This is a genomic window from Chitinophaga arvensicola (assembly GCF_900110835.1).
GTDB lineage: Bacteria > Bacteroidota > Bacteroidia > Chitinophagales > Chitinophagaceae > Chitinophaga > Chitinophaga arvensicola.
Window position 1 is genome coordinate 2,729,198 of sequence record NZ_FOJG01000001.1, and the last position, 115,343, is coordinate 2,844,540.

Annotated in this window: 101 protein-coding genes and 1 riboswitch (2 of these 102 running past the window's edge); of the genes, 53 read left to right on the top strand and 48 right to left on the bottom strand. The window is 47.3% G+C overall.

The annotated features are described in order from the left end of the window. Together BMW79_RS11340 and BMW79_RS11345 are read left to right on the top strand one after the other, a co-directional pair. On the top strand, nt 1-653 hold the 3' portion of the coding sequence (locus BMW79_RS11340) for a 4-alpha-glucanotransferase (RefSeq protein WP_089894737.1). The gene continues 1,951 nt to the left of window position 1, outside the view; only the last 653 of its 2,604 coding nucleotides appear in the window; the start codon falls outside the window, past its left edge; it ends in the stop codon at nt 651-653. Between the two features lie 109 nt (nt 654-762). After that, a complete protein-coding gene (locus BMW79_RS11345; RefSeq protein ID WP_089894740.1) occupies nt 763-1,800 on the top strand; it encodes a dipeptide epimerase in 1,038 nt (345 codons plus the stop codon). 28 nt (nt 1,801-1,828) lie between these two features. Here BMW79_RS11345 and BMW79_RS11350 read toward each other — a convergent pair whose 3' ends face one another. Beyond that, nucleotides 1,829-2,101, bottom strand: coding sequence for a hypothetical protein (locus BMW79_RS11350; RefSeq protein WP_143059132.1), 273 nt, complete (start codon nt 2,099-2,101; stop codon nt 1,829-1,831). Further along, on the bottom strand, nt 2,082-3,617 hold the full coding sequence (locus BMW79_RS11355) for a hypothetical protein (RefSeq protein WP_143059133.1): 1,536 nt from the start codon (nt 3,615-3,617) through the stop codon (nt 2,082-2,084). The genes BMW79_RS11350 and BMW79_RS11355 overlap by 20 nt, the downstream gene beginning before the upstream one ends. A gap of 167 nt (nt 3,618-3,784) precedes the next feature. Between BMW79_RS11355 and BMW79_RS11360 the strand changes: the two genes are divergently transcribed. The 9 genes from BMW79_RS11360 (at nt 3,785) to BMW79_RS11400 (ending at nt 13,896) form a co-directional block, all read left to right on the top strand. Further along, nucleotides 3,785-5,008 carry a DUF6807 domain-containing protein gene (locus BMW79_RS11360; RefSeq protein WP_089894747.1) on the top strand — a complete coding sequence of 408 codons (1,224 nt, stop codon included), beginning with the start codon at nt 3,785-3,787 and terminating at the stop codon, nt 5,006-5,008. Nucleotides 5,009-5,147: 139 nt separating this feature from the next. Then, on the top strand, nt 5,148-5,441 hold the full coding sequence (locus tag BMW79_RS11365) for a hypothetical protein (protein ID WP_089894750.1): 294 nt from the start codon (nt 5,148-5,150) through the stop codon (nt 5,439-5,441). Nucleotides 5,442-5,468: 27 nt separating this feature from the next. Next, on the top strand, nt 5,469-5,990 hold the full coding sequence (locus BMW79_RS11370) for a hypothetical protein (RefSeq protein WP_089894752.1): 522 nt from the start codon (nt 5,469-5,471) through the stop codon (nt 5,988-5,990). 12 nt (nt 5,991-6,002) lie between these two features. Then, nucleotides 6,003-7,058: a DUF3137 domain-containing protein gene (locus tag BMW79_RS11375; protein WP_089894755.1), complete on the top strand. Its 1,056-nt coding sequence runs from the start codon at nt 6,003-6,005 to the stop codon at nt 7,056-7,058. Between the two features lie 366 nt (nt 7,059-7,424). Continuing rightward, nucleotides 7,425-9,869 carry an AAA family ATPase gene (locus BMW79_RS11380; protein WP_089894758.1) on the top strand — a complete coding sequence of 815 codons (2,445 nt, stop codon included), beginning with the start codon at nt 7,425-7,427 and terminating at the stop codon, nt 9,867-9,869. A 34-nt stretch (nt 9,870-9,903) separates the two neighbouring features. Continuing rightward, nucleotides 9,904-10,350, top strand: a complete 447-nt coding sequence (locus tag BMW79_RS11385) for a hypothetical protein (protein WP_089894762.1) — start codon at nt 9,904-9,906, stop codon at nt 10,348-10,350. A 25-nt stretch (nt 10,351-10,375) separates the two neighbouring features. Further along, nucleotides 10,376-11,746, top strand: a complete 1,371-nt coding sequence (locus BMW79_RS11390) for a DUF5458 family protein (RefSeq protein ID WP_089896863.1) — start codon at nt 10,376-10,378, stop codon at nt 11,744-11,746. 104 nt (nt 11,747-11,850) lie between these two features. Beyond that, nucleotides 11,851-12,747: a hypothetical protein gene (locus BMW79_RS11395; RefSeq protein ID WP_089894765.1), complete on the top strand. Its 897-nt coding sequence runs from the start codon at nt 11,851-11,853 to the stop codon at nt 12,745-12,747. A gap of 21 nt (nt 12,748-12,768) precedes the next feature. Beyond that, nucleotides 12,769-13,896, top strand: a complete 1,128-nt coding sequence (locus BMW79_RS11400) for a lytic transglycosylase domain-containing protein (protein WP_143059134.1) — start codon at nt 12,769-12,771, stop codon at nt 13,894-13,896. 138 nt (nt 13,897-14,034) lie between these two features. On the opposite strand, the gene BMW79_RS11405 is transcribed toward BMW79_RS11400, so the two are convergent. From BMW79_RS11405 to BMW79_RS11415, 3 genes are read right to left on the bottom strand one after another with little or no spacing between them, the layout of a single operon-like run. Then, nucleotides 14,035-15,861, bottom strand: a complete 1,827-nt coding sequence (locus BMW79_RS11405; RefSeq protein ID WP_089894770.1) for a type VI secretion system baseplate subunit TssF — start codon at nt 15,859-15,861, stop codon at nt 14,035-14,037. A 23-nt stretch (nt 15,862-15,884) separates the two neighbouring features. Then, nucleotides 15,885-16,316 (bottom strand): GPW/gp25 family protein, encoded by a 432-nt coding sequence (locus BMW79_RS11410; protein WP_089894773.1) that lies wholly within the window; start codon nt 16,314-16,316, stop codon nt 15,885-15,887. 9 nt (nt 16,317-16,325) lie between these two features. Continuing rightward, entirely contained in the window at nt 16,326-17,381 is a 1,056-nt protein-coding gene (locus tag BMW79_RS11415) for a PKD domain-containing protein (RefSeq protein ID WP_089894776.1), read from the bottom strand. Between the two features lie 223 nt (nt 17,382-17,604). Here BMW79_RS11415 and BMW79_RS11420 point away from each other — a divergent pair, with 223 nt between their 5' ends. The 5 genes from BMW79_RS11420 (at nt 17,605) to tssD (ending at nt 22,036) form a co-directional block, all read left to right on the top strand. After that, entirely contained in the window at nt 17,605-18,567 is a 963-nt protein-coding gene (locus BMW79_RS11420) for a hypothetical protein (protein ID WP_089894778.1), read from the top strand. A 133-nt stretch (nt 18,568-18,700) separates the two neighbouring features. Continuing rightward, entirely contained in the window at nt 18,701-19,555 is an 855-nt protein-coding gene (locus BMW79_RS11425) for a TssN family type VI secretion system protein (protein WP_089894784.1), read from the top strand. Nucleotides 19,556-19,565: 10 nt separating this feature from the next. Beyond that, a complete protein-coding gene (locus tag BMW79_RS11430) occupies nt 19,566-20,741 on the top strand; it encodes a hypothetical protein (protein ID WP_089894786.1) in 1,176 nt (391 codons plus the stop codon). A gap of 225 nt (nt 20,742-20,966) precedes the next feature. Beyond that, nucleotides 20,967-21,491 carry a type VI secretion system TssO gene (gene tssO / locus BMW79_RS11435; protein ID WP_089894788.1) on the top strand — a complete coding sequence of 175 codons (525 nt, stop codon included), beginning with the start codon at nt 20,967-20,969 and terminating at the stop codon, nt 21,489-21,491. A 158-nt stretch (nt 21,492-21,649) separates the two neighbouring features. Next, nucleotides 21,650-22,036, top strand: coding sequence for a type VI secretion system tube protein TssD (gene tssD / locus BMW79_RS11440; RefSeq protein ID WP_089894790.1), 387 nt, complete (start codon nt 21,650-21,652; stop codon nt 22,034-22,036). Nucleotides 22,037-22,183: 147 nt separating this feature from the next. Here tssD and BMW79_RS11445 read toward each other — a convergent pair whose 3' ends face one another. The 5 genes from BMW79_RS11445 to BMW79_RS11465 all read right to left on the bottom strand — a co-directional run bounded on the left by BMW79_RS11445 (nt 22,184) and on the right by BMW79_RS11465 (nt 26,376). Then, nucleotides 22,184-22,942, bottom strand: a complete 759-nt coding sequence (locus tag BMW79_RS11445) for an MBL fold metallo-hydrolase (RefSeq protein ID WP_089894792.1) — start codon at nt 22,940-22,942, stop codon at nt 22,184-22,186. A 34-nt stretch (nt 22,943-22,976) separates the two neighbouring features. Then, a complete protein-coding gene (locus BMW79_RS11450) occupies nt 22,977-23,423 on the bottom strand; it encodes a DoxX family protein (protein ID WP_089894794.1) in 447 nt (148 codons plus the stop codon). Nucleotides 23,424-23,484: 61 nt separating this feature from the next. Continuing rightward, a complete protein-coding gene (locus BMW79_RS11455; protein ID WP_089894795.1) occupies nt 23,485-24,060 on the bottom strand; it encodes a Crp/Fnr family transcriptional regulator in 576 nt (191 codons plus the stop codon). Continuing rightward, nucleotides 24,061-25,017, bottom strand: a complete 957-nt coding sequence (coaA, locus tag BMW79_RS11460) for a type I pantothenate kinase (protein ID WP_089894797.1) — start codon at nt 25,015-25,017, stop codon at nt 24,061-24,063. Between the two features lie 3 nt (nt 25,018-25,020). Continuing rightward, a complete protein-coding gene (locus tag BMW79_RS11465) occupies nt 25,021-26,376 on the bottom strand; it encodes an NAD-dependent succinate-semialdehyde dehydrogenase (RefSeq protein WP_089894798.1) in 1,356 nt (451 codons plus the stop codon). A 116-nt stretch (nt 26,377-26,492) separates the two neighbouring features. Between BMW79_RS11465 and BMW79_RS11470 the strand changes: the two genes are divergently transcribed. After that, complete coding sequence (locus tag BMW79_RS11470; protein ID WP_089894800.1) at nt 26,493-27,668, top strand: MFS transporter; 1,176 nt, start codon at nt 26,493-26,495, stop codon at nt 27,666-27,668. Here BMW79_RS11470 and BMW79_RS11475 read toward each other — a convergent pair. From BMW79_RS11475 to pfkA, 4 genes are all read right to left on the bottom strand, one after another. Further along, complete coding sequence (locus tag BMW79_RS11475; protein WP_089894802.1) at nt 27,658-29,064, bottom strand: MFS transporter; 1,407 nt, start codon at nt 29,062-29,064, stop codon at nt 27,658-27,660. The genes BMW79_RS11470 and BMW79_RS11475 overlap by 11 nt on opposite strands. Before the next feature lie 384 nt (nt 29,065-29,448). Continuing rightward, nucleotides 29,449-30,018 carry a TetR/AcrR family transcriptional regulator gene (locus BMW79_RS11480; protein ID WP_089894804.1) on the bottom strand — a complete coding sequence of 190 codons (570 nt, stop codon included), beginning with the start codon at nt 30,016-30,018 and terminating at the stop codon, nt 29,449-29,451. A 145-nt stretch (nt 30,019-30,163) separates the two neighbouring features. Then, nucleotides 30,164-31,651 (bottom strand): pyruvate kinase, encoded by a 1,488-nt coding sequence (gene pyk / locus BMW79_RS11485; RefSeq protein WP_089894806.1) that lies wholly within the window; start codon nt 31,649-31,651, stop codon nt 30,164-30,166. Nucleotides 31,652-31,663: 12 nt separating this feature from the next. Continuing rightward, entirely contained in the window at nt 31,664-32,644 is a 981-nt protein-coding gene (pfkA, locus tag BMW79_RS11490; protein WP_079468763.1) for a 6-phosphofructokinase, read from the bottom strand. A 138-nt stretch (nt 32,645-32,782) separates the two neighbouring features. Here pfkA and BMW79_RS11495 point away from each other — a divergent pair, with 138 nt between their 5' ends. Further along, nucleotides 32,783-34,906, top strand: coding sequence for a prolyl oligopeptidase family serine peptidase (locus tag BMW79_RS11495; RefSeq protein WP_245752461.1), 2,124 nt, complete (start codon nt 32,783-32,785; stop codon nt 34,904-34,906). A gap of 110 nt (nt 34,907-35,016) precedes the next feature. After that, nucleotides 35,017-35,916, top strand: a complete 900-nt coding sequence (locus BMW79_RS11500) for an SDR family oxidoreductase (RefSeq protein WP_089894808.1) — start codon at nt 35,017-35,019, stop codon at nt 35,914-35,916. Nucleotides 35,917-35,919: 3 nt separating this feature from the next. Here BMW79_RS11500 and BMW79_RS11505 read toward each other — a convergent pair whose 3' ends face one another. From BMW79_RS11505 to BMW79_RS11515, 3 genes are all read right to left on the bottom strand, one after another. Then, nucleotides 35,920-36,861: an HU domain-containing protein gene (locus BMW79_RS11505; RefSeq protein ID WP_089894810.1), complete on the bottom strand. Its 942-nt coding sequence runs from the start codon at nt 36,859-36,861 to the stop codon at nt 35,920-35,922. Between the two features lie 83 nt (nt 36,862-36,944). Further along, complete coding sequence (locus BMW79_RS11510; protein WP_089894811.1) at nt 36,945-38,594, bottom strand: TonB-dependent receptor; 1,650 nt, start codon at nt 38,592-38,594, stop codon at nt 36,945-36,947. A 41-nt stretch (nt 38,595-38,635) separates the two neighbouring features. Continuing rightward, a complete protein-coding gene (locus BMW79_RS11515) occupies nt 38,636-41,713 on the bottom strand; it encodes a tetratricopeptide repeat protein (protein WP_089894814.1) in 3,078 nt (1,025 codons plus the stop codon). Nucleotides 41,714-42,003: 290 nt separating this feature from the next. On the opposite strand from BMW79_RS11515, the gene BMW79_RS11520 reads away from it, so the two are divergent. The 4 genes from BMW79_RS11520 (at nt 42,004) to BMW79_RS11535 (ending at nt 45,528) form a co-directional block, all read left to right on the top strand. Continuing rightward, the gene (locus tag BMW79_RS11520) at nt 42,004-42,411 is read left to right on the top strand and encodes a DoxX family protein (protein ID WP_089894816.1); all 408 of its coding nucleotides are present in this window, start codon (nt 42,004-42,006) and stop codon (nt 42,409-42,411) included. A 42-nt stretch (nt 42,412-42,453) separates the two neighbouring features. After that, on the top strand, nt 42,454-42,867 hold the full coding sequence (locus BMW79_RS11525; RefSeq protein ID WP_089894817.1) for an acyl-CoA thioesterase: 414 nt from the start codon (nt 42,454-42,456) through the stop codon (nt 42,865-42,867). A gap of 20 nt (nt 42,868-42,887) precedes the next feature. Then, nucleotides 42,888-44,135 carry a CinA family nicotinamide mononucleotide deamidase-related protein gene (locus tag BMW79_RS11530; RefSeq protein WP_089894819.1) on the top strand — a complete coding sequence of 416 codons (1,248 nt, stop codon included), beginning with the start codon at nt 42,888-42,890 and terminating at the stop codon, nt 44,133-44,135. Nucleotides 44,136-44,205: 70 nt separating this feature from the next. Further along, nucleotides 44,206-45,528 carry a dihydrolipoamide acetyltransferase family protein gene (locus BMW79_RS11535; RefSeq protein WP_089894821.1) on the top strand — a complete coding sequence of 441 codons (1,323 nt, stop codon included), beginning with the start codon at nt 44,206-44,208 and terminating at the stop codon, nt 45,526-45,528. Nucleotides 45,529-45,750: 222 nt separating this feature from the next. Here the strand turns inward: BMW79_RS11535 and BMW79_RS11540 are convergent, their stop codons facing one another. Then, the gene (locus BMW79_RS11540; RefSeq protein WP_079468754.1) at nt 45,751-46,071 is read right to left on the bottom strand and encodes an RNA recognition motif domain-containing protein; all 321 of its coding nucleotides are present in this window, start codon (nt 46,069-46,071) and stop codon (nt 45,751-45,753) included. Nucleotides 46,072-46,325: 254 nt separating this feature from the next. Here BMW79_RS11540 and BMW79_RS11545 point away from each other — a divergent pair, with 254 nt between their 5' ends. Beyond that, nucleotides 46,326-47,045, top strand: a complete 720-nt coding sequence (locus BMW79_RS11545) for a hypothetical protein (RefSeq protein WP_089894823.1) — start codon at nt 46,326-46,328, stop codon at nt 47,043-47,045. Nucleotides 47,046-47,101: 56 nt separating this feature from the next. On the opposite strand, the gene BMW79_RS11550 is transcribed toward BMW79_RS11545, so the two are convergent. The 9 genes from BMW79_RS11550 to BMW79_RS11590 all read right to left on the bottom strand — a co-directional run bounded on the left by BMW79_RS11550 (nt 47,102) and on the right by BMW79_RS11590 (nt 57,190). Continuing rightward, a complete protein-coding gene (locus tag BMW79_RS11550; protein WP_089894825.1) occupies nt 47,102-47,719 on the bottom strand; it encodes a DUF4230 domain-containing protein in 618 nt (205 codons plus the stop codon). Between the two features lie 50 nt (nt 47,720-47,769). Further along, nucleotides 47,770-48,273 (bottom strand): cupin domain-containing protein, encoded by a 504-nt coding sequence (locus BMW79_RS11555; RefSeq protein ID WP_089894827.1) that lies wholly within the window; start codon nt 48,271-48,273, stop codon nt 47,770-47,772. A gap of 152 nt (nt 48,274-48,425) precedes the next feature. Continuing rightward, on the bottom strand, nt 48,426-49,262 hold the full coding sequence (locus BMW79_RS11560) for a DUF6597 domain-containing transcriptional factor (protein ID WP_089894829.1): 837 nt from the start codon (nt 49,260-49,262) through the stop codon (nt 48,426-48,428). A gap of 213 nt (nt 49,263-49,475) precedes the next feature. Then, entirely contained in the window at nt 49,476-50,222 is a 747-nt protein-coding gene (locus BMW79_RS11565; protein ID WP_089894832.1) for a zeta toxin family protein, read from the bottom strand. Between the two features lie 123 nt (nt 50,223-50,345). Then, complete coding sequence (locus tag BMW79_RS11570; protein WP_089894834.1) at nt 50,346-53,189, bottom strand: alpha/beta hydrolase family protein; 2,844 nt, start codon at nt 53,187-53,189, stop codon at nt 50,346-50,348. 60 nt (nt 53,190-53,249) lie between these two features. Further along, nucleotides 53,250-54,125 carry a DMT family transporter gene (locus tag BMW79_RS11575; RefSeq protein ID WP_089894836.1) on the bottom strand — a complete coding sequence of 292 codons (876 nt, stop codon included), beginning with the start codon at nt 54,123-54,125 and terminating at the stop codon, nt 53,250-53,252. Between the two features lie 83 nt (nt 54,126-54,208). Beyond that, complete coding sequence (locus BMW79_RS11580) at nt 54,209-54,949, bottom strand: polyprenol monophosphomannose synthase (protein ID WP_089894837.1); 741 nt, start codon at nt 54,947-54,949, stop codon at nt 54,209-54,211. 72 nt (nt 54,950-55,021) lie between these two features. Continuing rightward, complete coding sequence (locus BMW79_RS11585) at nt 55,022-55,795, bottom strand: 3'-5' exonuclease (RefSeq protein WP_089894839.1); 774 nt, start codon at nt 55,793-55,795, stop codon at nt 55,022-55,024. 30 nt (nt 55,796-55,825) lie between these two features. Beyond that, complete coding sequence (locus BMW79_RS11590) at nt 55,826-57,190, bottom strand: UDP-N-acetylmuramate--L-alanine ligase (protein WP_089894841.1); 1,365 nt, start codon at nt 57,188-57,190, stop codon at nt 55,826-55,828. A 310-nt stretch (nt 57,191-57,500) separates the two neighbouring features. Between BMW79_RS11590 and ytxJ the strand changes: the two genes are divergently transcribed. From ytxJ to BMW79_RS11610, 4 genes are all read left to right on the top strand, one after another. After that, nucleotides 57,501-57,833, top strand: a complete 333-nt coding sequence (gene ytxJ, locus BMW79_RS11595) for a bacillithiol system redox-active protein YtxJ (RefSeq protein ID WP_089894843.1) — start codon at nt 57,501-57,503, stop codon at nt 57,831-57,833. A 42-nt stretch (nt 57,834-57,875) separates the two neighbouring features. Next, on the top strand, nt 57,876-58,457 hold the full coding sequence (locus BMW79_RS11600; protein ID WP_089894845.1) for a UbiX family flavin prenyltransferase: 582 nt from the start codon (nt 57,876-57,878) through the stop codon (nt 58,455-58,457). Nucleotides 58,458-58,496: 39 nt separating this feature from the next. Beyond that, complete coding sequence (aroQ, locus tag BMW79_RS11605; protein WP_089894847.1) at nt 58,497-58,922, top strand: type II 3-dehydroquinate dehydratase; 426 nt, start codon at nt 58,497-58,499, stop codon at nt 58,920-58,922. A 101-nt stretch (nt 58,923-59,023) separates the two neighbouring features. Continuing rightward, complete coding sequence (locus BMW79_RS11610; RefSeq protein ID WP_089894849.1) at nt 59,024-59,797, top strand: hypothetical protein; 774 nt, start codon at nt 59,024-59,026, stop codon at nt 59,795-59,797. A 175-nt stretch (nt 59,798-59,972) separates the two neighbouring features. On the opposite strand, the gene BMW79_RS11615 is transcribed toward BMW79_RS11610, so the two are convergent. From BMW79_RS11615 to BMW79_RS11630, 4 genes are all read right to left on the bottom strand, one after another. After that, on the bottom strand, nt 59,973-61,073 hold the full coding sequence (locus tag BMW79_RS11615; protein WP_089894850.1) for a M42 family metallopeptidase: 1,101 nt from the start codon (nt 61,071-61,073) through the stop codon (nt 59,973-59,975). A gap of 64 nt (nt 61,074-61,137) precedes the next feature. Beyond that, nucleotides 61,138-62,013 carry a UbiA family prenyltransferase gene (locus BMW79_RS11620; RefSeq protein ID WP_089894852.1) on the bottom strand — a complete coding sequence of 292 codons (876 nt, stop codon included), beginning with the start codon at nt 62,011-62,013 and terminating at the stop codon, nt 61,138-61,140. A 13-nt stretch (nt 62,014-62,026) separates the two neighbouring features. Continuing rightward, nucleotides 62,027-63,565, bottom strand: a complete 1,539-nt coding sequence (locus BMW79_RS11625; protein ID WP_089894854.1) for an acyl-CoA carboxylase subunit beta — start codon at nt 63,563-63,565, stop codon at nt 62,027-62,029. A gap of 86 nt (nt 63,566-63,651) precedes the next feature. Then, a complete protein-coding gene (locus BMW79_RS11630) occupies nt 63,652-64,089 on the bottom strand; it encodes a hypothetical protein (protein WP_089894856.1) in 438 nt (145 codons plus the stop codon). A 149-nt stretch (nt 64,090-64,238) separates the two neighbouring features. On the opposite strand from BMW79_RS11630, the gene BMW79_RS11635 reads away from it, so the two are divergent. Next, on the top strand, nt 64,239-65,222 hold the full coding sequence (locus BMW79_RS11635) for a LuxE/PaaK family acyltransferase (RefSeq protein ID WP_089894858.1): 984 nt from the start codon (nt 64,239-64,241) through the stop codon (nt 65,220-65,222). A gap of 22 nt (nt 65,223-65,244) precedes the next feature. Here the strand turns inward: BMW79_RS11635 and BMW79_RS11640 are convergent, their stop codons facing one another. Continuing rightward, nucleotides 65,245-65,967 (bottom strand): hypothetical protein, encoded by a 723-nt coding sequence (locus BMW79_RS11640; RefSeq protein ID WP_089894861.1) that lies wholly within the window; start codon nt 65,965-65,967, stop codon nt 65,245-65,247. Between the two features lie 175 nt (nt 65,968-66,142). Between BMW79_RS11640 and BMW79_RS11645 the strand changes: the two genes are divergently transcribed. The 6 genes from BMW79_RS11645 to BMW79_RS11670 all read left to right on the top strand — a co-directional run bounded on the left by BMW79_RS11645 (nt 66,143) and on the right by BMW79_RS11670 (nt 69,518). Next, nucleotides 66,143-66,763, top strand: coding sequence for a sigma-70 family RNA polymerase sigma factor (locus tag BMW79_RS11645; RefSeq protein WP_089894863.1), 621 nt, complete (start codon nt 66,143-66,145; stop codon nt 66,761-66,763). Between the two features lies 1 nt (nt 66,764). After that, nucleotides 66,765-67,031: a hypothetical protein gene (locus tag BMW79_RS11650; RefSeq protein ID WP_089894865.1), complete on the top strand. Its 267-nt coding sequence runs from the start codon at nt 66,765-66,767 to the stop codon at nt 67,029-67,031. Nucleotides 67,032-67,114: 83 nt separating this feature from the next. Then, nucleotides 67,115-67,453 (top strand): hypothetical protein, encoded by a 339-nt coding sequence (locus BMW79_RS11655; protein ID WP_089894866.1) that lies wholly within the window; start codon nt 67,115-67,117, stop codon nt 67,451-67,453. A 78-nt stretch (nt 67,454-67,531) separates the two neighbouring features. Next, a complete protein-coding gene (locus tag BMW79_RS11660; RefSeq protein ID WP_089894868.1) occupies nt 67,532-68,359 on the top strand; it encodes an HvfB family MNIO-type RiPP peptide maturase in 828 nt (275 codons plus the stop codon). Further along, complete coding sequence (locus BMW79_RS11665) at nt 68,343-69,092, top strand: HvfC/BufC N-terminal domain-containing protein (RefSeq protein WP_089894870.1); 750 nt, start codon at nt 68,343-68,345, stop codon at nt 69,090-69,092. The genes BMW79_RS11660 and BMW79_RS11665 overlap by 17 nt, the downstream gene beginning before the upstream one ends. Before the next feature lie 3 nt (nt 69,093-69,095). Beyond that, entirely contained in the window at nt 69,096-69,518 is a 423-nt protein-coding gene (locus BMW79_RS11670) for an HvfX family Cu-binding RiPP maturation protein (RefSeq protein WP_089894872.1), read from the top strand. On the opposite strand, the gene BMW79_RS11675 is transcribed toward BMW79_RS11670, so the two are convergent. From BMW79_RS11675 to BMW79_RS11695, 5 genes are read right to left on the bottom strand one after another with little or no spacing between them, the layout of a single operon-like run. Then, nucleotides 69,500-70,666 (bottom strand): lycopene cyclase family protein, encoded by a 1,167-nt coding sequence (locus BMW79_RS11675; protein WP_089894874.1) that lies wholly within the window; start codon nt 70,664-70,666, stop codon nt 69,500-69,502. The genes BMW79_RS11670 and BMW79_RS11675 overlap by 19 nt on opposite strands. Next, nucleotides 70,656-71,135 carry a sterol desaturase family protein gene (locus BMW79_RS11680; protein WP_089894876.1) on the bottom strand — a complete coding sequence of 160 codons (480 nt, stop codon included), beginning with the start codon at nt 71,133-71,135 and terminating at the stop codon, nt 70,656-70,658. Before BMW79_RS11680 ends, BMW79_RS11675 begins: the two co-directional genes overlap by 11 nt. Continuing rightward, on the bottom strand, nt 71,135-71,980 hold the full coding sequence (locus tag BMW79_RS11685) for a phytoene/squalene synthase family protein (protein ID WP_089894877.1): 846 nt from the start codon (nt 71,978-71,980) through the stop codon (nt 71,135-71,137). Before BMW79_RS11685 ends, BMW79_RS11680 begins: the two co-directional genes overlap by 1 nt. Further along, nucleotides 71,977-73,452: a phytoene desaturase family protein gene (locus BMW79_RS11690; protein ID WP_089894880.1), complete on the bottom strand. Its 1,476-nt coding sequence runs from the start codon at nt 73,450-73,452 to the stop codon at nt 71,977-71,979. Before BMW79_RS11690 ends, BMW79_RS11685 begins: the two co-directional genes overlap by 4 nt. A 59-nt stretch (nt 73,453-73,511) precedes the next feature. After that, nucleotides 73,512-74,147 (bottom strand): MarR family winged helix-turn-helix transcriptional regulator, encoded by a 636-nt coding sequence (locus BMW79_RS11695; protein WP_089894882.1) that lies wholly within the window; start codon nt 74,145-74,147, stop codon nt 73,512-73,514. Nucleotides 74,148-74,380: 233 nt separating this feature from the next. Between BMW79_RS11695 and BMW79_RS11700 the strand changes: the two genes are divergently transcribed. The 14 genes from BMW79_RS11700 (at nt 74,381) to BMW79_RS11765 (ending at nt 96,699) form a co-directional block, all read left to right on the top strand. Continuing rightward, nucleotides 74,381-75,643, top strand: coding sequence for a hypothetical protein (locus tag BMW79_RS11700; protein ID WP_089894884.1), 1,263 nt, complete (start codon nt 74,381-74,383; stop codon nt 75,641-75,643). Between the two features lie 49 nt (nt 75,644-75,692). Beyond that, entirely contained in the window at nt 75,693-76,655 is a 963-nt protein-coding gene (locus BMW79_RS11705; protein ID WP_089894886.1) for a polyprenyl synthetase family protein, read from the top strand. A 299-nt stretch (nt 76,656-76,954) separates the two neighbouring features. Next, entirely contained in the window at nt 76,955-79,072 is a 2,118-nt protein-coding gene (locus tag BMW79_RS11710; protein ID WP_089894887.1) for a glycoside hydrolase family 97 protein, read from the top strand. A 139-nt stretch (nt 79,073-79,211) separates the two neighbouring features. After that, nucleotides 79,212-80,837 (top strand): DUF6377 domain-containing protein, encoded by a 1,626-nt coding sequence (locus BMW79_RS11715; protein ID WP_143059135.1) that lies wholly within the window; start codon nt 79,212-79,214, stop codon nt 80,835-80,837. Between the two features lie 532 nt (nt 80,838-81,369). Continuing rightward, nucleotides 81,370-84,369, top strand: a complete 3,000-nt coding sequence (locus BMW79_RS11720) for a SusC/RagA family TonB-linked outer membrane protein (protein WP_177192124.1) — start codon at nt 81,370-81,372, stop codon at nt 84,367-84,369. Between the two features lie 17 nt (nt 84,370-84,386). Further along, the gene (locus tag BMW79_RS11725; RefSeq protein ID WP_177192125.1) at nt 84,387-85,871 is read left to right on the top strand and encodes a RagB/SusD family nutrient uptake outer membrane protein; all 1,485 of its coding nucleotides are present in this window, start codon (nt 84,387-84,389) and stop codon (nt 85,869-85,871) included. 12 nt (nt 85,872-85,883) lie between these two features. Beyond that, nucleotides 85,884-87,026 carry a carbohydrate-binding protein gene (locus tag BMW79_RS11730; protein WP_089894895.1) on the top strand — a complete coding sequence of 381 codons (1,143 nt, stop codon included), beginning with the start codon at nt 85,884-85,886 and terminating at the stop codon, nt 87,024-87,026. Nucleotides 87,027-87,029: 3 nt separating this feature from the next. Continuing rightward, nucleotides 87,030-88,070 carry a DUF5007 domain-containing protein gene (locus BMW79_RS11735; RefSeq protein ID WP_089894897.1) on the top strand — a complete coding sequence of 347 codons (1,041 nt, stop codon included), beginning with the start codon at nt 87,030-87,032 and terminating at the stop codon, nt 88,068-88,070. Between the two features lie 39 nt (nt 88,071-88,109). Then, nucleotides 88,110-91,352, top strand: a complete 3,243-nt coding sequence (locus BMW79_RS11740; RefSeq protein ID WP_089894899.1) for a SusC/RagA family TonB-linked outer membrane protein — start codon at nt 88,110-88,112, stop codon at nt 91,350-91,352. A gap of 20 nt (nt 91,353-91,372) precedes the next feature. Beyond that, nucleotides 91,373-92,842: a RagB/SusD family nutrient uptake outer membrane protein gene (locus BMW79_RS11745; RefSeq protein ID WP_177192126.1), complete on the top strand. Its 1,470-nt coding sequence runs from the start codon at nt 91,373-91,375 to the stop codon at nt 92,840-92,842. Nucleotides 92,843-92,860: 18 nt separating this feature from the next. Further along, the gene (locus BMW79_RS11750) at nt 92,861-93,559 is read left to right on the top strand and encodes a fasciclin domain-containing protein (RefSeq protein ID WP_089894902.1); all 699 of its coding nucleotides are present in this window, start codon (nt 92,861-92,863) and stop codon (nt 93,557-93,559) included. 18 nt (nt 93,560-93,577) lie between these two features. Beyond that, complete coding sequence (locus BMW79_RS11755; RefSeq protein ID WP_089894904.1) at nt 93,578-95,173, top strand: IPT/TIG domain-containing protein; 1,596 nt, start codon at nt 93,578-93,580, stop codon at nt 95,171-95,173. Nucleotides 95,174-95,200: 27 nt separating this feature from the next. Beyond that, nucleotides 95,201-96,121, top strand: a complete 921-nt coding sequence (locus BMW79_RS11760; protein WP_089894906.1) for a methyltransferase domain-containing protein — start codon at nt 95,201-95,203, stop codon at nt 96,119-96,121. A 17-nt stretch (nt 96,122-96,138) separates the two neighbouring features. Beyond that, entirely contained in the window at nt 96,139-96,699 is a 561-nt protein-coding gene (locus BMW79_RS11765) for a DUF1415 domain-containing protein (protein WP_089894907.1), read from the top strand. A gap of 2 nt (nt 96,700-96,701) precedes the next feature. Here the strand turns inward: BMW79_RS11765 and BMW79_RS11770 are convergent, their stop codons facing one another. Continuing rightward, the gene (locus tag BMW79_RS11770) at nt 96,702-97,715 is read right to left on the bottom strand and encodes a LacI family DNA-binding transcriptional regulator (RefSeq protein WP_089894908.1); all 1,014 of its coding nucleotides are present in this window, start codon (nt 97,713-97,715) and stop codon (nt 96,702-96,704) included. 130 nt (nt 97,716-97,845) lie between these two features. On the opposite strand from BMW79_RS11770, the gene BMW79_RS11775 reads away from it, so the two are divergent. Both BMW79_RS11775 and BMW79_RS11780 read left to right on the top strand, forming a co-directional pair. After that, complete coding sequence (locus tag BMW79_RS11775) at nt 97,846-98,727, top strand: inositol oxygenase family protein (RefSeq protein WP_089896865.1); 882 nt, start codon at nt 97,846-97,848, stop codon at nt 98,725-98,727. A gap of 130 nt (nt 98,728-98,857) precedes the next feature. Further along, nucleotides 98,858-100,549 carry a sodium:solute symporter family transporter gene (locus BMW79_RS11780; RefSeq protein WP_089894910.1) on the top strand — a complete coding sequence of 564 codons (1,692 nt, stop codon included), beginning with the start codon at nt 98,858-98,860 and terminating at the stop codon, nt 100,547-100,549. 104 nt (nt 100,550-100,653) lie between these two features. Here the strand turns inward: BMW79_RS11780 and BMW79_RS11785 are convergent, their stop codons facing one another. After that, on the bottom strand, nt 100,654-101,607 hold the full coding sequence (locus BMW79_RS11785) for an NADP-dependent oxidoreductase (RefSeq protein ID WP_089896866.1): 954 nt from the start codon (nt 101,605-101,607) through the stop codon (nt 100,654-100,656). A 101-nt stretch (nt 101,608-101,708) separates the two neighbouring features. On the opposite strand from BMW79_RS11785, the gene BMW79_RS11790 reads away from it, so the two are divergent. Beyond that, nucleotides 101,709-102,590, top strand: a complete 882-nt coding sequence (locus tag BMW79_RS11790) for an AraC family transcriptional regulator (RefSeq protein ID WP_089894912.1) — start codon at nt 101,709-101,711, stop codon at nt 102,588-102,590. A 17-nt stretch (nt 102,591-102,607) separates the two neighbouring features. On the opposite strand, the gene trhA is transcribed toward BMW79_RS11790, so the two are convergent. From trhA to BMW79_RS11830, 8 genes are all read right to left on the bottom strand, one after another. Further along, nucleotides 102,608-103,252, bottom strand: a complete 645-nt coding sequence (trhA, locus tag BMW79_RS11795; protein WP_089894914.1) for a PAQR family membrane homeostasis protein TrhA — start codon at nt 103,250-103,252, stop codon at nt 102,608-102,610. Nucleotides 103,253-103,366: 114 nt separating this feature from the next. Next, nucleotides 103,367-104,365 carry a c-type cytochrome gene (locus BMW79_RS11800; RefSeq protein ID WP_089894916.1) on the bottom strand — a complete coding sequence of 333 codons (999 nt, stop codon included), beginning with the start codon at nt 104,363-104,365 and terminating at the stop codon, nt 103,367-103,369. A gap of 16 nt (nt 104,366-104,381) precedes the next feature. Beyond that, nucleotides 104,382-105,812 carry an aryl-sulfate sulfotransferase gene (locus tag BMW79_RS11805; protein WP_089894918.1) on the bottom strand — a complete coding sequence of 477 codons (1,431 nt, stop codon included), beginning with the start codon at nt 105,810-105,812 and terminating at the stop codon, nt 104,382-104,384. 28 nt (nt 105,813-105,840) lie between these two features. Next, nucleotides 105,841-107,367, bottom strand: coding sequence for a RagB/SusD family nutrient uptake outer membrane protein (locus BMW79_RS11810; RefSeq protein WP_089894920.1), 1,527 nt, complete (start codon nt 107,365-107,367; stop codon nt 105,841-105,843). Nucleotides 107,368-107,387: 20 nt separating this feature from the next. Then, nucleotides 107,388-110,741 carry a TonB-dependent receptor gene (locus BMW79_RS11815; RefSeq protein ID WP_089894922.1) on the bottom strand — a complete coding sequence of 1,118 codons (3,354 nt, stop codon included), beginning with the start codon at nt 110,739-110,741 and terminating at the stop codon, nt 107,388-107,390. A 101-nt stretch (nt 110,742-110,842) separates the two neighbouring features. Further along, the gene (locus tag BMW79_RS11820) at nt 110,843-112,045 is read right to left on the bottom strand and encodes a FecR family protein (protein WP_177192127.1); all 1,203 of its coding nucleotides are present in this window, start codon (nt 112,043-112,045) and stop codon (nt 110,843-110,845) included. Between the two features lie 57 nt (nt 112,046-112,102). After that, nucleotides 112,103-112,702, bottom strand: a complete 600-nt coding sequence (locus tag BMW79_RS11825) for an RNA polymerase sigma factor (protein ID WP_177192128.1) — start codon at nt 112,700-112,702, stop codon at nt 112,103-112,105. A 92-nt stretch (nt 112,703-112,794) separates the two neighbouring features. Then, nucleotides 112,795-113,667, bottom strand: a complete 873-nt coding sequence (locus BMW79_RS11830) for an SDR family oxidoreductase (RefSeq protein ID WP_089894928.1) — start codon at nt 113,665-113,667, stop codon at nt 112,795-112,797. 141 nt (nt 113,668-113,808) lie between these two features. After that, nucleotides 113,809-114,012, top strand: a riboswitch (cobalamin riboswitch). A 252-nt stretch (nt 114,013-114,264) separates the two neighbouring features. Here BMW79_RS11830 and BMW79_RS11835 point away from each other — a divergent pair. Then, the gene (locus BMW79_RS11835) at nt 114,265-114,654 is read left to right on the top strand and encodes an acyl-CoA thioesterase (RefSeq protein ID WP_245752464.1); all 390 of its coding nucleotides are present in this window, start codon (nt 114,265-114,267) and stop codon (nt 114,652-114,654) included. A gap of 62 nt (nt 114,655-114,716) precedes the next feature. On the opposite strand, the gene BMW79_RS11840 is transcribed toward BMW79_RS11835, so the two are convergent. After that, on the bottom strand, nt 114,717-115,343 hold the 3' portion of the coding sequence (locus BMW79_RS11840) for a hypothetical protein (RefSeq protein ID WP_089896867.1). 321 nt of this gene lie beyond the right edge of the window; 627 of the gene's 948 nt are visible here — the last part of the coding sequence; the start codon falls outside the window, past its right edge; it ends in the stop codon at nt 114,717-114,719.

The window sequence follows — 115,343 nt, forward strand, 5'->3', positions numbered from 1 at the left end:
TACAGGAGCGCAACAGAGCGTTGTACCATCCCCGTTATGATCTCGCGGCCACCCGCTCCTATGCAGCGCTGGATGCCGTTACCCGCGAATGTTTATCTGCCCTGTACCAGGATTATTTCTACGTACGGCAGGAAAGCTGCTGGCGCAAAGAGGCTATGCACAAACTGCCGCTGATTAAAAGAGCTACCCGGATGCTCATCTGTGGAGAAGATCTGGGCATGGTGCCAGCCTGTGTGCCTGGTGTGATGCAGGCGCAGGGGATCCTGAGCCTGGAAGTAGAGCGGATGCCGAAATCCGGACAGGACGATTTTACAGATATTTCAACCGCCGCTTATTTGTCGGTATTAACACCCGCCACGCACGATATGAGTACCCTGAGAGGCTGGTGGAAAGAAAGCCCGGCTATCTCCCAGAAATATTATCAGCAACAGCTGCAACATACAGGCGTTGCACCCGCCAGCGCCTCACCGGCACTGATCAGGGAAATTATTGCCCGGCATATGCAATCGCCCGCTATGTGGCGCATCTTCCAGATACAGGACCTGCTGGCAGCAGCAGGAGATGGCCGCCTGCCAGATCCTGATGCAGAGCGGATTAATATTCCTGCAGTAGCAGCGCATTACTGGCGTTACCGGATTCCCCGGGAATTGTGATAGGGGCGCAGTCCGGATCATTTATAAACTCACTTTGTCTTCATCTTCCTAAAAAACATATTTATTCACGGGCTAACATTGTATTTTCACAAAAAGAACCCATTGTAATATGAAGCTTACCCTTTATCCTTTCGAACTGAAATTTCGTTATACATTTACGATCTCCCGTAAATCGAAAGATCTGCAACCATTGCTGGTGGCGCAACTGGAGCAGGATGGGCTAAGCGGATTGGGAGAAACGGCAGACAATGCCTATTACCAGATGACGGTTCCCCGCCTGATAGCCGACATTGAACAGCACCGTTCTTTTATTGAAAACTATACACTCGACACACCGGCCGCTTTCTGGCAAGAATTGTATCCATTGCTGAAGGAAAATATGTTTGCCTTGTGTGCGCTGGATATCGCAGCCTGGGATCTGTATGCCAAACAACGGCAACAGAAATTGTATGAAGTATGGGGGCTTGATATTTCACGCAACCCGCTCACTGACTATACCATAGGGATTGATACCATCGAAAATATGGTACAGAAGCTACAGGCATTTCCCTGGCCTATTTATAAAATAAAACTGGGAACAAAAGAAGATATTGCTATCATTAAAGCGCTGAGAGCCCATACTACGGCTGTTTTCAGGGTAGATGCCAATTGTGCCTGGGGAGTGGAAGAAACCCTCCGGAATGCTGTTGCATTGAAAGAGTTGGGCGTTGAATTTATAGAACAGCCTTTGCCTGCGGCCGACCAGGAAGGGATGAAAGCGGTGTATGACAACGTGGTGTTGCCGGTGATGGCAGATGAAAGTTGTATTGTAGAAGAGGATGTGGCCCGGTGTCATGGCTTATTTCATGGTATCAATATTAAACTCACCAAATGCGGGGGCATTACGCCGGCGCTGCGCATGATAGCAGAGGCAAAGCGTATGGGTATGAAAGTAATGACGGGTAGTATGAACGAAAGTACGGCAGGCACTTCTGCTGTTGCACACCTGTTGCCATTACTGGATTATGTAGATATGGACGGACCGTTGCTGCTGGCGGAAGATACGGCCACCGGCATTCGAATGGAAAAGGGCCATATTATTTATGCCGATGGATGGGGAACCGGTGCGGAATTACTACCGGGAGTAACGCGCAGTCATTTCAGATAGCCGTTGGCGTTACTCCCTGCAAAAATAATTATTCTTCTTCTTTCCAGGTTTGCGCCAGGAACACATAATCTTCTATGCTACCAGTGGCGATGATTGTTTTGCCGGCCAGTGGCATAAGCGGATTGGGCATAAAAGGGTTGGCTCCGGAAGGGCGTATCAGGTAGTCGCCCTGATCGGTCACCAGGAAAACGCCGAGGTGTTCACTTTTGCTGTGTTTACCAAATGTACGGAGCACCAGGCGTCCGGTGAGTGTGATAAAGGGACTGTTTTTGTCCCTGTTGTTATCTGCTGACATATTCACGATACCCCAGTATTTGATTATTTTTTTCTTTTACCACGATCACCTTTGTAGCAGGCGATTCTCCGTGGATAGCAGATTCCGAAAATACGTGAAATTTCACAGATGGCATGCGGCTATTCCTGTCTTCCTTTGCCATTGCATTATTTTTTCTGTTCACAAATACTTTCGGCTCTCTTTTTTCTGCAAAGTTCTTTTCATCCAGCAGTTTCTGCATAGCGGTATGCAGTGCGGGATCGGTGGCGTGTGAGCCATCGGAGGGTTGTGGAACGGCGATAAAGTCGTCCAGCATTTTACCCCTTGCTTCCAGGTTATCGCGGCGGTTTTGCAGGGTATTTACAAATAACTGATCGCTGCCGGTGGTGCTGGGATCCTTTTCGTTGATCACTGGTTGCCAGGAAGGATCGCCGAGCAGGTAGAACTGGGCGGCGGTTTTAAGTTCGAAAGGATCCAGGGTAGGGCCCATTTCATTGAGGAACCGTTGCCTGGCTTCCAGGAGTGCCCTGCCGGTAGAGGCGCCATTCAGTACATTTTTTACGAAATACTGTGTCAGCAGATCTGCCAGTCCTTGTCCGGTAGGAGGTCCGTAAGCAATATTGGAGCTGCCCACAAATGCAAGGGCATTATTCAGCAGGTAGCTGTTGGCCATGCTGATCCGTTTACCACTGTTCTTTTTCGGGTCAAAGAGCTGGCCGCCATAACAGCATTCTGCTGCTACGATGGTGCCGTGTGCTATTTTGCCGGAGAGGATATCAGACCGCATGGCGAGCGGAAATTCTGTGGACTTCTGCCCATAAAATCCCGGGTTATAAATGGCGCCATGGCAGTTAATAAAGTGCGTTTTGGCCTGTAGCTGCGCAGCTGTCCAGTTGGTGCCTGTCAGGCTATCATCGCCTCCGGGAAACAGCAGCAGCTGGCTGTCGTTGCCAAAAATACTTTTCAGGCTGTTCTGGGTGGAATCCTGCCAGTCGAAGGTGCTCATCGAAAAGTAAGGCAGGTAATCACTCCGCTGTGCAGGTGTTGCGGTCAGTATATTCGTGATAAGGGTATGCAGGTATGCCGGGTCAGCTACCCCGGGAATGTCTGGCAGACGGCCCACTACGCGGGTCGGTGAAATAAATTTCCCCGGATCTGTATCATACGGAGTGTCGCATGCATAAGGTAGATCACTGGGAATAAAAGCATCCGGGTCGTTATCTCCCGGCAATAAATTCTTTAGCCGTTGCAGGGGAATAATGTCCTGCGATCCCAGAAGCAGGAGATAGCCGGGGGAGAAAAAGCGGTATAGCTCATCGATCGCCTTTTTGTTCTGGGCGTCATCGAGCGGATCTGTTACGGCAGTAGCCTGGCAGGTCTGCATCTGTGCCGCGTCGTCCAGGAAAATGATGTGTGCATCCAGGTGACGGGCGTTATCATAAGCCTGTAAGGCATTTACATCCGCCAGTATCTGCTGGTGTGCATCGCCGTATTTCTGTTGCAGCGCGGACTTATTGGTTATAATGAGTTTCGTTGTCAGCATATTATGTTGCGGGGCTACCATATTTTATCCTGATTAAAGCGTTCAAAAATATTGAATTAAAGGATAATATACTACCTACCCGGCAACAATATTATCATTTCCCTGCGCAAGGTATTTGCATAGTGAGAAAGTAAACCGTATTTTTCTGGGAATCTATCAGCACTGTTATGAAAAAATTCCACCTGTTATTGCTCCCTGCCATTTTTTTATGTACCCTCACACAGGCACAGGTGATGGCCCGTTTTTCCGTGAAAGCGGGAACGCTGGACCGTCATAACAGTATCGTATATACGACGCTGCCGGAAGCCACCAATGAGCCGGTAGTACTGACAGAAATAAAAGGAGACAAGCGTATACCCGTAGCCGTTAATGAACAGGGCGGGCAGCTCTGCTGGATCCTGGAAGGGGCCACTCCTGCCGGTACAGAAAGGAAATTTGAACTGAGCAAAGGACCATCCCGCCCGGATACCCTGATGAAAGCAGTGCAGCAGGACGGACAGCTGCTGCTGGAACAGGGATCTGCACCTATTCTCCGGTACAACTTTAATACAGTACCCGCCCCCGCAGGTGCAGATACGCTATACAACCGCAACGCTTTTATTCACCCGCTCTGGGCGCCTAATGGCGTGGTGCTGACCAATATTTTTCCCAACGCAGGACATATGCATCATATGGGCATCTGGAATCCGTGGACCCATACCCTCTTTGAAGGCCGGGAAACAGATTTCTGGAACATTCAGAAAAAAGAAGGAAAGGTGCGTTTCGCCGGGAAGATGGAAACATTTTCAGGAAATGTATGGTGCGGTTTCAGTGCCCATCAGGATCATATTGCCATATTAAAAGACGGAACAGAGAAAACTGCTATTCATGAAACCTGGCTCATACAGGCGTATCCTGCTACCAGCAATGGTACACAGCGCTTGTGGGACTTTACTTCGACTTTTTCACCCGCTACTCCCAATGGCATTACGTTGTTGCAATACCGCTACGGCGGCGGCTTTGGTTTGAGAACCACCGCCGATTTTACAGATAAAACCAGCCAGGTACTGACATCAGAAGGATTGACCCGGAATAATGCCGACAGTACCCGTGCACGCTGGGTGAAAATATCCGGTACTACGCCGAAAGGAAAGGCAGGAATGCTGATCATGAACTATCCTGATAATTTTGATTCTCCCGAACCGCTCCGGGTATGGCCGGAAAATATGGAAGGCGGCGAACTGATGTTTAATTATACACCCACCCGCATGAAGCCATGGCAGCTGTATCCGGGAGCACGTTACCAGCTCAAATACCGTGTGCTGGTATATAACGATGATATCAGCGCGGCTGATGCAGAGGCCGCCTGGCAGGAATATGTGCATCCTCCTGAAGTGATCAAGCTGCAATAATGGATTTTGTGTTTTCTGTCTTTTTCATTTATTTTGGCGACGTGAATGTTTTGGTTTCAATTCGGTTAACCTCGGAGAAGCCTTGTGAATGGCGATAATATATCAGCCCTGTATTTAGTAACCCTTAACCATCATCTTAATGAATCATTCAAATGAAGTACGTCCCGATAAACCGGAGGAGGACGAAGAAGCACCATCCTGGGGCGGTGTTATCGTCGGACTGTTACTCGGCATAGCGGGTATCGGACTTATCTTCTACCGTTATAAACAATTCCACGCAGTTGAAGCCTCTGTCAGCATTACTAAAATAGAAATGCTCGTGTATAAGGTTACCGGTGAAAGCATCTGGGCATTGATGGCCTGCTATGGCCTGGTAGCGCTGGCGGGATTTTACCTGGCCATCAGTAATTACAGTAAACTGAAATCAAAATAATATAACTCCTTTCCAAAATTGTATCTGATGAATAACCTCACTGAATTGAAAACAGTTCTGCTCGACATCCATGAAAAGGATAAAAAGCAAACCATCACTGCGTTGATTACCGCTGAAATACTGGCGGTGCTGACATTTGGCCTGATCGGCTACAGCATCTTTGCCGGTAAAAGCGGACAAACGCCCACACCGGTAATTTTTATTCTGTTGTTCCTCCCGGTAGGCGTGCTGATTCCTTACCTGATTATGCTGGCGCAGGCTAAAAAACGTCCTGCGAAGATCGACGACTTTATCAACCGTTTACAGCAGGGAGAATCGGTGAATAACCTCGACACCTATACGGATTACAAACTAACACTACCATTACGTATTATCAGGCTGCGTTTATTTCCCATGGAATACGCGCACATCCGTATGGGACAAAGCCGTTTGTTTTTTAAACTGCCTTTATCTGCCCAGCATGTACAACCATTCAAGGCATTGATCAGCCAGCCGGTAGAGCCCGGCGCCAGCATTGGCGGATCTTCTGCCAACTGGTCTTCTAACTGATAACATACCATCATGAAAACACTGGAAGAATTTAACGTCTTCCTGGATCAGCAGCTGGCAGATGAGCTGCGTTCCATGGAAGCACAACGTGTGACCGGTCGCAACTGGATGCGCCGTATGTGGATTGTGACGCTGGTGCCGTTTGCCATCTTTGTTTTTTTCCTGGTAAGATACTCGTTACAATCGTCCAGGGATGCGGCTGCAGGCCAGGCTACAGAAAGTGGTAATCCTGTCTTTATGATCATTGGATTGGTGGTGCTGTTTTCACTCGGAGGATATGCGATCAGCTATTTTATGATGAAACAAAAAGGCGGAAATGAAGCGGCCGATTACCAGCATGATTTTAAGAACAGGATTGTAAAACCGCTGATCCGTTTTATTGATCCTACGTTTACGTATCAACCTATCAATCATGCCAGCTACGAGGAGTTTACCGAAAGCGGACTGTTTGCAAAAAAAGGTTATGGTATGACTGGAAACGACCAGGTATACGGGAAACTGGGAGATATGAATTTTCAATGCTGCGACCTCACGGTAACGTATACACCCACCATCACGGTGCGGGGACAGGCGCCGGATACGGTTTTCCGGGGCAGCTATTTTATCGGACAGTTTCCCCGGTATTTCAGTACGCCGGTGTACATCCTGTCGCGCGGCAGTGGTATGGAACGGCTGCTGAGTAACGCAGCGGCAGATAATGATTTCATCGAGACCTGGAACCTTGGCAAAAAAGTGTTGCCGGATGATGCCGCTTTCAATAAATTATTCATGGTATATGCACCGGATGCGATAGAAGCGCAGCAGTTGTTAACACCGGCCCTCATGGGAAAAATTATCTCGCTGCAGGAACGTACTTCCGCAAAATTGTATTTGTCTTTCTTCAATAACCGGGTATACATCGGCATTGGCCATGGCATGGATTATTTCGAAACAACCCTGAATAAATCGCTGCAGGATAAGAAGATGCTGCAAAATTTTTACCTGGACTTTACAACCGTATTACAACTGGCGGAAGATCTCAAAGGGAATCTTCCTATCTGGACTTCCCATGCTTTTTCCAGGTCCTGAGCAGGTAGCTCTGCCGTAAATTTTTCAGGGAGATATAAAACGCGTGTTCCTATTTAATAGGTAGACATCCTCTCTATGTATTCCTGGTAGATACATTTTTCTCTGGTTAATAAAAAAATAATAATATATCCGGTTTTTTGGCACTCCCTTTGAAATGCTTTGCTGCATTACGTTTTGGGAGTTTTTTACCGGAGATGTGATACGATTGATATCCGATCTTTAGCAGATCAAAAAAAGAGTATCATTTTTTTTGAGATTGAATTCTATGTAAATGTTTTCGCTGTATCTTTACTACGCTTCCAAAAGGAGGCAACCCGAAAGATTGTAATTGTTAACTTAATTTCTGAAAAACCTGGTATCACCCAAATGACCCTGTCAACCTTGACCATATTCGGCCCTGGATTGCAATCTGCTATTAGGATTGCCACCGCCCTTGCAAAAGAATATCATCATCCGCAGTTTACACCTGCGCACTTATTGCGTGCCTGTTTGCATAAGGAAACAGGACTTTCGCCTGTTTTGCATCAGATGAACCTGGATGTATACTACGTGGAGGAGTGGGCCGAAGTGCGGCTGGATGAGATGCCGAGGTCATCGCGTATCTCCGGTGAACCAACCCCGGACGAGGCGGCAGCAGCAGTATTGAATGAAGCCGTCAGCATTGCCCAGGATCTGGATGAAGACGATGCAGATGCATGGAGCCTGTTGATTGCGCTATGTACCCCGGGTGTAGGTTTTTCCTATGAACAACTGAAAACATTTCCCTTTACACGGGAACAACTGATACAAGCCCGCAGAAAGGGAGACAAGCATACTGCCCAGGCTTCCGGCACAGCCAGCATTAAACCAGGCGCACTGAAATATGTGTACCGCATGATGGATCCGCAACTGCTGAAAACGTTTCATCCGGTAATTGGCCGTGATGGTGAGATCCGGGAGATAACGGAAGTGCTTACACGGAAGGATCGCGGCAGCGTATTGATTATCGGTGAAGGCGGCGTTGGAAAAACCTCCCTGGTGGAGGGATTGGCGCGCGCCATCGTAGACCGGCAGGTACCCCTGCAGTTGCAATCTTCCGATATTTACGCATTAGACTACGGCAGCTTTATCGCAGGCGCAGCTTATAAAAGTGAGCTGGAAGACCGGCTGCTGCAGATTATCCAACAACTCAAACAAACGGGGAGGCCTATACTTTTTATAGACAATCTCCACAGTTTACTCGATAAACAATCCGGCGGCGGCATGGCTAATGTGCTGAAAGCTGCGCTGGGTAAAGGAGAAATTATCCTGGTGGGAACTACCACCCCGGAAGGCTTCCGTAAACTTATTGAGCCGGATGCCATCCTGCGTCATCGGTTTGAAACCATTTCGCTGGCAGCCCCGGATGAAACGCTGGCCCGGAGAATGGTAAGTGCAGTAGTACCCGTGTACGAAAGCTTTTATCAACTCACCGTTTCACCCGAAGGTATATACGAAGCCATCCGTTTATCAAAACGCTACCTGAAGGAAAGAGGGTTGCCCGACAGCGCTATTAACCTGCTGGACCGTACCATGGCCGCAGTGAGGGCTATGCAGGATACCAGCGGTTCACTGTTGGAGTCGCTTCAACAGGAATTTGCTTCGATTAATGAGCAGGAATCCTTACAAACAGATGATTTGCATTGGTTTTACCGGCAAATGAAAGAACGGTTGGGTGTTTTGTTATCTTCCCGGCTTCATACCGATACCGATCCGCATAAGCTGACCTCGGTGGCGGAGTTGCAAACGGCCTTGCAGTCATTGCTGGATCAGCTGGCCACCATAGCTGCTACACCGCAAAAGGAAGTAACGGCGACAGACCTGGCCACCATGATCGCTGCTATCACCGGCATTCCGCTGGGGAAAGTACAGTCGCAGGAGAAAGAACGCTTAATCAATATGGAAGCGCAGTTGCGCAAAAGGGTAGTAGGACAGGACCATGCCCTCAAAGCAGTGGCAGACGCGATCCTTGAATCCAGATCGGGTCTGAGCCGTCCGGGCCAGCCAATCGGCTCTTTCTTTTTCCTGGGCCCTACTGGTACCGGTAAAACGGAGCTGGCTAAATCACTGGCAGATTTTCTTTTCCAGGATGAACGTTCCATGATCCGGTTTGATATGTCGGAATTTAAGGAGGAACACGCTGCAGCCCTGTTGTATGGCGCTCCTCCGGGATATGTGGGATACGAGGAAGGCGGATTACTGGTAAATAAAATACGGCAACAGCCCTACGCAGTGGTGCTGTTCGATGAAATAGAGAAAGCGCATCCATCTGTATTTGATATTTTTCTGCAGATCATGGATGAAGGAAAGCTGCATGACAGGCTGGGTAAAACCGGCGATTTCTCCAATGCGCTGGTGTTATTTACTTCCAATATCGGCAGCGATGCGATTACCCGCTCGTTCCAGGATGGTAACATTCCGGCTTCGCAGCCGCTGATGGAGCTGATGGCCCGTCATTTCAGGCCGGAGTTCCTGGGGAGGCTGACGGAAATTGTTCCTTTCGGCCCAATTCAGGCGGCCAACGTGGAAAAGATCTTCGATATTCATTTGCAGCATTTGCTGCAGCTGCTGGAGCAACAGCAGGTGAATTTCACCGTTACCCCCGATGCCCGCCGGCACCTGGCCATGATGGGTTACTCGCCGCAATATGGTGCAAGACCGCTGCGGGAAGTGATACGCGGGCAGCTACGGAAGCCATTATCACGTATGATCATTGACGGCAGCCTACAAAAGGATATGAGCGTAATACTCGATATAAAAAACGAACAGTTAGACTGGACAATAAATGGATGATTGTCAGATTCCCAAATTCTAAATTTTATTTCCAATGAATGACAACTACGGAATTGGCGGCACAGAAGTGAAGCTGGATGCCAACGAAGCCATCGCAGAAATCTCGCATAACCGTACCCTGTTTGCTGAAAAGTTGACCCAGCAGGCGCCTGTTAAACCCGAAATTGTGGAAGGGCTTACTTCCGTAGAAGCGGTATTTGAACATTTCAAACCGGCAGTGAATGTAAGTTTTCATGATGCACAAGGCAGCCCGGTACCGGAAAAATTACAGTTTCATCACCTGGGCGATTTCGGGGTGAAAGGGATCACTGCGCAGAGTGCCTTCCTGAATGACCTGACCACGGAAAAGGAACAGTACCTGAAAATTATGAAGCAACTGAAAACAAATAAGATCCTGAAGTCCGCACTGGCCGATCCGGATGCGCGCAAAGCCATGCTCAGCGCTATCCGTGGAATGATGAAAGACCTTAATACCAAATAATTAACTGTTAATAACCTCAATGATTATGGCAGAATTACAGAAAAAAGAGGAACTGCAGAATGAACAGTTGTCTTCGCAGTCATCCGAAGTTAACCTCGCCGGAAGTATAGAAGACCTGGCAAAATATGGCGGTTTCGACCTGCTCGAAGCTACGATAGAAGGTGCGCAAAACCTCAACCCCGAAAGGAAAGCGCGCCGCAATATCTTCCTGACAGAATCCGGGAAGAAATCTGAAAGAGATAAACTGAAAAAAGTATTGTCCCTCTGGGAAAAGGTGCTGTCGGAAACCAATGAACTGCCGGAAATGGTGGATTATTGCACCACACACGCAGAAGAAGCGGAAAAAGTATTGTCCACCAATCTCGGTGAAGCAGTAGATGCTACCCGTGAACTGGAACAATCCTATCGTAATGTGGCCCTGTTCTTCAAAAACACAGAATCCGATAAGGTGAAGAATATTTCTTTCATCAATGTGGAGCTGGAACAGCTGAAAGACCTGGACAATACCCGTTTTATAGACGCTATCAGTACAGAGCTGGTCAATAACTACGACCGCCTGGACCTGCGCACCAATTACAGCCTGCTGGTGATCCCGGGTTACCTGGGTTCCAATAAGGTAATAGAAAAATGGGCAAAGATTGCGCATGAAAACAAAGCCATGCTGGTGACGGATTTTGCTCACCTCGATGCGCCGGATGATGTGATGGAAATGTTTGAACTGGCCAACCTCACAGGTGGGGAAATTCATCGTTCCAATGTGATCATGTCCTGCAACTGGCTCGTAGGCCGTGGTAAATTTGATGAAGTAGGAGAACAGGAACACCTGTATGTGCCGCCATCTGGCGCACTGGCAGGGAAGATCTATAAAACCCTGATGTCGCAGGTAACCGCCGGTAAGAAATTCGGTGGTATGAACGAAGTGGATGGGGTAAAATTTGAACTGAAGAAAAGTGAGATTGCCAGCCTGGAAAAAATGGGACTGGTGCCCATGGTGAAGGAATATGGCAAAGTAATGGCCTTCAGTGCGAAAACATTGTTCAACGGTGACAACCTCGGGCTGCAGACCTACTCCGTAGTAAGGGTGTTCGACTTCGTGACCAAAGTACTCATGGACTTCCTGAACCGCAGGGCCTTCGAGAACTTTAATGCCAATACCCGCAAGGATCTGATGAAACAGATTATCCGCTTCCTGGATGGGATTACCGGCCCCGATAAACTCATTGAAGACTTTAATATCCGTCGTTTTGAACAGGATCCGGTACAGAAAGACCGTATCCACCTGGATATCCATCTGAAACCTTATTTCCCGGCCAAGAACTTCCTGATCAAAATGGAGGGGCAAAAAGGCGATGAGGCAACAGATTGGGATACTACCTACGAACAGGACGGGAAATAGCCGTCAGCGGTCTGCTTTGGGGTTTTGGAGAGATCCGGGACACCTGGAGCCGGCCGCCTTACCCCTGATATAAAATATCTTTAGACTAAAAGCCAATTGTAAAGATGAAACATGTGCTGTGCAGTGTGCTGCTTTGTTTGTTAATTACCGGTGCCTTGTCAACTGTAAATGCCCAAACCGGTACCGATAGTATTCTCACCACGAAAGGGGCCGTTACCCTGATCACTTCCAGCGCGCCCATCAGCACTTTCCAGATCGGTGACGGGAAGAACACGGACTATGATTACCGCATCGTAGACGGTAACATGGTATTTCTTCGCCCCCTGACCGCTAATCCTCATCCCACCAACCTGATCGTGCGGGAAGGAGAGAATATCCATTACATGATTATTGCCTTCCGCGATAAAGTGGACCTGGCCCGGTTGAAGTATACCCTGTCGGGTAAGTCGAAAACGACCGGCGCTTTTACCACACCTGAGGCTGCACCGCAGGCGCCCCGTCCCGGTAACGGTGAAAGAGACCCGCTGGCCGTATCCGATGCCCCGGAAGAAAGCGGGCACCTGATCAGTGTAGATACGGTTACCGTGGGAAAAATTGCGGCCGACTTCGGAAAGGATCATAAAGTGAACCGTCAGTATGAAGTGAAACTGGAAGGGGTAAGCGTGGGATACGCCCAGGCGATGACCCTGAACAATATGAATTACTTCTGCTTCCGTATCCGCAACAAAGGGAAAGAACCTTACGAAATTGTAAAGGCCAGCCTGCTGCATAAGGAGAAAAAGGATACTGCGCTGTTGCATTCCATGCCTATCCTCTATAAAAAAGGTCCTGAAACAATAGCACCAAAAGAAGAAGCCAGCGAAGTATTTGTGGTGCCTTCGAAACAATTCGGAAAGGAGGATGAAGTGATTATTGTATTGCAAACCACAGAGGGAAAACAACAACTGGTACTGTACGTACCTGTAACCGTTTTGCCGAAATATATGCTGGCGAAGCAATAATGCCGGTTTAATCATATTGCATTGAGTGTTTTGCTGCACACATATTTGCTGGCCCTGAAAAAGAAGGCGTTGACAGCATGGCTCCTGGTCCTGCTGCCCGTTTTTACATTTGCGCAACAGGTGGATTTCTGCGGCGAAGTAGTGCCAATGGAAAGAGACTTCGTTTCCTATCGTCTGATGGATGTGATTAAACGGAACCTCCGTTACCAGGGATACCTGCCATCACTACGGCTGAAAGCAGAACAGTATTTTCCTGTCATAGAACCCATTCTGCAACAATACGGGGTACCGCTGGATTTTAAATATTTACCTATTGTGGAAAGTGGACTGAGTAACGCCACATCACCGGTAGGGGCACAAGGCGTCTGGCAGATTATGCCTGGTACCGCCGCAGAACTTGGCCTTACTGTTAGCGGGGACTATGATGAAAGAAACCATCTGATCAAGGCCACACATGCCGCCTGTAAACTGATACGGCTGCTGCACCAGCAGCTGAATTCCTGGACATTGGCCGCAGCGGCCTATAATGCCGGTTCGGGAAACATCTCCCGGAACATAAAACGGCAGGGAAGCAGTGACTACTATCAATTACTGCTGAACAATGAAACAGCTCAGTATATCTACAAGATCATCGCCATCAAACAACTTTTTGAAAGTCCGGAGTTATACCTGCCAGGCTTTGGTTATAACGTATTCAGTAAAAATACTGCTAACGGTTCCGTATTCTCTACCCCTGCACCTGTCGTAAAGGCGGGGAATAAAGATTTTAACTCCATCCGTATTTCTATCGCGAAACAAAGTTTACCCCGGCCTTCCGCCACGATGTATGCTGCAAGGCTAAAAAGCATTCCCTCTTTTCAGGACGGGCAACTGGTAAGTATACAATTGCTGGACGATCTGCAGGCGAACGGCGTGTATATACGGAAGAATGCCAGTCTTTCCGGTAAAGGCTGGATAGTAGGTGAACGCATTTATGTGGATCTCGGTTTTGAGAACACAGTGGTGCTTTGCGCGGCAGACGGAAAAAAAGGAGTGCCGGCCGGGTTGTTAAAAACCGGTGGCGATGTGCAATTGCTTGGCAAAGCAGATAAACGGAGTGCAGGAGTAATGGAGTTGCCGGGCGATAAGCAGTGGATGGCTTCCCGGTAAGGGTATAGGTGTAACGTGGCCGTATGTATGATGCTGATACTGTCGCCGGTAAAGGTAATAACACAATTGCGCGATCCGGCTGGTGGTAATGCCAGGAAGCATTACCACCGGTAAAACAGTTTTATAAAACATTCTTTCCTACATCAACGCTTCGTTGATAAACACCCTGAATGGAAAAGTATTACTGGATTTTTCTTCCAGTTGCAAAAGCAGCTCTTCTTTCATGTATTGAAGATTGGCCGCAGGATAATGTTCGGCAGACTGAAAAAGCAAAATCCGGATGTCGAGTGTACGGCTATAACCTGCATTGATGCCTGGTTGTAGTGCCATGCCTTTTGTAACGGCAACAGATTTCATGTCTCTGCCGAAGATGGTACGGCAAAGCGTCTTAATATCTTCGGGTGTTACAATGCGATTATGTGACAAGAGATGCGACCGGTACAGGTTGATCTTTTCATCGATATTGAGCCGGTCTTTTCCGCCTTGTGTGTTGCTCAGCAGGGTGATGCTGTTTGGACGGGCATTGATATTGCCATATTCCAGCAGGCGGGTGCCCATCCGGATATTGTTTGCGGCAGTGCCGTTAGTGGAGTAGAATTCCAGGAAAATGTATTCTGCGTTCTCTTTCGGCTTCACCATCACATAAGGAATGTTTCCTTTGTTGGCGCCGGGCTGTAACTGTTCTTCCAGGGAGGCGATCAGCTGGTGGAGTTCCCGCATCCGGTTGGTAACAAAATCATTCTTTACCTCTTCAAACAGGGAGCTTTCATCACGGATTACTTCTACGAGGTAGGCGATTACTTCTTTGGCTTCGCGGGTATCAAAGCGGCCGATACCACTGCTGCGGATGACCAGTTCACCTTCCTGCATCTGACCGGCGGTAGAGAAATTCCGTATGTAGTAGTCTGTTCCTTCCAGGTCGTATACACGTTTGATATCGAAAAAGATATCCGGTGTCTGAAGAGGAATAATATTAAGATAACGGTTCAGTTTCATCGACTGTTCGTTATTCTTTTTATTGATAACGGGGAAGCAGTTGATGCTGCAGTACAGGTCTTCCAGCAGGGTATGGTGCAGGGCTTCCGGGAATTCGATGCGCAGCCAGTGCATATCTTTATTGAGTCGCGCGGTGTCTGCTCCGAAGATCCTTGTGAGGGCTTCCGGTATACGGGCAGGAGATGGGGGAGTAGTGTCCGTTACCGTGAGGAAGTGCCGCCGGAAACGTTGCAGGATATGCTGACTGTAGCGAGCGTTATTATTCACGGCTACCTGGATCATGTTATCCGTTTCTTCTTCCGCGATGGGGCGGCTGTGGTGATAACCGCTTTTGATAAACAGCTCGCGGTTACCTACATACAGTTTGGCCTGGGGCAGATAATGATAAAACATTTCCTGCTGATGAATATTCCGGAGGTCGAAAAAGAAGGACATACCTTCCCAGGAATGCGGTACGTCTTCCAGTGCAATGCCTATCCATAAATGGTTGGGCGCCATGTCGGGAAATACCTGGCCTTGCAGGATCTGTTCTTTGAACCAATGGTCCCGTGTTTCATAGAGTTTATTCCCGATGGCCATGTATTGCACCTGTCCCCGGAACAAACGGTGGCTGGTAACCGGGGAAAAGAACAGGTCCTGGTGATGGTTGCCTGATTTGGTATGATGATAGAACTGGTGATCGGCATGCAGGTCGGCAACCGGTTCGGTGGCCATTGCGTGCAAGATGCCATAGGCCGGCTGACTGCTGGTGATCGGCTCCGGCATCATGATCTGGGCAAGTCTTTCTACGAGCCTGGCATGTGATACATCCACTTCTCCGGAAATCTTTTCCAGTTCACTGGCGCAGGCTTCCAGCAACAGTTGCACTACCGGATCAAAGGAAGTTTCCACTTCTGCATCCGGATATCCCCAGAGACGTGCGGCTGTTTTCAGCATGCGGTCTTTTATTCTTTCTTTTTTTTCTTTCATGGGAGTGGTTAATAAACAAATGATCAATCATACGACAGCGGGCTGATATAAAAGAAGCTGCTGTATTGAAAGGGATGATTATTTTTTGTGACGGTACCGGATACGGTTACCCGGATTTTCTTTTTCATTTTACGGGTGGCCGGCAGCAGGAGCTCTTCCTGGTTTACGGCGGCTACCACCTTTATTTGGGAGAGTCTTTTTTCATACCGGGTGATAGACGCTTTTACAGCATTTTCTATCTGTTCTTTTACTTCATTGTTGGAAGCTTTGATATCAAAGTCGCTGTCCCACCACTGGCAGCCATATTGGGGATCATCCTTGTTTTCTCCCAATACGGTAGTAATGAGCAGGTGGATATGCTGCGCGATAGAATCTTCCAGCGAAATGGCCGGCATATCTTTTTTCTGGAGCAGCAGGGAGAAGTCGATCGGTAACTGATAATATTTTCCTTTCATGATCTCAGTTTAAAAGATGCCCATGAATTTTTTACGGTCGTACATGATGAGGATTTCTTTTACGCATCCTTTCTCATCTTTCGCGAGGTTAACTCTTTCGATCTTGAATTTTTTCTTTCCGTAGATCCGTGAGCAGAAATGGGCGAAGTTATCTACATCGCTGGTGTTGAGTACTACCCGGGCACTGAGGTTATTACAGAGATACTGCGCGAAATCGGTCGCTGTTTTTTGTTTCAGTGTCACCTGGGTAAGCATATATTTAAATTCATCATCGGAGATAGAAGGGCGTGGCTCTTCTTTTTTTACCGGTGTTTCAGGAACGGGTGCAGGTAATGGCGCCGGGTTAAAGGCGGGTTCGGGTATTTCCGGTGCAGCGGCAGGTCTTGCGGCGAACACGGTGATATGTTTTAACACCATGTGACTACTGTCGCCGTTGATGATGAGTGACAGGGTTCTTTCTCCCGGAGTGGAGAAGGTATAGCTGACAGATGAACCGGAGTGGGCTTCCGCATTATCCTGCAATAACCGCCAGGTCCAGCTTTTCGCAGAAGGGGTACTATTGCGGAAAACCACAGGTCTGCCTGCGAAAGCTTCAGCGGGGCCATCAATAACCGGGAATATATCCGGCTGGTTGCCGGCTGCAGATGGTGTATTCATGGTTACCAGTACTTCTTTGGTCCATGTACATTTACCGGAGCTCAGCGTGATGATGTAGCTGCCTGCTTTATTAAAAGAATGATACACCTGCTTACCGGTAGCTTTGGCACTGGAGTCGCCAAATTCCCAGGAGTAAGCTGCCTGCTTTGAACCGGTTGTGGCTGCGTTAAATGTAATGACTTCTCCTACGGCATATGCTTTACTGTTAGTGTTTTGAATATGACTTAGTTTTATATCTGTATTGCTGCAATCTTCCCGTCCGTCGAGTTGAAAAGCGAGCAGTGCGCCGCTGATGAGAAGGAGTCCTAGGAACGTCCAGAGCACCATGGGGTCAACGTGACTGGCAATTTTTCCAAAAGGTCTGAATGAATTTACCTTGCGTTCATTTTCGGGTTTACGGGGGGCCATCGGTTTTTCAGGTTTTTACAATTTTAGTATTTTTTTTAGATAAATTGCCAAAGATAATGCGGGTTAAAAATTTTTTTTCCGTGTTCAAAATTTAAGCCATAATTATTCATAATAATAAAATCAAACCCCTATTTTTGTTGCTGAGTTGTTAGCCCGGAACCATAGACGAAAGATAGTTATGCTAACATAATAGCAGGATCAGAAAAACCTAAATTCAGACCTCATGGTAAATAATGCGCAGAAGGCTGCGGTGCTGGAAGAAGTGATTGAACACGTCAATGCTTTGCCCTACGACGTCAGGGCAGAAGTGGTGGTGGGGGAATTACTGGATAACCACGTGCGGGAAGAAGAGGTGGTAGTGCAGTTACAGAACGTATTTACCCGTTCTTTTGCCACGGATATTACCCAGGTGAAACTGGACGACAGCCAGCCTTACCAGCCATTCATCAATTTTTTTCTTTCCAGGGATGGGATCTATGACCGCTTGCCGCAGGGGGTGTTTCATGAATTCAAGCAGGAACCTTCCGCCCGGCAGAACGGGGTAGCTTCCATGGTGGCGCGCTATAAAAAGCAACAACAGCAACAACAGCAGGCGCGACGTTTTTTTCAGCCCCTTGAAAACGAGTTCTTTCTGCAACGGGTATACCTGGAGCAACGCGAGAAACACCTGTTGTTTGATGTGTTTGGAAAAGATACAGATCAGTTGTTTCATGCGTTCTGGGAGCTGTCGTCAGGGTTGCCCCTGGCAGCGGTGAACCGGCTGGTAAAGCTGTTGCCCCATGTTCACCGGATAGCCGGTAATACAACGCTGGTGCAGCTTTGCATGGAGCAGATCCTGGAAGAAACGGTGGTCATTACCTGGGACCGTACGCCTAAAATGGTGAGGACGGGAAACGGTGTGCCACTTGGGGAATGCGCGTTGGGAGTAGATGCGATGGTGGGAACGGAAAGCTATACCGATATGCCCACGTTGACGGTCAGCATCGGTCCGGTTAAACGGCAGCGCATATACGATTATCTGCCCTGGCAGCCATTCGGGAAGTTGCTGGAAACCTGCTATGGTTATCTGTTTCCGGTAGATGTGGAAATTAATACGGTGCTGTTACCCGCTGCGGGCGACAAAAAAGTAACCCTGTCCGACAAGCAGCCTGAGCAAGGAATTATGGGCTATAATTTTTTTCTCTGAAACCGGATTATTTTTTTGCCTGAACCCCAGAGAAGGGAACACATGGAATTATTTTTGCTAAGAAGAACTGTCTGAAAAACACAAATGAATGTTAGTACCCAAACCCGAAAAACCTTGACATATCAACTGAACTATGAGATACACTGCTAAGTTTTATATCATGCTGGCTGGCGCTATGGCTATAGGCTCTTTTATAGTGGCTTTGCTAGGCAGGTATATTAAGAATTTCAACCTGTATAAGAAAAAGGCATTATTGTATATCCTGTGTATGGTGCTGGTATTCGCCGTCATCAGTTCTATCCCTTTTCTGTTTACTCATCAGAACCTGATGAACCAATATCTTTTTTACGAAGTATGGTTCCTGGGATTAGGGATCGTGCATTGCCATTTTATGTATACCCGTTTCTGGGCCAATGAAACTACCCTGGTATCTGAACTGGCTTTTATACTGGCTATCTGGCTGTTTGGGGGCGCGGGTTTTGTGCTGGTCAACCGCTTCCTGGATAAGGATACTTTCCTGTATTATCCGATGCTGACCAGTATGTTTTCCTTTGTACTACCCACCTTTGTGTATAAGACTTTTGAGAAGATGATGGCCATACCTGCAAAGGTGCACAAATGGTGGCAGTATCCCGTGTATAAAGATATGCCGGAAGTGAATGAAGAAGAAATGCGCGACCTGATTGTAATCGGGCTTGAAATGGAAAAAGGCCCGGCAGATAATAACCGCACTTATTTCCGCGCCCGTACACCCATTAAAATGGATTTGGGCGACCTGTTCTATCACTTCATCAATGACTATAATGACCGTTACCCGAATACCCCGATTGATTTTGTGGACCCTGCCGGACAACCTTATGGTTGGGTGTTTCACCTGAAACCACGTTGGTTTGGTGGCGCTAAAACACTGGACCCTCACAAGGCTGTGTTTATGAATGGCATCAAAGAAAACAGTGTCATCATTTGCAACAGAATTATGTTATCCTAAAAGCAGAAATATGGCAGAACCGCTGAAGCATTTTCCCGTTAACTGGGTGGATGGAATGAAGATAAAGAAGCAGCATTTTATAGATACGGAAAATGCGTTGCTGGATCAGATCAGGGATGCACTGGCCTGTAGTGTACACGCACTCAATTATGGTTTGTTACCTCCCAAAGGAGATCAGAAAGAATCCCTGCGATGCTGGTTTGTAAGCGATAATCAACAGCAGTGGCGCATCAAATTAACGGAAGCACGCGCGGTTACCCCCGGTGGCGGCCGTATAGAGATTCCCGAGCATACCGTGCATTCACTGAAATATGCGACTACCTTTCCCGAAGCGACCTATACCTGGGATCCACAGCATACAGAAAGTACTTACTATGTGTTGATACAGGTAAATCCATTTAACCGTCAGCCAAGTGGAGAGCCGTTGCTGGATGAAGATCCGCCCAGATTGCCTTATGCTACTCCTGAATATAGTTTGTATATCGCACCTGCTTCACAATTACCATCAGGACAGCTAGGTAGTTACCAGATGGTGCTGGGTCGCATTACGGTGTCTGATGGCCGTCCGCAGATGGACGACGATTACATTCCTCCCTGCAGCATTGTGAGCGCGCATCCTGCATTGGTAGACCTGTTTCATGAGCTGGATCAGTTTCTCGGGCAGATGGAATTGTACGGCGTGCATATTGTGCAAAAAATTTATGGCAGAAATCAGCAGAATGATCTTGCATTGGTGGTGTTGTATATCACGGAGAAAATGGTGCAGTTCCTGAGTACACGCATTACGCAGTTCAGATGGCTGGCGTTGCAGCAGCCTCCTGCACAAATGCTGGAAATCATTGCAGGACTGGCCCGCACGATGAAGAACGCCATCGATCAGCGCGCCGGCGCCGGCAAAGAGGAGTTGTTGAACTATCTGTCGGAATGGTGCGAACTGCGGCAGGGGGAACTGGAAAATCTCATGATCAATTGCGCGAACATCCGGTATAAACACCTGGATGTAAGAGAGTGCCTTCAACCCATGATTCCTTTTGTAAGAGCTGTGAATAAACTGTTTGAAAGCCTGAGCAGACTGGATTATATCGGACGCAAGCAGGACAGCAATATTTTTGTGAAAGAAGAATCAGCAGAAGATGCAGAGTACCTGCGGAAGCACAAAACGAAACGCTGGTTTTTTACGGATTAATGGAGGCGCAGAGCTTCGGGTGTTAAAGGTGCTGAGCTGTAATGCAGGGGAGGCGTACGGTGTTGTAGAGAAAATGTGATACGCTTGCAGCGCTATGTTAACCAGTAATGCCTGACGTGCAATTAAACTCAGGAAGAGACCAGCGATAAATCAATAACGGGCTCGTTGCTCTTTCATAAAATAGGTCATCACAAGATAATTTAATTTCAAAAAACGATCCGCAGTATGCAAGTATTAAACAGGCAGGAAAGAAGTGTTTCCTTTATATGGTTCCTGTTATTTTTTATTGTAACAGTAGGCCTTTTCGTATTGGCTGTTTTTTTTAATTACCAGGTACCGGCAAGAGAGAATGCCTCACTCAGGAAGGAACTAAGCTCTTTCCGGGAGGAGCAGGCTTTTCAGGCAGATTTTCTGCAGAAGCTGGATAAAGTAAAGCACAACCTGGATTCTATCAATCTGCCTAACCAGAATGCCAATTATATGGACCAGGTGATCGCGGCATCCCTCGCAGAAATGCGTAACTCTATTCCGAAAGATGCCGTTACGCATTATGGCTTGTATGATAACATTGTACAGAACTGTTTATCGCTGCAGCAAACCAAGCAACAACTGCGGGAATTGCAGAATGCGCAACAAAGTATTGCAGGGCTGAAAGAACAGGTAGCGGATCTGAATGTAAAGCTGGAAAGTAAGAGCCGGGACCTGGATAATTGCCGGCAGATGATGTTGATAAACAGCCGCGCTCACTAACTTTCAGGGCTATATTAATTCAATAAATATTGGAATAATAATTATTTGTTAGGACTCTTAACTATTGAAATTTTCATCCTATATTTGAGGCTTATAAATCATAAATAAATAAATCCTAATTATTTTTTCTTTATTGTAACCTTAAAAATTAACCCGACATGTCCTTCAAAGCAAAATTTCAGACAGGCGGAAACGAGTACAACGTACAGCACGTCGCCTACGATCTCACACAAGAAGTAGATGCAACCGGTCGCCCTTCTGCCATCACCCGTGGTGGTCGTATTAAGCTGACCGTAGAATCTACCGGAAAAACAGACCTTTTCGAGTGGATGGTAAACAACTTTGAAAGAAAAGATGGTACCATTACTTTCATGAAAAGAGACACTGATTCCAAACTGAAAACCCTGGAATTCAAAGAAGGGTACCTGGTGAAGTTTGAAGAGTCTTTCGACTACGAAAACAAAAATCCAATGGTAATTTCCTTTACCATTTCAGCCCGTGAAATTAGCATGGGTAATGCAAAACATGTTAATGAGTGGGTGTAATAACTCCTGACATTATGCAGAAGGGCTGTTACCGTGAGGTGACAGCCCTTTTTTATTTTATGCGAAATGCAACACACTTTGTATGCGCATTTCATGCGATATTTTTTTGCGCGGAAATCCTGGCCTAGGTTTGTGGTGCAAAAAAACTCAGGAAAGCGTGATCCATTCTCCCTGTTCCGGAATAATGGCTGTCAGGTTTTCTGCTGCCACTGCTTCTCTTAATTGTTGTCTGGTAAGATAACAGTGATTGATAGCCCCCATATGCACGGCGATTACTTTTGCTGCAGCCGGATGCCGGATGGTTTTAATGACATCTGCCGCTGTCATGGTAATGGGATCTCCCTGGAGGAACTGTGCAGCGCCTGCATTTACCACTACATAATCCGGTTGATAGGTATCCAGCGCAGCGGCTACTTCTTCACACCAGATGGTATCTCCGGCGATGTATAAGGTCGTGTTTCCTTCCTGGAGTACAAAGCCGGAAACGGGCGCCATCATTTTACCGATTTCTCCGGTGCCGTGTTGTCCGCCGGTACGTGAGATGAGGATGTTCTCCCAGGTAACATTTGTAATAACAGGGATCACCTGCGTAAAAGCCTGCTCTCTGATCGCAGATTCATCTTCCGGTTGACAAAACAGCGGAATACTTTTGGGTAGTATCGCTTGCGCGGTAACATCCCAGTGGTCGCGGTGACGGTGTGTAACGATAATGGCATCCAGGGAGGATAACAGCTCTTTTAGCGCGGCATCATCGAGTGGCAGCTCTGTCATCGGATTGCGGATGGTATTGGCTGCATTGGGAACAGGATCGAGGCTGTCTTTAACACCCAGCATGGGGTCTACCAGTATATTTTTATTATTCCATTCTATCAGCAATGTGGCATTGCGTAAATATTGTATGCGCATGGGTTACATTTTTGTGCTGATATAAAGTTATCGATTAATTGATGCACCACCATATCCATAAAATATAAAGCGGCTGAAACAGCAGGCGGCTCCAGGTATACCAGGGTTTTGACGGCAGGCCGCCGGGAGCCGGTAACTGCTTCACTGCTACGCGGATGTTGGCGGGAAACATAGCGATCAGTAACAGTATCAGTCCCCATCCGGCATAATATTGTATGGCAGGAAAGAGTAAACCTGCGCCCAGTATGATTTCCAGCACACCGGTAAACAGAATCATGAAATGAGGGAAGGGAACCAGCCCGTCAATCATATAAGTGAGTTTGCGGGGCTTCACGAGGTGCATGGCGCCGATCAGCAGGAACATCACGGCGGCGGCTATACGGGCATCCGTAGTCAGTTGCTGTAAGAAGGGAATGTGGAAAAGGTGGCCAATAGCCAGTAATAAAAGGCCAATGCTGCATAAGCCGGAAAAGAATGCCATATCGGAGATTTTTTGTCAACACAAAGGTCTGCATCTCCCGGGGCAAAAAAATTGACAAATGTTAGTTAATCTTTTTGCGGATACGGCTCAGGCTTTCCGGCTCAATACCCAGGTAAGAAGCAATCTGTTTAATGGGAATGTGTTTGATGACTTCGGGATATTCCTCCAGGAGTTGTGCGTATCTCTCCTGCGCGGAATAGCGCAGAAACGACAATTCGCGGTGGTATTTACGCAGGTATTGCTGTTCGGCGATGAGCCGTCCTATTTTTTCAGATTGATGAGAATCCTGATACAGCTTATGCAAATCTGCGTAATGGCAGGCGTAGCCGCTTACCGGTGTGATAGCCTGCAGATTTACAGCAGCCGGTTTTTGTGTAATGAAAGAAGCGTAGGAGGTGGAAAAACTATTGGGGAAAGCAAAGTCCATACTGATGTCTTTGCCATCGTGAATGGTGTACACCCTCACAATACCTGTTTCCACATAGTAGATGGCATTGGCGGTTTTTCCTGCTTCTGAGAGATGATCTCCCGCAGAGAATGCAACCGGCTGCAGGATTGCTTCGAACTGTTCCCAATGGACCAATGGTTCTTGCAGCAAAGCCTGCAGCTGTTGTCTGATCAGTAGTTTACCTTCCACTCAGGTTTTTCTCAGTTGAATGGATTGCACAAAATGGTGATGTCCTTTTTCCAGGATCAGGCTGGCACGGTAGCGGGTGGGCGCAATATTTTGCTCCAGGTTAGGTTTGTTGATATCGTCCCAGATCTGTGTGGCCAGTTCAATGGTGGCGGTATCGGAGAGATGGGCATAGCGGTGAAAGAAAGATTCCGGGCTCTGAAACGCTGTTCTGCGCAGGGATTCAAAGCGGGCAATGTACCATTTGCGGATATCTTTTTCAGCGGCATCTACATAGATACTAAAGTCGAAGAAATCGGATACGAAAACGGCAGGATCTTTTTGTTGCTGGCGATGACGCACCTGCAACACATTCACGCCTTCCACGATCACAATATCCGGCTGTTCTATCCATTGTAACTGACCCTGGAGAATATCATATTCCAGGTGGGAATATAAAGGCGCTGCCACTCTTTCTTTGCCGGATTTTACATCTGCGAGGAAATGGATCAGTCTTTTGATATCATAGCTTTCGGGGAAGCCCTTCCGGTTCATGATATTATTTGCTTCCAGCACCTTGTTAGGATACAAGAAGCCATCTGTTGTGACCAGGTCTACCCGTGGATGATTGGGCCATGCCTGTAATAATTTTTGCAGTACCCTGGCGGTGGTACTTTTTCCTACGGCCACACTTCCTGCGATGCCGATGATATAAGGCACTTTATGTGCCTGGCTGCTGAGGAAGCTGCTGGTAGCGGTATGCAGCTGCTGGGAAGCCGTTACATACAGGTTCAGCAGGTGTGCCAGTGGAAGATATACCTGTGTGATTTCTTCCTGTGTAAGTGGTTCGTTCATACCATGCAATGCTTCCAGGTCGTAGTCCTGTAGTTGCAACATGGCATCGCCGCTGGTTTCTGCCCATTCCTTGCGGGTGAAATTGATATAGGGAGTGTAGCGGTCGCGTTTCAGAGAGGTGGTCATTGCTTATTGTTGTATATATACCGTCTTTACATTCAAAAATTCGTGTGTGCCTTCCAGTGATAATTCGCGTCCGTAGCCCGATTGTTTTACGCCGCCAAAAGGCAGGCGTGCATCCGAACGGACCATGGCGTTAATGAATACATTGCCGCTGTCTATCTGTGTGGCCAGTCTGGCTGCTTTATCAAGATCGCTGGTCCACAGGGCTGCGCCCAGGCCAAACTCGGTTTCGTTGGCGAGTGCGATAGCCTCGGTTTCGTTGGCGGCTTCTATGATAACGGCCAGCGGACCAAAAGTTTCTTCTTTAAAAGCAGTCATTTTGTTGGTCACCCCGGTAAGCAGGGTAGGTGCAAAGTTACAGCCTTCATGCGTGCCACCCAACTCCAGTCTGGCGCCCTGGCTGATCGTATCCTGTAATTGTTTGGCCAGTTCTTCTGCCAGGTCGGGACGGGCCATAGGACCCATTTGTGTGTCGTCCTGTGTGGGATCGCCCTGTTTCAGTTGTTCGAGAATACGTTTTACTTCTGCGGTAAATGCGGGTACTATTTCTTTTTCCACAATCCAGCGTTTGGCTGCAATGCACGACTGGCCGGCGTTCTGCATACGTCCCTGGACCGCTGTTTTGGCGGCTGCTTCCAGGTCTGCATCTTTCAAAACAATAAAAGGATCGCTGCCACCCAGTTCCAGCACGGTTTTCTTGATATGTTTGCCCGCAAGCGCAGCTACACTTTTACCGGCAGGTGTGCTACCGGTTAAGGTAACGCCTTGTACACGCGGATCTGCGATGACAGGTTCTATATCTTTTGAAGACACCAGCAGCGACTGGAAAGTACCGGCGGGAAAATTGCTTTGAGAAAATATTTTTTCGATCGCTAATGCACAGCCGCTTACGTTGCTGGCGTGTTTTAAAATACCGGTGTTGCCGGCGAGTATATTCGGAATCGCAAAGCGGAATACTTGCCAGTAGGGAAAGTTCCAGGGCATGATGGCCAGGATGATTCCTTTTGGTTCGTATGATACATAACTTTTATAGGCGTCGGAACGGATTGGTTTATGTTGCAACATCTCTGTGATGTTTTCTGCATAATACTCTGCTGAAGTGGCACATTTCAATACTTCAGCCCTGGCTTCTTTCAGGGTTTTGCCCATTTCCTGTGTGATCAATGCAGCATGTTCGTCCACGTTATCTTTCATGGATTGTGCTACCTGCATCATCCACTGGCGGCGCTGTTCCAGCGGAACAGATAATAATTCCCGGTAAGCTTTATGCCCCAGTGCTAACTTTTCGTCTATTTCTGCCGGTGTATGTGGCGTGTATTCGGCAATGGTTTCCTGTGTAAATGGATTGATGCTTGTAAACATACCGGTTAGCTTTTATCGGTGACTGAATAGTCAGACAAATTTACCGCTTTCCGATAAAAGCCCGCTCATAAAAGCGAATTAGTATCTTTGCACCGCAGGAAAAATAAATCAGTTTTATGGCGCTTAGCAGGTGGAATATCATGATAATGGCCCTTTGTACAGGGTTGATTGTTGCCAATATCTATTATAGCCAGCCCTTGCTGGTATTGATGAGTGAGGAGTTTGGGGTTACAGAAAGCAATGCCGGCCAGGTTACCTTTTTTACACAGGTAGGATATGCGCTGGGGCTGTTATTCTGCGTGCCGCTGGGAGATAAACTGGAGCGAAAAAGACAGATCGTGATCATGACGCTGATGTCTGTAGTAGCCCTGGTGGCGGCGGCCAAGTCTGTCAATATAACAATGCTGAAGGTCACGGGGCTGCTGATCGGATTCTCTTCCGTAGTACCGCAGCTGATTCTGCCGCTGGCGGCCAACCTGTCTGATCCGGCGAGTCGTGGTAAGGTAATTGGTACTATCATGAGCGGCCTGCTGGTAGGAATTTTATTATCCCGCACGCTGAGTGGTATTGTCGGCCATCATTTCGGCTGGAGAGCGATGTTCTGGATTGCAGCGGGTATCAGCGCCTTGCTGGCGGTAATCATGATTGCTACTTTTCCTTCCAGCAAACCTAATTTTAAAGGTACTTATGGTGATCTGATGAAGTCGTTGTTAACACTCATCAAAGAACAACCGGTATTAAGAGAGGCATCAGCTATCAACGCCTGTTGTTTTGCGATGTTCGGGATGTTCTGGACAACCGTGGTATTTTTATTATCGGATGCTCCTTTCAGATATACAAGCGAACAGATTGGTTTAATGGGTCTTGCCGCCGCTGCGGGCGCTTTGGGCGCGCCATTGGTAGGACGTATCGCCGATAAAAAGAACCCGCGTATTGCGATCGGTTATGGCATCATCTTTTTATTTCTCGGCTACTTTTTATTCTATCTCTTCAAAGCCAATATCATCGGTATGATCGTAGGAATTATTGCGATCGACCTCGGTTTACAGGGTATCCATGTGTCCAATCAAACACGGATTTATACGCTGATGCCCGAAGCGAGGAACCGTTTGAACACGGTGTTTATGACCACCAGTTTTATCGGCACCTCGCTTGGATCTGGTATCGGTTTATGGGTATGGTCTTTTGCGCAATGGAATGGCGTTTGTGTGGCTGGTATTGCTTTGATCACCATCGCGTTGATCATCTACCTCGCTACTTATAAAAAAGAAAAACCAATGATTACCGCTTAACACGGTTTAATACTACCATCACAATCAGCAGATAACCCATCATACAGAACAGGGCGGTTTTGTAAGCCAGGTAAAAGTTGCCGGAGCTACGGGCCAGGTAAAGGAAAATTCCTCCCAGGATACTTACGCCCAATGCGGAGGCAAATTGTTGCACGGTAGAATATACTCCACTGGCTGCTCCTGCTTTTGCGGGCGGCATATCCCACATCGCTACTTTCAACAGGGAAGGCATCAATAAACCGGAGCCACTGCCATAGATGATCAGGCAGGGAAGAATATCAGAGGGCGTCGCCACATTTCCCCGGAAGAATACTAGTTGCAGGATAAAAGAAAGGATCATCAGGATACAGGCTACCTGCAACAGGCGGATGCCATATTTTGCTGCATTTTTGATGGACCAGAGAGACGCCAGTAAAAATGGAATGGTTTGCATCACAAAATAATTTCCTGCGGTAAAGGGTTGCATGTGAAAGCCGTTCTGGAAGTAAAGGGCTACTATAAAAATGTAGGAAGTATTTACCCCAAAGAAAAACAGCACGCTGACGATACCGGTATTGAAACTGCTGATGCGAAAGAGTTCTAGGGGTACCAGCGGATCGCGTTGCCGTTTTCCGAGCCAATATTGCCAGGCAATAAATATTCCCAGCAACACAAATGCCACTGCCAGCATCACGACAGTCCAGGCGGGCCAGCCGAGTTCTGTGCCCTGTATGATAGGGTAGATCAGGAGCGACAGCGCCAATGTAAGTATAATGATGCCCGGCACATCAAAACGGGTGGCTTTATTCTGCCCGGATTCCTGTACAAAGAAATACGCCAGCAGCATCGCAATAATCCCAAAGGGCAGATTTACGAGGAAAATCAGCCGCCAGCTGTCGGTGATCAGGTGAGATGAAATGAAGTAACCACCAAGGAATTGTCCGAGCGTGGCGCCTGTGCCGAGTGCCATGCCATAGAGGCCATAGGCTTTGTCGCGGTCGGCGGGCGACTGGAAATTCAGCTGGATCAGGGTAATCGTTTGAGGCACGGTGAAGGCGGCGGCTACGCCTTGCAGCAGCCTGGAAACGATCAACATTTCCATAGAAGTGGCAAAACCGCACATGGCGGAGGTAATAGTGAATGCCGCCAGTCCGGCGATAAACACCTTTTTCTTCCCGAAGTAATCACCGGTGCGGCTGCCGGTGATGAGGAACACGGAATATCCCAGCAGGTAAGAGGCCAGCACCAGCTCCAGGGCGGCGTCTGAGCTGTGAAAGTAATTTTTAATGGCCGGTGTGCTGATGTTTACGATAAATACATCGATCACCGTAATTAATGGCGCGAGCAGGATGACTGCCAGAGAGATCCATGGATTGATGTAAGTAGATCTGATATATACAGACTGGTCTGTTTTCATGTAGGTAAATTTTTTTAATAGATAATTATATTTGGTTTGCCTTATTAATGATGGGTAAATTGAGATATAAAGTCAGTTGAAAACGGATGATTTTTCCATTTTCAATGAGGTATTATATTTGTTTTTGAGCAGACGAAGGACGTGCAACTGGATAGCCTGAGCAAATAGAAGCTCTGGGCCGGTAGCTGTTCGGATCTGTGGCCATGCTATTAGTAGCTATCTGCGACGCTCTGTCGGTTGTTATCCGGATCAGCGATCACTCGCAGCTGTTCGTATTACTGAAGCTCTGTAAACCGTTATCCGTCCAATGATCACGCTATACGCCGATGTAGCGCTGATTCTCAGATCACTGTATGCCAATCTGCAACTTTTAATGCACCCTTCCTACAATGTTTCCAGCAGTTTCTTCACTACTTTCTTGGTGTCTTCCACTGGTTTCGCTGATTTCTGGATATAGCCCTGCAGTCCGGCGCCTTCGTAGAGGTTGAAGAGCATATCGGTCATTTCTTCCAGGTCGTTTTCCGGGAGATCCGGCTTTATGATGCCGAGTTGTTCTGCGATCAGCGTTTTGATGGTACGGCTGTGTGTGCGTACCTGCAGGAGGGCATCTTCATTTAATCCGGGCAATTCGTAGGCGATGCGCATAAAGGCACAGCCTCTGAAATTGTTTTCTTCCATGTGCTGACGACGGAATTCAAAGAGGCCTATCAGTTTATCTTTCCCGGGGGCCAGCTGATCGATGTATTCCATCCGGCGGGTGTGGTTGGTGATACGGGTTCTCCCGAGATATTCCGTAAGCAGTGCTTCCTTGGAGGGGAAATGCTGGTACAGACTGGCTTTGGCGATACCAGCTTCTTCTATGATCTGGTTAATGCCGGTTGCCTGGTAGCCTTGCTGATAAAATAATTCGCAGGCGGTGTTGAGGATTCTTTCTTTTGCGCCTTGTTCTTTCATGGGACAATATTAGGCTAAATATATAAAACAGACAAGTCTGTATATATTTTTGACAATAGAGCGATAAAGCAAAATGCAGCGAAAAGGAAGTGAATTCCTCTCCGCTGCATTTGCTAAATCCTTATAGCTTAAGACAAAAACTATATTAGTCCACTTTCGTGATCTTCAGCATGTTTGTTGGCAGGTGTTGTTTAACTGGGGTGCTACCGGTATTAACGGCCACATCGCCAGCTTTGATGAATCCTCTTTCTTTCAGGATATTGATCTGATCGAAAACGATATCATCCAGGCTTTCTTCTTCTTCGTAGTAGAAAGCGCGTACGCCCCAGCTCAGGCTCAACTGGTTCACCAGTGATCTTTCTTTGGTAAAGATATAGAGTGGGCTGCGCGGACGGTAGCTACTCAGCATAAAGCCGGTGTAGCCGCTCTGGGTCATACCGATGAGGGCATCTGCATCCAGATCTTCCGCAATTTTACATGCGTTGTAGCACAGTGCATCGCTGAGGAAGGTAGGAGAGTGGCGGTGAGGGATCAGGTTACGGTTGTAAATGATCGCTTCTTTTTCCACTTCCTGGATGATTTTGTTCATGGTCTGGATTACCAGTTCAGGGAACATACCGGTAGCAGTTTCACCGCTGAGCATCACCGCGTCGGCACCTTCGAGTACGGCGTTAGCCACATCGGTGATTTCACTACGGTTTGGACGGGTGCGGTCCATCATGCTTTCCATCATCTGTGTAGCCACGATAACAGGTTTTGCACGGTGGATACATTTGCGGATAATATCTTTCTGAATCATCGGGATCTGCTCTACAGGCAGTTCCACACCGAGGTCACCACGGGCGATCATTACGCCATCGCTTTCCCAGATGATTTCTTTCAGATTCTGTATAGCTTCAGGTTTCTCGATTTTAGAGATCACCTTCATTTTAGAGTTGCGGGCCTCCAGGCGTTTGCGCAGTTCAGACAGATCTTTTACGCTTCTTACAAAAGAGAGTGCTACCCAGTCACATTCATGATCAATGATGAATTCCAGGTCAATAATATCTTTTTCTGTCAGTGCAGGGAGGGAGATTTTAGTATCCGGGAGGTTGAAGCCTTTTTTGGAAGACAGTACACCTGGTAAGGAAACTTCTGCTTTGATTTCACCGTTGGCGGTGATTTCTTTTACAATGGTTTCGATTTTACCATCGTCGAGCAGAATTTTCTGGCCGGGTCTGAGATCTTTATACAGGTCAGGGTAGGAAACGTAAATTTTTTCCATGTTGCCCACCAGCTTTTCGTTCACGAAAGTGAGGATATCACCTTTCTTCAGCGGCAGGGCATTGTTTTCGATTTCACCTACACGCAGTTTTGGTCCCTGGAGATCGGCCAGGATAGCCACAGTGTATGGTTCTGTTTTATTGATCTGACGGATATATTCAATAATCCGCAGTTTATCTTCGTGCGAGCCGTGTGAAAAGTTGAGGCGGAAAACGTTTACGCCGGCTTTTACCAGTGTCAGCAGGCCTTCATAGGTGTCGCACGCGGGGCCTACAGTAGCCACGATTTTTGTTTTGTGCGAAGAGTGCTCTCTACCCGCAGCGTTATCCATCTGCTTGTGATAGTATTTCGAAAGATCCTTTGTACTCATAAGTCTAATTTTTTAACTCGCAAGAATTTTAACAATCTTAAACCATTCGGGGTCAATTTCCTGTTTGGCTTTTACAGCTTTATCAAGAGGAGTGTAATGGATCTTGTCGTTGACAACACCGATCATTACATTATGGATGCCTTCGAGAAGGGCATCTACGGCTGCATAGCCCAGACGGCTGGCCAGAATACGATCTGTGCAGGTGGGAGCGCCGCCACGCTGGATATGTCCGAGGATACTTACCCGGGTGTCCAGCTGTGGGCACCTTTCTTTAATGATGCGACCAACTTCAGTAGCACCGCCGGTTTCATCACCTTCGGCCACTACAATCAGGTTAACCAGTTTTCTGCGGCGTTCGTTCGCCTGCAGTTCTTCAATAATGTCATTTACTTCCGTTTTGCGTTCAGGCAGCAATATATGCTCCGCACCAGTGGAAATGCCGCTGTGTAATGCGATGTAACCGGCGTCACGGCCCATTACCTCAATTACAAACAAACGATCATGCGCATCCGCTGTGTCCCTGATTTTATCGATAGCTTCTACCGCAGTATTCACCGCCGTATCAAAACCAATCGTAGAATCAGTCCCCGCAATGTCCTTGTCAATAGTACCAGGCAAGCCTATACAAGGAATGTCAAATTCCTGGCTGAACTTTTGCGCACCATTGAACGAGCCGTCTCCACCGATGACTACCAGCCCGTCAATGTTGTGTTTTTTCAGATTTTCATAAGCCATTTTTCGCCCTTCATATTCATAGAACTCTTTGCACCGGGCGGTCTTCAATATGGTGCCTCCGCGCTGAATAATGTTGGCCACTGACTTAGACTCCATTGGGAAAATTTCGTTCTTCAACATTCCCCTATAGCCGTACATAATGCCATACACATTCAGCTGATGATAAATGCCCGTTCTTACAACTGCACGAACTGCGGCGTTCATGCCAGGAGCATCTCCTCCCGATGTAAGGACTGCAATGTTGTTCAGTTTTTTCATATAAATTGCTAAAAAAATATCTTAAAGGCGCACAAAAATAACATTTTGCAATTGTTTTCTAACTGTTATCTGATGAAATAACCTAAATTTTTAATTTCCATCAAACAAAGTAGCTAAAATTTTTAAAAAATATTACGCATGTTAAATAAAAATAATAAACGGTGGATCTTTATGGGCGTGAGTTTAATAGCCGGACAGGCAATGGCACAACAACAAAACATCACTTATCCGGACTCAAAAAAAGTAGATTCGGTAGATAATTATCACGGTACAAGTGTGGCAGATCCATACCGGTGGCTGGAAGACGATCATAGCGCCGAAACCAAGGCATGGGTAGACGCCCAGAACAAGGTAACAGAAAACTATCTCTCCCAGATCCCCTTCCGGGGCGAAATCCGGAAAAGACTGGAAGAATTGTGGAATTACCCGAAAAATGGCGCCCCCACCAAACATGGCAATTATTATTACTTCTTTAAAAATGATGGTCTCCAGAATCAATCCATCCTTTACCGCTCCGCTACCTTAGGCGGCAGCGCCAGCGTTTTCCTGGATCCAAACAAACTTTCTTCGGCCGGTACTACCGCCCTGGGAGGGATGTCGTTTTCGAAAGACGGGAAATATGTGGCCTACTCCCTTTCCAAAGCCGGCTCCGACTGGCAGGAAATCTTCATCATGGACGTAGCCAGCGGCCAACTGCTGTCTGACAAACTGGAATGGGTAAAGTTCAGCGGTCTCGCCTGGAGAGGTAACGGTATCTATTACAGCCGTTACGACAAACCCGACGAACAAAGCAAACTGTCTAAAAAGAATGAATTCCAGAAAGTATATTACCACCAGCTGGGAGATCCGCAGGAAAAAGATGAACTGGTATATGTGGATAAAGAACATCCTCTCCGTAACGCAGGTGTAGAAGTGACGGAAGATGAACGCTTCCTTATCCTCTCTACAACAGAGGGTACCTCGGGCCGTGAACTATGGTACCGCGACCTGCAGAATCCTGCACAGAAGGAATTTGCCTTGCTCGTAAAGGGTTTCGCGAATGAACCGGATGTGATAGATAATTATGGAGATAAACTCCTGGTGCGCACCAATCATAATGCACCTAATTATAAAGTTGTACTCATCGATCCCGCCCATCCGGAAGAATCCAACTGGAAAGTGATTGTACCTGAAAAGAAAGAAGCTCTTCAGGGCGTAGGTACTGCTGGTGGCAAATTATTCCTGAACTATCTGAAAGATGCTTCTACCCGTGTATATCAATATGATTACAACGGCAAACTGGAGCATGAAGTGAAATTGCCGGGTATCGGAACCGCCAGTGGCTTTGGCGGTAAAAAAGAGGACAAGGAATTTTTCTATACCTATACCTCCTTTGTAACACCTCCGCAGGTATATAAATATGATATCAGCTCCGGCGCCTCTGCCTTATATGATAAAGCGGATGTAAAATTCAACCCGGCGCAGTATGAAACCAAACAGGTATTCTTCAAAAGTGCTGATGGTGAAAGCGTACCCGTATTCCTGTCTTATAAGAAAGGGCTCCGGTTAAATGGCAACAACCCCGTGTTACTCTATGGTTACGGTGGATTCAATATCGCCATCACTCCTTCTTTCAGTGTATCCAATCTTTACTTCATGGAACAGGGAGGCATATACGCAGTTGTTTCCCTGAGAGGCGGCAGTGAATATGGAGAAGCCTGGCACAAAGGCGGTATGATGGACAAGAAGCAGAATGTATTCAACGATTTTATTGGTGCTGCCGAATACCTGATCAAAGCGAAATACACGAATCCCGGTAAGATTGCCATCCGTGGCGGATCTAATGGTGGTTTGCTGGTAGGCGCCTGTATGACACAGCGTCCTGAACTATTCAAGGTAGCGCTGCCTGCGGTAGGCGTAATGGATATGCTGCGCTTTCAGAAATTCACCATCGGCTGGGCCTGGGCGGTGGAGTATGGTAGCAGCGACAACGCAGAACAATTTAAATACCTGCTGAAATACTCTCCGTTGCATAACCTGAAACCAGGTACCGCTTATCCGGCCACACTGATCACGACAGCTGATCATGATGATCGCGTGGTACCGGCACACTCCTTCAAGTTTGCAGCCACCCTGCAGGCCGACAACGCAGGTCCTAATCCGACCCTGATCCGTATTGAAACACAGGCAGGCCACGGCGCCGGTAAGCCAACATCTAAAATGATTGATGAAGCCGCCGATATCTGGGCATTTACCATGTACAACCTTGGAATGCACAAGTAATAGGAGATAACTGATTAGCTTTTAGCTGTTATAAAAATGCATTGCATTTGATGAACAGCTAAAAGCTTTTTTTTCTTATCTTTAGCAATAGCGTATTGAATAATGGCTTTATGAAGGTACTTATAACTGGTAGTAACGGATTATTGGGACAACATCTGATCCCCCTTTTTCTGCAAGATGGAAAGTATGATGTGATAGCCACTGGCAGAGGCCCTAATCGTTTTCCCCTGCGGGATAAGTATACCTATGAGGCGGTGAACCTCCGGGATGCCGGCAGTGTAAAGCAACTGGTAGAAAAACATAAGCCAGATATCATTATTCATGGCGGCGCTATGTCGCAGGTAGATGATTGCGAAAAGAATAAAGACGCCTGCTGGGATACCAACGTAGGCGCTACACGTTATCTTGTACATGCCGCTGAAAGCTGTAATGCCTTCTTCATTTTCCTGTCTACCGACTTTGTATTCGATGGTTTACAGGGCCCTTACAGTGAAGATGCTACCGTAAATCCTATCAATTATTATGGTACCAGTAAAGTAGCTGCTGAACGGCTGGTTATCAACAGTAAACTGCAATGGGCCATTGTCCGTACCGTACTCGTATACGGTGTGGTGGCAGATCCGCATCGTAATAACATGATTACCTGGGTAAAGAACAACCTGCAACAGGGTAAGAAAGTGAAAGTGGTAGATGACCAATGGCGTACCCCAACATTATGTCATGATCTGGCGCAAGGTTGTTTGCTGATTGCAGATAAAAAAGCAGCCGGTTTCTTCAACATCTCCGGAAATGAAATCCTGACTCCTTATGATATGGCCATCCAAACGGCCGAATACTTCAAACTCGATACTTCTCTTGTAGAAAAGATCAGTGCTAAAACGCTGGCGCAACCTGCGGCCCGTCCTGCTAAAACAGGTTTACTGATCGATAAGGCGGCAAAAGAGCTGGGATACCAGCCCCGTTCTTTCGCGGAGGGGCTGGAAATTGTAGCAGGTGAAATAAAACCCTGACGGTTAAAATTCCAGGTGCACCTTTTTATCGGTAAATATTTTCTGAACGCTATCGCGTTGCTGTGTAGTATCAGCGGCTAAAGTGTGGAGCGCTACGGCTGTTCTGAACAGGCTGTCTCTTTTATATACCACCAGTTCCCTTCCGTAAATTTTTTGCTTCTTTTGTATTTTCACTGCTGCGCTGCTGTCTTTGTAACTATCCAGCACGGCGTAATAATCAATTGGTGTAATAGCCGCTTTTGCCGCAGAATCGGCGATAGCTTGTTGTATGGAGTCCGCAGCAGCGGCCATCTGCTGGGTGGTGGTTGAATCCATATTCACGGGTGGAGCGGACTCAGATACGGCGGTTGACACACTGGAAATATACCACCAGGCGGCCAGTCCTATTACGATAGCAGCGATGGGAATACCTGCCCACCACCATTTAAAACCGCTTTCTTCGGTAACCGCTTCCAGCGTTTCTTCCACTTCTTCTGTCATAATGGGTTCCAGCGCTTCGGCAGGAGGCGGTGGTACAAATGCAGCAGTTGTGTTGCGGTTATCTGTACGCTCAATAGGCGTAATATCCAGGGTATCTTTTTCTATGGGTAATTCTTCCGCATGGAAGTGAATGTTGCCGGCAAAATCTCCCTGTAGCTGGCCTATGCCGGGCAGCACCAATGGCTTGCCGGATTGGAGATCTGCTTTCAGTTCTTCCAGGTATTTCTCCAGTTTCCGCTGCGCTACTGCGGGTACCAGGTTTTCTTTCAGGGCAATCCATTCTACACAGGAGCCATCATCCTGCCATTGCTGGGTGAACATCACCTGTTCGCGCGGAGCTGTCAGCGTTTGTGCATTCGTGTTATAGTGCGCCGGAAAATGCTGTACTGAAAATGTTCCCAGCTGTGGTACCACACAAACCCGCTGTTTAAACAGCACTTCCTGGATATATTGCTGAAGTATCAAGTGGAGAATTTTTTGGTGAAAAATTCAGCGGATCCTGTCGTACCCGGCAGAGCCGGAATAAGGCAACATCCGCTGAAACGAAGTTAAAACTTAATCAGCACACCACCCACAATATTGAACCCGTAAGTAGGGTAGAGGTAATACCGTTGGTAGTGGGTGTTGAACAGGTTATTGGCGTTCACCCAGAGGCCGAAGTTTTTGCTGATATCGTAAGACGCGCCTGCATTCAGGTCCCATGCGCCCTTGGTTTTGTCAAAGTCTTTGTTGGGAAGCAGGTAATAACTGCCGCTCAGCGCAAACAGGTCTGCATTCAGGTGTAATTTTTTAGCGATGGTATACTGTGCAAACAGATCGCCCTGAAAAGCAGGCAGGTGCCAGGGTTGTACCTCGGTTTCCTGCTTGTTATAGTTGTACCAGTCGAAGCTGACGCGTGCCTGGAACTTTTCTTCTTCTATATACCCCACTTCAGCGTGCAGCTGGAAGGCGCGGAGCTGGGCTTCGTTACGGGTAGTGAATTTTTTGGTATCGGCACTGTCGTTTACAAACAGCGGCATATTGTACCAGGTAACGGAAGCGAATTTGGTGTTATAGTTGAAATGACTGCCCAGTGTACCTTTAATACCAGTATACTTCTCTTCTACGCGGGTATTGAGCATTTCACCCGGTAATCCGGCCAGGAAAGGGTTTTTGTTGGCCAGGTTGCGGTAGGTATTCTTTTCAAAGTAAGAAATCCATCCACTGCTCAGGATCAGTTTCTTACGGACCAGGTGCGACTCATTCACGATGTCCGGCAGCAGGTAGAACTTGCCGTTGCTCCAGGTTGGATTTACACCGGCATGCAGCACGAAACCGGGTTTCATGATGTCTACAGACGGATGGATGGAGGCGATGTTGTTATTGATAGCGCGGTTGCTGCCTTCTTTATAGGTAGAAAGGTCGAATATACCTTCTGCCTTGATATAGATATCTTCAAACACCTGTTTGCGGATCGGTACTTTCAGCAGGAAAGTATTTTCTGTGCGCTTATAGGAATCGTTGAAAAGAATAAACTTCACTTCCGGCTGAAAGGTAAATGCCCAATCATTTTGTGGCCGGTTCTGCATGCCTACTTTCGCGGTGATCTGGTTAAAGGTTTGCTCCAGGTCTTTCTTTTTGAAATTGGCGGTATCGTGATTGTAGCCGTAGTAATGCACCGTATTGCGGTCGTACCCGATGCTGCCGTCGAACCGGAATTTTGGTAACAGGTAAGTTCCGGCGGCCAGTACATTCAGGTTGCTGTAGTCCTGGTCGGGGATTTCCTTGCCTTTGGAGCCAGTGTAGTTCACGAACAGGCCATAGTTGTACATATCATGTCTGCCGCTACCAAATCCTGCCTGTACGTAGGGTGTTTTATAATTGCCATATCCCAGTTTTACGAAATTATTCTGGAGATAGGAAAGGGAGTCTTTACCCAATGCCAGCGGTTTAAGCGGCATAGCCTGGTACATGAAGTTCAGGTTCAATGCAGGAAGCTGGTATTTCAGTGAAGGCCTGCTGGTATCAATTCCCGGTAAAGAAGCCGTGAGATTAAGTTTGTAGGCATCGCGGAGTTTGGGCTGATTGGTGGAAATGATATCGATCGTTTCCTGTTTCAGTCCTTCCTGTGCGGAGGCTTTCTGTGCAAACAATAATCCGGTCAGGCCCAGAGCCGATATGAAGAAAGTTCGTTTGTTATATATTGCTTGAATGTTCATGCTTTGTTGCGCTTAAATGTCAGATTCCAAAATCCGGGTGATTATTTCTTCGGCTTTTTACCGGCTGCTTTTTCTTCTGCTTCTGCTTTTGCCAGTTTATCTTTTGCTTCCTGTTTCAGTTCAGGAATAGAACTGTTGGTAACGATACTCTGGTAAGTAGCTTTGGCATTGAAGTAGTCCTGTTGACGGGCATATACGTCACCCAGCAGGATATATGATTTAGCTACCCAGTACTCATACGACGGGGTATTTTTAATCACGTCGAAACCGGCTTTTTCTGCGGCGTCCAATTCATTCTGTTGCAGGTAGCAATCCGCAATGTTGTAACGGGCTTCTGCACCTGTTTCAGATTTGGTCATGCCGGCCACTGTTTTAAATTCGGCCAGGGCGGCGGCATAATCTTTTGCCTGCTGCAATGCTTTACCACGGTAGAAATGCGCGATGATCTGGTCATCAGTGCTGATATTGGCCGCTGCCAGTAACATTTCTGCGTAGTTGGATACTTCGTCCCAGCGTTTCAGCTGGTAGTTGCTGCGGAGTAAACCACGGGTGGCAGACAGGCTGTTTTCTTTGCTGGTAGCCAGGTCCTGCAGTTGCAGGTAGTAGCCTCTTGCCTTATCGTAATTTTTTACCTGGTAGAAGTTGATGTTGGCAGCCTGTAAGGCGGATCTTTCTGCATATAAGCTGTTGTTGCGGGACAGTACAAATTCGTATGCCGGCAATGCGCTCGTATAGTCTTTGCTGTTATAGGCACATTCTGCTTTGTAGAAATAAGCCGGCAGGATGAACTGTCCGTTCGGATATTTCTGGATATAGCTGTTGAAGCCGGTGGTAGCGCCTGCACAGTCGTTGCTGGTGAACCTGGATTCTGCTGCTGCGTAGGCGAGGGAGTCTTCTGCGGAAGCGCTCACGGTTCTGCCGCTGGCTTTCAGGAAGGCGAGGTAATCGTCAGTTTTACCCTGACTTACATAAATAGCCTTCATGCTTTGCAGGGCTTCATTTGCTTCCGGTGAACCGGGGAACTTTTCCACTACCTGGCGGTAATAAGCCAGTGCTTTGTTGTCGTTATCCTTGTTATAGTAGCTTAATCCCAGTTTCAGCAAGGCTCTTGGCGCGTTTGCGCCATTGGGCTGTTTCTGTAAAACATTCTCCAGGAAAGGAATGGCTTCTGTATATTTTTCCTGGGAGAGATAGGTGTTGGCTATTTCTATATCTGTTTCGTTATTAAAACCGGAGGAAGGAAACTTATTACCCAGTTGTTTGAGCAGGGCGAGTTTGTCGGCCTGTTTGCCCTGTAATCCGAGGATCACGGCTTTCTGGTAAGTAGCGTAATCGGCACCGGGCTCGTTGTTGCTGATGATACGGTCGTACAGCGACAATGCCTTCGGGAACTGGCGGAGCATGTAATAGCAATCGGCGCTGCGAAGAGCGGCGTCGGTAGCGATACGTGCGGCATTCGGGCCGCTGCTGCGCTGGGCGGATTCAAAGTAAGGCAGTGCTTCGGTGTATTTGTCCTGTTTCAGCAGGCTGTATCCCAGGTTATAGCTGGCGGTTTGTGCGTTTGCTTCACCGGATACGGGAGCCGTGTTATTCAGATAGGTATTCAGGTTAGTGATGGCCTGGTCTGTTTTATTCTGGCGAAGGGCAATTTCTGCTTTCCAGAAATGGGCCAGTTGTTTGATCTGTGGATCAAATGGATTGTTGATGGCCACATCCAGCAGGCGGTCGGCTTCTGCCAGTTGCTGATCGTTGATCAGTTGCGTGGCGCGGCCATAGGCTACTTTCTGGTAAGCTTTCAGGACGGTCTGGTTTTTATCGGGAATCTGTTCAATGGTAGCTAAACCGTCTTTGTAGTTATTGCTGTTCATGAAAAGATTAACGAGTATTTCCCGGGCTTCCTTATTGTAAGTCGATTGCGGATACGTTTTTACAAACTGGGTAAGTTCACTGAGGGCGGCATCAGGATAGCCCAGTTCATACGATAGTTTACCGTAGTTGAAGCGGGAAATTTCCTGTTGCTGTGCATTGGAACTGTTGTTGGCACAAAAAGCGAAAGCATTGCGTGCATTGGCTTTCTGGCCGGTACGAAGGTAGCAGTCGCCCAACAGGTACATGGAGTTTTGTCCCAGTGAATCTTTGGAGCTGCTCAGTTGTTTAAAACCGGAAATTGCTTTTTGAAGATTATTGGTCTGGTAGTAAGCGTAGGATAACTGGTAGATATCTTCGTTTCTTACTTCATCAGAATTATCCTGGAAGTCCTGCAGGTAAGGCAATGCTTTCTGATAGTTCTTCTTTTCAAAGTAGGCTTTACCGAGGAGTTGTTTCAGTTCAGCTTCGTAGTACTGGCCGCCTTTCTGTAACAGTGGCTCGGTGTAGGAGATCAGCTGGTCTGTTTTTCCCTGGAAGTAGTAGATTTCGGCGATGTAGTAAGGTACTACATTGCTGTATTTAGGTTCGTTGACTACTTTCTGGAAGCTGTTGAGGGCTTCGCCATACTGGTGATTGTAGTAGCTGATAAAACCATAGTAGTAGTTGGCCGGGAGACTGTATTTTCCTGGTACTTCCTTGATAGAGGCAAACAGGGGCTGGGCCTTTTTAAAGTCTTTCAGGTTGAAGTAACAATAAGCCAGTTCGAACTTCGCTTCGGCAATTTCTGCGTTGGAGAGGTTTTCGATATTGGCTTTTTCGTAGAGAGGGATGGCCTCTTTGAGTTTATTCTGGCGGAAATAATATTTCGCCAGCTGGTAGCTCACGAGTTCTTCGCGGGCATTGTTATTGGCCAGTTTCAGAAATCCCAGTGCTTCTTTTTCTGCATTGTCCTGTTGCAGTTTCAGTGCGCAGATGGTATAGTAGTAGAAGGCGTCTGTTTTAACCAGGTCGCGGTTCGTTTCATGAAAATAGTCGATGTTGTCAATGGTTTGCTTGAAAAGCTGCATGGACACCGCATATTTTTCCTGTTGGAAATATTGCTGGGCGTCCTTGAATACTTTTTCCGGATCTGTATAAGTGCGTGTTTGCTGTGCCTGGGCGGTAGGCAACCCTACCAAACCTGCGCCGGCAAAGGCCAGGAGCGATACGTACAGATGTCCGGGAATAAAAACTTTTCTTATGAATTGCATGCTATAGCTGTTATTTCTTGAATATGCGTTTAAAACGAATCCCGGAAGGAAATATTTTCCAGCCGGGGAAGTACTCTGCCGTGGCCTGACCCAGGTGTTCCGTTTCTCATGGTGCCCTATGCTCTCTACGCTGAATCCAGCAACGAAATAGGTGGTATCCAGCAAATATAAAAGTTATATCTTTTCTTTTCCGATTGCGTTTCCAACAATGTGGATAACTCCGGGAGCAAGGCAAAGTCGATTCATTTATCTTGCGGAAAATAATTTTAAGCACAAAAACCTTACCCACTATGAGAAAACTGTTCTCATCCGGCTACTCGAATGGCGCCGTGAGTTTTTCCATGCTGGTGCTCCGGGTTATCTCCGGTGGACTGATACTTTTGCATGGCTGGCCCAAGTTGATCAATTTTACTGCCAAAATGAATTCTTTTCCTGATCCGTTAGGAGTGGGACATAAAATTTCATTGGGTATGGTGGTATTTGCAGAGGTGTTTTGTGCGGTGTTGTTGATCCTGGGATTGTTGACCAGACTGGCTGCGGTGCCTTTGGTCATCTGTATGGGTGTGGTGATTTTTATGATTCACCGGGCCGACAGTATTTCGGAAAAAGAATTACCGATCCTGTTCCTGGGCGCGTTTGTAACGCTGCTCTTCACTGGTCCGGGCCGATTTTCGCTGGATGGTGCATTAGGCAAATAAAATTTTCAAGTATACGTTTAGGTTAAAAATAGCGGAAGAACCATGTTTATCAGTACAACAACGATCAGGGTAAGGTATGGAGAAACAGACCAGATGGGTTACCTGTATTATGGCAATTATGGCCTGTATTATGAAGTAGGAAGGGCAGAAGCCATCAGGGAACTGGGTTTCACCTATCGTGAACTGGAAGAGCAGGGCGTAATTATGCCAGTGGCGGAACTGAATGTAAAGTATCTTCGTCCCGCGTTCTATGACAACCTGATAACGGTAAAGACTATATTGAAAGAGCTGCCAGCAAGTTCTAAAATACAGTTTCACAGCGAGTTGTATAACGAGAAGGGCGAATTGCTGAATGTAGGGGTCACCACACTGGTATTCATTGATGTGAAAACTAAGCAGAAGGCGGGTTTGCCGGAGGAACTGAAGAACAGGCTGGAACCGTTTTTTAAGTCTTAATTACCCAAAATAGTTGCGATATGGATAAAATCACCACCAGCATTGTCACCATTGGTGATGAGCTGCTGATAGGACAAACGATTGATACCAACTCGGCCTGGATGGCACAGCAGTTGAACGCAATGGGCATCTGGGTGCACCGGCGTGTAGCCATTGGGGATATAAGGGAAGATATCCTGGATGTACTGGAAAAAGAATCGGCGGTATCAGACATTGTGCTGATCACCGGCGGCCTCGGACCTACAGCAGATGATATTACCAAGCCTACCTTGTGTGAATACTTTCATACCCGGCTGGTACAGAATAAAGAAGTGCTGAATACCGTATTGCAGATGTTTGAAAGCAGGGGGCTGCCTATCCTGCAAAGGAATCTGGATCAGAGCCTCGTACCGGAAGCCGCCACTGTTATTGAGAATAAGAGAGGGACGGCGCCCGGAATGTGGTTTGAAAAAGACGGTAAGATCTACGTGTCTATGCCGGGTGTACCCCATGAAATGAAGGGGATTATGGAAAGTTATGTGCTGCCCCGCTTAGCTATGCATTTCAAAACCCCGGCGGTAATTCACCAGACCCTGGTGACTTCCGGCATGGGCGAATCTTTTATAGCAGAGCGACTGGTGGCTTTCGAAGCAAAGTTGCCGGCTCATATCAAACTGGCTTACCTGCCCAGTTACAGCCTGTTGAAGTTGCGGCTGACCGGCTTTGGGAAAGACAAACTCTCCATTGCCGCTGAAGTGAGCATCCTTTTCCATCAGCTGAAAGATTTGCTGGCAGATATCACCGTAACAGACCAGGATATTTCTATGGGAGAAGTACTGGGGCAATTACTGAAAGAAAAAGGCAAAACTGTGGGAACCGCGGAAAGCTGTACCGGTGGGCTGATATCCAGCTGGATAACGGCCATTCCGGGTAGTTCCGCGTATTTCAGGGGAAGTGCGGTAACCTACGCCAACGAAATGAAAGTGAAGCTGTTAGGGGTAAAGCCAGCCACTTTGCAGGCGCATGGGGCGGTGAGTGAGGAAACCGTGCGGGAAATGGTAACCGGCGCCCTGGTGTTGCTGGAAACAGATTATGCCATCGCTGTTTCCGGTATTATGGGACCCGACGGAGGCACACCTGAAAAGCCGGTAGGTACGGTATGGGTAGCCGTGGGAAGTGCAAAGAGAACAGTCACCGTTAAATATCAGCTGCGTTACGACCGGGAACGGAATACGCAAATGACAGCTGTTTATGCCATGAATGAATTGCGCAAACTCATTCTGGAATAGGGATATTGCCATATTTTGAATTGGTACAATTCCCGTATTTTTGTCGCGCACTAAAGCAAAAATCAATCTTATGGCCATTGTAGAATTGGTAATGCCAAAAATGGGGGAAAGCATCATGGAAGCCACCATTTTGCGTTGGCATAAAAAGGCGGGCGATCACGTAAAAGTAGATGAAACCGTGCTGGAAATCGCCACCGACAAGGTGGATAGCGAGGTTCCCTCTATTGCGGAAGGAGAGATCACAGAAGTGCTCTTCAATGAAAATGATGTGGTGCCTGTAGGTACCGTCATTGCCCGTATTAATACCAATGCTGACGCATCCGCAGCCGCTGCACCTGTAACGCCGGCATCCCCTGTAGCTACTGAACCAAAATTCACTTCAGCACCGGCATACACCCCCGTGACTGAAGATGCGCCCGTTTCCGGAGGCGGCGCCAAATTCTATTCTCCGTTAGTACTCACCATCGCACAACAGGAAGGCGTTAGCTTTGCCGACCTGGAAAAGATCCCCGGTTCCGGTAATGATGGCCGCGTAACCAAAAAAGATATCCTGCAATATGTAGCAGACCGCCGCGAAGGAAAAGTGATTCCGGATGTAACACCGGAAACCGTTCCAGCTCCTGCTTCCACTCCCGCACGTCAGCCGGTAGTAACCACCACCGTGGCTTCTCCTACCTACAACGGCAATGTGGAAATTATTGAAATGGATCGTATGCGCAAACTGATTGCCAACCACATGGTCATGAGCAAACAAACCAGTCCGCATGTCACCAGCTTTGCAGAAGCCGATGTTACCAACATGGTGAAATGGCGCGATCGCGTAAAAGGCGATTTCGAAAAACGCGAAGGCGAAAAGTTAACCTTTACGCCGCTGTTTATTGAGGCGATTGTAAAGTGTATCAAACGCTTCCCGCTGATCAACTGCTCCCTGGACGGCGACAAGATCATTATCAAGAAAGACATTAACGTGGGCATGGCTACGGCATTACCAAGCGGTAACCTGATTGTACCGGTGATCAAGAATGCAGACATGCTGAACCTGACCGGCCTCACCAAACAGGTAAATCACCTGGCTAATTCTGCGCGTCAGAACAAGCTGAAACCGGAAGATACCCAGAGCGGTACTTTCACCCTTACCAACGTAGGTACCTTTGGCAGCCTGATGGGAACACCTATCATTAACCAGCCACAGGTCGCTATCCTGGCAGTGGGTGCTATCAAAAAACGCCCGGTGGTGATTGAAACAGAAGATGGCGATACCATTGGTATCCGTCATATGATGTACCTGTCTATGTCTTACGATCACCGTATTGTAGATGGCTCCCTGGGTTCTACTTTCCTGAGCGCAGTAGCTAAGGAACTGGAGAATTTTGACCCGAAGAAGAGTTTCTAAGATCATTATCTCTTTTACATAAAAGCAGCGGGGAGTTATCTCCGCTGCTTTTTTTATTAGTAAAGAGGCTGTTGTGCGATAGCTAGCTATCTGCCAGCCGGCCCTGTACAGAAGGCTTTGGGATCTGTTGTCTGGTGTAATAAAAATGCTTTATGCGCACGAAAAAAGGCGCCCCTTTAGAGCGCCTTTTTTTAGTTCCTTTGTGCCGAATAAAGGGTGTTATTAATAACGACGGTCGCGGGAACCATATCCTCCGCCGCCACGGTTATTACCACCGCCACCTTTGAAATTATTATTCGGTTGTTTAGGTCTTGCTTCGTTTACCATCAATTGCTTACCTTCGATTTCGCTGCCGTTCAAACTATCCATAGCCTTTGCTCCTTCTTCTTGATTAGGCATTTCCACAAAGCCAAAACCACGTGAGCGGCCAGTTTCGTGGTCTTTGATAACCTTAGCGGAGGTAACCTCTCCAAAATCGCTGAAAATCTGATGGAGATCCTCATCGTTCAACCTATAGTGCAGGTTGGCTACGTAAATGTTCATGATAACTGAAATTAAAAAAATGAAAAATAATATACTGAAGTTATGAAAATAAGTCTAATAAAAAAGTTAGCGTTAAAATATTTTTGAAATTAGCTAGTTTTTTACTACCGGTTGACATAGTCAGATCCTTTCCTGTACCCCATTTGACTGGCACAGAAATATTATTGAAAATAGTCTTCTGTTGCGCTGAAAACCCTCATTTTTACGGTTTTTTTTTCGTAAATTCAGTACATGATCCATTAAATTTAAATCATATGGGAGCGTTAAGTGAAACCTGGTTTGCTGACGGTTATATTGACTTTGAGCTGAAAAAGTATACCCTGTTAGCCTATTTGCAGGACATCAACCATTACTTCACCCAGAGCAAGCTGTACCCGCAGTTATCCGACATTATCTTTCATTACAACAACCTGATTGCCTTCCGCGACAACAAGCAGTTTCTGCAACAGCAATTTCCCAAACGGCTGACGGCGGTAAATCTCCACAAGCTCGAATTGCTGTACGAACAGCTTATTGCTGACGATGAACTGATGGAAGAACTGGAAACCATTATCCAGTATTCTTTGCCACAGCTCAACAGCACTATTAAAGGGGGAACGGAGATCTATGAGTATGTAGCGGAGCATCTCAGCATTTTTCCGGTAGGGCTGGTGCCACTCGAAACAACGGAAGGATATCTTCTTTTGTGTGATGGGCATTGTAAGCAAACACTGGTGTACACCTACCGGCTTACCATCTTCGAAAGGCATGATGAAAAATTCCGGGGGATTCATACGCAGTATTTACAGTCGTATAAGAAAGACCTGGCGCATACCATCGGCCATGTCAAGAGTATGCTGATAAAGGAACGGAACATCCTGCCCAATCCGGCTGTGTACTGTGCGGAAACGCCATTGGTAGTGCCGGTAGACGAAACACTGCTGCCGGTAGCGAAGAGAAGCCTGGTAAAATTTATTGCACAGGAAGCAGCTTAAGATGGATAGCTGACAGGGAAAGATAAAGCTGGCGCCGTTTTGAGTAAACCTGCTGCCTATTTCAGCTCAGGCAACTTTGTTTCGCCATCATACTGGATGTCCAGCGTATGATCTTTTAAAAATGGGGCATAATACTGCTCCATTACTTTCCTTATTTTTTCTTTGGATTGCTGGATATAAGTTGGATTGTTTTCCAGTTGTGCGCGGGAGGTCTGATAGAGTTTTTTCTGTACGTCCGTATAGGTTTCATCATCCTGGAACTGGAGCCAGCCTTTGCGGTTGGAAGTTTCCATCCGGTCCATTTTCAGCTCGTAGCTGAGCAGGCGGGGGGCTGGCAGATGAACAACAATCTTCTTATCTGTCATTTGTACTTTGAACAGCTTATCGTCGATATTTACGCCGTATTTGGCCTGATATGGTATGGTTACCCATACGGTGTTTTCCAGGAAGGCTTTCTTCAGGTTATCGGTCCAGTCGCCGCTGTTTTCAATATTGCTTCTTTTAATGCTGGCGCTGCCCTGTACGTCGAGACTGGCCAGTTCCGCGATTTCCTTTACAATGGTGCTGTTGGAAATTACCTGCTGGCTCACATTTGTGCTGCCAAAGCGTTTGCCCAGCCAGAAAATCAGGATGGCAAATAATACCAGTACAACGAGGTAAAATACTTTCTTCATGCCTGTAATTTAGTAAAAAACAGGGAGCTTGAAACGGATAGCCGTTCGCGTTACCGGGTAAGGGTATCGATCAGGGCGGCATGTTCGGGATAGGCCGCCTGCAGGGGAGCTTTTTCGGCCAGTTCGAAATCGGCAAAATCAAATCCGGGCGCCACGGTGCAGCCGCTGAGGGCGTAGCCGCCGGGCACTTCCACGCGGGAGGCAAACCAGTTGCCTGCTGTTATGATCACCTGTAAACTTTCACCACCGGCAATATCGCGTCCCAGTTTATGCACCAGCAGGTTTCCGCCAGGCGCAATCTCGTAAATGGTAAGTGTCTGGCCATCATAGAAATGCCATATTTCATCGGCTGCAATGCGGTGAAAAGCCGAGAATTCCCCTTCTTCCAGTAAAAAATAAATGCAGGTAGACGCATTGCGGTTGCCGCCCATGCCTGCCGGCAGTGTGGTCATATCCAATACCCACTCTGAACGGTAAGTTTCCCGGAAAGCACCGCCTTCCACATGTGATTGCAGTTTCAGTTGTTCACGCCAATAGGCCGCAGTATGTTGCATAGTATGCCTGTTATGAATAGTAAGTTAAACAAAAAGTCGGGTTATTGCACATTTTTCGTGTAGGGGTCGGGGCTACATTTCCGTGCCAATAAAAAAAGGGGGCTGGCAAAGCCCCCAATGAACAGGTTTTATTTGTAAAAAAGCGTTGCTGCTTAACTGGCTACTGCTACCTGATGCAGGTTATTCACCTGCATATGTGCAATAGTACCGACATTGGCAAAATACGATGGTGCCTGGTGATTGAAGAGGAGATAATCCTTTATAAACATCGCCTGGTTATAAAACGGTGTAGCTGCCACGGGTGTTTGCCACTCCGGCAGGTTTAACTGGCGAAGCGCGCTCAGTGCTGTTTTATAACGGATCATCCGGGCATAGAGCTGTGGCGGAATGCCTACAATGGTGCTGAAAATGCGTTCCAGGGTAGGGCGTGAAATACCATAACGGGTCGTTAACGCTTCCATGCTCACATTGCCCTGCATGATCAACAGGTAGTCGGCGATGTTATCCACTTCACGGAGGTTATCCGGCTGCAGCGCAAGGGCCTGCAGGCAAGCGGTATCCAGCAGCGGTTCCACCTGTTGTGGTGCCTGTTCCAGGCGTAAGGCGGTAAATAACTCCTGCCAGATAGATGGCGTATCCAGTAACAGGTTGCGGTAATAATTGGTGAAATGACCGGCATCCATCCCCAGCAGGCGATAGGCGCCATAAGCGTTCAGTTGTACCACCGCTACTTTTACCGGTCCCTGTACCTGCAACTGGCAGGCGCAGGTAAGATGGCCGAGTACTGCGGCTTCCGGTAAAGTAAATGCTTTATGATTTACCGGTTTGATCTCCGCTTTTCCTTCCAGGATAAATACCAGGTATTGATCGCCGAGGGCAAAGAGGTTCTGAGGCAGTTGTATGATACCACGGGTATCATCTTCCCAGTAATAGTATTGCTTTACAAATGGACGCAAAGCATCCGCGGGATGATAGATATGGAAGTTCATAGGTACAATAATGTGGTGTTAAGGATATCGCTATCGCTGCAGATCACACCATACGCTAAGTGGCGATGTTATTGTAAATATATGTTAAATGTTTTATATTATGAAAAATATATTTGAAGAGTGGGGAAGGGACTGATTCTCAGTTGATCTGAATGGTGACATCATCCAGTAAACCGGTTTTGCAGCCGGTTGGGCATTGCTTGTTTTACCTGTTTACCTCACCGTATGTAATAAATCGCTGGCAGCTATCCTGCTGATATGCCCTTCCTGATCGCCGATCACCAACTGTTGATTACGCGCCGCATTGGTTTCTACCAGTTGCTGCATGGCAATTTTTAATCCGTGCATAATTTTCCGGGAGAGTGTTCCAAGAGCATGATCCTGTGTAGTTTTCCATAGTTGCGTGTCCGCATGCTGAGGGAGCGCTTCCCATACATCGCCGGTATGCTCACCGGTGCCTAACATGATTTCACGGGGTTGTGTATTCCGGTTGTCAACTATCATCCAATGATCACAAAGGGAAGTATAGAGATGCATCAGGTTATGAAGTCCCCGGCTATACCTCCGTCGGATTACCTCGTGGGGAATGTGATGGCCACCCTGCTGCACGCGCTGGGATACCCGTTGCTGCGCCATCTCCGGAGAGTCCAGCCAGAAAAAGAGGAGAGACACCGTATAGCCGATGGCTTTGGCTTTTTCAATCAGTGAAACATAACTTCTGGTGGCTAAGGTGGTTTCGAAAGCAAAATCCACTTTCGCCTGCATCAGTTCTTTTATCCGTTTTAGCATGAGCCGGCCGGCGGGTAAGGCCATGCTTCCGGGGTTAAAGGGAGACAGGCCCGCAGCGATAATATCTGCATTTACAAACTCTTTGCAGTCCAGTATTCCCGGGAGTAAGGTGAAACTGGCAGTGGTTTTTCCCGCGCCATTACAGCCGGCAATGATATAAAGATTAGGCATCCTCAAAGATGTTGTAAATATCATCATCGCTTGTAAAACAACCTACCTTTTCATCCGTATTAACAAAAAACGCTGCAGATTCCGGAAAGGAACCTGCAGCGTTTTTTGTTATTGTAGTATTATTTACTGTTGCAGATCCCAGCCCCAGTTAATGCCTTTTTCTGTAGCAGGCACGCCACTTTCCAGCCATTGTGGTGCGGGTGCTCCTTTCAGGAAATGGTCGAAGAACTGTTGCTCTCTGCGTTGAATATCTTTGCGGTTCTGACGTTGCATCAGGTTATGCGCTTCGTTGTTGTAGTTGAGCAACCAAACGGGCTTGCCTAAACGACGTAAACCGGTAAACATTTCAATGCCCTGGTACCAGGGAACGGCGCCATCTGCATCGTTCGACATAATTGCTACCGGTGTATTTACACGGGGAAGATTGAACAACGGAGAATTTTCGATGTACAGCTCAGGTTTCTCCCATAAGGTAGCACCAATGCGGCTCTGGGAATGCTCGTACTGAAACTGTCTGTTCATACCACTTTCCCAGCGGATACCACCGTAGGCACTGGTCATATTGGCCACCGGCGCTCCTGCCCATGCTGCTTTGAAAAGATTGGTCTGTGTGATCAGGTAGGCTACCTGGTAGCCGCCCCAGCTCTGTCCCTGGATCCCCATATTTTTACCATCAGCCCAGGGCTTTTTTGCCAGGTCTTCTGCGGCGCTCACGATATAATCGTAGGCGCTTTTACCCGGATAGCCATTTTCATAGCTGATGTCCGGTGCAAACACGAGGTAACCACGGCTTACAAAGAAGGAAATATTCAGACGGGAAGGTGTAGGCGCCGGCGCCTGGTAGCTATACAGTCCATCGGTTAATTTCTCGTAGAAATAAAAGATCACCGGGTACTGTCTGGTGCTGTCGAAATTTTCCGGTTTATAGAGGATACCTTCTGCCGGTTTGCCGCTGAAAGTAGTCCATTTGTACAACGATGCAGTGCCCCAGTTGTACTGTTGCTGCTGTGGATTGGTATGACTGATCTGTGTGGCTTTTGCAATGTCATCTCCCGAAAAAACATCCGGAGAGAGTTCATAACGGCTTCGGGTATACGTAAATACACGGGCATCTTTTGCCTGTTGCAGATCTGTGTAGGAGTATGGTCCGAGTACCGTTTGCTTCAGTGTGGCTTTGCCACTTTTACGGGGCAGTTCCAGGGTATAGAAACCATTGTATTTGGTGCTGTCCTGGAATGCGGTTAACGTAAGCACATCACCGGGCAGGAAGAATTTCTGCTCCGGGTTGAGACGTACGTAACGTAAGCGGGTGCGTTCTTTGCGACCCACGCCCTGCGTGATATTCACTGGCGCGGTTTTACCGGAAGGATCGGCCTGCCAGATATCGTAACGGTCGTAAATGTAGATGGCGTTATCATCTTTCATCCAGCCTGCGAATCCATAGGCTTCGGGTACATCCGGATGATCATCTTCCTCATCATACACTTTGGTGGGAATACCTTTGCTGATGTTAACGATCGTACCGGTGGCGTTGCTATAGCTGAACCACTCGCGGTTGGCGAGGTCGTACCAGATCGTATATTTCCCGTTGGGGGAGATGTAAAAATTACCGTCGAGCTTTTCTTTGATCTTTTTTCTCGTACCATCGTTCACGTTAACGAGGTATCCTGTTTTCAGGGTGCGGCCTACCCATTGCATGGGAATGCGTTCGCCTTTATCCGTATAGCCGAGGGCGTAAGTACTGTTGCCTTCCGCTGCCGTGATCACGGTTTCGAGATCTTTGTCACTCAGCTGGATCACGCGTTTGCCGGCGGGATAATACACAGCGGCATAACTTCTTTTCAATTCTTTATCTGCATTTTTTAATTGCATGGGTTGCAGATAATCATCTTTATAGTTCCATATATCTACTTTGGCTACTTCAAAATCCACGATGTTGGTATCTTTCACCGGGAGAATGGGAGCAGTGCCGAAGAATACGCGTTGTCCGTCTTTGCTGAAATAAATCAGGCTGTTGGGACTGATACTCCAGTTGGCCGGGATACCGCTGGTATTTTTATCTGCTACTTCATAAGCGCTGTCCTGTCCGGCTTTGAAGTAATACAAACGATAGAACTGCTGCAATGCTTTGGAAGAATCGCGGGTACCAAAGTAAGCCGCCTGTTCTCCTTTTTCATCGAATGCAAACTGTTTGTAGTCGCTGTTACCATTGCTCAGTGCCGTGGCTTTTCTGCCGGCGGTGTGCCAGAGTATAACGCCGTTGCGGGAAAGAGAGTCTTTCTTATCTGCTTTGGTTTCTATGAGCAGTTGATTGCCTGGTTTACTGAACGTAAATTCGGTCACATTTTTTATCGTATCCTGTGTGCCGCTTTGTAACTGACGGATCACAAGCAGGCCGCTTTCTGTGCCGGCGGCAGGTGTTTTATCATCGTCTGCACGATCCTCGTCGGCTGCGGGTTTGGCCACCTTGCCGGTTTTTGTTTTAGCGCTGTCGGCTGCTGGTTTTTCGAGCAGATAAGCCAGCAATCCGCTACCTTTTTCGGGTGTTTTAAAAGATTTTACACCTGGAAATTTCAGAATGCCGGGTTGTCCCAGTGTGATGATGGCCAGGGAATCCTTGGGCATCTCAGCGGCTTTCTTCTTTTTAATTTTTGCCTCGCGGGTATCTTTAAAAAGTGGTTTGATGCTGGCGATCACATAGCGGGAATCTTCCGTAATAACCGGGCTGCTGCCGCGTGGAATGGTGGTAGATTGTCCTGTTTTACGATCATAAATTACCAGGCTGGCATCGCCTTCCTGCGGCATTACTGCATACACTATCCACTGTCCGTTGTTACTGATCAGTTTAGTGCCGATGCTTTGCCAGCTGTCGTAAACACTGTGGTCCAGCGGCTTTTTGGCAGGCTGTTGTGCATAGGTAAAAAGGGTTGATCCCAGGAGGGACATCCCTAATAAAACTTTTCTCATAAGCGCTAAAATAATAATTCCGGCGCCCAAGTTACGAATAAATGAGGATGAGCGGCCGGGCTATGCCACTGCTTTGCCCCTGGCCACACGCAGCATCTGCAATCCTACGGAGAGGATAATACAGCCTAATCCGGCGTAGAAGGCATTGTTCAGGAACTTGTTTTCATGGAACAGTGCAAATGCCAGGATGATACTGTATACAGGTTCCAGGTTGTAACAGAGATTGACGGTAAACGGAGAGATCTTCTTGAGTGCGCTCATACTCAGCAAATACATCAGGATGGTGCAGAACCAGGCCAGTATGAACAGGTACCCCAGGTCCATGGAAGACGGCAGGAGAGAGGCTACCGGGAAGAAATAAATATACAGTGGCATCAGTGCGGTGAGCACCAGGAAGCCGCTGGATAGTTCATAAAACGTAATGGTGTAAGTATCGAAACGTTTGATGAGCCGTTTGTTGAAAACGGTAAACAGCGCGGCAAACATAGCGGAAATAATACCCAGGATAATGCCGGTACGGTACTGGGTATCAAAGTGGAAGATAAGCAGTATCCCCAGCAGGGTGAGCATACTGAGGAGCATTTCGGCCACATCAAAGCGGCGCCGGTTGATCAGCGGATCAAAGATAGCAGTGAACAGGCTGGTCAGTGAAAAACAGACCACACCGATGGATACATTGGAATATTTGATACTGCCATAGAAGAATAACCAGTGCAGCATTACGATAACGCCGGTGCTGCCGATAGGCAGAATATCTTTCCAGGGCAGCTTTTTGAAGGTACCCCGCAGGCGGAATAAAATGTAGAGTGTAACGGAGGTGATCAGTAACCGGTACCACACCAGTAATCCTTCGTTGAGAGAAATTACCTTACCAAGTATGCCTGTAAATCCAGCCAGAAATACGGAGAGATGTAACTGGAGAAATGCTTTCTTCATGTTCCGTTAAATGTATTTAGGGACCTGTTTCATTTGAATGAAATGAGCAGGTCCCTAAATGCTATGCGATGTGAAATGATATATTAGTTCTGTACCCTTCCTTTATAATTCCGGAAGAGGCTTTGCCATTGTATTTTAAGTACTCCGAGAATACCTTCTTTTACAATGCCTTTGCTCATTTTGGAATAGCCTTCTTTCCTGTCTTTGAAGGTAATGGGTACTTCTTTTATGGTAAAGCCGAGCTTCCACGCAGTGAATTTCATTTCAATCTGGAAAGCGTAGCCTACAAACTGTATCTGGTCCAGGTTAATGGCTTCGAGTACGGTATTGCGGTAGCATACAAATCCTGCGGTCGGGTCTTTTACGGGCATCCAGGTGATCATGCCTACATAAATGGAGGCGCCATAAGATAATACAGCACGGTCCCAGGGCCAGTTTTCGGTTTTACCGCCTTTTACATAGCGGGAACCTACGGATACATCTGCTCCGTCTTTGGCGCAGGCGGCATACAGGCGGGGCAGATCTTTCGGATTGTGTGAAAAATCGGCGTCCATTTCAATGATATACTGATAGCCTCTGGCCAGCGCCCATTTGAAACCATGGATATAAGCGGTGCCCAGACCTTGTTTGCCGGATCTTTCTTCCAGGAATAATTCGTTGGGATGTTGCTGTTGTAATGATTTTACAATCGCACCGGTACCGTCGGGTGATCCGTCATCCACGATGAGGACATGAAAATTCTCCTGTAAGGAAAATACAGCGTCAATGATGTTCCGGATGTTATCCTTTTCATTGTACGTAGGAATGATGACAAGCTTTTCCAATTCAGCAGATGATGTTTTTGGACTGCGAAAATAGTTCAATTTCGGCGCAAGATATGACGTTCCCCGATAACATTACATTTTTTTTAACATCATATTATGGAAGATCTCAGTCAGTTTCTGTTTGGTATTAAGCGGAAAATCCGCTTTCATCATCCAGTCGTAATACTGAGGTTCTGCCTTTAGCACGTCTCTTACCGGACGGCCTTTATATTTACCAAAGTTAAATACTTCCTGTCCGCCCTGCATCACGAGGCGGCGTGCAAAGTCGATATAATCTTCTTCCCGGGTAAAATCGGCCAGGGAATCAATATCCTGTTGCAGCTGTTCGTAGCGGCCCAGCTGGGCTTCCAGGATCTCGTAGGTAGCCAGGGCGTCTGCTTCTGCGCTGTGGGCATTTTCCAGCAACTTATCGCAGTAGAATTTATAGGCGGCGCCGAGGGTACGTTTCTCCATCAGGTGGAAAATCCGTTGTACGTCTACGAATTTGCGTTTAGATACATCAAATTCAATATCTGCCCGGAGAAATTCTTCAACCAGCAACGGAATATCGAAGCGGTTGGAGTTGTATCCGGCCAGGTCGCAATTGTCCATGAACTGTTTGAGTTCGTGGGCAGCCTGTTTGAAGGTAGGGGCATCTTTTACATCCTCGTCCTTAATACCATGAATTGCTGTTGATCCTGCAGGGATCGGCATTCCCGGGTTAATACGTTTCACTTTGGACTGTGTGCTCTTGTCCGGAAACACTTTAATGATAGCAATTTCAATGATACGATCGGTGGCCACGTTGGTACCGGTGGTTTCCAGATCGATTACGGCCAGGGGCCTTTTGAGGAGCAAAGAAGGCATTATATTAAATTTAGAAATTTTTCAATTTGTTTAATGGTTCGACGGCAATAATGCTTTCAGTTTGCTGAAATCGAGGCCATCATAGGTGCCGGAGCTCATCAGCAGCAGGTTGGCGTCCTGGTAGGACTGAGCGGCCAGAAAAGCTTCCAGTTTTTCCCGGTTGTGGAAAACGTGGAGGTCATTACGGCCAAACCGCTGTGCAATCAGTTCCGGTGCCAGATCCGGCATTCTCTTTATTTCCAGTGCGTGTTTGCTGTAAAACACAACGGCGGTATCGGCTGTATCCAGTGCGCCGTGGTATTGTTCCAGGAAATCCGCATTTAAACTGCTATAGGTGTGTAATTCCAGTACGGCTATCAGTTTCCGGTCGGGAAACTGGTGCTTTGTGGCTTCCATGGTAGCTTTTACCTTGGAAGGAGCGTGTGCAAAATCACGGTAAATTACGCAATGATCGTCTTTTGCTACCAGTTCCAGCCGCTTTGCAGCGCCCTTAAAGGTAGCAATTGCCGCCAGGAATTCCGCATCGGATACGCCCAGCTCATTACAAACGAGTTTTGCCGCATGAAGGTTCAGCAGGTTGTGGTCGCCAAACACTTCCAGGTTGGCGGATGCATCGCCGAAGCTGACGCTGGTAACACCGTTGCGGATGGTATGCGCCGGTAATCCGTAGGGGATCAGCTTCAGGTGCCCGCCGGTAGCGGTTACCAGGTTTACCAGTTCTTCGTCGGTATTGTTGTAAATCAATACCTGGCCGGCTTCCATCTGGCGGATAAAGATGGCAAACTGTTCTTTATAGATATCGTAAGTAGGAAATACATTGATGTGATCCCAGGCGATGCCCGTCAATACAGCGATCTGCGGGTGTAGGAAGTGAAATTTGGGCCGTTTTTCGATAGCGGAAGCGGGATATTCATCTGCTTCGCATACAATAACGGGCGCGTCAGTGATGTTAACCGACTGGGCAAAGCCTTCCAGCCGGGCGCCTACCAGGTAATCGAAAGCCTGGTGGTTCAATTGAAGGGCGTGCATGACCATGGCGGTGGTGGTAGTTTTACCATGACTTCCCCCGATGGCTACCCGTGTTTTATTTTTACTTTCCTGGTAGATGTATTCCGGGAAAGAGTAGATCTTCAGGTGCAATTCCCGGGCTTTTATTAGTTCGGGATTGTCTTCCCGGGCGTGCATGCCCAGGATTACCGCATCCAGATCCGGCGTTATACTGTCGGCGTTCCAGCCGGTAGAGGCGGGTAGAATGTCCGCCTGCCGCAGGTTTGACAATGCCGGCTCGAATATTTCATCGTCACTGCCGGTTACCTGGTAACCTTTATTTTTGAGCGCAATGGCCAACTGATGCATCACGCTGCCTCCTACGGCAATAAAATGTACTTTTGTCATAACGCTGGATATTTTCGGCGGACCGAAAATTACATTGTTGTTTTTTTTAATGTATTTTCTATATTTGCAAAATAACGTTACAAAAGACGATTAAAAAAGTGGTCGTATCATATTTCCTGTGAAATTTCGTTTTAGTCATAAATTATTTAAAACTGCCAGTATGCAATCTTATGTAAGAATTTTGGGCTACACCGCTATGGTTTGTATCTTTGCCGCTTTCTTAACGTCCTGCGCAAGCCATCAGAAATTAGGCTGTCCGATGAAGGGCATGGCTAAGTCGCCTGCGATAGAACATAACAAAGCATGTTAAATGAATTGGAAAACGTTAACCAGCGAGGAACAACTATCTGAAATCAATGCTGCATCTGCACATCAGCCGGTAGCCATTTTTAAACACAGCACGCGATGCTCTATCAGTTCGATGGCCAAAGCCAGGTTGGAGCGGGCAGCTGCACCGGATGGGTTAACGTTTTATTACCTGGACCTGATCTCCTACAGGCCGGTTTCCAACAAAATAGCGGAATTATACCAGGTGCCGCACGAATCTCCGCAGGTACTGGTGATCCGCAACGGTGAATGCGTGTACAATGAAAGTCACAGCGGTATATTGATGGATGAAATTGTTGCACAGGCTGGTATATAACCATCCAAATGGGCTAGCTTTGTAAGTTCAACAGCATAGCCAATGAAACATCGTATAGTAGTAGCAGTTACCGGGGCAAGTGGTTCTATCTATGCCCGTCAGTTGTTGCAGAAGCTGCACGCAGCCCAGGCACAGCTAGATCAGGTAGCTGTGGTGATGACAGAAAACGCCAAAACGGTCTGGGAAACAGAGCTGAGAAACGAAGATTATAAACAGCTCCCCTTCCGGTTTTATACCCAACAGGATTTTCACGCGCCGTTTGCTTCCGGGTCCGGCCGCTTTAATACCATGATCATCTGCCCTTGTTCTATGGGCACCCTGGGGCGCATCGCCACTGGTATTTCCAACGATTTAATTACACGTGCAGCCGATGTTGTGCTGAAAGAAAGACGCAAACTTATTTGTGTAGTCCGGGAAACACCCTATAACCTGGTTCATATCAAAAATATGGAAACGGTGACACTGGCCGGTGGTATTATCTGTCCTGCTACTCCTTCTTTTTACAGTCTCCCTGCCAGCATGGAAGAAATGGCCGCCACGGTGGTAGACCGCATCATTGACCTGGCCGGCATTGAACAGTCGACTTACCGCTGGGGAAGCGATAGTAATAATAAACAGGATTAATTATCTTGGTTCCACATTTTTCATCTTATAACCATTATCATGCAAATAGCGATAATAAACGGCCCTAATCTGAACCTGCTCGGCAAGCGTGAAACCGGTATCTACGGCAGTGAATCTTTTGAACAGTATTTCAAACATCTCCAGCAACAATTTCCGGCAGTAAATTTTACTTACTTCCAGAGTAATGTGGAAGGAGAGCTGGTAAACTATCTGCATGAAGTAGGATTTTCCTATGATGGCGTGTTGCTGAATGCCGGCGCGTATACACATACTTCTATTGCCATCCGGGATGCTATTGCAGGCATTAAAACACCGGTGATGGAAATTCATATCAGCAACGTATATGCACGCGAGGAATTCCGTCATACTTCCCTGATTGCGCCAAAATGTATCGGTTGCATCTGCGGGCTCGGACTGAAAGGATATCAGCTGGGGGTGGAGTATTTCGGGATGAATGATTTGTAGAAAGCGCCGGGAGCACGCGTTGTTAAATTGAGCAAAATTTGCTAATACTGTTGAAATACAGTTAATTGCGGAACTCAATTTAATAACCAGTAACCACTTCTATGAAACATTTACCCCTGGGCAGTCAGCTGTCCGTACTTTTCCTGTTTGCCGCCATGGCATTTTCCAGTTGTAGTAAAGATGACAACACCCCGGAACCAAAGCCACCTGTTTACACCATGGATCAACTCTACGCCCAGGCAGTAGATAACGCCATGATTGCAGACAGCAGTGAGATCACGGATGCGTTGTGGCCTATCACGCCAGACAACCCTGATCTGCAATGGAAAACAATCAATGGTCAGCCGTATGTATTAATGGGCACCTTTATGCGCTTTCCATCCAGTTATCCGGTAGGTGATTCCATCAATACGGTATGGGGAGAATCCTGGCTGTTTATTCCGAAGCAGATGAAAACCCGCATCGGGCCAGGTTTTACACCTACATCGGATACGATTACACGTATCTGCCAGTTACTTGGATTACCACCGGTGAATGCGAAAACAAATACGCATATCGCTACCATGTGGGTGAATGCGTCGAGATTGTACCGCCCGGCCGGTAATCCGTCTATTACCACCAAAACCACCGGGGCTGTACCTGTCAGCGGCGTATCAGCGGATTTTACCACGTGGTTTAACAACTACATTATTTTTGCTTATTACCGCCCGTTAACATCGGCAACGGATGCACATTATCCATGGACGAGGTTAGGCTATACCTACGATTGGGCACCGGGAGCTAACAGGGTGGGGTTGAGCGAGTATGTAATGCAGCCTTCTTCAGGCGCCTGGGTAGAGCAGGTAAGCAGGGCGGCCGACTTCTTCAAAAATTAAAAAACGGCAAAGATGATATAAAAAGGGCACCTCATTCCGTTAGGTGCCCTTTTTTTGCGATGGCCATGTAGCGCCCAGCCCTAGTAAAGCCGTATCTAAAATATAGTTCGGCGCCATATAACCCATCCCTATAAGATAGCTGTTATCTATAGGTTAATAACACGTTCTCCTGCTATTACAGGTACTGGAAATTAGTCTTTGGTGTGATATTGAGCAGGGTCTGATAAATCAGCTGGATAGTGTTTTCAATATCATCTTTCTTCACCATTTCCACTGTCGTGTGCATATAACGCAGGGGTAAGCTGATGAGGGCCGAAGGCGTACCATCATTGCTGTAGGCGAATGCATCGGTATCGGTTCCGGTGCTGCGGCTTACGGCGTGCAGCTGGTGAGGAATATCGTTTTTCTTCGCTGTTTTGATAATGAGATCACGGAGGATGTTATGTACAGCAGGACCGTAAGTGATACTCGGACCACCGCCACATTTAATTTCTCCTTCAATGTTCTTGTTGATCATCGGTGTAGTGGTATCATGCGTTACGTCGGTAATGATGGCCACATTTGGTTTGATACGTTTGGCAATCATTTCTGCGCCGCGTAAACCTACTTCTTCCTGTACGGCATTCACGATATATAATCCGAAAGGCAGTTGTTGTTTCTTTTCTTTCAGCAGGCGGGCTACTTCTGCGATCATGAAACCACCGATGCGGTTATCGATAGCGCGGCAGATATAGTAGTCGTAGTTCAGTTCCTCGAAACCATCTTCAAACGTACATACGCAGCCTACATGGATGCCCAGGTCTTCCACTTCTTTGCGGGAGCGTGCGCCACAATCCAGGAAGATGTTTTCCACCTTTGGTTGTGGTTCTTTACCATCGCCGCTACGGATGCGGGTATGGATAGCCGGCCAGCCGAATACTGCTTTTACGGTACCTTTTTCTGTATGGATATTTACCCTTTTGGAAGGTGCAATCTGCTGATCGGAGCCTCCGTTGCGGATTACATAGATCAGGCCATCCGGTGAAATGTAATTTACAAACCAGGAGATCTCATCTGCATGCGCTTCTATCACCACTTTGAATTCCGCTTTGGGATTGATCACACCCACGGCAGAACCGTAAGGATCTACGAAATGTTCATCGATGTAAGGAGTCAGGTATTTCAGCCAGAGTTTTTGTCCTTCTTTCTCAAAACCGGTAGGAGATGGGTTATTCAGATAATTCTGCAGGAATGTCAGTGATTCCTTGTTAAATATGGATTTCTGTTTTTTAGACATAATATTTGGAGATTGAGACCCCGCAAATGTAAGGAAAACGCGGATATTGTCTTACTCCATCTGCTTACCAGGAGATCAGCCAGTAGAGAACGGCAGATAATGCCATGAAGCCATCCAGTACAAAGTAGAACAGGTAATCCGAATCATCATGATGTGCTTTGTGGGTAATCAGTGCGGTGGCAATAACGGGTACCATCAGCGTGGCAATTGCCGGCAGGGTGGTGAAAGGGCCCATCAGACCTGCGCTCACGGCGGCCAGCAGCAGGGAGAAATAATACAACCGGTTCAGGTTTTTTTCATCCAGTGCGGTGATCAGGCTGCGGATGCCTTCTTTACGGTCGGACTCCAGGTCGCGGTAATCGAACAGGATGCAGATGGCATAGATGAGGGTGAAGCGGTGCAGGGTCAGGAATATGACCGGTGCGGTAGTGGTATTACCGGCTACCAGTGCAGGTAGCAGTGTGGTTACATAAGTCCATACGAAGGTAAGGAACAGCGTTTTACCGATAGCGATTTTACTGAGCCAGCGGAAGGCTTTGTGGGGTACTTTGGGGGCCGAATATAAAAAAGTGAGAATAACGCTGCCGCTAAGTACCAGCCAATGTTCCCGCAGTTGCCAGAAGAACCATAAAGAGCCGAGCATGCCCACACCGCAGAGAGCGAGCATCAGGGTACGGTGACGGTTGCCCCATTGCATCCTTTCCGAAGCGGAATAGGCGCCGGGAGTCAGATACCAGTGAAAGTTATAGCTGCAGATGGTGGAAAAGAAAACGAAAAGATAGAAAGTGTTTTTGGGATAGTGCAGATCCAGCAGTTGATTGGTTTGCCAGATCATCCCGAGTGCACATCCGGAAATATAGATGGAGGTGAAAAGAATAAAATTGAAAAGGCTACGAAGCATATGTTCAGCTTTCAGGAGCTGGCCACTGATAGCAGTCACCAGCTCCTATTTGCTACAAAGGTATATTGCCGTGTTTTTTCCTGGGCATATTTACTACTTTATTTTCCAGCATTTTAAAAGCCTTGATCAGTTTGATACGGGTCATTTCCGGTTTGATCACTTCATCGATATATCCTTTTTCCGCCGCCAGGTAAGGGTTGGCGAATCTTTCGGTGTAGTCTGCCACCAGTTCATTCATACGTGTTTCCGGATCCGGGGCGGCGTCGATTTCTTTTTTGAAGATGATTTCTACCGCGCCTTTTGCACCCATTACGGCAATTTCGGCCTGTGGGAATGCGAAGTTCATATCGGCGCCGATATGTTTGGAGTTCATCACGCAATAAGCGCCGCCATAGGCTTTACGGGTGGTAACCGTGAGCTTGGGAACGGTGGCTTCACTGAGAGCATACAGCAGTTTGGCGCCATTGGTGATAATACCATTCCATTCCTGGTCGGTGCCGGGCAGGAAGCCGGGAACATCCACCAATACCAGTAACGGGATATTGAAGGCATCACAGAAACGGGTGAACCGCGCACCTTTTACAGAAGCGTGGATGTCCAGTACGCCGGCCAGGTGGGCAGGCTGATTGGCAACGATCCCTATGCTGCGTCCGGCAATGCGGGCAAAACCCACGATCATATTTTCTGCAAAATTTTTATGTACTTCAAAGAAGCTGCCACTGTCGGTGATCTGCTCAATAGCTTCTTTCATATCGTATGGCTGATTCGGATGTTCCGGGATCAGTGTTTTCAGTGCATCGCGGATTTCGTTACCAGGTTCATAAGGATATACCGGCGCTGTTTCCTCACAGTTCTGCGGTACATAGCTCAGGAGTTGTTTGATATACTGGATACATTCTATTTCATTGGCACAGGCAAAATGCGTTACCCCGCTTTTGGAAGCATGGGTTTGTGCGCCACCCAGTTCTTCTGATGTCACTTCTTCGTGGGTAACGGTTTTTACAACGTTAGGTCCGGTGACAAACATATAGGAGGTTTGTTCTACCATCAGGATAAAATCGGTGATGGCAGGGGAGTATACGGCGCCGCCTGCGCAGGGGCCCATGATGGCGGAGATCTGAGGGATCACGCCGGAAGCCCGTGTATTGCGGTAGAAGATGTCTGCATAGCCGCCAAGACTTACCACACCTTCCTGGATACGTGCGCCGCCGCTGTCGTTTAATCCGATCAGGGGAGCGCCGTTCTGCATGGCGAGGTCCATGACCTTGCAGATTTTGCGGGCATGTGGTTCGGATAAGCTACCGCCGTAAACGGTGAAGTCCTGGGAGAAAACATAGGTCAGGCGCCCGTGGATGGTGCCATAACCGGTAACTACCCCGTCGCCGAGGAACTGTTCCTGGTCGGCGGTAAGGCCACGGTTACGGTTGGTGACCAGCATATCCAGTTCTTCGAAAGAACCTTCATCCATCAACAACTGAAGCCGTTCGCGGGCGGTCAGTTTACCTTTCTTGTGCTGGGAGGCAATGCGTACATCTCCTCCGCCCAGCATGGCTTCGGCTATCTTTGACTGTAATTCTTCTATTTTATCCATATGCTAAAAATGAAAAGTAAAGCTAAAAATAAAAAGGATTCCTTTAATGAAAGGAATCCCCCGCTACATTGTAAATGTATGATAAATTAGTAGTTATAAGGTATTTTCGGCGTGGAAATGGTATCGCTGAAATGACCGGCATTGTCTCTGACAAATACCACGAAGTGGATACTGTCTACGCCTGTATTCTGCACCAGTTTGAATTCAATGGATCTGAGCAGTATCTGTACTTCTGCTTTTACTTTGTTGCCTTTGTTGGCGCCGATATCCCCCATCTTCTTCACGGAGTAGAAGGTATCTGCATTGGGGCCATTGCTCTTGAATACAGGACCGATCCAGATAGAATCTTCAATGTCTCCGTCTCCGTCCTCTACGTTCATCGTAAGTACCATCTGTTGCGTACTGGAAATCACACTGTCGATGGAATATGACTTGAAGCTCAGAATGGGCTTGGTACCTATACTATCCTTTTTACAGGCATAAAATAACCCGGCCAGCAGGAACAAAAACAGAATTTTCTTCATAAAACAAACCTACATTAATTTAGGAAATATACAAATATTCAGTTATCGCTATCCATCCAGTTAAAAACGTTTTTTTATGACAATTGTTACTTACTGCGGATAGATTTATTCTTCTACCTAACTTTGTGCGATTTTAAATAGCGCCATACATGACCGCCGTATCACCGGAACATATATTTTCACTGACCGAAAACGGGCTGGAAGCCGCTGCCCTGGAGCTGTTTCAGTACCAGTACCAGGAAAATGAGCTGTACAGGGCCTACACGGATGCCCTGCGCATCCGGCCGGCATCCGTAAAAAGTATCCTCGACATCCCCTATCTCCCGATACAGTTTTTTAAATCCCATACAGTTACATGTGGCCGGTTTGAACCGGAACTGGTATTTGAGAGCAGTGGTACCACGCAAACGGTAAACAGCCGTCACCTGGTAAAGCATTCTGCTATTTATACCCGGAGTTTCATGACGGCTTTTGAACAGTTCTATGGGCCTGTGAGTGATTATGTGGTGCTGGGCCTGCTGCCATCTTACCTGGAACGGCAACACTCTTCCCTGGTGCGTATGGTACAGGAAATGACCATCCGTAGCGGTCATGAGGAAAGCGGCTTTTATTTATATGAGCATGATAAGTTGTTCCAACAACTGCAGGCGCTGGAAGCCCGGGGCCAGAAGGTGCTGCTGATCGGCGTTACCTTCGGACTGCTGGATTTTGCAGAGCAGTATACTCTTTCACTGAAGCATACGATCGTGATGGAAACGGGGGGGATGAAGGGCAGAAGGGAGGAATGGACCCGTCAGGAAGTACATGCTTTCCTGAAAGAAAGACTGGGGGCCGACTGTATCCACGCGGAATACGGTATGACAGAACTATTGTCGCAGGCCTATTCCAGGTGTGATGGTTTGTTTGAAACACCCGCCTGGATGAAGGTATTGCTGCGTGACGAGAATGATCCTTTCCAGTTAACTGCCGGTAAAGGCGCCGGGGTGATGAATGTAATTGACCTGGCCAATATTTACTCCTGTGCCTTCATTGCTACAGAAGATATTGGTCGCATCCATGCCGATGGCCGCTTTGAAGTACTGGGCCGCCTGGATAACTCTGCATTGAGAGGCTGTAGCCTGATGGTGAGTTAGTATATTGAATTTATTATATCTGTTATGCTTCCATGGCAGCAATCTGCAGGAGGGCCGGTAATTTACCAGGTTCATGCATAATGGAGGAGAGGGTAGACATATAAGGAAAGGAGTGATGATCCATTCCGAATTTATGCAGCAGGTATATATCCAGTTGATCCGGTGCGGTATGTCCCTGTATGAAATCGCCCAGGTAGAAGAGGAAGCGTTGTCTTTCTTTTTCCGATAGCAGCACCAGCGCCACCTTATCTTTCAGGCTGTTATGGCTCTCTGCCCGGAATATTTTAAGCGCCTGTTTGTAATGCGTCAGGGTGAGTTCTTCACTGGAAGCAGGTAATAATTGTGTACAGAAATAATCTACTGCTATATCATTGAAAAAGCCAGCGCCGTTATCGGTGTCTGGTTCATTGTGCCAGGTAGCCCACCGGATCAGTTGTTCGGTAGTAATGTAACCGGTGAGGAGTGCTTCCAGCTGATGGATCATGCCTTCGCGGGTAGGAGCGGTATCAGTGGCATGTGAAATGGCAGTCACAATATCCTGGTAGTAGTGCTCATTAATTTTGCTGGCTGTCTGGATCAGCAGCCTGCTCACTTCGATGTAGGTTTCTTCTCCGGCCTCGTTCGGTAGCGGGGCAACGCTACGTAACTCCTCAATTACTTCCTGTCCTGTTTTCGTACCACGCAAATATGCTTTCAATAATGTTACAAAGTAAACGGAGGTTACAGGCGACATTTCATTTTTCATGGGCCGAGTTATTTCATTGGGTACAGGCCCAAAAATAGGATAAAATGCTGAATACTGATGACCGGCCATCCCTCCATTTGCCAATATATCCCTGCCAGTTATCTGCCTTTAACATTTTTTTGGGTCCGTAAGAAAACTAAAACCGGTAAATTTCCGTAAGCTTCTACAGCGATATATGCAAAACGCCCATATGCAGGTAGAAGACAGACATACAACAGTACAAAAATCTATGACATCCTGTAATCCGAAGGAATGGGTGAAGTTATATGCAGATGATTTATTTAAATTTGCCTGTAGCAAAGTAGCAGATAGCGCACAGGCGCAGGACCTGGTACAGGATACTTTCCTCAGCGGCCTGCAGGCAATGGCTCAGTTCCGTGGCGATAGCAGTGAGAAAACCTGGTTGATGGCTATCCTGAAAAACAAGATCATCGACTATTATCGTAAACCGGCAAAAACAGTATTCCCATTAGATAGTATTACCAGCGACAGTGATCCGCTTTCCCTCTTTTTTAATGAAAAAGGTCACTGGCGTAAGGAAATGGCCCCCAAAGCATGGACAACCGACATACAGGATGGCATCAGACAACATGAATTTACCCGGATCTTACGTGCCTGTATGGATAAATTGAATGGCATAGGAAAAACCCTTTTTCAACAAAAATTTCTCGAAGAAAAAAAATCTGCGGACATCTGTAAGGATCTTGCGATTACCCCGTCCAATTACTGGGTTATTATTCACCGGGCTAAATTACAATTAAGAGCCTGCCTGGAAAAGAACTGGTTCAGTAACTGAAATGGGACATCACTTACATACACTGCTGCCTTGTTGTAAAGAAGCGACGCTGCTGGCTGAAAAACAATTACAACAACCGCTGCCCCTGTTGCAGCGGATCGGGTTACAGTTTCACCTGCTGTACTGCTTTTTTTGCAGACGGTATGTGAAGCAAAGCAGAATCATAGATCAACAGCTGCGTGCATTACAGGCATCTGAAGGACCGGCACTGGAGGAAAGTGTAAAGTTGCAATGGGAAGAAAAGATTGCAGCTGCATTAAAAAAATAATTGAAATACCTGTAAGGTTTTTAACACCATCACGTCTATCACTCAAACACATATTTTTTCACACCAGTTTTAAATTTTCAAAAATGAAAAACAACAATCCTATCAGCAAAAAAGTACTTTTTTCCGGTTCCCTCGTTGCCGGTGCTATCCTCGGTATGGCTGCACTGCAGGTATCTGCAAAACCAGTAAGCTATACTAACCTCGGTTCCGGTGCAGCCGTAAGAAACGCGTTAACCGGTACCAGCGGTACTGCTGCCAATACACTTGAACTGGCTTGTGGTGCAAAGAAAGACAGCGCAGCTGCCGGTAAAACAAAAGAAGGTAAATGTGGTCAGGGTAAATGCGGAGAAGGCAAATGTGGTAACAAAAAAGGCGGTAAAAAAGGTAAAGCTAAAAGCGATACCACTAAATCCGGCCAGTAATTATTCCGATAAATAAAGGCCGGTGTGGTACGCAACTGCCGGCCTTTACTTTTATCTTACCTCCTAAAATGAACCATCATGGTAGGTCTTGGTTTTCGCAGGGAATTTGCGGAAGAAATGATCAGCGGTGAACATATCCGGCCCGACTTTATAGAGTTTGCGCCTGAAAACTGGATGAACATCGGCGGTTACTGGAAGAAAGTATTGCATCGCGTGGTGGAGAAATACCCCGTGCTGTGCCATGGACTGTCACTCTCTATCGGCAGCCCGGAAGAACCGGACAAAGAATTTCTGCAGTATGTAAAAACATTCCTGCAGGAATATAATGTACAGATCTATTCAGAACACCTGAGTTATTCCAAATGTGACAACGCACACATGTACGACCTGTTGCCCATTCCATTCCGGATGGATGCGGTAAAGCATATTGCCGGCAGGATACAGCAGGTGCAGGATTTTCTGCAACGCCCGCTGGTAATGGAAATTGTATCTTACTATACCCCGGTTGCGGCAGAAATGAGTGAAGTGGATTTTATCAATGAAGTGGTGAAACAATCCGGTTGCCAGTTGCTGCTGGATGTGAATAATATTTATGTGAATGCGTTCAACCATCAGTACGATGCGAAAGCATTTATACAACAGCTGCCCCTGGATAAAGTAGCGTATATCCATATGGCAGGTCATGAACAGGTAGCCCCTGATCTGATCATCGATACACATGGCGAACCTATTATAGACCCGGTGTATGACCTTTTTGAATGGACTATTCAACACCTGCGCCCCGTACCGGTTTTGCTGGAAAGGGATTTTAATATTCCGGAGATGGAAGCTTTGCAGGGAGAACTTACGAGACTGAAAACTATTTGTCATAAACAATGGAAATTGAAAGATGAACTTGTTGCCTGACACTTATCATATACAGCAAACTTTTTCCGGCTATTGCAGAACAGGGGAAAAAGTAAGTCTGCCCGGTGTGGCGCCGGACCGGCTGAAACACTATCGCCGCCTGGTATTCAACATGATCAACGATACCATGGAAAATGCTTTTCCTATCGCGTTTAAACATATCCCTACCGGGAAATGGAACAAGATGGTAAAAGATTTCTTTGCACATCATGCCTGCCGCTCGTACCAGGTGTGGAAACTTCCGCTGGAATTTTATACGTATGCCGTAGAAAATAACTGGGAAGAAAATTATGCGCTTCCTTTCCTGAATGACCTCCTTGCTTTTGAGTGGGCGGAAATGGAAGTATACAATATGGAAGATATTCCGGCGCAGCCGTTTACTGCGGCCGGCAACTGGCTGGATACACCGCTGGTGCTGAATCCTGAGCATCAGCTGTTATCATTTACCTATCCGGTGCACCTGGTGGCCAAACCGAAAGAACTATTGCGGCAAAAGGGGGTATACTTTGTATTGTTATTCCGTGATCCGGAAACAGGCAATGTGGAGTTTATGGATTTGTCGCCCTGGCTGGCATTTTTAACGGAGCAACTAGTGATGGGTATAACGGTAAGGGATATACTGGATTATGCGCCTCAGCTGAATATAACGGATACGGATACACTGGAAAAAGACACGCTTGCTTTTTTACAGCACATGCAGCAACAGCATTTCGTGCTGGGCTTTCAATCATAACATATGAGCATTTACCGGGTAATGGCGCGTCGTTTATCAGCGCTGAAAGATCTGCCGCTGCTATTGATGCGGCTGGTGCTGGCTTATGGTTTTTATCTGCCGGCAAAAATGAAGTGGAGTGATATTCATGGCATAGGGGATTGGTTTGTGCAGCTGCATATTCCATTACCTTATGTCAGCGCTTACCTGGTGGGCATCACAGAAGCAGCCGGTGTGGTGTTGCTGACGCTGGGGTTATGGGTACGCTATATTACATTGCCTTTGCTGTTCAGTATGGTGGTGGCCATTGCCACGGTGCACTGGAGCAATGGATTTGCTGCGGGCGACAATGGATTTGAGATCCCTTTGTATTATATGGTGATGTTGTTTACCCTGTTTGTTTACGGCGGCGGCAGGATAGGAATAGATTATTTCCTGGAGCGGTAAGACCGGCTTTTATTTATCCATGCTATAGCGGCAGTCAGGAATGTTCTCTTCTGAAGGGTGAGGAACAGGCGTAATTCTTCCCCTAAATTGGTTTGATTATCCAGAAACTTCAATATTGTTTGCGGCTTATTTTTTTCGAACAAACGGCTGAAAATTTCTTTGCCGGGAAGCAGCTCCTGCTGTAATATCTCCAGTAGTATACTATCATACATGCGGAACCGCCAGGGAAGTGGTTGCCGGCTGATTTTTCCGTGAGCGGCCAGTTGTTGCGCGATCTGGCGGCTATGTTCCTGTATAAAGTGAAAAGCATATCCTGAAGAACCTTTTATCATTCCACCTGCTGCACCGGTATAAATAATTTGTTCATGGGTTGTTTCCGGTGGATGATCTGTCATAGGAATGATGCCATTTTCTTCGTGCAGGATCAGGTAAGATTCCCGGGTGATGTGTTCATCGATGTACTGTTGAATGGCGCTTTCATAGGCTTCTTTAGGGATGGTGTTTTTTGAGAAGATGGTATATTCAATGAGCGCGGTATGTTCATCAATGGGGAGCACATACAGGAAGCTGGTACCGTTTTGCTGGGAAGTCCGGAAATCCATCAGGGTAGCTGTTTCAGGTTGAAAGCAGGCGGTGTTGGTTTTAATAATCCATCCCTTGAAATGCTGCAGCAGGTAGTTATACCGGTGAGGCTGCGGAGGTAAGGTAACCGGAATACTGCTGAAGATATACCGCCCGGATATTTTTTGGCTGCCGGTGTCGAGCACCGCTTGTGAGCCCTGCATACTGACTTCCCGTATATTGGTTTTAAGGGTGGTGATTTCCGGGGTGTTGGCGATGATGTTATTGGTGTACCGGTAGTAATCGGCGGAACGGATCATTTTATACCGGTAAGGCGCGAGCGGTAGTAACAGTTGTTGCTGCCCGGTGTGGAAGTATACCTGCTTCCATTCCCGGAAAATGACTTCTTTTGCGATACTGTTTTCCTGTTCCCAGAAGCACCATGTTTTATCATTTCTTTCTTCAAAGGACTGGTCTGCGATGAGTATTTTGCGTCCTTGCAGGGCATTTTCTTTCACCAGGTGCAGGGCCAGGCTTCTACCGGCCAGACCTGCGCCTGCAATGATATAGTCGTAGTCAGTTTGCATGAGCCGATTTTTTTTCTTTTCTCACCGCATCGCGGTATTTCCTGGCTACATACAGCATACCGAACGATTCTCCATCGTGTTTGCTGAGATGCTTATGATGCATTTTGTGGGCGCGGCGGATCGCTTTGATGTAAGTATTATCAGAATGGCGCAGCCATTTAAAGCGTTGGTGGATGATAATATCATGTACAAGGAAATAGGCCATTCCATACAGGAAAATGCCCAGTCCCATGAAGAACATCCAGTTGAGCTGATCCCTCCATCCAAAGAAGAACAGTGCGATACTTGGTGCCGCAAAGATGACAAAGAAGGCGTCATTTTTCTCAAACCAGCCGGGTTCCGGCCGGTGATGATCCTGGTGGAGGTACCACAGCGGGCCGTGCATCAGGTATTTATGGGTAAACCAGGCTACTCCCTCCATGAAACAGAAGGTGGCTATGATCAGGAGTGCGTATAAAAGATATATCATCATAATAAATTAAAACGTGAGCGTATGCCTGCTACGAGCAGGATGGCCAGTTTTGAATGATCAGGAATTCTGACTCTTTCCTGCATGATACAGGAGGGGAGTTTACGTTTTATTTTTTTCAGCAGGGAATAATAGTAGCGGTATGCTACGTATACGCCTAGCCGTGCTTTGGGTGGTAAATGGAGGATGCCTTCATAGGCGCCTTCAAAATCGGCCATGATATTGGCTTCTATCTGTTGCTTTACTTCCTGGTTAAATGTATTGCATACAATTTCCGGGAAATAATTTCTTTTCAGTTCGATGCTGTCGTCATTCAGATCCCGCAGGAAGTTTATTTTCTGGAAGGCAGCTCCGAGTTTCCGGGCTGCGGGTTGTAATTGGAGGAACTGGGTTTCGTTGCCTTCACAAAAAACATGAAGACACATCAGTCCTACTACTTCTGCGGAACCATAAATATATTCATCCAGTTCCTGGTGATCGGCATAGCTGCTTTTATCGAGATCCATCCGCATGCTTTGCAGAAAGGCATCTATGAGGTGCTGGCTGATGCGGTATTTATGTACGGTATCACCGAAGCTTTGCAGGATGGGGTTCATGCTGATGCCGGTGGCTAGTGCCTGATCTGTGTCGGCGCAGAATTGTTCAAGCAGGGCCTGTTTATTGTGTTCATGGAAGGTATCCACGATTTCATCTGCGAGTCTTACAAAGCCATAGATAGCATGTATGGGTGCCCGGAGATCTTTATGCAGCAGGTGGATGGCCCAGGAAAAGGAGGTGCTGTACTGGCGGGTGATGATTTCGCTGCAGCGCAGGCAGGCCTGGTTGTAGGTGGCTATTGTATTCATCGCGCAAATTTTTTAATGATTTCATTGGCGGCAATTTCACCGGAAATAATACCTGGAGGAACGCCTGGTCCTGGTACGGTTAGTTGCCCGGCATAGTAGAGATTATCTACCCGGGCGCTACGCATGGAAGGCTTCATGATGGCCGTCTGGTTCAGCGTATTGGCGAGGCCGTAGGCATTCCCTTTAAAGGCATTGTAATCGTGGATAAAGTCGCTGCCGGCATAGCTTTTTTTGTAAATAACCGCATCTGCGATGGGTTCTCCCAGGTGGTGTTCCAGTCGGGCAATAATTTGCTGAAAGTACCGCTCGCGAAGTTGTTCATCATCTCCTTCCAGCCCTGTTGCCACGGGGATGAGCAGGAATAGATTTTCCATGCCTTCCGGTGCCACGGTGTTGTCTGTGCGGGAAGGGCAGCATACGTAGAACAGTGGCTGTTCCGGCCAGCCTGGTTCCTGATAAAGACTTCTGGCATGTTTATCAAAGGGTACATCAAAGAAAAGGGAATGATGCTGCAGGGAAGTCAGTTTTTTGTTCAGCCCTATATAGTAAAGCAGGCAGGAAGGTGCCATCCGCCGGCTGTCCCAATACTTCCTTGAATAGGAGCGGTAGGCTGGTGCCAGCAGGCTGGTTTCAATAAAATGGTAATCTGCTGCGCCCACGATCGCATCTGCGGTGAAGGTTTGTCCGCCGGCATGCACGTGTGTGGCGTTTTTGCCGGTTACCTGTATCTTTTCTGCACGTGTGTTGAAGTGAAAGGTAACGCCCAGTTCTATGGCCAGCTGATGCATGGCATTTACAAGACTATACATTCCGCCTTGCGGATACCAGGTACCGAGCTTGATATCTGCATAGTTCATGAAGCTGTACATGGCAGGGATGTTTTCTGCTATTTCTCCAAGAAATAATACCGGGAATTCCATTAACTGCCGTAACTGCGGGTGTTTAAAGAATTTTCCCACATGTTTCTTCATAGAAGAGAAGAGATCCATTTTTAGCACGGCGGGAAGGAGGGTGCGGTCTGCAAATTCGAAGACAGAAGCACCTGGTTTATGCGCCATCTGCATTCCAATGGCGTACTTATCGGCAGCATGCAGCAGGTAATGATTCAAGGCCTTGCTACTGCCAGGTTCCAGCTGTTCAAAGAGATTACACAGGGCGTGATAATCGTCAGGAATATCGGTAGCCCCTTCCGGCCAATAGATGCTATAGGAAGGTGAAAGGCGTTGCAGGGTATAGTAATCTGCGGGTGTTTTATCAAACAGGGAGAAGAACCGTTCTATGACATCGGGCATCCAGTACCAGCTGGGCCCCATGTCGAACGTAAACCCCGCTGCTTTGAGCTGCCTTGCCCTGCCACCAGGTGTAGGATGTTGTTCTATAACAGTAACATCGAAACCTGCTTTGGCAAGCACACAGGAAGCCGAGAGGCCGGCAAAGCCGCTTCCGATAACAACTACTTTCTTTGAAAGCATGTAAAATGAATATGATACAGGCGTTTGCTGAAGCAAAGAAAGAGTTGCTATGGTAGCTGTTATTCTCCTCTTAAACTTTTATAAACGTCCTGTTTCTGGTTTAAAAATATATCCAGGTGAAAGGCATCCAGTTTTTTTAATAATTCATGCAACGTTTCTTTTTCGTCTGCTGTAAGTTGGCCGCCTACCAGTTTACTCACGTTTTCCATCTTCCGGAACACCTGGTACAAAACGGCTTTTCCTTTATCTGTAATGGCCAGCAACTGGCTCCGCTGATCAGAAGGGTGATTGGTTTGCATTACCAGTTCCGATTTGATCAATCTCTTGATGATTTCCATGCCTGTTGGTTTTTCATGGATATTCATTTGTATGAGATCAGACTTTTTTATTTGCTTACCTGAGAGCAATGTTGCCAGGTAGCTGAATTCTTCGGAACTGCCCAGCGGTGTTCCCTGCAGCGCATTTTTGGAATATAGTTTCACATACCGGTTCAGCCTGATCACTTTTCTTCCGATGGCTGTATCCAGGCTAACCTGTGGTTCAGCGCCAGTACCGACTGGCTTTCCAGGTAACTGCTGTGTTTTTTTATACAGCCACTCCGCAAAGGAAGCTATGTCCCGATTATTGCCGGATACTGCCGTTTGCTCATATTCGGCTGCATGATCAATAATGCTTTTTATGAGATCGTAATCCATAATTCTCCCTCCTAAGTTAATATAAAAAGTATTATTAAATACTAATTTTAATATAAAAAGGTATTTAATAATACTTATTATTTAATTTTATTAATTATTTATCCTTGATAGATATACGTATTGTTAAATGTGATTCGCAATTGTAAAATAGCTTTTTCTGTTTCATTAAAGTATGTTTAAAATAAAAACATGTTCCTCATCGTTTGTGATGAAATCCATAAGAACAGTCAGCTATGAAAATCATCGTATGTGCGTTGCTGTTATTCCTGTATCCTTTTCACAGTACGCCCCCCATTGGTAATCCCCGTTACGATTTTGCCGACAGCCTGATTGCCCGCAGTGGCAATGTCTATGGGTACCTGGATAAAAGGATGGAGACCCTTTGTATCTCCGGGTATCCGGAGGAATGTGGTATTTACCAGGATTCCATATATGGTTTGCGGAAAAGGGAAATGATTAACTCTGCAGCTTACGAGGTGGAAGATGCCCGTCAGTATATTCTCCGGAAAGCAGATAAATACCGGGTGATCCTGATCAATGAATCTCATAGCAGCCCAGAACACCGGTTGTTTACCAAATCACTGCTTCCCGCCTTATACAAAAAGGGTTACCAGGTTTTTATGGCCGAAGGGATCTGGCCCGGTAATCAGCTGGATAAACACCATTACCCTGTAAGCACTGATGGAGCTTATCTGAATGAACCCAATTACGGACAACTGATCAGGTATGCCTTTAAAACAGGCTACCAGGTGAAATCGTACGAGTATGAGTCTAAGCCTGGTTGGGATGATAGTATCAAACTGGATCAGTACGGATCTATTAAATATCTCTCTTATGATCCGCCGGATTCTATGACCGTGATGGTAAAGCCGGACGGAGAGCGGGAGTTTTATTTCACCTTGTCCAGGGAAAAAGGGCAGGCTGCCAATATTTACAAGGTGATGCAGGCCAATCCCCGGAGTAAATTTATTATTCATGTAGGGCATGGGCATCTTTACAAAGACGGTACCATGATGGCTTCGCATTTAATGGCTTTACTCGGTAACGAAGCTATTTTGTGTATAGACCAGAGTTTTTTTTACAGGGATAAGGTCATCGACAGCCAGACGAAAGCAGTGGTTGATCCCGGTGGTCCTTTTGTATTAAAAAACCGGAAGAATGGTTTGTACTGTTATGCACATTATAGTGTGGATGCCATGATGTTCAATACTACGCCCAAAGATTCCCTGTACCGTCCGGGTTACTTATTTAAGGATGTGGAACCCCGCATCGTTTACCCGATACCTGCTTCGGAACTGGAATCATCGCCATGTGTATTTACAGCTTATTACACTGCTGAGTTGAAGGCGCAGCAGGAGCGCGCTATCGCAGTAGATGTAATATGTGTGAAAGACCGGCAGCAGGCGCCTCCCTTATTGCTTTACAAAGGCGATTATACGATTGTGAAGAAGAACAGGCAGGGTGTTTACAGCACATTTAGCACTACTATAAGATAGACTTTCCACCAGAAATCGTAATTTCGGCCCCGTTCTTAGTGATGATAATATGCAATTAGCCAGGGAAACGATCAGTAGCGAACTACAACGGTTTGAAGAAATATTTCATAATGCCATGCAAAGTGACGTCCTGTTACTCAACAGGATCATGGAAGACATTGCTGCCCATAAGGGGAAGCAGATGCGCCCCATGTTTGTGCTGCTCTGCGCCCGTCTCTGTGGAGAAATCAACGATGCCAGTTACCGCGCCGCCCTCCTGGTGGAAATGCTTCATACCGCTTCCCTTGTACACGATGATATGGTAGACGACGCCATGAAGCGACGTAGCGCCTTCTCTGTCAATGCCCTCTGGAAAAATCGTGTATCCGTGATGGTGGGCGATCAGCTTTTCACAAAAGGGGTATTACTGGCACTGGATAATAATGATCCGGGTTTGCTGAAAATTTATGCCGCCGCCATCCAGCAAATGGTGGAAGGGGAGTTGCTGCAAATGACCAGGGCCAATAAACTGAGCTTTGAAGAAAAGGATTATTACGACCTGATCAACGCTAAAACGGCGTCTTTCCTTGCTGCCGCCTGTGCCGCCGGGGCCTCGTCGGTAGGAGATAACCCTGAAACCATCCAGCTGTTGCACGACTTTGGCCAGAAAGTAGGCATGGCCTTTCAGTTAAAAGACGACCTGTTTGATTATGGTAAAACCGATGTGGGTAAACCCACCGGCAACGACATCAAGGAAAAGAAAGTGACCCTGCCCCTGATATATACCGTACAACATGCCGACCCGGTGCTACGGAAAAAAATACTCCATATCGTCAGGCACCAGCATACCGATAAAGACAAAGTCAACTTTGTAGTCGATGCGGTGAATAACTCCGGCGGTCTCGAATACGCCACTCAAAAAATGATGGCTTTCCGCGATGAAGCCTTTCAGCTACTTTTCACATTCCCTCCTTCACCCACCCGCTCCGCACTGGAAGAATTAGTACGTTATACCACCGACAGAGCCTATTAATTTACCAGGAAATTATCTGAATCTTCGTTATATATAAATATTTATAATGTAAATGGGTGAATTGATAATCAATTACTTGATTATAGAATTCCCGTATTAGCCTGCTTATTTTTTATATTCCGGGAATATTGTTTGCATCCCAGAACGGATAGCTATTTTTTTGAGTTGTGAATCATTCACTTCCCGTTATCATTCAATGCCACTGTTATGAAAAAAGAACGCTACCGGTATTTATCCGCTATACCTATATTCAATATCCACCATCATTCTCCCGACATCTATTCATTTAATAGCTATTTATGACAATCAGAAAGATCTGCCTTGGGCTCCTGCTGCTGTTTGCCGCACAGCATGGATATGCGCAGGAATTAACAGCGCAGCAGGACAGGGTAAAACTGACCTTTGCGCTGGACAACAATGGTACACCACAATATGCAGTATACCTGGGTACACAGGCTATCGTAAAACCATCTGAACTGGGGTTTGTGTTACAGGAAGACAGCACCTTTTACCGGGGCTTTACAGTGACCGGTCATGAAACAAAGGCCGTAGATGAGCGCTGGAAGCCGGTGTGGGGAGAAGTAAACAGTATCCGTAACCAATACCAGGAGCTGACCGTACACCTGCAACAGGGTCAGCGCCTGCTGAATATCGTGTTCCGGGTATTTGCAGATGGGGTAGGCTTCCGGTATGAATTTCCGGAGCAGCCTTTGCTCAACTACTTCGTGGTAAAAGAGGAACGTACTGCGTTCCGGCTCACGGGCGATCATACTGCCTTCTGGATTCCCGGAGATTACGATACTAACGAATATGAGTACACGACTTCAAAGCTGAGTGCCATCAACAACCGGGATATAGTGGCTTCGTCTACCGCCATCGCAGTGAGGGTAGCCCCGGATGAACAGGCAGTGCAAACGCCATTGATGCTGAAAACCGGCGACGGGCTTTACATCAATATCCACGAAGCCGCGCTGGTGAACTATTCTGCCATGCAATTACATGTGAATAGAGAGAACTATACGCTTACCTCCAGTCTGGTGCCGGATCCCGTAGGTAACCTGGCTTATTTACATACGCCCTGCACCACCCCCTGGAGGACCATCCTGGTATCCGATAAAGCCGCAGATATCCTCAGCAGCAAAACGATTCTCAACCTGAACGAGCCTTCTGCCATTGCACAAACCGATTGGATCAAGCCCATGAAGTATGTAGGCGTATGGTGGGAAATGCAAACGGGCAAAAGTACCTGGAGCTATGCCGAAGATGCCCGGCATCATACCCCCAGTGGTAAACATGGCGCCACTACCGATAACGTGAAGCGGTATATCGACTTTGCCGCCGCCAATCACATTCCGGGTGTGCTGGTGGAAGGATGGAACACGGGCTGGGAAGACTGGTTTGGTAACTGGAAAGAAAATGTGTTTGACTATGTAACGCCCTATCCTGATTTCGATGTAAAAGGATTACAGGCCTATGCCGCAGGGAAAGGCGTGCAACTCATTATGCACAACGAAACATCCGGCGCAGCTACCGATTACGAACGGCAGCTGGACACCGCTTACCGCTTTATGAAGCAGTTTGGTTACCCGGCAGTAAAAACCGGGTATGTAGGAAAAATTATTCCCCGTGGAGAGCATCACGATGGGCAATGGATGGTGAATCATTATCAGCGTGTAACGACCAAAGCGGCCGAGTACCAGGTGATGATGGATACACATGAACCGATGCGGCCCACCGGTTTGCACCGCACCTGGCCCAACTGGATGGCCAGCGAAGCCGGCAGGGGCAACGAGTATAATGCTTTTGCGAATGGTAATAAGCCTGAGCATGAAACCATCCTGCCATTTACCCGTCTTATAGGCGGCCCGATGGATTATACCCCCGGCATCTTCAAGTTATCAGGCTACAATGCCGCCGATACCAGCAAAAGGGTACATACCACCCTGGCAAAGCAACTGGCCTTATATGTAACATTGTATTCGCCGTTGCAGATGGCGGCAGACTTTCCGGAGAATTATGCCCGCTACCCGGATGCTTTTCAATTTATCAGGGATGTGCCGGTAGACTGGGACGATACCAGGATCCTGGCAGCAGAACCCGGTGACTATATCAGCATCGCCCGTAAGGAAAAAGGTAGTGATAGCTGGTACCTGGGGGCTATTACCGATGAAAACAGCCGGACCCTGGAAACGAGCCTGTCTTTCCTGGATGCGGGAAAACGTTACCTGGTCACCTTATATGGTGATGCAGCTAACGCTGACTGGTATGGGAACCCGGAAGCATACACGATCCGTACTTTTATTGCTGATTACAAAACCACGTTACAACTCAGATTAGCCAGCGGTGGAGGCGCCGCGCTGAGCATTGTTCCTGCTACACCGGAACAGCTGAAAAAAGTGAAACCTTACCGCCGGTAATGATGAGGGGATTTTCGGGTTTGGAATTTCGGGATTTTGTTTCTATAATACAGTGTAAATTCACCATAAAGTGCGTTTAGAACTGACCGCAGAAAACAAGACACCTGAATTCCAACATTCGAAAATCCCTATTGCTGTAATGAAAAGAATTGTGCTGCTACATGTGATTTGCCTTTTTTTTATAAAAGGATATACCCAATCTGCCGGAGCATCGCTGCCTGCGCTGAACCGGGTTATCAGCGAAGCAGCCATCTATGATAAAGCCAAGCAACACGAAATAGATAGTCTGCAGTTGCTGGTACAACTCTCCCCGCCAGACAATGATCTCCGCAAACGCTACCATCTTTACGCCGCTTTATTCGAGGCCTATAAAGTATATAAGTTTGACTCTGCCTACAGCTATGCCCGTAAAATGAATGAACTGGCGGTGACACTGCAGGATAAAGCCCTGCTGATGGATACCCGTCTTAAGTTATCTTTTACATTGCTGTCGTCCGGCATGTATAAAGAAACCGCAGATGCGCTGGCGGGCATGGACGCTGCACAGCTGGCAGACAGTAATAAAGCGAATTACTATGCCCTGATGGCGAGGTTCTATTACGACCTGGGCGACTATAATAAAGATACGGTGTATACGCCGCGCTATGCGGTAATCGCCGGGCATTATATAGATTCCGCCCTGACTTTCTGGGCAAAGGACAGTTATGACTATATGTATTTTTCCGGGCTGAAAGCACTGAAAGCGGGTCATAATGAGGTAGCGCAGCCTTACTTCCAATCGCTGCTGGAACGGAAGAACCTTACCCTGCATGAACTTGCAGTTGCTGCTTCTACCTGGAGCGTTTTCTATACCAACGGAAACGATATAGATAAGGCGATTGAACTGCTGGTAATGGCAGCTATTGCGGATATAAAAACCTCTACAAAGGAAACTTCCGCCACCTTCATCCTGGCCAATTTATTATATAAGAAGAATGATGTGAAGAATGCATCGGTGTGCATTGAGCAGGCCATTGCGGAATCTACTTTTTATGGCGCCCGGCAGCGCAAGGTACAGGTGAGTGCCATTCTGCCACTCATAGAAGCCGAGAAGATCAGTATTGTAGAAAGTCAGAAATCAATATTACTTCGTTATGCCGTTACCGTTACCCTGCTGTTGTTGCTTGTGATTGGGCTGGGGGTGATTATTTATAAACAGGTAAAACGTCTTAAATCAGCGCAGCGGGTCATTTCTGCCGCACATGAAAAAGAGCAGGCCATCAACCGGCAGCTGGCGGAAACAAATGATAAGTTATCGGATGCCAACAAGATCAAGGAACAATATATCGGTTACTTCTTCAACATCAATGCTGCTTTTTATGAGAAGATAGAGAAGTTTAAAAAGTCGGTCGATAAAAAGATCAGTGACCGTAAGCTGGATGATATCCGGCAGCTGACCAATGCCATTAACCTGAAAAATGAAAAAGAAGAACTGCTGAAACAGTTTGATCATGCTTTCCTGAAATTATTCCCCAACTTCATTACTACTTTTAATTCCCTTTTCAGAGAAGAAGACCGCATTGTACTGGAAGATCATGAGCTGATGAATACGGATCTGCGGATATTTGCCCTTATCCGTATGGGCATTCATGATACCGACAAAATTGCGCATATCCTGCAGTATTCTGTGAATACCATTAACACTTATAAAACCCGGGTGAAGAATAAATCGGTGGTCGTAAATGAGGAATTTGAGAAGAAAATCATGGAGATTAAAGCCGTATAATTTGCCGCTGCATTAAATTTTAAAAAATAATTTGCAAAAAGCTATGAAAAATCCATTTAGCTAATTACATTTGGTACAGTAGCGTTAAAACAACAACCAGAATTTAAAGAGCATTGATAGTATTAATGGACAGTATGACCCTGTGTTTACTGTAGTTTCCCCGCTGTGCGTTGGTACTAACAATTATTGAAAACCAGAATTTCGGATCGATTGAAAATTTCACGTTAATTAATCTAACTTTTCATGACTCAACGTTCATTGCAACCTGATAGGGCAACACGCTGCCCCTAACTGATCTCCTGACGTTATGTTTTTGCAGTCAACATTATTGTAGTATCCTGCTCATGCGGTAGCGGCATTTGCATGTCTGATATGGTGCTGTAGCAGCCATGGCGTACGCTGAATCTACTATTCCCTGACATTTTCCCGGAAGGGAAGGGGGCGGACTATGCCCATAAATGTCAAACAAACACGAAATGCGGTGTAAAGCTTCTTTTACGCCATGGGATTCTCATTCCTAAATATTGCATGTATGAAATACTTTTACTTTTTCCTTCACAGGGGTATTTATTTTTTTGCAGCAATGTGCCTGGTGACCAATTCAGCAGAAGCACAGAATGTGTTGTTTAAAAATAAAAAAGATACTACCGGTGTAAATGCCGACTCGCTGGCCTTTTCCAAAGTGAAATCAACCCGGCGCGATTCGATGGGATATTTTCCCAACAATGAGCTCTTCCTGAGACGCAGCGTCAACGGCGCTGTTTCTGCAGTAGACATCTCTGAAGTAAAGAAACTACCTTATACCAGTATTGATCAGATGCTGATAGGCAGGGTAACGGGAGTGGATGTACGAACACCCTCTGCGGAACCCGGCAAACGCAACAGCGTGTTTATCAGGGGTACTTCCTCACTGCTGCTCAGCAACCGCGATTTATTTTATGCACAACCAACTTATGTGGTAGATGGTGTTCCACTGATTATGGAACACGCATTTGCCTATGATATTCAACGCTTCGATTTCAACAGGATGGGTACAGAAACCAACCTGTTAGGCTTTCTGGATATCAATGATATTGAAAGTATCGAAGTGCTGAAAGATTTCGCTGCCAGCGCCAAGTACGGTCCCAACGCGGCAAACGGTGTAATTAATATCGTTACCAAAGCACCCCGTGTAGGTCAGATGAAAGTGTCGGTGAATGCTTATGCCGGCCTCTCCCTCAAACCGGTGGTAGATGCGGTGAATGGCAGATACGAAAGTGACTTCCGCCTGCCTTTTTACCAGAAGTATGCAGATGAAAAACAATGGGGCAACTTCCCCCGTTATCTCGCAGATTCTTCCCAGTCGCGTTACTTCGGTCCTGCCAACTGGGATGATCTTTTTTTCAGAAACGGATTGACAGAAGGAATACAGGCTTCCGTAAGTGGTGGTACACCTTATGCCAGTTTCCGGTTCAGCCTGGGGCAGTCATCCCAGCAGGGTGTATATGATAAAACAGGCATCAAGCGTTACGACATCAATTTCGGTATCAATATCCAGCCACTCAAAGGACTGGTGATCACCACCGATATCGCTGTTGCCAACCAGGGCCGCAAACGGAATGAATTTATCCGCGACCGCGCCGGGGATGAAGATTACCTGTTTAACTACGATGCTCCCTTATCTCCCAACAAAGAATACCTGCAACAATATTATACAGACCTGGACAATGTGATTAACAGGAATAAGAATAACTCCGCCCGCATCATTGCCAACGCGAAGTATTCTTTCTTATCACATTTTACCTGGAATACCCGCTTTGCAATCGATTATGGTCAGAATTTCCGGGACTTCTTTGTACCTACTGCGCTGGGTGAAGGCAACAGTTATGTATCTAACTACGATGGCCTGAACAGACGACTGGTACTGGATAATTCCCTGCAGTTTGAAAAAACATTCCCGGGCAAACATCACCTGGATATTACGCTGGGTCAATATGGACAATGGGATAAATGGCGTTACGATTATGGTCGCGCCTACAAAGGTTCCAGTGACTACGTAAAGATTTATCAACCGGGTAATGATGATTTCAAGGAAGGACGTTTTGGTAACTTCCGCCTGATGTTTAATACCAAGGATTTCACCCAATCCAGGCTGGCATCTTTCTATACCAACATCGGGTATAACTATAACCAGAAATATTTTGTGTCGCTCTACGTGAGAAGGGATGGTACCTCTTATCTCGATGCCAATAACCGCTGGCTGGTGTCACCTACTTTATCTGCTTCCTGGAAAGTACATAAGGAAGATTTCCTGAAAGAATCTGCCTGGCTGAGCAACCTGAATGTTCGTGCCAGCTGGGGACGCGTAGGCCGTTTGATGATGGATGAAATGTATAGCGGAGGCCCGGTTTATAATGTGGACGCAGGATGGAACGGGGTGCCTAATATGTCTACCTACAATGCCTTCCCTGCTATCAACGCCGGTTATACCACAGGTTATGTAGTACCGGGTACTTCCTGGCCGGTAGTAGAACAACTGAACGGGGGCATCGACATCGGTCTGTTTCACGACCGTGTACGTGCTTCACTGGATGTATATGCCAAAACAGACCGCAACCTCGTGTTGAAAGTGCCTACACTGGAAGAAGAAGGATATACCGGTATCGTAAAAAATGGGATGGATATCCGTAACTATGGTTACGAACTGGCGATTGATGCAGATGTTGTGAAAGGAAAGAAATTCCAGTGGACGACCGGTATCAATCTTTATACCAATCAGAATAAATTAATGGCGCTGCCGGATGGTTTAACAGACCTGGTGATCAACGATCGCCGCTTTTTGGTCGGAAAACCGACAGACCGTTACTGGTTACTTATCAATGAAGGCATCTACAACTCCGATGCTGAAGTACCGGTAAACCCCAAAACAGGTAAGAAAATGTCTTACCAGGGTGTGACCCTTAAAAAAGGAGATCCCAAATGGGCAGATCTTGATGGCAACTTTGATATCAATGACAGAGACCGTGTGATGAAAGGTCGTTTATCCCCTGCCGTTACCGGTGGTTTTACCAACACGTTCCACTACGGCAACTGGGATCTGAACATCTTACTGAACTATTCCTTTGGCCGCAAGTTGATCAACCAGGCCCTGGCAGACCGTTTTGATTTTGCTAACCGCGAAGCGATCGATGATCCGAAGTCCATCAAGGAAATCAGCTGGTGGTCGAAGGTAGAAGGAGATTACAGCAAAATACCTTCCTATAACCCATGGAGCGCTGTATATGCCTACCAGCCTAACCAGACCCTCTTCCTGGAAGATGGCTCTTTTGTGAAACTGCGTGCTTTAACACTTGCCTATAACATGCGTTCGGAATGGATGAAAAGATCCGGTATAGAATACCTGCGCATTTATGCAACTGGTAACAACTTACTTACCTGGACCAAATACAAGGGTGGAGATCCGGAAGCTGTCAGCTACTTCGGTTATGACGAAGGATACTATAACTGGGCAGCGCCAAGGACATTTACTGTGGGCTTTAATTTTCAATTCTGATGTTAAAAAACAAGATCATGAGAAATATTGCGGTTGTTGGGGTCATGCTATTACTGGGCACAGGTATGCTGTCCTGTAAAAAAATGCTGGATGTACCATCACATCGTGCCCTGACGGAAGAAAACATGTGGCAAACCAAAAATGATGCGCGTGCGGGATTATCGGCCTGCTATGCTTTGATGCGCGCGGCCATGGCCAATGAAAATGCGCATTGGGTGTACGGAGATCTCAGGGGCAACGATTTTCAGGCTACCAAGCGGGGCGATCTCCGCGCAGTAGTAGAAAGTAACCTGAATGCCAGCTATTCCACTATGGATCAATGGCGCGACTGGCGCAGATTTTATACGGCCATTGCCCAATGTAATCTCACTATACAAAAACTACCACAGGTAACCACTACCGACTACCGGTATTCACAGAATGAGATGAGACTGGACCGTGCCCAGGCGATCTACATCCGTGCCTTTCTCTATTATTATATTGTAAGGATCTGGGGAGATGTGCCACTGGTTACTACTCCTGCTGATGGAACCATTAAAACAATTACCCGTGAAAAATGGGAGAAAGTGCTGGACTTTGCCGCCAATGAAGCAAAAAGCTCCATTGATGGCTTGCCCTGGAAATATGATGGTAAGTCGCCGGAACAACAAGGCGAATACCGTGGTCAGGGTGAATCACATCACATTTCCATCACCATCACCAAGGGAATGGCTTATACGTTGCTCGCACATATCTATAACTGGAAAGGAGAGTATGACAAATCACTCGAATGGGCCAATAACGTGATCAGCAACCAATCCAATACAGGCTACGGTTTTGTTAGTCTCAACGACTTAACCCGCCTGGACGGAGCTTTCCGTGGACGTATCGGCGCCAACATTTTCCAGATAGACATGAACTTTGACCACGCGGAAATTTCTGCAACGGGTCAGCTGGAAGACTGGACCCTGCGCGATCCGTATATCCCACGCCGTGAGTCTGAAATCTATGTTCCGAAAGACAGCGTACTGAAGATTTATGGAGAACCACATGAGCAGCGTCCTAACTTCTTCTTTACGAAGATGGAGGAAACGTATCCCATCTTTTTCAAGATGAAACAGCTCAATAGTTCTGTAAAAGATCCGGTGCTGAAAATGTATGCCTCCTGTATTATCGTATTCCGTTATGAGGAGCTGTACCTGTTGCGTGCAGAAGCCAAAGCCCGCCTGGGAATGAAGGAAGAAGCACAGAAAGACCTGAACCAGATCCGTACCACCCGTTCCCTCAAAGGCGTGAACACCGCGATGGATGGCCAGGAACTGCTGGATGCCATTCTGCTGGAACGCAGGAGAGAGTTGATGGGCGAAGGCTGGTACTGGTATGACCTGGTACATTTCAAAAAGATCCCGCAATATACAAGGCTTACGCAGGCTGATGTGGACAAGGGTGTTGCCTTATGGCCTATCTCACAGGATGCGTTGTCTAACAACAGCAACCTGACTCAAAATTCTTTCTGGAAATAATAAATCACTGCCATGAAAAAATATTTAATACTACTGATGATCACGGCGTGTTTTGCCTGCGAGAAGGGGATGCAGGACTATCGGAATGCAAAGCCGTTGTCGGAAGTACAAGTAAGCACTTACGATTTCCTTAAACAACAGGGCGGCTTGTATGATACCTTGCTGTTGCTGATAGACCGGGTAGGTCTTACGGATACCCTGAAAAGCCAGCAGGTCACTTTTTTTGTGCCGCAGGATAACAGTATTACCACGGCTATACGAAATGTAAACTTCGCGAGGGAGCGGCTGGGTGATGCACCTAACTGGACCCTGGACAGTATTCCCAATAAAACATGGGACAGCCTGTTGCGCCGCTATATTGTAAGAGGTATCGTTACCGCAGATTCACTGAGATATGCAGATGGGAGTGACCTCACCTCCCTATACGGACATAAAATGAACGGAAAAACCGGTAGTACCAATGCTTCCGGGGCAGTAGGAGGCGGTACCGCAGTGTTGCAATACAGCGACATGAATGATTCCCGTTTTTCAAAAGACTGGTCCAATGCACTCACGCAGAATGTGGATATCAAATCAAAGAACGGATGGATCCATATCCTGGAAAGCAGGCATGTATTCGGGTTTACTTCCTTTGTAGGAAAAGCATATCCAAGATCACTGGAACCATTACAGGGGCCTTACCTGGGTTATCCGATTGCGATTCCTGGTGTACTCAATGCCGCAGATTATGATGAAGGCCCCAGGTTGGTAGCCTATAAGTATAATAATGCCAACGGAGGAAAGGCTTATCGCAGCGATGATCCCGGAACAGAAAACTGTTCGCAGGGAGATGCCCTGACAAGTCCGGGCGGTAACTACAACATCGGATGGACCAGCGATGGAGATTGGGTAAGATACACGGTGGAAATTAAAGAGGCCGGCAAGTATAACGTAGATCTGAGAATAGCGGGTAACGGCGGCGGACTTATTTACCTCACCATAGATGATGTAAGGGTATGCGACGATATTCCTATCCAGGGCACCGGCGGCTGGCAGAACTGGCAAAGTGCTGTTGGTACAGCAGATCTGCCGGAAGGTAAGCACCTGATGAAAGTGCAGATTAAAAAGGCCAATCTCAACCTGCACCGGATCACCTTCACCAAAATAAACCCGTAAACCATGAAGAGGCAAGTATATACTTTTTTCATAGCCGGCGCACTGGCAGTAACGGCAACAAGCTGTTACAAAGAGCTGCTACCAAAAGAAAAAGAACATTTCAGTAACAACGTTAATTTCGACGGAGATACTTATACGGCCAACTTTGGCCGCACCAATGTTTTCTACGGAAAATTCAACGCCGATAATTCTACCCAGCCGCTTACTTTCCAGTTGCTGAATATCCATCGCCCGGACAGTCAGCCGGCGCCCGAACTACTGACGCAGGTGGATACCTGGCAGTGGAAAGCCTACTACAGCGGCACGGAGAAAACCATCGCTGAAATCGACGCCAAGCGTTTCCAGGTAAAGAGACCGGTATTGGATATGCGCGAAAATTCAGGCGACCTGGTATTCTGGGCAACCGATACTTCGAAAATTAAGCCCGGTGTGTACACCTTTGATATCCTGGTAAAGAATAATGGTGGCCAGAAACTGTTCCAGAAACAAAAGCTGCAACTGCGCTTACCTCGTCCGTATGAGCCATATGACTACGATGATATTACCGGTTTGCACAAGAAGGATGATAAGAATAATCTCATTTATAATCATCCTACACTGGAAGGCGTGCAGGACATGCAGAATAATACTATCAATGCAGACCAGGTAAATGTGTATTTCCATAAAACCGGAACCGGTAAGAATTCGGTGACCTTTAAAGTATATGATAAGGATTCCGTCCTGATTCCTATGTCAAAATTCAATGTCACGCAATGGGATAGCCTCAAGTACGTCAGCAACACCATCGGACAGAATGTGTTCTTCGGTTTTAACCGGAAGTTTGCCACAGACAGTTCTACCGTGACCTGGGATATCACTAATCCATACCCGGTGCTGGCAGATGTTGGTATCAATGAAAGTGCGCGGGTGACATTCACCTATGAACGCGTTTCCTACGGACAGCGCCGGAGAGCTTATATGGGCTATGGCTTCTCTATCCTTGAACCAGGAAGCTGGGAAATAATTTTCAAATTCAGGGTGAATCCCAAGTTCATCAACGATTAACCAGACAACTGTATTCTGAAACATTAAAAATTTCGTGCCATGAGTAAACGGTACATATATAGACTGGTCGCTTTTCTCCTGTTACTGACAGGGGCCGGCAACGCAGTATATGCCCAACAGGCTGTAACGATCAAAGGTAGGGTAGTGGATGCGGCTTCCAAGGAAGGCATCCCCGGCGTTACCATCATTGATATCAAAAATAAAAAAGGACTCGGCGTGACGGATCCCACCGGACGCTTTACCATTACGGTAGAACCGGAAAAAATGATCCAGTTCCGTTATATCGGTTACCGCCTGGAAACCGTGAAAGCGGTGGCTGGTGCTGCTATGAACATTGGCCTCGTACCGGAAAATAAAGCGTTGAAAGAAACGGTGATCATCGGGTACCAGAAGCGTACCAAGGAAACGGCATCAGGATCTGCTGCTGTGATCGATGGAAAGGCGCTGCAGGATGTACCTGTATCCAATATACAGGAGCTGTTGCAGGGAAAGGTAGCCGGTCTGAATATCCAGAACAACTCCGGTGCCCCGGGTTTTCGTGGTACCATGTCCGTTAGAGGGGTTTCCCAGCTGGATGTAAGTGGTAGCGGTGATAATGCTTATCTCACCAGTAATAACCCATTGCTGGTAATTGATAACGTGCCGGTAGATTTTGATGGCGGTATTTCGCAATCCATGTTGCAGCCAGGTGCCGCTACCGGCCCGCTGGCCCTGATCCCGCCGGAAGATGTGGAGTCTATCGTGGTAATGAAAGATGCCCAGGCTACCGCATTGTATGGTTCCCGTGGTGCCAATGGTGTAATCGTAATCACTACCAAACGCGGTAATTCTCCAACACCTATCATCGATATCACCAGCAGCGTATTTGTGAACCTGCCACCTTCCCTGCGTCCCACTATCGGTGGTAATGCAGAGCGCAGATACCGTATCAGCTCCATCCTGGCCAATTCGCTCGATGACCGGGAAGCCAGAATGAAATTGTCTGATCCGAATTCACAATTCCTGACAGATAGTCTCAACCCGTTTTATAATAATTCTACCGACTGGCAGGGATTATTTTACCAGACCACTTTAAACTCCAATAATAACATCCAGGTAAGTGGTGGTAGCCAGAAAATGAACTACAAGGCCAACTTCGCCTACCAGAAGAACCAGGGCGTATTGAAGAACACCGGTTTTAACAAATACAGCCTGAATATGCAACTCAATATGCAGCCCAGTAAAAAGCTGCGTATCGGCGCACAGTTGTTCAGCGCACTGGGACAAAAGCAACGCGGTAACGGAGGCGGCTTAACCAATAATGGGGCCGGTAACTCGTTTACCTCTTCACTGATGCCCGGGCCTTCTACCTTTGTGGGGAATCCGCAGCTTAGTGGATATGAGAATAACATCGATGATAACAATACCCTCAATATCCGTGGTTTCGTGGATGTAGATTATGAGATCATCAACGGGTTGCGTATCAACTCCACTACTTCTTATGATTATTACACGGATACGAGAGATCGTTTCAACCAGTCGTTTTCCAATAACAATGTGACAGGCCTGTATGGTTTTGTTGGACGCCACGATGAGCTGAACACCAGGAATGGCGTAAATTACAGCTATAGCAGCAGACCAACGGACATAGAAAAGAGCCATAACATTTATGCGAGCGTATTCAGTGAAATCAATATTAAATCCGATGACCAGCATGTGCGCGATGTACGTAACGGTCCAAACGACTACTACTGGGGACCACGTGGTTATTCACCACGTTTCTATCCCGGTAACCCGTGGAATAACAAGGATGAAGTAAACGTGAACGGTACACCGGTTTCTTATGCGTATCATGCTGCCAGCTGGGCCGGTTTCTTCTCCTATAACTACCGGACAAAGTATGTACTGGATCTGTCTTACCGTCTGGATGGTAACTCTTCTGCAGGTATCAATAACCCCTATACGAAGAATCCTTCCATCGGATTGCGCTGGAACTTTAATAAGGAGAACCTGATGCGCCGGCTGGACTGGCTGGATTATGGATCGGTGCGTGTAACCTATGGTATAAACAGCCGTCCTACTTCTACCATCCTCAACTCACTGGGTGCGTACAATACAGTAAAAAGCTACAACAACGGGATATCTATCAACCCGAACTTCTCCGTATTGGCGAATCCTAATATGGAACCGGAAAAATCTTCGCAGTTTAACTTCGGTGTGGATCTCGGTTTATTCAGAGGCCGCCTGGAGGTGATTTACGATACCTATTACAAAAACAACTATAACCTGGTGCGGGATATCAAATTACCCAATGCCACCGGTTATGATAAAATGCAGGTCAATGGTGGCGCTATCGTGAACTATGGTCATGAGTTGTCGCTCACTGTGCGTCCAGTTGTAAACAAGAATCCAAAAGGTTTCCAATGGACCTTCTCTGTTAACGGCGCCTATAACCAGGGTGTACTTACCGAGTTACCTGGCGGTTCACAGCTGTTTATCAACGTAGATGAAAATACCTGGCAGAGTACTGCTTTGAAAGTGGGCAGAAATCCGCAGAGCAATTACATGTACGAAACAGTTGGTATTTACCAGTCTAACGACCAGGTACCGGTAGATCCTATCAGAGGTGTACGCTACAAAGCATTTAAAGGACCGGGCAACCAGTACTTCCAGGCAGGAGATCCTATCTGGAAAGATCTGAATGGAGATTACGCGCTGGACAATGCTGATTATGTGATCATGGGTAATCCTGAGCCATTGGTAACCGGTGGTTTGAACAATACGGTGAGTTACCAGAACTTCTCCCTGAATATTAACTGTACTTACCTTGCCAAACGCAGCATCTTAAACAATGCTATTGCAGCCAGGATCTATCGCCTGCAATTCCCGGAAAGATTATCGCTGGATGGTGGTACTGCACAGGGTCCGATTAACCTGTACGATATCAACCAGATCAATTACTGGAAACAAGCGGGTATTAATGCTACTCATCCTGCTATTGTAGGTTCCTTTCAGCATGATGCGGCGGTGGCGCCCAACAGGCTGGATCAGAGCCTTTACCAGGAAGATGGTTCCTACTTTAAAATTAACCAGATCACCCTGGCTTACCAGTTCCGTGATTTTGATTTCATGAAGCGGTTGAAACTGCGTGTACTGCGTGCTTATGTAACGGCGTACAACGTGGGTATCTTCTCAAAGTATACCGGGCCTAACCCTGAAACCGTAACATCACTGGGAAGGGACGATATCAATGGTTACCCGAATGCCAGCAGTTTCACGTTTGGTATTGGCGCTCAATTTTAATGACATTTAAATTATTTCAGATGAAACAATGGTATAAAATAGGAATACTCTTCTGCCTTTTGTTGGGGGCAGGTTCCTGTAAGAAGTTTCTGGAAGTAAAACCACTGGATACACTTTCCGGAAAGGATTTCTGGAAAACGAAGGGGGATGCTACAAAGGCGATCGGTGGTGCTTATGCCTCTCTTTTGGATAAGTTTACCAAGGGGGCTATGTATAACGTAGGCGATTTCCGTGCGGGCAACTGGAACTGGTTCAATAAAAATGGTTTCCGTTTCCTGGCCACTAACCGGTTGTTATCGGCCACCGATGATAATATGAATGATATCCCTGACTGGGGATTGTTTTACAAAGCCATAGCTACGGCCAATCTTTGTATAGATCGTATACCTGGTATACAAGATCCGAACTTCAGTACCAAGGATAAAAAAGCGTTGGTAGCAGAAGCGCGTTTTATCCGTGCATTTACCTATTTCTATATGGTACGGCTATACGGAGATGTGCCTTTGCAGACAGATGCCTATGATATTACCCTGCGTCCACGTGAAAAGATGCTGACGGTGATGGATTTCTGCTTGAAAGATCTGGCGGGTTGTAAGGATGACATGGTAATTTCCTATGATGACCCGACCAACAGGGCAGTGAGAGGTACCAGGGGAGCTGCACTGGCGTTGATGGCGCATATCAATATGTGGTGTGCTGGTTTTGATAAAGCCAATCAACAGAAGTACTGGACACAGACCGATGTATTGATCAAGGAACTGATAGATTTACGTGAGTACAAACTGCTGGAGTATACACCGGAAACGTTCAAGAATATCTTTAAAGGCCGTTCGGAAGAAGGGATCTTTGAATTATCCCTGAATGCCAACTACGGTGGCCAGTTCCATTTTCTCATCTGCCAGTGGACTTTACATGCGCCTATCATCCAGGATGGTTTGAATGGCAACAGTGAAATTACGCCTATCGTGAAGCACCTGGACCGTATCTATCCACGGGGAGAATCTGATAAGCGGATGCAATTCTGGTTTGATGATCCTTATGGGAGCAAAGGACCTCAGAAGCCGATGTTCCTGAAGTTTTCCGCTATCACCAACCCTATTACCAGGGATTATGACGCCAATTTCATTTTCTTCCGCTATGCAGATGTTATTCTGCTGAGAGCAGAAGCGTTGGCTAACCTGGGAACCCGGAACGATGAAGCCATTGCGATGTTGAACCTGGTGCGCGACAGGGCTGGTGCAAAAATTTATACCGGTGGTGGTGGAACTGCTTTACAGGATGCCATTTTTTATGAAAGAGAAAAAGAGCTGATGGGAGAAGGACATCTATGGTATGACCTGATCCGCACCGGAAGGATTGGCAATACAAATCTGACAGAAAACCCGCTGACACCGGAGTTAATGGAGAAAGGCGCCTGGACGTGGCCTATCTCTACTTCTGCGGTGAACAACAATCCGCTGGTTGTGAGGAATCAATACTGGATACAATAACTGTAAAAAATATTTGCTATGCGAAAGCTGTTGCCCATTGCCGGCATCCTGCTGATGGTAGGATTACTCTTTTCTGCCTGTAAAAAGGATTATTATGTAGACGGAGGTCTGGCAGATCCTCATTACAAGGGTACCATTTACGATTACCTGGTAAAGAACCCTTACCTGTTTGATACTATTGCCTATATCGTGGAAAAGGCGGGATTGAAAGAAACCTTGCAGAATGATTCTGTGACTTTCTTTGCGCCCACAGATCAGAGCGTGGTGGACGCGCTGGCGGATCTGAACGAGTACCGCTATCAGATGGTAGAAGACAGTGTGAAGCTGGGTGATATTCCTCCTGCGGTATGGCGGAAGTTCCTGGACCGGTATATCCTGAAAGGGAAGTATACGGCCAATAAATTTGCGCGCATGGACCCGGTGAATATCTATGCCTATCCCGGAATTAATTATGTTATGGCAGGTGGTTATATTCTCAATATCGGTCTGGTGTATCAGAACTACAACAATGTAGAGGCTGTAGGGGCCCGTATCCTGACATTAACGGATATCACTTTTGATCCGGTTACCTTCAATAACAATTTGCGGGTGATCGTATCGTCTTCTGATATTCAACCCACCAATGGTGTGCTGCATGTACTCAGTATGCGGCATACCTTCGGATTCCGCCCCATAGAATTTTTGCTGGCGGCGGAACAGGCGCTACAGAATAAATAACCTATTAACGCAATCAGTATGAAAAGATATAGCTATTTAATATTGCTCCTGGCCATCCTGGTGGCCTGTGCAAAAAGCAAGATCAGTCCAAGGGTAGATGACCCCTATAAAGAGCAGGTGTTGCCGGCGATCTACTTTAATAAGGACGGTATCAATCCAACCGGCGCAAAAATAGGAGAACTGGTGATGGTGAGCGGGAAGGGATTTCTGAAAAGTAAAGACAAATTATCATTCCTCTTCAACGGGGTGAAAGCAGAAATAGTAACGCTGACGGATACTTCCGCACAGTTGAAGGTGCCTGCAGATGCAGCTTCCGGTAACGTGGCCGCACAGGTAGACCAGCAGTATTTCTTTGGACCCTTCTTTCGGGTGAGGGGCGTCTTTGAAATGGACACATTGTTTCCAAGTAAAGTAGCCGCCAATGGAGATGTTGAAGATATCATCCCTGTAGAAAACGGCAAGTATCTCATCGTGGGAGATTTTACAGACGTAGATGAATCAGGAAAGAAAGGTAAACAGCTCAGGGTAGCCAGACTTAATCATGACGGGCGTCTCGACAAATCTTTTGGTCCGGACAATGTACTGAATGGTACCAATACCGCTGTACTGGCTGCTGTGATGCTCCCCGGAAATAAGTACCTGGTAGCCGGAGGCTTTAATAATTATGAGGGTGTGAATTATGTCAACAGTATCGCAATGCTGAATAATAATGGTTCCCTTGCGGCAGATAAAATATTTTCTCCTACCGCCAAGGAAATCATCGTATCCCAGCTTAAAGGCGGCGTATCCGGCCGGATAAACAGCCTGCATGTACAGGCAGATGGAAAGATCCTGGCAAGTGGCTTTTTCCGTTTCTACGTGCAGCCGAATTATAACCTGGTAGGTGCAAACGGACAGGATTCTGTTCACCTCGATTCTATCCAGGTAAACGGACTGGTACGTCTGATGCCGGATGGCAGTTTTGACAGCACGTACAACTATGATCATGCCATGCATATGGGCAACGAAGGACCTAATGGGTATATTTACCGCTCATTGTTGCTGCCGGATGGCAAATTGCTGATAGGAGGTTCCTTCACCAAATACAACGGTCAGTCTGTTAGCCGGTTGGCCCGGTTGAATACCGATGGCAGCCTGGATCCCAGCTTTGCAATTGGCGCAGGCGCCGATCAGAGCGTTGAGAATTTTGCCCGCCAGCCGGATGGAAAGATTGTGGTGGTAGGTTCCTTCAATAATTTCGGAGGACTAAAACTGCCGCGTGCCGCCCGTATCAATGAAAACGGTACAGTAGATCCTACTTTTAATTTAGGCGTAGGAACAAGCGGCTATTTCGCCAGTATCGGCTTTATGCCAGGTGGGGAAATCATCCTCGGTGGTGCCTTCACAGAGTACAACGGGTTAAAACGCAATAACCTGGTGGTATTAAATGCAAATGGTTCCTTTCATCCTACCTACAATAGTATGGGAGGGGTAACGGCGGATAAGAATGGCAATACCGGATTTGTAAAGAAAATTTTGCAGCAAACCGGAGAGAAGTCCATGCTGGTAGTAGGCACCTTCACAAAGTTCGATTACCGCGATGCCAACCGTCTCGTGAGGATTACTTACCCTTAATCCCTGAAACAGGTGTACCTTTAGGGAATGCCTGTTTTTCCGGAGATCATCAAGAGTATTGCATCACAACATGAACAACATAAAGACCTGAACCTCTTTTATGGCGGCAAAAGCGCCGCTCTGGCGTGGACGCCATACACGAGGTTCCTGCTGGCCACCTATCCGCGTGAAATTTTACAATTGAACGCGGATGGGTTGACAGCCGGTCTGGTGAATTACCTTACCACACAGGCACAACTTACCTTCTGTGCTACCAACCAGTATATGAATGTTTCCGGTGCTGCCGGCGAATCTTTGAAAGCCGTGTACAGCGCTCTGATGGAAGATATTGTTACCCAGCTCCAAAACAAACAAACCAATTTTGACGGCCTCGAACAATTGCATGGACAACGCTTAACACAGTGGTTGCTCCGCACCAATGCCTTTGTCCGGGAAATCAACGGAACACTGGAACCACAGGTAAAACGGGTGGTTTGCGCCGAATATTCTCCTGCTACACAACTGTCGGTGCTGCACCTGGATGTATTATCCATGAAGGGGCCGGTGCTGGATATTGGTTGCGGACAACAGGCGTTGCTGGTCAGATACCTGCGTCAACAGGGCATCGAAGCCTATGGGATAGACCGGTTCATCGAACAACCGGCGCCTTATCTTCAATCGGTAGACTGGCTCGAATATGCCACCATACCCAACCGCTGGGGTACGATTATTTCCAATCTGTCTTTCTCGAACCATTTTCTGCATCATCACCAGCGTAGTGATAGTGCCTATATGGGCTATGCCCGGAAATTTATGGAAATCCTGCGATCGCTGCAAACCGGCGGCAGTTATCACTATGCACCTGCTTTGCCCATGATGGAAGCCTATCTGCCATCTGCACAATATGCTATTACCCACCATAAGGTAGGGGATCACTTCCGTAATACCGTGATCACCAGGAAGGAGTAATCCGTACCTTTGCCGCTATGATATACGGTCCGGAAAAAATAGCGCAGGTAATTACACAAACACAGCACTGGGTCAGGGAACTGGTGATAGGCTGTAATTTTTGTCCTTTTGCCAGCAGGGAAGTGAAGAGAGACAGTATCCGTTACCAGGTGAGTGGCGCTACCACGTTGAAGGCCGCCAATGATGAGTTGCTGGCTGAATGCCGGCTGCTGGACAAGGATCCGGCGATTGCTACCACGCTCCTTATTTTTCCGGATGGTTTTCCTGTATTCCGCGATTATCTTGACCTGGTGGCGGTTACGGAGAAAATGATCCGTCAGCAGAAATATACCGGTATTTACCAGATCGCGGGTTTTCACCCGTTATACCAGTTTGCAGGCTCTTCTCTGCAGGATGCCGCCAATTATACCAACAGGTCCATCTATCCGATGCTGCATCTTTTAAGGGAGGAAGAAATCGAAAAGGCGCTGCAGCATTATCCCCATCCCGAAAAGATCCCCGAACGCAATGTGAATTTTGCCCGTGAAAAAGGCATGGCTTACATGAAAATGTTGCGGGATAGCTGTCTGGCTACCTGATATTAATGTGCTTTTGTAGAATTCCTGACAATCAGGGAAGATGGAATAACCTGCTGCTGCTCGTTTAGCGGGAAGCTGCTGCTTTTCAGTGCCCGGAAGAGCAGGGTGGCCGCAGCTTTGCCCATATCAAAAGCGGGTTGTGATACTGTGGTGAGCGAGGGATGCAGAAAGCGGGCGGTGCTCAGGTTAGAGAAGCCGATCACCTGTATATCGCCGGGAATGTTCAGTGATAGGGCCTCACAGGCCTGGTAAACAGCGGTGGCGAGTTTTTCTGTGGTAGCAATCAGGCCATCATAATGATGTTGTTGCAGCGCAGTTTGCAGCACTTGTTGCGTGGCTACCGGATCGTTGGAGCAATGCAGCACACTGGCGGCCGTGAGCGGCAGCTGATGCGCCGCAAGGGCCTGCTGAAATCCTTCTGCCCGGCGGTTGCTGATAGATAACTGCCGGGAAGCCGATAAAAGGCCGATATGACGGCAACCACCGGCAATGAGATGCGAGGTGGCGTTGTAGGCGGCAATGGTATCGTCGGTGGTAATCCGGGCGGCGGTGACTTCCTCACAGACCCTGTCAAAAAATACCAGGGGAATTTCTTTAGCCAGTTGAGCCAGCCCGTGCGCAGCAGCTGTGGTTTCGGTGGTTACGGAAATGAGTACGCCATCTACCCGGCCACTCTGAAAATCTTTCAGGATAGCCTGTTCTTTCATAAAACTTTCATGCGTCAGGTAAATCAGTACATGATAACCTTTGTCCTGCGCCACGCTTTCTATGCCGTTGATGGCCTCTGCAAAGAAGCTGTCGGCCACTTCAGGGATCACCACAGCAATAGTATGACTGGATTTTTTACGCAGACTGCTGGCATATGGATTAGGCACATAATTCAGTTCCGCCGCGAGTGCCAGCACCCGTTGCTTGGTTTCTTCACTGATTTCATGGCTGTTGCTCAGTGCTTTTGAAATGGTAGCTGTAGATAACTGCAACCTTTCCGCCAGCATCCGGATCGTGACATTTTCCATATAATAGCCCGTGTTACTTAATCGGTTAAGTAAATAAAGTTATTCTATTATGCGGAACATTTTTAAAAAGATCGCATATTTAGAAAAGGATATTTACTGGCTTTTCCACGAACTTTTAAAATCTGATAAGATGGATAACGTTAACGGGCAACCTAACCCCGCACCACTTGCTTCACTGGATCAATGGGAAGATGATCTGTTAGAACGCTACCCTGATCCCGCCAATATCAATAAAGAAAAAAGCAAGACTGAATTCCGGAATTATGAAGCACCGCCACGTGATACCGTGAAGGAGTTCTACCGCCTGAATCATACGTACCAGTCGTACGCTTTTGTAAAACAAAAAGAACAGGAATTCCTGTCTTTCAATAAAAGAGAAATGTCGGTTTGGGAGGCGTTTGATTTTCTGAATCAACTTGTAGACGACTCCGATCCGGATACGGACCTGGATCAGTTCCAGCACCTGTTGCAAACATCGGAAGCTATCCGTGCGGATGGTCATCCGGACTGGATGGTGCTCACCGGCTTATTTCACGATATGGGCAAAGTATTATGCCTGTTTGGTGAACCGCAATGGGCTGTGGTAGGAGATACCTTCCCCGTAGGTTGCGCTTTTTCTGACAAGATTGTTTTTCCGGAGTTCTTCAAAAATAATCCGGATATCAACAACCCGGATTATAACACCAAATACGGTGTATACGAACCAAACTGCGGTCTCGACAAGGTACATCTCAGCTGGGGACATGATGAATACATTTACCAGATGATGAAGCCGCATCTGCCGGAACCGGCGCTGTATATGCTCCGTTACCATTCTTTCTACCCGCAGCACCGGGAACATGCCTACGGGCACCTGATGAATGCACATGACGTAGAAATGTTTAAATGGGTAGATCTTTTTAATCCGTATGATCTTTATTCCAAGAGCCCTACGCCTCCCGACTGGAAGGTGCTGAAGCCTTATTATGAAGATCTGGTGGCAAAGTATCTGCCATCTACATTGAAATTTTGAACAGTGATATTCAGGGGTTACCGGTGCAGCGATGTCCGGTAACCCTTTTTTTACACGCCCGAAAGTGCTATCTTATATCCAGGTATTTCCACCCACGTTAATAAAAAACTGCTGATCAACCGCTCCACTTATGAGTAATCAACTTGTCTTAAAAGACTACCTGGTATTTGCATTGTATTTTGTGATTGTTGCGACTTACGGTTATTGGATTTATAAAAAGAAGAAGAAAGGCGCTGTCAGCGAATCGAAAAGTTTTTTTCTTGCAGAGGGATCGCTCACCTGGTGGGCCATTGGCGCCTCCATTATTGCCTCTAATATTTCAGCAGAACAGTTTATCGGGATGAGTGGTGATGGCTTCTTTGTAGGCATTGCCGTATCGGTGTATGAATGGGTAGGGGCTGCAGCATTGATCATTGTGGCTGTATTCCTGATGCCGGTGTATATCAAAAACAAGATCTACACCATGCCCCAGTTCCTGAAAACGCGCTACAATGAAACGGTAGCGCTGATTATGTCCGTATTCTGGTTGTTTTTATATGTGTTTGTTAACCTAACTTCTATCCTGTACCTGGGCGCCCTGGCCATCAATGGTCTGCTGGGCGGTGCTTACTTCCATGAAGTGATGGTGGCCCTGGCCATCTTCTCCGTCATCATTACCCTGGGCGGGATGAAAGTGATTGGTTATACCGATGTAATACAGGTAGGCGTGTTAATTATCGGCGGCCTCGCTACTACCTGGATGGCGCTCACCGTAGTGAGTGAAAAATTCGGGATGGGGAAAGATGTGCTCGCAGGATTTAACATCCTGATGCAGGAAGCGCCCGACCATTTTCACATGATGCTGAAAAAGCCTGCTGCAGGGGCTCCGCAGGACTATGTCAATAAGTACCTGATCCTGCCTGGTTTCGGTATGTATATGGCCGGTCAGTGGATCAGTAACCTCAACTACTGGGGTTGTAACCAATATATCACACAACGCGCTTTGGGGGCAGATCTGCAAACCGCCCGCACCGGTATTTTATTTGCCGGTTTGCTAAAGATACTGATGCCGGTGATCGTGATGTTGCCTGGTATTGTGGCGTATGTATTATACCAGCACGGGCATCTGCCACAACTGGAAGGCGGGCATAAAGATGGCGCTTATGCCGCCATTCTTACCTTGCTGCCGGCGGGTTTGAAAGGACTGGCTGTTGCCGCGCTTACCGCCGCCATTGTGGCCTCCCTGGCGGGCAAGTCCAACAGTATTTCCACGATCTTTACCCTGGATGTATACAAGAAATATATCAATACACAGGCCGATGAAAAACGGCTTGTCTGGATCGGCCGGTTTACCATTGTGGTAGCTATTATCATCGGTGTGATCTTTACCTGGAACGACCTGCTGGATATTGGCGGGGCTGGTGGTTATACGTTTGTACAGAAGTATTCCAGCTTTATCAGTCCGGGTGTATTTGCCACGTTTATTCTGGGGATGTTCTGGAAAAGAACCAGTGGCACCGCAGCTATTGCGGGTATTATCACGGGTTTCGCCGCGTCGTTGTTTTTCAACCAGGTAGCGGTGAGTGTGTTTGGCCCGGAAACGATTCTTTATTCTGCATTTCACAATGCCAAAGGCGAATATGAAATTCCTTTCTTTATCAGCCTGGGATGGTCTTTCCTGACTACGGTACTGGTAATGGTGGCGATCAGCCTGGCGGGACCAAAGATCAGTGCCAAAGCATTTGCGCTGGACTATGAGATGTTTAAACTGAAACCTTCTTCGGTTATTCTGATTGTTACCATATTGCTGCTGTTGTCTGTGATCTATGTGAAATTCTGGTAAAACGGGAACGACTATACGATTTGCTGTTTGCTTGTTGATAATTTTTTTGCATTGGAAATCCTCTCCGGCTGAAAGGCGGGAGAGGATTTTTTATGTGATGGTGTTTATATTTTTACTACTACCTTCCCTTGTGTTTTTCCGGTAGATACCTGCTCATGGGCTTTTGCGATATCTTCGAAAGCATACACGCTTGCTACTTCAGAATGTAGTTCCCCGGATGCCAGCAGGGCGGCAATAGACTGCATCTGTTCCCCGTTGGAGGTAACATACATTCTTTCAATATGAATGTTCCTGTCGGCCGCTTTTTGCTTTTGTGCATCGTCGAAAAATACGCGGATGCTGATCAGATGACCGCCATCTTTTACGGCTGCCAGGGAACGATCCAGGTGACCGGGGATATCAATGGAATCCAGTACAATGTCGGCATCGGTGACCAGTTCTTCAAAGGTCTGGCTGTTGTAGTCGATATGTTGATCAGCTCCGAAACGCAATACGGCCTCTTTTTTCGCAGCGGAAGAGGTGCCGATGACATAGGCACCAAAATGTTTGGCAATCTGTACGGCATAGTGGCCTACGCCACCGGCTGCGGCGTGGATCAGTACTTTATCGCCTTTTTTGATGTGCGCATGTGTTACCAGTGCCTGCCAGGCGGTAAGTGCGGCCAGGGTGGCTGCTGCGGCTGCTTCGTGGGAGGTGTTGGCAGGTTTCAGCGCCAGGTGGCTGGCCGGTGCTGCCACATATTCTGCATAGGCTTTGCCGTGACCCGTAAAGTTGACCATACCAAATACGGCATCTCCTGGCTTAAATCCGGTCACTTGTGCACCTACGGCGGTCACTTCTCCCGAAATATCCCAGCCCAGTATAATATCCTCGCCGGCGGCTGGTTTCAGGATATTGTTCAGCGCCCCTTCATTTGTTCTTACAAAGATATCTACCGGGTTAATGCTGATGGCATGATTGCGTACCAGTACTTCTTTATCTTTTATGGCCGGTACGGGAATGTCTTTGAGTTCGAGGTTTTCTGCACCGCCTAACTGTTTTAATACGATTGCTTTCATATCGTTAAATTTGTTTTTTGTGATCTGATAACTCAAAATTCGAATAAATTTGCAATGGTGCCCTTGTACGAACAGGGGTAGGTTTTGTACAATCTGAGGTTATGGAAGTAAAGACGCTTTATAAACCATTCGACATCCTGTTTGCAGAGGAAGATGTGTGTCCCATCGGGCAGCACCGGAACAGTTTTTTTGAGCTGGTGTATATCCTGAAAGGAACGGGCAACTTCCACAATAACCAGCATACGTTTGAATACGGCCCTGAAAATCTTTTCCTGCTACAGCCACAGGATGTGCAATATACCCGGATCAAAACCCGGACAGCCTTTTTATTTATCCGGTTTAATGGTATTTACCTGGAGGCACAGCGCAGTGGTAATTCCAACAGTCACCTGGGCGACTGGGCGCGCAAACTGGAGTATATTTTCCATAATAACCGCTTTCCCGGATGTATCCTGCGCAATGAAGACGATAAGCCCATTGTAAGGGCGCTGATCAATGCCCTGATACTGGAGTCACAGAAGGAACAATCACTGCGGAATGAGGTGGTGCAGCAGCTGGTGAATACTATTATCACTATCGTGGCGCGCAATGTAACAATGCTCACTACAGAGAAAAGCGGGATGAGCAACGACCTGCCGAATGAAATACTGAGTTATATTCATCAGAATATCTACTACCCGGAAAACCTGCGTACGGAGAAACTGGCCAGCCGCTTTAATCTTTCCCAGCACTATGTCAGTGAATATGTGAAGAAGTTGACCGGAGAAAGTATCCAGCGATATGTAACCAATTACAAATTGAAACTCGTGGAAACCCGCCTGCAGTACAGTGATATGCGGATGAGCGAAATTGTGGAGGAACTGGGCTTTACAGACGAAAGTCACCTGAACCGGACTTTCAAAAAATACACCGGTATCAATCCTACGGATTACCGGAAAAAAATGTGGGCAGAAAAGAATTACCAGCCGGGATTAAGTGGCTGATAATTCCTCCCGGTATCTTACATGGCCAGTAATACGGCTACATAGTGACAAACCGCTGCAGCCAGCACCAGCAAATGCCATACGGCGTGTGTGTATTTGTATTTATCCCAGATATAGAAGATCACACCGATCGTGTATAAGCCGCCGCCAATGGCCAGCATAATGATCACGGGCAAGGGAAGGGTATCAAAAAAGCGACGGCCGCCGAATACCATGATCCAGCCCATCAGCAGGTAAATGATGGTAGACACAATATCATATTTTCCCGTAAACCAGGTCTTGAATAAAACGCCTACCAGCGTGAGCCCCCAGAGAATCGACAACAACGTGATCCCAAAGGCATTATTCATATACACCAGCAGGAAAGGCGTATAGGTACCGGCAATTAAAAAGTAAATGCTGATATGATCAAAGATCAGGAACAGCTTTTTTACGGCCAGTTCCTGCGATAAATGATAAATGGTGGAATTGGTAAATAACAATATAAAACAGAAGGTATAAATGCAGGCGCCTACAATACCGGGTGTATTGTTGTGAGTAGCGGCAATGCCTGCCAGCATGGGTAAGGCGCTTACGCCAAAAATAATTCCTAATCCGTGGATCAACCCGTTCACGATTTCCTGTTTACGGGTATAGCCGGTTTCATTCTTACTAACAACCATTCCTTCAAATTTTCTACTATTAAGTCGCAGGGGTGAAGCGCGCGCGCCTCACTATCCCTGCAAAAATAAGACATTAATAAGAAGGGGCCTGATCGAGTTTGTCTATTCCGGTATTTAATACACGGGCTTCTGGCCTTTGGCTTTCCAATAGTCGATAATAGGCTGATACGGACCAAATTTATGCTGTGCCACGGAGAAGGTATCAGCAAACGGACCGTGGTCGTAATCGATCGCTTTTTCCGCTATATGCGGATAATCGAAGCTTTTAGGATTGGGCCGGGGATGCAGTTTGTCGTTGTTTACAAAAGCGGCAATATCCATGGCTTCCTTATCCGTCAGGAAAGGTTTGCCTTCGGCTACTTTATCGTAGGGCATATTGTTTTTCAGCCATTCCGCCTGTTTGATGACCCGGTGCATACTGGAGCCGGGCTGATAGGCGCTGGCGCCCCAGAGTGGCGGGTATACATAAGTGCTTTTATCGGCGGCCCATTGTCCTTCCCCGTTGGGACCATGACAGCGGGAGCAGTTGGTTTCATACAATACGGCGCCGTTTTCAGGATTGGCGGCTACATCCGGGAAAGTAACGTGCAGGTTTTTGGAGCCTTTGAAGGGCTTGTCTTTTGGTACGAAGCCACTTAACCATTTGAAATAAGAGAGGAAGGCCACCATTTCCTTGCTGTCCAGCGGTAACGGCTTACCGTTGTGCGGGCGTGTTACGCAGTTGTTGACCCTTTCGGCGAGGGTGAGTACTTTCCCTTCCCTGCCCCGGTATTGCGGGTAGTGATCGTGTGATGACATCAGGTTAAAGGAAAAGGCTTTGGTGCCTGCATCCTGGTGACAGTTGGTGCAGTTCATTTTATTGCCGAGGTATTTACCGGCGCTGCCATCGGGACCTATCAGCTGTGCGGTATGGAGCATCAGTTCCCGGCCATATTTCACGGATTCGCCAAACTGATCGGCCGGGATCAGCGTGGTATCGACGGTGATATATGGCTCCGTATTGGCCACCACAGGAGCATTGCTTTTTACTTCTCCCGTTACAGAAGATCCACAGGAAGATAAACCGGCTATTCCTGTGAAACTGATCAGACTTATCACGATAATATGCTTCATGTGTTGTTGTTTTAAGTTAGTAACCCGGTTGATCCAGGTAAGGAGCCAGTCTTTCAGCTGGAATAAAGGAGGCGCGGTAAGACGACATACCCATTTTCAGCAGCCAGAGAAACCGGCCTTCAAAATTGGTCAGTATCACGGTATTGCGCTTGGTGGCGCATTGCAGCAGGGTCGTATCTGCCACTAAATAACTGCTGCCCATTCTTTCATTATAGTTCTCCGGTGGCAGTTTGGTATTGATGGTGAGATGTGCCTGTTTTTCGTTTTCCGCCAATGTAAAAGCCAGTGTCCGGGATGTTTTTTTACTCACGCCGTTGTCAAAGAACATCAGTTCGCCGTGTTCATTGATATGGAGGCCATGTGCCTGGTCGAACAGGGCTTCGGCAGGCATCTCAAAATCGCCTCCCTTTCCGAAGATCCACATCCGTTTACCGGTGCGGCCATCTATCTTCCAGATCTGTCCGTTGTTGTAAAAAGAGATGAGGTAGTTACCGTCTTTGTCGAACGCAATACAGTTCGCGTGCATCCAGTCCTGTTTTTCCTGTAAGATGTTTTTATCATCGAGGGGATTCAGTGCATCAAATACGGTCCATTTCCATACCTGTTTGCCTTGTCTGTCCAGCACAAGAATGCCGTCGCCTTTTACCGTGTCCTGTTTGCTGCCGCCTTTACTGCTCAGGTCATAGATTTTTTCTTCCACACACAGCGTCACAAAATGATTGTCAGGATTCAACAGTATTTCGTGGTGAATGGTCTGTTTAAAATCCTGTTGTCCTTTTTTGAGATTGGCCAGCGTATCGCCGGTGATGGAGAGTTCCAGGATCTGGTCGCCATAGCTGGTTTCGTAGCCAGGGCCGCCCAGGAGGGTAAGAAAGGTATTGTGATCTGTGAAGCGGGCTACTTTGAAGCCGGTGCCGCTTACCTGGTGATACCAGGCAATGCTGCCTTTGGCATTCAGCAGGAACAGCACACCGGGATCTTCGCGGCGGGTAAGCATTACGTAGCCTTTGCGGAAAGTGGCGGGCAGGCGTGAACTATCCGGGCATACTACGGTGAACATATCTTTCATCCAGCCGGGAAAGTCGGAGGTGTTGAAAGTATACACTTTGCTTGGATACAGGTTCTTTCCGTGGCCGGTAAGAGTGCGGTATTCGTATGCCGTTGCGGGTAGCAGGTTGGTGAGCACGATAGCATGATGCAGCTGGTGTACAGACAGCAACGTGGTATCATGTTTTACCTGTCCTTTATGCCAGTATTCCACGGCTGCATCTACGGTATCTGTACAGATAATATCTGTTTTCACCTTGACGGCATTCTGACCCTGTGAATTGAGCGTAATGGATACGATGTCGTTTCCACCGGAGGAGCCGCAGGATGACAGCAGCAGAAACGCCGCTGCCATTGACACCAATGGCAGCAAGCGTTTTGTATTATTCCATGTGATCATTTTCACTATTGAATCATTTAGAAAAGTATTAACGGCGGCCGCTGTTGCTGAGGCTTTTGTTAAGATCTACCTGTGCCTGTGGATAAGAGAAATACTTATCACGTGCGATCTGAATAGACGGCACTTTTCCTACTGCGGAGAGGTATTTATTGACCACGCTTTCATATTTGCCCATGCGGATCAGGTCCTGTCTGCGTTTGCACTCAAAGAAGAATTCCCAGCCGCGTTCCTGTAAAATTGCATCGCGGAGGGTTTCTTTGGTGAAGGTACCCGGAGCGCCCAGGTTAGTGGCGTGGGAGCGGTCTTTTACCTGGTTGATCAGCCCGATGGCTTCCGTAGAAGGACCGTTCAGTTCATTCAATGCTTCGGCCCTGCAAAGCAGGATATCAGCATAGCGCAGGATCGGGAATACGTGCCCGTCGTAGTAGGTAGTAGAGCCTTTCGGATCTGCAAATTTGGTGGTGGCTACATCCGGCATGTAGTAGAAACCATCCGGCGGATTGGTTTGTCCGGTGGGCGCCTGCATGTAATGCAAACCATCGGTACCGATGTAATCGTAATAGAACATCTGTTTACGATCGTCGTTGGCCGCGTAGGTATTCCAGAAGTACCAGGTGACAGCAAAGTACTGCCAGCGGTCTGTTACCTGTGGGTTGTTGATCGGGCCGAAGTGGTTCATGATTTCTACGGCATCTACCAGCGGATCAGCCAATGCGCTGAAGATATTTTCCTGGCACCATTTGTTTTTCTCTGCGAATAAGCCTGCATAGGAAGGATAGAGGCCATAACCCAGTTTCATGATCTCGGTGGTGAGGTCCAGTGCTTTCTGCCATTCATGTTCGCGCATGTACAGTTTGCAGAGCAAAGACATGGCAGCGCCTTTGGTGGCACGTCCTATGTCATTGGAAGAATAGATAGGATTGCTCAGGTAGTTGGCGGGCAGATGTGAAGCAGCAAATTCCAGGTCGCTGATGATCATTTTATTGATCTCTGCTACCGGTGTGGTGGGCAATGCAGCTTCATAATCTGGTGCAGCAATATTTTTAGCCACTGTTTCTTCGGTTACCTGGATCACAGGTCCGAAAGCATCGGTGAGATCCACATAGCCCAGTGCGCGCAGGAAGCGGAGTTCAGCGGTGAACTGATCTTTCTGTGCATCTGTAAGACTGGTCATTTTAGGAATATAATACAGGGAGATGTTGGCATCGGTGACCAGTTTATACTGGTGTTGCCAGGCGAAGGCCAGGTAAGTGTTGGCTGGCGCCCACTGGCAATCCGCCATCAGTCCTACGTCGCCGCCGGAGCTGGCATGACCGATATCGGTGGTCAGGTCAGAAATAGTTACCTGGAAACCGGCATAGTACATCCAGGCATCCGATTTACCACTGGGTTGTTTAAGTCTGGAATAAACGCCATTCACTGCAGCCTTGGCATCGCTCAGGGTGAGGAATGCGTTGGCATCTGTAAGATAACTGTATACTTTTGGTTCCACCATCTTCTTGCACGAACTGGCTCCCAGCAGCAGGGTGGTTAATGCGATATATGCGTATTTCATTTGATCCGGAGTTTACAGGTTTAGAAATTTAATTTAAGACCGGCTGTAAAAGTGCGATAAGCAGGGAAAGCGGTGTAGTCCAATCCGGATGAGAGGTTGGCGTTGCTGCCGCTGCTGTTGAGATTACTGTTTACTTCCGGGTCTGATCCTGTATATTTTGTAATAGTGAATAAGTTCTGTACAGAGCCATATACCTTAATGCCTCTCAGGCTTTTCAGGAAGGTTTTGGCTACGGGGATATTGTATCCCAGCATCAGCATTTTACAACGCAGGTAAGAAGCATTTTCCACGAAGCGGGAGTTCATCATACCACCATAAGCAATGGCATAGCCATCTCTGGGGATATCGGTGTTCTCGTTGGTGGTAGTCCACCTGTTCAGGGCTGCTTTTCCGGGACCTGATTCCAGTACCAGGCCGGTACCGTTGTACAGGCTGTAATCCAGTGCGCCCTGCAGGAAGATATTCAGCTCAAAACCTTTGTAGGCAAAGTTGTTGTTGATACCATAAATGTAATGCGGGTTGGCATGGCCGAGGTAAGTACGGTCGTTGGCATCGATGATACCATCTGGTTTTCCGTTGGGACCACTGATGTCTTTGAATTTCGGATCACCTGGTTTGGAAGAAGGTTGGGCCGGATGTGCTTCACCGGTTTTGATCACGCCATCATAAATGTAACCATAGAAAGTACTCAGTTCCCTTCCTGGCTCCAGTTTGGTAAAGTCCATACCACGGCCGCCATACAGGTTCGCGGTTTGTGTGATCACATAAGGACGGCCACCGAGATCCAGGCAATTTTGTTTGTTGTAGGCAATGTTCACCGTAGTATTCCAGGTGAAGGCATGGTTCACAATATTTTCTGTGGTCACAGATAATTCAATCCCTTTGTTTTCGATGCTGCCGGCATTGACGGTCTGCGTGGCAAAACCATTCCAGTCGCCAATCGGCATATCAAAGATCAGCTTATTGGTTTTTTTGCGGTAGTAGTCGATCGTAGCATTTACGCGATTGTTGAAAAAGCCCATATCTATACCGAGATCCAGTTGTGCAGTGCTTTCCCATTGGAGGTCTTCGTTTGGTAAGCGGGTTATAACGGTTCCGCCATAGCTGGAGCTGCCTTCACCCAGTGAAACGTTGGTAGGGCCGAAGAGCGACATATAAATGTAGTCCCCGATGCGGTCGTTACCGGTTACACCATAACCGCCTCTTACTTTCAGGTTGGAGAATACGTTGAGATCTTTGATGAAATCTTCTTCACCTGCTCTCCAGGCCAGCGACCCGGAAGGGAATACCCCGAAACGGTTGTTACCACCAAAACGGGAAGATCCATCTCTGCGCACGGTGAAAGTAGCCAGGTATTTATCTTTCAGAGAGTAATTGATTCTGCCATAGGCGGAAGCCATTTTAGAAGGAATGGTTAAACTGGTGCTGGATAATCTTTCTGTACCTGCGTCGAGGTTATGATACAGGAAGGCGTCGGTGCTGAATTTCTGTACCTGGGAGTAGTGCCGCTGGCTCTGATCCGACTGGTAGGAAACACCCGCCACTACGTTGAGGGAGTGGATCAGGTTAAACACTTTTTTGTAAGTGAAATAGGCTTCAACCAGGTTACGGGTCATGGCCACATCGTTTACACTGGCTTTACCCTGTACTTTTTCACCATCTACCAGGTCGCGGGGCAGATAGGTGCCTTCTTTGGTGGTGGTATATTCAGTTCCGCCGTTTACCCTGAAATTGAATCCTTCCAGGATTTTGTAGTCGGCGTATGCGTTGATGGTGACTTTATTTTCATAGCGGTCGTTGGTCGGTGCCATCAGCCATGCGAGTGGGTTGTCCCTTCCTTTAAACCGGGCGTATGAACCGTCGTCGTTGTATAACGGAATGGCCGGAGATGCTGTGATGACGCCATACATCACGTTCGACGGTACAATGTTTCCATCATAGGTTTTGAAATTGGTATAAGCGTGTGATGCATAAACGCTGGCACCGGTTTTAAAGCGGGGCGTAAATTGTTTATCATAATTGAGTCTCACAGAATACCTTTCAAAAGACGTGTTTTTCAGGGCGCCATCCTGTTTGAAGTAACTGCCGGATAATGCAACGCGGTCTTCCGCAGTACCACCGCTGACGCTGAGGTTATGACTTTGCACCATACCTGGTCTGGTAGCCAGTTTAAACCAGTCGTTGTTCCGGCCGCTGGCCAGATCTGCGGCTGAGTAATAGGCAGGCTGTCCTTTTTCGATGGCTTTGGCATTGGTGACCTGCATATTTTCCAGGCCATTCATTTTATCGAATTCCTTGACGATTCTTTGTGTACCGTAGTAGCCATCATACTGGATAGCGGCACGGCCGCTTTTACCTCTTTTGGTGGTGATCATTACTACGCCGTTGGCGCCGCGTGCGCCATAGATAGCGGTAGAAGAGGCGTCTTTAAGGATCTGGATATCGTCGATATCATTTGGGTTGATGTCCTTTCCGGTTTCAGAGGGGAAGCCATCTACCACGTATAATGGTTCGTTGGTCGATTTAATGGAGTTACCGCCGCGTATACGCACGATGGTTTGTCCGCCTGGCGCTGCATTCGACTGACTTACCTGTACGCCGGCTGCGCGGCCCTGTATGGCCTGTGCTGCGTTGCTGGTAACGCCACCGATGTTCATATCCTCGCTGGATACGGAGCTGATGGAGCCGGTGAGGTCTTTCTTTTTGGTGGTACCATACCCTACTACGACTACGTCGGTGAGGTTGGATACTTCTTCTGAAAGCGTCACTTTGAAATTGGTGTTTTTGCCATCAAATTTCACGGACCAGGCTTTGAAGCCTACCATAGAAATTTCCAGGGTTTCACCCGGGTTGGCATTGATTTTAAAGCTGCCATCGGCATTGGTAACGGTACCGGTTTTGGTGCCTTTTACCGTTACTGTGGCGCCGGGGAGGGGCTGGCCTTTGTCGGTGGTGACCACGCCATGTATTTCTACCGGTGGCGGCGGTGTGCTGGCCGGTGGAAGGAGCGGCTTATTTTTTACAATAATAGCGCCTCCTTCAATGGCGTAAGTAAGGGGTTGATTACGCAGGAAGATGTTCAGCGCATCATTTACAGGCATGTTGGTTACGACGATGTTGCCTCTGCCGCTTTTCTCCAGCAGGGCTTCGTCTGCCAGGATATTCAGGCCGGTTTGTTTGTTGATTTCCCGGAATACATCTTTTGCAGACGCATTCTTCATAGACAGGCTTACAACCTGGTCGGGGTGGCTGGCGGCGTATACAGGTGTTGTGGCGGCGAAACACAACAGGGCCAGCAGCTGACTGACCTTCAGATGTTTTGTTAGACGCCGGTGCGATGTACGCCGGGCACTGGCAATAGTACTTAATTGCATACTGGTGCTGAGTTTTGATTAGACAAATGGTTTGGTTGTGCGATCTCCTTAAAAAATCATTGTTCCTTTGGTTGCTGCTATATTTTGGCTGATATGACTGTTCACTGCTGATCGCCTTCGACGATCAGTTTTTTTCCTTCTAATCTGTAATGGACATCATTGGCATTTAGCATTTTTAATACGTTCATCAGGGTACTCCGGCGGCTGATCATCCCAAAAAATTTCCTGGGTTTCACGGGGCCTTCGTATATAATTTCCACATCGTACCAATGGGCAAACTGCCGTAGTACGGTGGTGAGGTCGGCGCTTTCAAACTGGAAGTAGCCATCTTTCCAGGCAACTATTTCCGAGGTATTGACGCCGGTTACTTTTTTTATCTGTCCGTTGGCGCTCAGCTGGGATTGCTCCCCGGGGGCCAGTTGTATGCTGTGTTGATCGCTGTTTATTTTTACAGCGCCTTCCAGCAGGGTGGTATTGATGGTAGCTTCGTCTGTATAGGAGTTGATATTAAAATGAGTGCCGAGTACTTCTACCGTCATTTGTTTTACCTGTACGCGAAAGGGCCGGTGTGCATCGGCAGCAATTTCAAAATAGGCTTCGCCGCTGAGTTCCACTTTGCGTTCATTGCCTGCAAAGGTGGCGGGGAAGCGGATGGAAGAGGCCGCGTTCAGCCAGATCCTGCTGCCGTCGGCCATTACCAGCGGGTAGGTTTCCCCGGCGGCGGTGGTCAGTGTGTTATAAATGGGGGTAGTTCCGGCATCTTTACTGGCAACATATACGAGTTGTCCACCCTGGTGCAGTACGGTGCTGTTGCCCTGTTGGGCCAGTTGCTGCATCCCGGCGCTGTCGAGTATGATTTTTTCTCCGTTGGCGAGGGTCAGTACGGCTTTGTGCTGGCCCGGTGCTATATCTGCGGCGGGTGCAATAACGGCGGCAACGGGAGCCGGCGTTTTGGATTGATGGAGGAAGAAATAGGCGGCTGGCAGGGAAAGACCTACCAGTATGGCTGCTGCTGCGGCCAGGCGGAAAGATCCCGGTTTTTTCCGGGGAGCAGTCAGTGGGATCACCGGGGCGCCCTGGATATGCTTTAGCAGCTCTTTCCGGACCCTGTCGCCAGGTTCGCCGGCATGAGAACGGTGATCCGGCTTTACCTGGCCGAAAGCGTGCTGCATTTCGTGCAGGAGAAGGCGGTTGGCTTCCTCCCGGCGGAGGTAGTCCATCAGCTCAATGGCTTCCTGCGGACTACAGGTCCGTGTTTGCCAGCGTTGCAGCAATAATTCATAATATTCCTTGTTCCTGTTCATGCGCATATATATACTATCCTAAAAAAAACAAACAGGGTGGGTCAGGATAAAAAAAAATTAAGGACGGGAGGTGTCCAGCAACAGGGTGGAAAAAAAGAGAACGGGCAGAATGCCGTCTGTATTGGTGTAGAAGAAGAACTTGATGCTTTTCATAGCCAGCACCATATGTTCTTTTACGGTATTGCGGGAAATGCCCAGTTCTATGGCTACTTCCTCATAACTTTTACTTTCCTCCCGGCAAAGGCGGAATACTTTCTGTCTTTGTGGGGGGAGTTGTGCAATGGCTTCGTGTAGCAATGATTCATATTGTTTCCACAGCAATTGCGTGTCGGCATCTTCGGTTTGCTGCTGCAATCCCTGCATTACCTGCAGGCGCAGTGCTTCGTCGGCCGTAATTTTCTTAAGTAATTTGAATACATGATTGCGGGTAATACGGTAAAGGTAGCCGCTGAATGATAATTCAGGCCTTATCCGCTCCCTGACTTCCCAAATCTTTACAAACACTTCCTGCAGTGCATCCTCCGCTAATTCCGGTACATGAATGAAGTGGAGAATGTAAGTATAAAGGGAAGGGTAGTACTGATTGTATAAGGTAATATACGCTTCGGTATCTCCCTGCTGCAGTTTTTGTAACAGAACAGCTTCTTCATGGCTCACTGGCTTCTCGATTTGTAAGTAAAATACGGAATTGGCGGAAAATATGGGGCTTTTTTTTGGAATGGGGAGCGCCGAAGGCGCTCCCCTCTAATTTATAAGAACATCGGTGCATATTCCTTCACGAAGCCCGCGAAATCGCGGGCGGGCTTACCGGTTACTTCGGCGACGGCATTGGATACTGCTGCGGCTTCGCCACGGGCATAATGTGCATAGTCTTCTATCAGTCCTTCGGCCTGCCAGGCAGGGAAACCTGCCTGCAGCAAGGCGGGGAGTAATTGTTCATCGGTGACATTAATATATTGAACGGGCTTTCCCAGGGCATCGGATAAGATAGCCGCCAGCTGGGTATGGGTGAGCGACTGCGGCCCTGTGATATCATAGACGCGGCCTTCATGGCCGGCGGTGGTTAAGGCGGCGGCAGCAATCGCAGCAATATCGCGGGTATCTACGATACTGATAGGGGCTTCGCCGGCAGTAGCGAAGAATTTTCCCTGGTGTACAATGGAGTCCCTGAATCCCATTAAGCCCTGCATGAATAAATTGGGACGGAGGAAGGTCCACGGGATGCCGGACCAGCGGATCTTTGCTTCCACAGCGGCATGATAGCGCAGGAAACGTACCGGAGAGGCGGCACTGGCGTGTAGTTGCGACAGCTTTACGATATGTGGAAGCCCGCTGCGGATGGCTGCTTCCACAAAGTTGATCTGCAGCTGTTCTGCCTGTTCGGAAGAGTTGGTGAGCAGGAACGCTTTTTCTATTCCCAGTAAGGCATTCGCCAGGCTGCCGGCATCGTTGAAATCGCCTGTCACGATTTCTGCACCGGGTAATGCGGCAATGGTCTGTGTATTATTATCGGCGTTGCGTACCAGCGCCCGGAAAGGGACGCCCTGTGCGGATAACTGTTTTGCCAAAGTAGTTCCAATGTGACCGGTAGCACCGGTGATCAAAATATTTGCCTGTTTCATGGTGTGTTGTTTTTTTTATGATGTAAAATTCCATCATCCGGGCACCGGAAAATTGTAAGAAAACGAAACATGCCTGGTTGTGCGGCTTATCACTGATAGTGGCCGGGATTTGTTATCTTCGCCCCCGGTTCTTTATGTATTACCTTCGAAGCAAGTAATGGTTCCCGCTGAAAAGCGGGATTAAAAGGGAACTGTGTGCAAATCACAGGCTGTCCCGCAACTGTAAGCTTCCTGCAGCGTAATACGCTGCAACGGGTCAACAAAATGCCACTGTTTCCGATAAGGAATGGGAAGGTGTTGACCTGCGGAGCAAGCCAGGAGACCTGCCTTTATTTCACTTTGACAATGCTTTCGGGGATTGAAGCAGGTCAGGTTTCGGTATACGGTTATTTACAGAGAACAGTTGGCGTAGTGTGACCCGCTCACCTGCGCGCCTGTTTTGTAAACACCAGTTACTTTCTCCTTTCCGTATTTCTTCCTGCTGCATTTACCGTAATCATTAAAAGTAACAACAGGTATTCCTTAGCGCGCTCCGGTATGGTAGCAGCTGCGGAAGTATACTGGTAAAAGCAACTTTGTAAAAGTAAAAGATAACATATGACTATGACTCTGGAAGAGAAAATTCTTCATTCGGAAACGAGGATCTTTAAGGCGGTATTTCCCAGTACCACCAATCACTACGATACGCTCTTTGGTGGTACTGCTATGTCGCTCATGGACGAAGTAGCATTTATTACAGCCACCCGTTTTGCGCGTAAAAAAATGGTGACTGTATCTTCCGGTAAAATAGATTTTAACCGCCCTATTCCGGCGGGAACAATTGTGGAGCTGATCGGAAAAGTAACGGAAGTAGGTAATACCAGTGTAAAGGTATTGGTGGAGATATACATTGAAGAAATGTACTCGTACTCCCGGGAAAAGGCCATAACAGGCACTTTTAGCCTTGTTGCAATTGGCGACGATAAGCACCCGGTATCGGTAAGATAGTCAAGGAAAAAAGAAAGGCTGTCTTTTTTAAGACAGCCTTTCTTCTATGAAGAATAAATACATTATTTCAGATTCAGATCGCGTACGCCCACTACTTCGGTAGAAATCTCTCCTAACCATCCTGCTTCTGCACGGATACCAGTGGCCACTTTGATGAAGTTGATACCTGATAATTTCACCGGCTTACCGTTTTTATCTACCGCCCAATCCAGCTTTATTTTTGCATCGTCGTCATCGTTCGACTGGTTATCGGAATAACCCCAGGAGAAAGCAGGACTGATCCAGAACGGCTGATCAGGATCACTGGAAGTGTTCCTGATATTTGCATCTGTCATTTTGGTACCGGTAAAGGTGATGCTGTCTCCTTTCCATTGCGGGTAATAAGGCTGGTCATGGAACATGTTTCTTGACAGGTAACCGGAACCACCTTTGTTGTCTTTCCAGCGGATGTATTCCATATCGGTGATATACATATCATCCGGGTTAGGCACCCTGACTTTCTTTTCGTCTGGTTTGTAGTAGGTGATCTGGTAGTTTTTTACCGTCTTGGAACTGTTGTATTCAGAGCCGGCAATTTCATACCATTCATCGTCCGGTAAGCCATTTTTATTGACATCCACAGAAACGGAGATCACGCCCGGTTCTGCAAAGTTGGGAAATGCATTGCCCAATACAATGAAGGAATATTC

Coding starts and splice junctions, on each gene's coding strand:
- BMW79_RS11390 (WP_089896863.1), top strand. CDS start 10,376: ATGGCAGAATTACAGAAAAAAGAGGAACTGCAGAATGAACAGTTGTCT.
- BMW79_RS11715 (WP_143059135.1), top strand. CDS start 79,212: ATGAAAAGAATTGTGCTGCTACATGTGATTTGCCTTTTTTTTATAAAA.
- BMW79_RS11650 (WP_089894865.1), top strand. CDS start 66,765: ATGGGACATCACTTACATACACTGCTGCCTTGTTGTAAAGAAGCGACG.
- BMW79_RS11365 (WP_089894750.1), top strand. CDS start 5,148: ATGAATCATTCAAATGAAGTACGTCCCGATAAACCGGAGGAGGACGAA.
- BMW79_RS11550 (WP_089894825.1), bottom strand. CDS start 47,719: ATGAAGAAAGTATTTTACCTCGTTGTACTGGTATTATTTGCCATCCTG.
- BMW79_RS11640 (WP_089894861.1), bottom strand. CDS start 65,967: ATGAAAAATGAAATGTCGCCTGTAACCTCCGTTTACTTTGTAACATTA.
- BMW79_RS11815 (WP_089894922.1), bottom strand. CDS start 110,741: ATGCAATTAAGTACTATTGCCAGTGCCCGGCGTACATCGCACCGGCGT.
- BMW79_RS11740 (WP_089894899.1), top strand. CDS start 88,110: ATGAGTAAACGGTACATATATAGACTGGTCGCTTTTCTCCTGTTACTG.
- BMW79_RS11525 (WP_089894817.1), top strand. CDS start 42,454: ATGTTTATCAGTACAACAACGATCAGGGTAAGGTATGGAGAAACAGAC.
- BMW79_RS11660 (WP_089894868.1), top strand. CDS start 67,532: ATGGTAGGTCTTGGTTTTCGCAGGGAATTTGCGGAAGAAATGATCAGC.
- BMW79_RS11800 (WP_089894916.1), bottom strand. CDS start 104,365: ATGAAGCATATTATCGTGATAAGTCTGATCAGTTTCACAGGAATAGCC.
- BMW79_RS11405 (WP_089894770.1), bottom strand. CDS start 15,861: ATGAAAGAAAAAAAAGAAAGAATAAAAGACCGCATGCTGAAAACAGCC.
- BMW79_RS11685 (WP_089894877.1), bottom strand. CDS start 71,980: ATGAATACAATAGCCACCTACAACCAGGCCTGCCTGCGCTGCAGCGAA.
- BMW79_RS11355 (WP_143059133.1), bottom strand. CDS start 3,617: ATGCTGACAACGAAACTCATTATAACCAATAAGTCCGCGCTGCAACAG.
- pfkA (WP_079468763.1), bottom strand. CDS start 32,644: ATGAAAAAACTGAACAACATTGCAGTCCTTACATCGGGAGGAGATGCT.
- BMW79_RS11810 (WP_089894920.1), bottom strand. CDS start 107,367: ATGAAATACGCATATATCGCATTAACCACCCTGCTGCTGGGAGCCAGT.
- BMW79_RS11515 (WP_089894814.1), bottom strand. CDS start 41,713: ATGCAATTCATAAGAAAAGTTTTTATTCCCGGACATCTGTACGTATCG.
- BMW79_RS11375 (WP_089894755.1), top strand. CDS start 6,003: ATGAAAACACTGGAAGAATTTAACGTCTTCCTGGATCAGCAGCTGGCA.
- BMW79_RS11705 (WP_089894886.1), top strand. CDS start 75,693: ATGCAATTAGCCAGGGAAACGATCAGTAGCGAACTACAACGGTTTGAA.
- BMW79_RS11770 (WP_089894908.1), bottom strand. CDS start 97,715: ATGGAAAATGTCACGATCCGGATGCTGGCGGAAAGGTTGCAGTTATCT.
- BMW79_RS11415 (WP_089894776.1), bottom strand. CDS start 17,381: ATGGCCCCCCGTAAACCCGAAAATGAACGCAAGGTAAATTCATTCAGA.
- BMW79_RS11720 (WP_177192124.1), top strand. CDS start 81,370: ATGAAATACTTTTACTTTTTCCTTCACAGGGGTATTTATTTTTTTGCA.
- BMW79_RS11410 (WP_089894773.1), bottom strand. CDS start 16,316: ATGAAAGGAAAATATTATCAGTTACCGATCGACTTCTCCCTGCTGCTC.
- BMW79_RS11370 (WP_089894752.1), top strand. CDS start 5,469: ATGAATAACCTCACTGAATTGAAAACAGTTCTGCTCGACATCCATGAA.
- BMW79_RS11695 (WP_089894882.1), bottom strand. CDS start 74,147: ATGGATTACGATCTCATAAAAAGCATTATTGATCATGCAGCCGAATAT.
- BMW79_RS11765 (WP_089894907.1), top strand. CDS start 96,139: ATGATATACGGTCCGGAAAAAATAGCGCAGGTAATTACACAAACACAG.
- BMW79_RS11585 (WP_089894839.1), bottom strand. CDS start 55,795: ATGCCTTCTTTGCTCCTCAAAAGGCCCCTGGCCGTAATCGATCTGGAA.
- BMW79_RS11465 (WP_089894798.1), bottom strand. CDS start 26,376: ATGTTTACAAGCATCAATCCATTTACACAGGAAACCATTGCCGAATAC.
- BMW79_RS11760 (WP_089894906.1), top strand. CDS start 95,201: ATGCCTGTTTTTCCGGAGATCATCAAGAGTATTGCATCACAACATGAA.
- BMW79_RS11645 (WP_089894863.1), top strand. CDS start 66,143: ATGCAAAACGCCCATATGCAGGTAGAAGACAGACATACAACAGTACAA.
- BMW79_RS11730 (WP_089894895.1), top strand. CDS start 85,884: ATGAAAAAATATTTAATACTACTGATGATCACGGCGTGTTTTGCCTGC.
- BMW79_RS11700 (WP_089894884.1), top strand. CDS start 74,381: ATGAAAATCATCGTATGTGCGTTGCTGTTATTCCTGTATCCTTTTCAC.
- BMW79_RS11750 (WP_089894902.1), top strand. CDS start 92,861: ATGCGAAAGCTGTTGCCCATTGCCGGCATCCTGCTGATGGTAGGATTA.
- BMW79_RS11690 (WP_089894880.1), bottom strand. CDS start 73,452: ATGCTTTCAAAGAAAGTAGTTGTTATCGGAAGCGGCTTTGCCGGCCTC.
- BMW79_RS11385 (WP_089894762.1), top strand. CDS start 9,904: ATGAATGACAACTACGGAATTGGCGGCACAGAAGTGAAGCTGGATGCC.
- BMW79_RS11425 (WP_089894784.1), top strand. CDS start 18,701: ATGAGATACACTGCTAAGTTTTATATCATGCTGGCTGGCGCTATGGCT.
- BMW79_RS11445 (WP_089894792.1), bottom strand. CDS start 22,942: ATGCGCATACAATATTTACGCAATGCCACATTGCTGATAGAATGGAAT.
- BMW79_RS11480 (WP_089894804.1), bottom strand. CDS start 30,018: ATGAAAGAACAAGGCGCAAAAGAAAGAATCCTCAACACCGCCTGCGAA.
- ytxJ (WP_089894843.1), top strand. CDS start 57,501: ATGAATTGGAAAACGTTAACCAGCGAGGAACAACTATCTGAAATCAAT.
- BMW79_RS11680 (WP_089894876.1), bottom strand. CDS start 71,135: ATGATATATCTTTTATACGCACTCCTGATCATAGCCACCTTCTGTTTC.
- BMW79_RS11790 (WP_089894912.1), top strand. CDS start 101,709: ATGGAAGTAAAGACGCTTTATAAACCATTCGACATCCTGTTTGCAGAG.
- aroQ (WP_089894847.1), top strand. CDS start 58,497: ATGCAAATAGCGATAATAAACGGCCCTAATCTGAACCTGCTCGGCAAG.
- pyk (WP_089894806.1), bottom strand. CDS start 31,651: ATGAGTACAAAGGATCTTTCGAAATACTATCACAAGCAGATGGATAAC.
- BMW79_RS11735 (WP_089894897.1), top strand. CDS start 87,030: ATGAAGAGGCAAGTATATACTTTTTTCATAGCCGGCGCACTGGCAGTA.
- BMW79_RS11710 (WP_089894887.1), top strand. CDS start 76,955: ATGACAATCAGAAAGATCTGCCTTGGGCTCCTGCTGCTGTTTGCCGCA.
- coaA (WP_089894797.1), bottom strand. CDS start 25,017: ATGACCACCTCTCTGAAACGCGACCGCTACACTCCCTATATCAATTTC.
- BMW79_RS11590 (WP_089894841.1), bottom strand. CDS start 57,190: ATGACAAAAGTACATTTTATTGCCGTAGGAGGCAGCGTGATGCATCAG.
- BMW79_RS11470 (WP_089894800.1), top strand. CDS start 26,493: ATGGCGCTTAGCAGGTGGAATATCATGATAATGGCCCTTTGTACAGGG.
- BMW79_RS11430 (WP_089894786.1), top strand. CDS start 19,566: ATGGCAGAACCGCTGAAGCATTTTCCCGTTAACTGGGTGGATGGAATG.
- BMW79_RS11600 (WP_089894845.1), top strand. CDS start 57,876: ATGAAACATCGTATAGTAGTAGCAGTTACCGGGGCAAGTGGTTCTATC.
- BMW79_RS11395 (WP_089894765.1), top strand. CDS start 11,851: ATGAAACATGTGCTGTGCAGTGTGCTGCTTTGTTTGTTAATTACCGGT.
- BMW79_RS11830 (WP_089894928.1), bottom strand. CDS start 113,667: ATGAAACAGGCAAATATTTTGATCACCGGTGCTACCGGTCACATTGGA.
- BMW79_RS11745 (WP_177192126.1), top strand. CDS start 91,373: ATGAAACAATGGTATAAAATAGGAATACTCTTCTGCCTTTTGTTGGGG.
- BMW79_RS11670 (WP_089894872.1), top strand. CDS start 69,096: ATGAGCATTTACCGGGTAATGGCGCGTCGTTTATCAGCGCTGAAAGAT.
- BMW79_RS11820 (WP_177192127.1), bottom strand. CDS start 112,045: ATGAACAGGAACAAGGAATATTATGAATTATTGCTGCAACGCTGGCAA.
- BMW79_RS11755 (WP_089894904.1), top strand. CDS start 93,578: ATGAAAAGATATAGCTATTTAATATTGCTCCTGGCCATCCTGGTGGCC.
- BMW79_RS11655 (WP_089894866.1), top strand. CDS start 67,115: ATGAAAAACAACAATCCTATCAGCAAAAAAGTACTTTTTTCCGGTTCC.
- BMW79_RS11610 (WP_089894849.1), top strand. CDS start 59,024: ATGAAACATTTACCCCTGGGCAGTCAGCTGTCCGTACTTTTCCTGTTT.
- BMW79_RS11615 (WP_089894850.1), bottom strand. CDS start 61,073: ATGTCTAAAAAACAGAAATCCATATTTAACAAGGAATCACTGACATTC.
- BMW79_RS11360 (WP_089894747.1), top strand. CDS start 3,785: ATGAAAAAATTCCACCTGTTATTGCTCCCTGCCATTTTTTTATGTACC.
- trhA (WP_089894914.1), bottom strand. CDS start 103,252: ATGGTTGTTAGTAAGAATGAAACCGGCTATACCCGTAAACAGGAAATC.
- BMW79_RS11450 (WP_089894794.1), bottom strand. CDS start 23,423: ATGGCATTCTTTTCCGGCTTATGCAGCATTGGCCTTTTATTACTGGCT.
- BMW79_RS11630 (WP_089894856.1), bottom strand. CDS start 64,089: ATGAAGAAAATTCTGTTTTTGTTCCTGCTGGCCGGGTTATTTTATGCC.
- BMW79_RS11520 (WP_089894816.1), top strand. CDS start 42,004: ATGAGAAAACTGTTCTCATCCGGCTACTCGAATGGCGCCGTGAGTTTT.
- BMW79_RS11495 (WP_245752461.1), top strand. CDS start 32,783: ATGTTAAATAAAAATAATAAACGGTGGATCTTTATGGGCGTGAGTTTA.
- BMW79_RS11725 (WP_177192125.1), top strand. CDS start 84,387: ATGAGAAATATTGCGGTTGTTGGGGTCATGCTATTACTGGGCACAGGT.
- BMW79_RS11555 (WP_089894827.1), bottom strand. CDS start 48,273: ATGCAACATACTGCGGCCTATTGGCGTGAACAACTGAAACTGCAATCA.
- BMW79_RS11560 (WP_089894829.1), bottom strand. CDS start 49,262: ATGAACTTCCATATCTATCATCCCGCGGATGCTTTGCGTCCATTTGTA.
- BMW79_RS11635 (WP_089894858.1), top strand. CDS start 64,239: ATGACCGCCGTATCACCGGAACATATATTTTCACTGACCGAAAACGGG.
- BMW79_RS11545 (WP_089894823.1), top strand. CDS start 46,326: ATGGGAGCGTTAAGTGAAACCTGGTTTGCTGACGGTTATATTGACTTT.
- tssD (WP_089894790.1), top strand. CDS start 21,650: ATGTCCTTCAAAGCAAAATTTCAGACAGGCGGAAACGAGTACAACGTA.
- BMW79_RS11535 (WP_089894821.1), top strand. CDS start 44,206: ATGGCCATTGTAGAATTGGTAATGCCAAAAATGGGGGAAAGCATCATG.
- BMW79_RS11540 (WP_079468754.1), bottom strand. CDS start 46,071: ATGAACATTTACGTAGCCAACCTGCACTATAGGTTGAACGATGAGGAT.
- BMW79_RS11500 (WP_089894808.1), top strand. CDS start 35,017: ATGAAGGTACTTATAACTGGTAGTAACGGATTATTGGGACAACATCTG.
- BMW79_RS11530 (WP_089894819.1), top strand. CDS start 42,888: ATGGATAAAATCACCACCAGCATTGTCACCATTGGTGATGAGCTGCTG.
- BMW79_RS11780 (WP_089894910.1), top strand. CDS start 98,858: ATGAGTAATCAACTTGTCTTAAAAGACTACCTGGTATTTGCATTGTAT.
- BMW79_RS11510 (WP_089894811.1), bottom strand. CDS start 38,594: ATGAACATTCAAGCAATATATAACAAACGAACTTTCTTCATATCGGCT.
- BMW79_RS11805 (WP_089894918.1), bottom strand. CDS start 105,812: ATGATCACATGGAATAATACAAAACGCTTGCTGCCATTGGTGTCAATG.
- BMW79_RS11345 (WP_089894740.1), top strand. CDS start 763: ATGAAGCTTACCCTTTATCCTTTCGAACTGAAATTTCGTTATACATTT.
- BMW79_RS11380 (WP_089894758.1), top strand. CDS start 7,425: ATGACCCTGTCAACCTTGACCATATTCGGCCCTGGATTGCAATCTGCT.
- BMW79_RS11785 (WP_089896866.1), bottom strand. CDS start 101,607: ATGAAAGCAATCGTATTAAAACAGTTAGGCGGTGCAGAAAACCTCGAA.
- BMW79_RS11775 (WP_089896865.1), top strand. CDS start 97,846: ATGGATAACGTTAACGGGCAACCTAACCCCGCACCACTTGCTTCACTG.
- BMW79_RS11675 (WP_089894874.1), bottom strand. CDS start 70,666: ATGCAAACTGACTACGACTATATCATTGCAGGCGCAGGTCTGGCCGGT.
- BMW79_RS11420 (WP_089894778.1), top strand. CDS start 17,605: ATGGTAAATAATGCGCAGAAGGCTGCGGTGCTGGAAGAAGTGATTGAA.
- BMW79_RS11475 (WP_089894802.1), bottom strand. CDS start 29,064: ATGAAAACAGACCAGTCTGTATATATCAGATCTACTTACATCAATCCA.
- BMW79_RS11665 (WP_089894870.1), top strand. CDS start 68,343: ATGAACTTGTTGCCTGACACTTATCATATACAGCAAACTTTTTCCGGC.
- BMW79_RS11575 (WP_089894836.1), bottom strand. CDS start 54,125: ATGAAGAAAGCATTTCTCCAGTTACATCTCTCCGTATTTCTGGCTGGA.
- BMW79_RS11625 (WP_089894854.1), bottom strand. CDS start 63,565: ATGGATAAAATAGAAGAATTACAGTCAAAGATAGCCGAAGCCATGCTG.
- BMW79_RS11835 (WP_245752464.1), top strand. CDS start 114,265: ATGACTATGACTCTGGAAGAGAAAATTCTTCATTCGGAAACGAGGATC.
- tssO (WP_089894788.1), top strand. CDS start 20,967: ATGCAAGTATTAAACAGGCAGGAAAGAAGTGTTTCCTTTATATGGTTC.
- BMW79_RS11570 (WP_089894834.1), bottom strand. CDS start 53,189: ATGAGAAAAGTTTTATTAGGGATGTCCCTCCTGGGATCAACCCTTTTT.
- BMW79_RS11565 (WP_089894832.1), bottom strand. CDS start 50,222: ATGCCTAATCTTTATATCATTGCCGGCTGTAATGGCGCGGGAAAAACC.